This window comes from Dongia sp. (genome assembly GCF_041906375.1).
Classification (GTDB): Bacteria; Pseudomonadota; Alphaproteobacteria; order Dongiales; family Dongiaceae; genus Dongia.
In genome coordinates, this window is record NZ_JAYRJJ010000002.1 from 503,572 (window position 1) to 615,082 (window position 111,511).

Here is a 111,511-nt window from a genome sequence, read left to right on the forward strand (position 1 = left end):
GATGCGCCCGCGATGCAGAACGATGAAGCCATCGGTGAAGGTATCGTCCAGGAAATCGCCGATGCTCTTCTCGCCGCTCTCGCCTTGATACCGGATACGCTCCAGCGGTTGCGGGTTCCGCTGAAACTGGCTGGCCTGCTCGCGCCCACGCCACACCTCGGCCGTCGGCACCATTTCGCGCACATGCTGGAACGACCAGCGGTTCCAGGGCGCCCGGTCCCAGCCGTCGCGGGGCGGATATTGGAGCTTGCTGTGATCAACCATGGCCAAGAACCTTCTTGATGGCGGCCGCCGCTGCTTCCTGTTCCAGGAAGCGCGCATCGTCGAGGAAGTCCGGCCAGGAGGAGAGTTTGACGATGACGATGCCAGCATCCGGATCGGCGTGGATCCATTGCCCGAACACGCCATGGCAAGAAAGTGTGCGCGTGCGATGGTCCGACATCCAGAATTGATTGTGATAGGCGCCGAGCGGCATGGTTTCGCGATAGTCCGGCCCGAAGAGATCGTGATTGGCCCGCCGCGTCTCGGCGATCCAGTTTGCCGGCACGATCTGCCGCCCGTTCATGTAACCGTCCTGCGCGACCATCAGGCCGAAACGCGCGTAGTCGCGCAAAGTAGCGTTGAGGCCGCCATCGGCCAGCGCATAGCCTTGCGCATCGACCGTGTAATAGGCGTTCTCTTCCATGCCCAAGGGTTGCCACAACTCGCGGCTCATCAGCTGGGCCAAGCGCTGGCCGGTGACGCGCTCCGCCACAAAGGCCAGCACGTCGGTCTCGATCGAACGATAGAGAAAGCGGCTGCCATGCGCCGCCTCGCGCTTCTTCAGCCGCAGGATCTGCTGCCAGATCGAGCCCGGCCAATCGCGCTTGTCGCCCGCGGGCTTGGGCTTCCAGCCGCTGGCGACATCGGTCTGGCCCACATCGGAGAAGGGATCGGTATAGGTTTCGTCATAAGCCACACCCGACCCCATATCCAGCACCTGCTGGATGGTGGCGCCTTCATAGGCCGTGGCCGCAAGTTCCGGCAGATAATGCGTGACCTGCTGCCGCGTATCGACGGCGCCGCGTTCGACCAGGATGCCGTAAAGTGCCCCGAGGAAGGACTTGGCGACCGATTGCGACAGATGCGCCGACCGCTCATGCATCCCGTTCATATAGCGTTCGAAGATGATGGCACCGTGTTGCAGCACGATGAAGCCGTCGGTGAAATTGTCGTCGAGGAATTGGCCGATACTGATCTCGCCGCGCGCGGCCTGAAAGCGGATCTCGTCGAGACGTCGGGGATGGCGCGGCAGTTCGCTGACCGGGCCTGCACCGCGCCACACCTCGGCGGTCGGCAGAATTTCCCGCACATGCTGGAACGACCAGCGGTTATACGGCGCCCGGTCCCAGTGTTCGCGGGGGATATATGGGTTTTGCGACAATCCGGTTGTCATGGTTCAGCCGCCGTATCTCCATGTCGTCATCCCCGGGCTTGACCCGGGGATCAGTTGGTGACTGAAGATTACCGCGCCCGGTCGCACCAGATCCCCGGGTCAAGCCCGGGGATGACGATAAAACAAAGGCTGGCTGCAGCACGCCATACCCCAAGGGGAAACGGGTGCCGCAGCCAGCTGGTCAGCTTACTTCGTCAGTTCGGTCCAGATGGCGGTGTGAAGCTCCGTCACCTCCGGCGCGCAGGCCGGCATGATGAAGGTCTTCTGGCCTTCCGGCAGGTTGATTTCCGGCGCCGTGGCAAAGGCCGGGTCGAGGAACTTGTCCGAACCCACGATGCCGTTCGCATATTTGGCGAAATCGGAAATCAGCGCGGCGTTCTCCGGGTCCATGATGAAGTTCTGGAACTTCTTCGCGTTCTCGAGGTTCTTCGCGCCCTTGATGACCGAGACGTTATCCATCCAGACGGCGATGCCTTCCTTCGGATAGCCATAGACGATCTTGTCGTTCTGGAGACGCGCGCGCATCGAGGCGCCGTTCCAGTTCATGCCCGCCATCAGATCTTCCTTGGCGTACTTCTCGACATTGCCGTAATCCATCGAGATCCAGTCCGGCTTGGCCTTCATCAGCAGGTCGCGGACCTGCATCAGCTCGTCCTTGTTGCCGTTGCACTTCGGATCGAAGCCCTTAAAGGCGAGGGCCGCGGCGATGACGTCGCTCATTTCCGGCACCACATTGACCTTGCCCTTGAGCTCGGCCGGGGTGTCGAACAGGATCGCCCAGGTATTCACGTCGCCCTGATAGGCTTTGGTGTTGACCGTGATGCCGGTGGTGCCCCACTGCCAGGGAACCGTGTAGTTGCGGCCCTTGTCGAACTCGACATCGACCCAGCGCGGATCCATGTTCTTGAAGTTCGACATGGTGTTCGGCTTGGTCTCCTCAAGGAGGCCTTCCTGGATGAAGATCGGCACGAAGTTGCTGCTCGGCACGACGATGTCGAAGCCATGGCCGCCGGCCTTGATCTTGGCGAGAGCGATGTCGTTCGAGTCATAGTCGGTCACGGTGACCTTGACGTTGTTCTCTTTCTCGAACTTCTCGATCAGCTTGGGGTTGGTGTAGTTGCCCCAGTTATAAATGTTGAGCTCGCCGCCGGCCGGTGCCGCGGCCGCTGCTTCGCTGGTCGCCGCGGGTGCAGCTTCGCTGGTGGCGGGTGCTGCCTCGCTGGTGGCCGTCGAGGCCGCTTCGCTGGTCGCGGCCGGCGCTGCCTCTGACGAAGCCTCTTCCTTCTTCTCGCCGCAGGCGCTCAGCGCCAGCATGATAGTGACGGCCATGGCCGTACTCTTGAAAGCCTGTAGATATGTCACTTGATCCTCCAACTTGCTGCTGCACCGCCCCCTGCCAGGTCATTGCCTGGCTTTCGGGCATCTTCTAGTTCGAACCGAACGCCAACCGAACGTCTTGCCCCGCCGGACATCCCTTCCCCGCGGAACGGGGAGGGGCGGCCCGTCGATCGGTCATGCTTTCTTCCTGTTGAGCAGGAAGAAGATCGTCACCATCACGATCGATATCGCCAGGAAGACCGACGAGATGGCATTCATTTCCGGAGTCACGATACGCTTCAATTGCCCCAGCATATAGGTCGGAAGCGTATCCTGTCCGCCTGATTTCACCAATTCCGTGATCACGACATCGTCAAGCGAGATGACGAAGGCCAGCATGCCGCCGGCGAGGATACCCGGCCAGAGCAGCGGCAGGGTGACGCGGCGGAAGGTCTGGAAGGGTGTCGCATAGAGATCGGCCGCCGCCCGTTCCAGCGACAGGTCCATGTTCTCCAGCCTGGCCCGGATCGGCAGATAGGCGAAGGGAATGCAGAACGCCGTGTGGGCGATGAGCAGGTAGCCGAGGCCCGTATAGCCGGTAGCGTTCTTGATCGCGGCAAAGAAGATCAGGAGTGCCACACCGGTCACGATTTCCGGCACCATCAGGGGTTGATTGATGAAGGCATAGATGAAGGTCAGGCCGGGAAAGGGCTTGGTCCGGGTGGTTGCCAAGGCGGCCAGCGTCGCCACGAAGGTCGAGATCAAGGCGGCGATGATGGCGATGGTGAGAGAGCGCATGGCGGCGTCCTTCACCTGTCCGTTGGCCCAGGCCGATTCATACCAGCGCCACGAGAAGCCCTCCCAGATGGCGACCGAGGTGCCGGCGTTGAACGAATAGACCACCAGCGTCAGGATCGGCGCATAGAGCATCAGGAAGCAGAGCATGGCGATGGTGGTGAAGCCGGTCTGCTTCTTGACATCGAAACCGCGGCCGCGTCTGGGCTTGGCGTCGGACGGTGCTTTTGCCGGCTCAGCCATGACGCGCCTCCGTCTTCGAGGCATTCTTCACATAGAACAGCAGGGCGATCATGACCACGGCCATCAGGGTAATGGAAAGGGCGGCCCCCAGCGGCCAGTTGCGCGCCTGGCCGAACTGCATGTCGATGAGGTTGCCGAGCATCAGATTGCGCCCGCCGCCCAGCACGCGCGGCGTCACATAGGCACCGAGCGAGGGAATGAAGACCAGGATGGAGCCGGCGATGACACCGGGCTTGACCAGCGGAAAGATGACGTGACGCAACACCCGCCAGCGCGTCGCATAGAGATCGTAGCCGGCCTCGACCAGGCGGAAATCGATGCGTTCCATGCTGGCATAGAGCGGCAGCACCATGAGCGGCAGATAGACATAGAGCAGGCCCATCATCACCGCCCCGTCGGTGAACAGGATCTGGACCGGCGCGTCGACGATGCCCAAGGCCAGCAGGATCGAGTTGACGATGCCTTCGTTGCGGATCACTTCCATCACCGCGAAGGTGCGGATGAGGAGGTTGGTCCAGAACGGAATGGTGATCAGGAACAGCCACAGATCGCGCGTCTTGTCGTTGCGCGTGGCGATGAAATAGGCGGTCGGGAAACCGAACACCAGCGCCAGCGCGGTGCTGAGGAAGGAAAGCTTCACCGAGCGCCACAGGATCGACATATGCGCGTCGGCAAGCGTCACCTCATCGGTGAAAATATCCTTCTGGAAGACGACGCCGAACCAGGCGTCGGCCGAGAATTTCCACTCGACGCCGCCATAGCCGCCCTTCTGCAGGAAGGAATAGACGACGACGATGGCCAAGGGGCCGATCGCCGCCACCAGGAGGATGAGGAGCGCCGGTGTCGACAGCAGCCAGCGATTGCGCGTATCGCGCCGGTCGACTGCGGCGGAGGCCAGCGCCGCCTTGTTGGAGAGTGATTTGGCGTCAGCCATGGCGACTCAATCCTTCAGGATCTGCATGGCTTCGGGGGCGATGCGCAGGCCCACGACGTCGCCGGCCTTCAAGACCTCCTGATGGCCGCGGCGGTTCTGCACGCGCACGGTGACTTCCTGGTGCGAGCCGTCGATCTCCACGTGATAGGTCGTATCGGTACCGAAATAGACGATGTTCGTCACCTTGCCGGTGAGATGCGCCTCGGCGCCGGGCCGCACCAGATCGATGCGCTCCGGTCGGATCGCCAGGGTCACCATGGCGCCGACGCCGACATTCTCGGCGACCGGGTGGCTGATCATGACGCCGGAGGGCAGCTTGATCTGTCCGTCGGCGGCAATGCGCTGCGTCACTTCGGCCTCGATGAAGTTGGTTTCGCCGATGAAATCGGCGACGAAGCGCACGGTCGGTTGTTCGTAGATCTCGGTCGGCGAACCGATCTGCAGGATCTTGCCCTTGGACATGACAGCGATGCGGTCGGACATGGTCAGGGCTTCTTCCTGATCATGCGTCACGAAGATGAAAGTGATACCGGTCTCCATCTGCATGCGCTTCAATTCGATCTGCATCTCCTTGCGGAGTTTGAGATCGAGCGCCGACAAGGGCTCGTCGAGCAGCAGAACCTTCGGCTTGGGTGCGAGCGCTCGCGCCAATGCGACGCGCTGCTGCTGGCCGCCAGAAATCTGGCTGGTACGGCGGTCCTTCAATTCCTCCATACGCACAAGCTTCAGCATGGCGGTAACCGTCGCCTGCACTTCCGCTTTGGGCTTGCCCAGCATTTCCAGGCCGAAGGCGATGTTCTGCGACACCGTCATATGCGGGAACAGGGCGTAGGATTGGAACACCGTGTTCACATGGCGCTTGAAGGGCGGCAGATGCGCCACCTCCTCGCCTTCCAGCAGGATGCTGCCGTCGCTCGGCATCTCGAAGCCGGCGATCATGCGCAGCAATGTAGTCTTGCCGCAGCCGGATGGCCCCAGGAGGGTGAAGAACTCGTTTTGGCGAATAGTGACCGAGACATTGTCCAGGGCACGGACTTCTGCGCCCCCCGTCCCGAAAATCTTGCTTACGTTTTTAGCTTCGACAGCTACAGCAGCTGACACGATTGAACGCCCCCGTCTTGATTTGCGCCATCCGCCTCACACCCCAAATGGCCTTCTTACGAGGCCTCATCGTGGGCTCGGCCTTATCCGGCCAGGATTTTGCGCGCGGCCAAGATTAGGCATTCGGCGCGTCAGGTCAATCGCGGCGTAGCACAAAAGTAAAATAAGCTGCCCCGCTTTTCATTCCATGACGAGGCCTCATGCGCCCATGACGAGCAATTGAACCGGTCAGTTCGCGATAGTCCCTCCCCCGTCGGTGGTAGGCAGGCAATGTCCCCGATCGCGCGAAACCCGTCCATTCGGTCAAGCCCCGCCCGATATATCTCTAGCGCCTTTTCCCGGCGACGCTGTTAGATTGCGCCGCGTCACGCCGACTTCCTTCAGCAGACGAATGCGATGAGCACGAACCGAAACAAGAACAGACGGCAATTGCCGCCCCTCAACGCCCTGCGTGCCTTTGAAGCGGTGGCACGCTTCCTAAGCTTCACCAAGGCGGCGGAGGAATTGCTGGTGACGCAGAGCGCCGTCAGCCGCCAGGTCAAGAATCTGGAAGATATCCTGGGCGTCGGCCTCATCCTGCGGAAGGCGCAGCTGGAACTGACCGAGGAAGGCAAGCGCCTGCTGCCCGTCCTTACCGACAGCTTCGACCGCATGGACGTCATCATCGGCTCGTTCCGCCGCCAGTCGAAGAAGCCGCCCCTGAGCCTTGCCGTCCCGCCGACCTTCGCGCGGCGCATCCTGTTGCCGCGCCTGCCGGAATTCCAGCGCGCCAATGCCGATCTCGAGATCCGCCTGGAGACGCCGCCGGTCAATCCGGATTTCCGCAATTCCGGCCATGACCTCGCCGTCCTGTTCGGCGAGGTCGAGGCCGATGGCCTCATCGCCGAGGTGCTGATGCGCGAGCGTTCCTCGCCCCTTTGTTCTCCGGAACTGGTCAAGAAATCGAACTGGCCCGATCTCAAGACGATGATCGCCAAGGCGCCCTTGCTGCATATCCGCCAGGGCAACGATTCCTGGCATGACTGGCGCATGCTGGCGCGCCAGGTGGGCTGTGCCGGCGTGCCGGTCGAGCGCGGGATCGTCGTCGAAACGGCCGACCAGGCGGTGCAGGCGGCCATTTCCGGCGGCGGTGTCACCGAAGTCGACCCGCGCCTCTGTGCCGAGGAAGTGGCCAGCGGCCAGCTGGTCGCCCCCTTCGACATCAGCATCATGACGGGCCGCACCTACACCCTCGTCTGCCGCGCCGACGAAACCGATCTTGCCCGCATCGCCGCCTTCCGCGAATGGGCCCTGACGGCCTTGGCCGAGCCATCCTTGCCCGAACCGCCTCTCGTCACCGCCACGGCATGACACCGCAGGAAATCCAGGCCCGCTTGCTTTATCGCGATGCCCTGATGCTGGTGATCGACAAGCCGGCGGGCCTCCCCGTTCATGCCGGCCCCAGTACCAATTCGCGGGGTGGCGGGCCCAATCTCGAACGCGATTTCGAACATTTGCGCTTCGGCCTGCCCAAGGCTCCGGCGCTGGCGCACCGCCTCGACCGCGACACCTCCGGCTGCCTCGCTTTGGGCCGCCAGCACAAGGGCCTCTCCCGCCTCGGCAAGCTTTTCCAGGAAGGCAAGATCGGCAAGACCTATTGGGCGGTCACGACGGCAGCACCCGCGGCCAAACAGGGCACCATCACCGCCAGCCTCAAGAAGCTCACCACCCGCGCCGGCGGCTGGCGCATGGTCGTGGTGGGCGATGACGACAAGGATGGGCAGAAGGCGGTCACCGATTACAAGCTGCTGGGCTCCAGCGATCATCTGCATTGGCTGGAGCTCAGCCCCCGTACCGGGCGCACCCATCAGATCCGCGTGCATCTCTCTCATCTGGGCTGCCCGATCCTGGGCGAGCCGCAATACCTCCCCGCCGGATCGCCCAAACCCAGTGCCAAGCTGCACCTCCATTCCCGCAGCCTGGTCGTTCCGCTCTATCCCAAAAAGGACCCGATCCGGGTCGAAGCCCCGCCGCCGCCGCACATGCTGGAGGCGCTCAGGGCCTGCGGCTATGTAACCGGCTAAAGGCCTTTTACCGGTTACAAGCTTTGGGTGATCGATAGGGCGGCGCAGGGCTTGAATAAAGGCCGTCCCCCCTATATAACCCGCCCCGCACGGCAGTAATGCGTCCAAGGCGAACCATAGGGCATGCCCAAACGCAGCCGAATGCTCAATCTATTCAATAGGATATGAAATGCCCAAGATGAAAACGAAGAGCGGCGCCAAAAAGCGCTTCAAGCTCACGGCGAGCGGTCAGGTCAAGTTCAAGCCGGCCAACAAGCGCCACATGCTCTCTGCCAAGCCGAAGAAGATGAAGCGGCAGTCGCGCCGCAGCGAAGTGATGTTCGAGGCGGATGCCAAGAAGGTCATTAAATTCTTCCTGCCCAACGGGCTCTAAGGCACTGACGGAGAACTGATAAATGGCACGTACCAAACGGGGCGTCACCTCGCACGCCCGCCACAAAAAAGTGCTCGAGATGGCCAAGGGCTATGTCGGGCGTTCCTCCACGAACTACCGCATTGCGCTCGAGAAGGTCGAAAAGGGCCTGCAGTATGCGTATCGCGACCGCCGCGCCAAGAAGCGTGATTTCCGCGGTCTGTGGATCCAGCGCATCAATGCCGGTGTCCGTGAGCACGGCCTCACCTATTCGCAGTTCATCAACGGCGTGAAGCGCGCTGGCATCGAAGTCGACCGCAAGGTCCTCTCCGACCTCGCCATCCACGAGCCGGCCGCTTTTGCGGCGCTGGTGAAGCAGGCCCAAGAGGCTCTGGCGAAGTAAGCACGGCCATGCCGGCGCTTCGCCTTAAAACTCTTTATGTGATTGCAGCCGTCGCCCTGGCATTGCCAGCGGTGACGGCTTGCGATTCCTATAAGGACGATGTGGCGAGCGTGCAGGCGGCCGAGAGCATCGTGCCGGGCAAGAGCAACGATGCGGTGGCGCGTGAAATCGCCGGCGCGCGCGGCTCCGTCGCCTGGAAGGGTGCCAAGGCCGAGCGCTACAACAACGATGCGATCGTGCTGGTCACCGCCGATATCGAGCGCGTCGGCCAGTCGGGTGCCGCCCACAAGATCGCACTCGAATTCGTCAACAACCGCGAAACCCGCAAAGTCGCTTTCGAGCAGGCCTATATCGATGGCAAGCGGCAAAGCCTGCTGGGTGGTGCCCTGACCTTGTTTTTGCTGCAACTGGACTGACCGGCCGCAATCGCGCCAAGGTTTTGGGACGAGAGCTGGGGGCCGGGTCATCCGAGCCTCCTTTTTTGTTTGTGGAATACGATCAACGGGGATCGATGGAAGATGTCGGGTGATACGGGGCAGGACCTCAATGGCCTGCAGAAGAAGTGGCTGGAGGCCGTGGCTGGCACCGGCAGCGTCGAAGCGCTGGAACAGGTGCGCGTCGATGCGCTGGGCAAGAAGGGCGAGATTTCAGGCCTGATGAAGGTGCTGGGAACACTGGCCCCCGAGCAGCGCAAGGATTTCGGCGCCAGACTCAACGTGCTGCGCGACGAAGTGGCCGCCGCCATCGACGCCAAAAAAGCGGGCCTTGCCGACGCCGCCTTGAACGCGAAGCTCGCGCGCGAAACGCTCGACCTCACCTTGCCGGCGCGCCCCGAATATGAGGGCCGCATCCACCCGATTACGCAGACCATCGACGAGATCGTCGCCATTTTCGGCGAGATGGGTTTCTCGGTCGCCGAAGGGCCGGATATCGAGGACGATTTCCACAACTTCACCGCGCTCAACATCCCGGCCGATCACCCGGCGCGGCAAATGCAGGACACCTTCTATCTGCCGCAGAAGCCCGATGGCAGCCAGATGGTGCTGCGCACGCATACCTCGCCGGTGCAGATCCGCACCATGCTGAAAGGCGATCTGCCGATCCGCGTCATCTGCCCGGGCCGCACCTATCGCGTCGATAGCGACATGACGCATTCGCCGATGTTCCACCAGGTCGAAGGCCTGGTCATCGACACGCATACCAATATGGGCCACCTCAAAGGCTGCCTGCAGGATTTCGTGCGCGCCTTCTTCGGCATCGACAATCTGCCGGTCAGGTTCCGCCCCAGCTATTTCCCCTTCACCGAGCCCTCGGCCGAGGTCGATATCGGCTGCGACCGGTCGGGCGGCGCGTTGAAGCTCGGCGGCGACAAGGACGGCAATGCCAAGAACTGGCTGGAGATCCTCGGCTCCGGCATGGTGCACCCCAACGTGCTGAAGAATTGCGGCATCGATCCCAGCAAGTATCAGGGCTTTGCTTTCGGCATGGGCATCGAGCGCATCGCCATGCTGAAATACGGCATCCCCGATTTGCGCACCTTCTACGAATCCGATCTGCGCTGGCTGCGGCATTACGGTTTCGTACCCCTTGATATCCCCACCATGGTGGGAGGACTGACGCGATGAAATTCACCCTCTCCTGGCTCAAGACTCATCTCGAGACCGATGCGGATCTGGCCACCATCACGAAGAAGCTGACCGATCTCGGCCTCGAGGTCGAAGGCGTCGAGGACAAGGCCGAGAGCCTGAAGCCTTTCGTCGTCGGCTATGTGGTCGAGGCCGTGCAGCATCCCAATGCCGACCGGCTGCGGGTCTGCAAGGTCGACACCGGCAAGGGCATTTTGCAGGTCGTTTGCGGCGCCCCCAATGCGCGCACCGGCATGAAAGGCGTGTTTGCGCCCGTCGGTACCCATGTGCCGGGAACGGGCTTGGACCTCAAGGCTGGCAAGATCCGCGGCGAGGAATCGAACGGCATGCTCTGCTCGGCGCGCGAATTGGGTCTGGGGCAGGATCATGACGGCATCATCGAATTGCCCGAAGACGCGCCGGTGGGTCAGAGCTTTGTCGATTATCGCGGCCTCAACGATCCCGTGATCGAGATCAAGATCACACCGGACCGCGCCGATTGCCTGGGCGTGTTCGGTGTGGCGCGCGATCTGGCGTCGGCCGGCCTCGGTAAATTGAAGCCGATCGCCGAGAAGCACATTCCCGGCACCTTCAAAAGCCCGATCCAATGGTCGATCGATGAGAGCGCCAAGTCGGGCGTGCTCTACACCGCCGGGCGCTATTTCAAGGGCGTCAAAAACGGCCCCTCGCCCCAATGGCTGCAGGACCGCCTGACCTCGATCGGCCTGCGGCCCATTTCGGCGCTGGTCGACATCACCAATTTCGTCACCTTCGATCTCTGCCGGCCGCTCCATGTGTTCGATGCCGACAAGGTGAAGGGCCATGTCATGATGCGCTCAGCCCAGCCAGGCGAGACCATCGAGGCGCTGGACGGCAAAACCTACACGCTTGAGCCCGGCATGATCGTCATCGCGGACGAGAATGGTCCGGAAGCGATCGGCGGCATCATGGGCGGTGAAGTTTCGGGCTGTACCGAGGCGACGGCGAACGTGTTCCTCGAAGCGGCCCTGTTCGACCCGATCACCACCGCGAAGACCGGGCGCAAGCTCGGCATCCAGTCGGATGCGCGCTATCGCAACGAGCGCGGGCTTGATCCGCAATCGGAGATCTGGGGCATCGACGTGGCGACACGGCTGATCCTTGAGCTCTGCGGCGGCGAGGTTTCCGAAGTGACCGCGGCCGGCACGATCCCCACTTCCTTGCGCGAGATCGCCTTCCGCCCGTCCCGCGTCCTGGGCCTGGGCGGTGTCGAGGTGGCGACTGAGCGGCAGAAGCAGATCCTCATCGATCTCGGCTTCAAGGTCGTCGAGAAGGATTTCGACAGCTGGTCGGTGACCGTGCCGTCCTTCCGCGCCGATGTGGAAGGCGAGGCGGATATCGTCGAGGAAGTCATGCGGGTCCATGGCTTCGACCATATCCCGGCCGTCTCCATGCCGCGCCTGAGCGCGCTGCCCAATGTCGCCGTCAGTCTGGGCCAGAAGCGCGTGCACCAGGCCAAGCGCCTGCTGGCTGTGCGGGGCTTGAACGAGACCGTGACCTTCAGCTTCATGCCGAGCACTGTCGCCGCCATGTTCGCCGGCAATAACGCCCTCGTGCCGCTTGCCAACCCGATCAGCACCGATCTCGACGTCATGCGCCCCAGCATCCTCGGCAATCTGCTGATGGCGGCGGCGCGCAACGCGGCGCGGGGCTTCTCCGATCTCGCCATTTTCGAGATCGGGCCGACCTATCTCGGCGAGACGGCCAAGGACCAGATCCTGGCCGCGACCGGTATCCGCGTGGGCAGCACACCGCGCCACTGGCAGGTCAAACAGCGGCCCTTGGATGCCTTCGACGCCAAGGCCGATGCCATGGCGCTGTTGGCGGCCTTCGGTGTCCCGGTCGAAAATCTGCAGATCGAGGCGGCGGCACCGGCCCATTACCATCCGGGCCAATCGGCCGTGTTGCGCCTCGGCCCCACCATCCTCGGCCAGTTCGGTGCGCTTCATCCCAAAGTGCTGCAGGAGTTGGACGTCAAAGGTCCGGCGGTCGGGTTCGAGGTCTTCCTCGAACGCCTGCCATCCCCGCGCGGCAAGGGCACGGCCCGGCCGCTGCTCAATCCTTCCGCCTTCCAGCCGCTCGAGCGCGACTTCGCCTTCATCGTCGATGCGGGAGCCGCTGCCGAAAAATTGGTGAAAGCCGCCAAGGGTGCCGACAAGGCGCTCATCACCGACGTGAAGCTGTTCGACATCTTCCAGGGCGGCAGCTTGCCCGAGGGCAAGAAGTCAGTGGCGTTGTCGGTGGTGCTGCAGCCTCGTGAAAAGACGCTGACCGATGCGGAGATCGAGGCCGTGTCGGCCAAGATCGTCGCAGCGGTGAACAAGGCGACGGGCGGGGAACTGAGGAAGTAAGGCCGCCCATACTCATTCGTCATCCCCGGGCTTGGCCCGGGGATCCACGAGTTGCTTTCTTCGTGTCACCGACAAACGCGTGGATGGCCGGGCCAAGCCCGGCCATGACGGTGTTTTATTGACGGGTATCCGCCGCTTCCGCCCCCCTCCCGGCCTCCCCCCTGAAGGTGGGAGGAGTTTAGAGCGAGGTAGTTCGGTCAGCTTCGACCCAAAGCCCTCCCACCTTCAGGGGGGAGGGTTGGGAGGGGGGCCACCGCCGCACCGATCCACCCCTCTTGATTCTCCTCCCGACTCGCCGCATATGAGCGGCCAAAGTTCAATTTGGTTCGGGAGTTAATTGCCGTCATGACCCAGGAACGCCATGGTTTTCAGGCCGAAGTGTCGCGGCTGCTGCATATGGTTGCGCATTCGCTTTACAGCGACAAATCGGTCTTCTTGCGCGAGCTGATTTCCAACGCCTCGGATGCCTGCGACAAGCTGCGCTATCTGGCCCTGACCCAGCCGGAGCTGCTGGAAGGCGGCGGGGAATTGGCGGTAACGCTCACCACCGACAAAAAGGCCAAGACCCTGACCATCGCCGATAACGGCATCGGCATGAACAAGGACGACCTCATCAGCCATCTGGGCACGATCGCCCGGTCCGGGTCCGCCAAGTTCGCCGAGGAACTGGCAGGCGCCAAGACGCAGGAGCAGAAGGTCAGCCTCATCGGCCAGTTCGGGGTCGGCTTCTATTCGGCCTTCATGGTGGCGGACAAGGTCGAGGTCGTCTCCAGGAAGGCCGGCGAATCTCAAGGTTGGCGCTGGGTTTCCGACGGGGCCGGCGAGTTCACCATCGAGAATGCCGAGAAGCCCACGCGCGGGACCGAGATCGTCCTGCACCTCAAGAAAGACGAGGCTGAGTGGCTGGAGGCGGCGCGCATCGAGCATGTGATCGCCAAGCATTCGGAGCATGTGGCCCTGCCCATCCATCTGGTCGACGGCGCCGAGCCCAAACACGTCAACCAGCAGGCAGCACTCTGGACCAAATCGAAATCGGAAATCACCACCGAGCAATACCGCGATTTCTATCGCCACATCGCCCATGCCTTTGACGAGCCCTGGGCCACGATCCATTTCAAGGCCGAGGGCAAGATCGACTACACGGCTTTGCTGTTCATTCCGAGCCAGCGCCCATTCGATCTTTTCAACCCGGAGCGTAAGCAGTCGCTGAAGCTCTACGCCAAGCGCATCTTCATCACCGACCAATCGGATGAAATCCTGCCGGGTTGGCTGCGCTTCGTGAAGGGCTTGGTGGATAGCGAGGATCTGCAGCTCAACATCAGCCGCGAGATGCTGCAGGCGAGCCCCGTCATTGCCAAGATCCGCGCGGCGCTGGTGAAGCGAATCTTAAGCGATCTTTCCAAGAAGGCCAATGACGACGACAAGGCGCCTTACGAAAGCTTCTGGGAGAATTTCGGGCCTGTGCTCAAGGAAGGCATTTATGAGGATGTGACGGCGCGGGACGAGGTGCTGAAGCTCGCCCGCTTCCGCTCCACCGCGTCGGATGGCTGGGTCAGCCTCACCGATTATGTGGCGCGGATGAAGGAAGGGCAGAAGGCGATCTATTACATCACCGGCGACAGCCTCGACACCGTGGCGCGCTCGGCACAGCTGGAAGGTTTCAAGGCCAAGGGCATCGAGGTCTTGCTGCTGACCGATCCCATCGACGAGTTCTGGATTCCGGCGGTGGAGAAGTTCGGCGAGGCGGAGTTCCGCTCGGTGACGCGCTCGGGCGCCGATCTCGATGCGGTGAAGGCGCCGGAAGGCGACAGGCAAGAGGAGAAGAAGCCGGTCGCCGAAGGTGTCGACAGCCTCATTTCCTTCCTCAAGGTGACGTTGAAGGATGCGGTGAAGGACGTGCGCCTATCTGAGCGCCTGACCGACAGCGCCTGCTGCCTGGTCGCGGATTCCGGCGACATGGACATGCATCTCGAGCGCCTGTTGCGCCAGCACAAGCGCCTGGAGGCGAGCCTGCCGCGCGTCCTCGAGATCAACGGCCGCCATCCGCTGGTGGCAGCCATGACCAAGCAGGCGAGCAAGGATGGCAATTGGACCGAGCTTGCGGAAGCCGCCTGGCTGTTGCTCGATCAGGCCAGGATCCAGGACGGCGAGCCGCCCGCGGACCCGGCGGCGTTCGTGAAGCGCCTGAACGGGCTGCTGGCGAAGGCGATTTGATCGAGAGATCTTAGCCCCCACATTCGTCATGCCCGGGCTTGACCCGGGCATCCAGTCCATCAAGGCTGACACTGGATCCCCGGGACTTCGCCCGGGGATGACGACTGAGAAAGTATGCGAGACCATGACCGACCTCGTCTTCCGCCGCGCGACGCGGGGTGATCTTGAACCCATCGTCGACATGCTGGTCGACGACATGATCGGAAAGGGCCGCGAGGACGGATCGCGGCCGCTCAATGCGCGCTATCTTGCGGCCTTCGCGGCGATCGAGGCGGACCCCAACCAGTACCTGCTGGTGGTCGAGGACGCGGGCGAGATCGTGGGCTCGCTGCAGCTTTCCTTCATTCCCGGCATCGCGCGGCTTGGCATGTGGCGCGGGCAGATCGAAGGCGTGCGGATCAAATCATCAAAGCGCGGCAGCGGACTCGGTCACAAGATGTTCGATTGGGCGATCGCCCGGTGCCGCGAAAAGGGCTGCGAACTGGTGCAGCTCGCCATGGACAAAACGCGCACCGATACCCTGCGCTTCTATGAATCCCTCGGCTTCAAGGCGAGCCATGAAGGGATGAAGCTGGATTTGACCAAGTAAGACCCATCACTTGGCAGCCCCCTCCCTGCCTCCCCCCTGAAGGTGGGAGGAGATGAGAGCGAGGTTGGCCGTTCGAGCTCAGAACAAAAGCCCTCCCACCTTCAGGGGGGAGGGTTGGGTGGGGGGCGGCGTCAGACTCGGTCCATCAATAACCGCGCGGCCGCCAGATCCTCGATCGCGGTGCCGACGGATTTGAAGAGGGTGATCTCGTCCTCTTTCGTGCGGCCCTTATGCTTGCCGCGGGCAAGGTCGAAGAGGTCGGCCGCGATCCGGTCCGGCGTCAGCACGCCGGATTTGATTGCCTGGACGATGTCGCCGGCTTCCTTGAGGGCGCCTTCGCGCGTGTCGACGAAAACGGTCGAACGACGCACGGCCTCGTAATCGCTTTCGCGCATGTCGGGCAGGAAGGCGCCGACCAGGTCCAGATGCTGACCGGGCCGCAGCCATTCGCCCTTCACCAGCGGATCGCGCGACAGGGTCCCGGTGCTGATGATGTCGGCGCGCTTCACGGCCGATTCTAGGTCGCGGACCGCTTCCACTTCGATACCGGTCCCGGCCAGCGCACGGACCGCCGCCTCGGCCTTGGCGAAGTCGCGGGCCCAAAGCAGGCTCTTGGCGATGGGGCGGACAGCGCGGTGCGCTTCGATGAGGGGCTGCGACAGCGCGCCGGCGCCGATCATCAGATGGGTGCTGGCATCGGGCCGCGCGGCATAGCTTGCGGCAAGGGCCGAGGCCGCGGCGGTCCGGCGCACGGTCAGGCATTTGCCGTCCATCAGGGCCTTGGGCGCCCCGGTGAGACCGTCCAGGAGCAGATAAATGCCCTGGACCGCAGGCAGGTTGCGCCCGCCATTCCCCGGCGTGATGGTGACGATCTTGATGCCGACCGACTTTCCGGCGTCCCAGGCGGGCATGAGGAGCAGGGTCTGGTCCTCCTCCCCCGGGATGGGAATGCCGTGATGGTGCCGGACGGGAACGGTCCAGTTCCCGGCAAAGGCATCGCGGAGGCTCGCCACGAGGCTCTTGTAATCGAGCTTGGCGTTGATGATTTCGGGGCTGAGATAGGGGATTTGCTCTGTCATGATGGGCGGCACATTAACCAGCCGCGGGGCGGGCTGCAATCGTTCCATATTTCATTTTTATTTCAATTAGATAGTGACATTTGCGCAAAGCCCTGGAATTGGGTACACCCAGGGGGCTGGGCCGTGTTATCCTTTAGCTCATGAATCGAGCCGCGTTGAACGTAGCAATGCCGATTGCGCGCCATGGTCCAAGAGAAACGAGGACCGGAATCCGCCTTGGCTAAGAAGCTCTTCATCAAGACCTATGGCTGCCAGATGAACGTCTATGACTCCGCCCGCATGGCGGATGTCCTGGCACCGCTCGGCTACGGCCCGACCGACAACGCGTCGGAGGCCGACATGGTCATCCTCAACACCTGCCATATCCGCGAAAAGGCCTCGGAAAAGACCTTCAGCGAATTGGGTCGCCTGCGCCAGGACCAGGCACGGCGGCAGGCGGAAGGCAGCGACATGATCATCGCGGTCGCCGGCTGTGTGGCGCAGGCCGAGGGGGCCGAGATCATGGCCCGCATGCCGGAGATCGACATCGTGCTGGGGCCGCAGACCTATCACCGCCTGCCTGAGATGGTGGCGCGGGCGACGCGGGCGCGCGACCAGCGGCGCGGGCGCGGGATTGCCAAGCATCACGGCGCCGGTGTCCTCGACACGGATTTCCCGGCCGAATCGAAATTTGACCATCTGCCGGAAGCGATGGGCAGCCAAGGCGTCTCGGCCTTCCTCGCCATCCAGGAAGGTTGCGACAAATTCTGCACCTTCTGCGTGGTGCCCTATACGCGCGGTGCCGAATTCTCGCGGCCCGTCGACCAGATCGTGGCGGAAGCCAGGAAGCTCAGTGCGCAAGGGGCGCGCGAAGTGACGCTGCTGGGTCAGAACGTCAATGCCTATCACGGTGCGGCGCCAAGCAGGTCAAATGGCGACGGGTCGAGCTGGAATCTCGCGCGCCTGGTGCGGCATCTAGCCGAGAAGGTGCCGGAGCTCAGGCGCATCCGCTACACCACCTCGCATCCCCGCGACATGGACGACAACCTCATCGCCGCCCATCGCGACGTGCCTGCCTTGATGCCGTTCCTGCATCTTCCGGTGCAATCTGGCTCAGACCGGATTCTGGCCGAGATGAACCGGCAGCACACCGCCGATCACTATCGCCGCATCATCGGGAAGCTGCGTGAGGCCTGCCCGGACATCGCTCTTTCCTCCGACTTCATCGTCGGCTTTCCTGGCGAGACGGAGGCCGATTTCAAGGCGACGCTGCGTCTCATCGAAGATATCGGTTTCGCGCAGAGCTTCTCGTTCAAATACAGCCCCCGCCCGGGGACACCGGCCGCCAATATCGAGGCCCAGGTGCCGGTGGACGTCATGGATGCGCGGCTCCAGGAAGTGCAGGCCCTCCTCGAGCGGCAGCTTATCGATTTCAACCGCGCCACCCTTGGCCGGACAGTGCCGGTGCTACTGGAGCGCCTCGGCCGCGACCCCGGCCAGCTGGTCGGCAAGTCGCCTTATCTGCAGGCCGTGCATGTCACGGCACCGGAACACCATATCGGCGAGATCGTCGATGTGGAGATTACCACCCTGGGCCATTACACCCTGGGCGGCGTGCTCGCGGCGGGCCCCGCCGCTTTGCCATTACCGGAGAGAGCTATCGCGTGAGTGCCACCCCCCTCGCCCCGATCGCCACACCCATCCACCTGCAATTCGAAGACAACAGGCTGCTGCCGCTGCTCTTCGGCCAACACGACCAGCATCTCGCCCGCATCGAACAGGCGCTCGGCGTCTCGATGGTGCCGCGCGGCAACCAGCTGGCCATTTCCGGACCCAACGAGGCCGTCGCCACCGCAAGACAGGTGGTCACCGGCCTTTATCAGCGTTTGAAACGCGGCTTGGAGGTCGATGTGGGTGAAGTCGATGCGGCGTTGCGCCTGACGCGCGACGATGACGGGTTGGAGCCCAATCTCTTCGAGGGCAACGGCAAGGACGGCATGGCGATCCGCACGGCGCGGCGCCACATCACGCCGCGCTCGGCGGTGCAGGCCAAATACATGCGCATGCTGCATGAGCATGAGCTGGTCTTCGGCCTGGGCCCGGCGGGTACCGGCAAGACCTATCTCGCGGTCGCCGTCGCCGTGGCGATGCTGACCAAGGGTGCCGTCGACCGCATCATCCTGTCCCGCCCCGCAGTGGAAGCCGGCGAGCGCTTAGGGTTTCTCCCCGGCGATATGCGCGAGAAGGTCGATCCCTATCTGCGCCCGCTTTATGACGCGCTCAATGACATGCTGCCCGGCGACCAGGTGGTGAAGCGCATGACATCGGGCGAGATCGAAGTGGCGCCGCTTGCGTTCATGCGCGGGCGGACGCTGGCGCATTCCTTCGTCATCCTTGACGAGGCGCAGAACACCACGCCGATGCAGATGAAGATGTTTCTGACCCGTCTCGGCCAAGGCTCACGCATGGCGGTGACGGGCGATCTTTCGCAGATTGACCTTCCCAGCGGCACCAAATCCGGCCTCAAGGACGCGCTCGAGGCGATCGACGGCGTGCCCGGGATCGGCGTCGCCAAATTCACCGAGGTCGACGTGGTCCGGCATCCGCTGGTCGCCAAGATCGTCGGCGCCTATGACGCGCGCGACAGACAATTGGGCAAAGGGTGAGCGCCCAAGGTCCATCGATCCGGATCAGCGTCGACATCGCCGCCAAGGGCTGGGACAAGGCGCTGCCCGGTGCAGCAAAGCTCACCCGGGCGGCGACGCGACGTGCCATCCTGGCGGCCCTCAAGGCCCGGTCCCTGCCGCGCAAGCGCTTGCGCGAGGCCGGAAAATTCGAGCTCGGCCTGACCCTTGATACCGATGCCGGCATGCGCCATCTCAACCGCGACTATCGGGGCAAGGACAAGCCTACCAACGTCCTCTCCTTCGCCGCCCTTGATGCCGGCTTGCCGCCCAAGGGGGTTCCCGCCGATTATCCCTGGGCGCTGGGCGATGTGATCCTGGCGCTGCAGACCGTGCGCGCGGAGGCCAAGGCGCAGGGCAAGACGCTGTCACAGCACACTTGCCACCTGGTGGTGCATGGTGTGCTACATTTGCTGGGCTACGATCATGAAAATGAGCGCGACGCCCGGGCCATGGAGAAACTGGAGCGGGAGATTCTGGCCGAATTCGGCTGGCCCGATCCTTATCTATAGAGAGAGTTTGGAAGAATTATGAGCGACGTACCATCTAGAAGCGGCGCGGCCGAAGATTCGGGCAAACCGCGCCTGGGCTTCAAGGGTCTGATGCGCCTTTTCCGCCGCAAGGCGAGCGGCGAAAACGCGCTGCGCGACGCCATCGAGGAACTGATCGAGGAATCGGAGGCCGGCGATGCCGGCGAGGCGCCGCTCGATTCCAACGAATCCTCGCTGCTGCTCAATGTGCTGAAGCTCGGCGACCTCACGGCCTATGACGTGATGGTGCCGCGCGCCGACATCAAAGCGGCATCCGAGGATATCGATCTCAAAGGCATCATCCAGATGGTGCGCGAGTTCGGCCATTCGCGCCTGCCGATCTACCGCGAGGATCTCGACGACATCGTCGGCATCGTCCACGCCAAGGACGTGCTGACCTTCTTCCCCGATCCGGAAAAATTCCAGTTGAAGAAGATTCTGCGCGAGCCGATGTTCATCTCGCCCTCGATCCCCGTGCTCGATCTGCTGCTGCAGATGCGCCACGGCCGCGCCCATATGGCACTGGTCGTCGACGAGTATGGCGGCATCGATGGTCTGGTCACCATCGAGGATCTGGTCGAAGAAATCATCGGCGAGATCGAGGACGAGCATGACGTGGTGAAGGGCCCGCATCTGGTGCAACGCCCGGACGGCACGCTGCTGGCCGATGCGCGCACCACGATCGAGACCTTCGAGGAAAAGGTCGGCCCCGTGCTGACCGAGGAAGAACGCGAGGCGGATATCGACACGCTGGGCGGGTTGGTCATGTCGCTGACCGACCGTGTGCCCTTGCGCGGGGAGCTGGTGACGCATTCATCCGGTATCACCTTTGAAGTGCTGGACGCCGATCCGCGGCGCATCAAGCGCCTGCGCGTGCGCAATATTCCCGATCCCACCAAGGCGGCCGAGCCAGCCACAAAGGACTGATTCCACATGCTCATGATGGCGCGGCTTAACGCGTGGGTCGGCGGCTTGACCCAATGGCGGCGGCGCTTCCTTGCCGTGCTGCTGGGCGCTTTTTCGGCCCTGGCCTTTGCACCGCTGCACGTCTTCCCGGCGATGGCGGTCTCGCTCATCGGCCTCTATTGGCTGATCCAGTCGGCACCCACGCGGCGTTTGGCTTTCAACGTCGCGTGGATCTGGGGCTTTGGCCATTTCGCCGCCGGCAATTACTGGATCGCCAATTCCTTCCTGCTCGATCTGGTGCGCTTCGGCTGGATGATGCCGCCGGTGATCAGCGGCCTGGCGGCGTTCCTGGCGCTTTATCCGGCGCTGGTCGGTGCCGTCATCTGGCGCAAGGGCGATCTGACGCCCGGCCGCATCGTCGCCTTCGCCGGCCTGTGGGTGATTGGCGAATGGCTGCGGGCCCATGTGCTCACCGGCTATGCCTGGAACCTCGTCGCCTATGTCTGGGATATCAGCCCGGCGATGATGCAATCGGCGGCCCTGTGGGGCAGTTGGGGCCTGGGCCTTTTTACCGTCGCAATCTTCACTTTACCCGCGAGTTTGGCCACAAATGAAAGCAAGTGCGCCCGGACGGCTTGTCTTTCGGCCCTCGCCGTCCTCGGCCTGCTTTGGGCGGGCGGCGCCTGGCGCCTGGCCGGCGACACCAGCGAGCATGTGGCCGGCATCAAGCTGCGTATCGTGCAGGCAAATGTGAGCCAAGTGGAGAAACTTAAAGGCGGTTTTTCAGCCCGTCATTTTGAAAAACACCTGCAGCTCACACGTGAGACACCGGGATTGGACGCCGTCACCCACATCATCTGGCCCGAGTCGGCGGTGCCCTTCCTGCTCGACCGCGATCCGGCCCTGCGACAGATGATCGCAGCCATCATACCACCGAAAGGCGCATTGCTGACCGGGACCATCCGGGGCGCACCGCAGGATGGCGATCTGGAACAGATATGGAATTCGCTGGCCGTGCTGGACCCCACAGGCACCATTCACGCCACTGCTGACAAGGCGCACCTCGTACCCCTTGGGGAGTATGTGCCGATGCGCAAGCTCTTCCCCTTCATTTCCAAGCTGACGCCCGGGTCGATGGACTTCTCGGCGGCACCTGGGCCAGCCACCATCTCGGTGCCGGGTGCGCCCGATGTCGGCCCCTCGATCTGCTACGAGGTGATCTTTCCCGGCGCCGTTGTTGATGAAGTGCATCGTCCATCCTGGCTGGTCAATGTCACCAACGATGGATGGTTCGGCAATTCGGCCGGGCCCTATCAGCATTTTGCCTCGGCGCGATTCCGCGCTGTCGAGGAAGGCATTCCTCTTGTGCGTGCTGCAAATACGGGGATTTCGGGTGTGATCGATGCGTATGGACGCATCGAGACACAATCAAAGCTCGGTGAAATCGCTGTCATCGACGCCGCGCTGCCGCAGGTTTTGCCGCCGACCTGGTACGCGCAACTTGGTACAAGTATCCCAGGATTTCTCGTACTTATTGCACTCATTCCTATGGTCCATCGGCGACGATCTGCGTAAGATGTTCAAGTTCTTCAGCCTTGGGTTGAGCGCAATTCCAAGCCCTGTACACAGGAACTGATGAAGCGATTGACCCGACTTGTTACGTATGACAAGAGGGAACCGTCAGCATGACGGTGAATGCGCGGCCCGCCGGGAAAACTTGCAGTTTGCTTACTGGCAGCCAAGGGCGGATCGCGTTGCGGGAAACAAGCTGCGGCGGCCCGATTGTAATCACGCAAGATGATCGTTCGGGTGCTGGATCGCGAGGAGTGTGAAAGAAATGGCAAAATCGACCAAGCAAGGGAATGGCCCCAAGGGACGCAAATCGTCCGGCCGCATGGCCAGCAAGGGCTTTCCCAATCCTATCGACGTGCATGTGGGCCAGCGAATCCGCCTGCGCCGCACCTTGCTCGGCATGAGCCAGGAGAAGCTTGGCGAGGCGATCGGCCTCACCTTCCAGCAGGTGCAGAAATATGAGCGCGGCGCCAACCGCGTCGGCTCCAGCCGTCTCTTTGACCTTGGCCGCGTGCTCGACGTGCCGATTTCCTATTTCTTTGAGGACATGCCCAATTCGGTGCAGGAGAAGAGCCCGTCCAAGCTGATGGGTGTGGCCACCCCGGCGCCGGTCGATTACGAGCCCGACCCCATGGCCAAGCGCGAGACGCTGGAGCTGGTCCGCGCCTATTACAAAATCCCCCAGGCCTCGGTCCGCAAGCGCATCTTCGAGCTAACCAAGTCGCTGGCGAAGAGTTCGCTGACCGACGAGGATTGAAATCAGCCGGAAATTGACGGTTTTGCGCGGATTTTCCGCGATGAGGGGCAACTAAAACCCGCTTGACCGCCGAATCCCGCTCAACCATGATCCCGGCCGCATCGCGGCCGGGATTTTTGCTGTCCGACTCCGGGGCTGGCTCATTGGGCCTTGCTCCTCGAACACCCCTCCCGCCACGCACGTGAACTTGTCGAACCTTTATCTTTGCGGGAATCCTGCCAGTGTCGAAATCCAGCTATCTTTTCACCAGCGAAAGCGTGTCCGAAGGCCATCCGGACAAGGTCTGCGACCGTATCTCCGACAGCATCGTCGATCTCTATCTGGCGGCTCAGCCCGAAGCGCGCGTTGCGTGCGAAACGCTGGCCACCACCAACAAGGTGGTCCTGGCCGGCGAAGTGCGCGGCCCGGCCTCGATCACCCATGAGAAGCTGATCGAGACCGCTCGCCGTGCCATCAAGGAAATCGGCTACGAGCAGGAAGGCTTCCATTGGAAGAATGCCAGCATCGATTGCTACGTCCATTCGCAATCGGCCGATATCGCGCAAGGCGTCGATGCAGCCGGCAACAAGGATGAGGGTGCCGGCGACCAGGGCATCATGTTCGGCTATGCCTGCAAGGAAACGCCGGTCCTGATGCCCGCGCCGCTGCAGTATTCGCACCAGATCCTCAAATTGATGGCCGACGATCGGCACAGCGGCAAGGTCAAGGGCTTCGGCCCGGATGCCAAGAGCCAGGTGACGCTGCTTTATGAAAACGGCCGGCCGGTGAAGGCGACCTCGGTCGTCGTCTCGACCCAGCACGATGCCGGCCTCGAACAGAAACAAGTGCGCGAGCTTGTACGTCCCTATGTCGAGCAGGTCCTGCCCAAGGGCTGGTTCCCCAGGGAAGAGGAATTCTACGTCAACCCGACCGGCAAGTTCGTCATCGGCGGGCCGGATGGCGATGCGGGCCTTACCGGCCGCAAGATCATCGTCGACACTTACGGCGGTGCTGCTCCCCATGGCGGCGGCGCCTTCAGCGGCAAGGACCCGACCAAGGTCGACCGTTCGGCCGCCTATGCGGCGCGCTATCTCGCCAAGAACGTCGTTGCCGCGGGCTTTGCCGAGAAATGCGTCATCCAGGTGGCCTATGCGATCGGCGTCTCCAAGCCGCTCTCGGTCTATGTGAACACCCACGGCACCGGCACGGTCGATGAAGAGAAGCTGGTCAAGGCGATCGGCGAGGTGATGGATCTGTCGCCCCGCGGTATCCGCAAGCATCTCGGCCTCAACAAGCCGATCTACACGCGCACCTCGTCCTACGGGCATTTCGGCCGTGAGCCGGAGGCCGATGGCGGCTTCTCCTGGGAGAAGCTCGACCTCGTCGCCGCTCTGCAGGCAGCGATGGCCTGACGCGCCGGAACGAGAAAAGTCGATGACCGACAGAAACGCCGCGGCCCCGGGAGAAACCGGGCCGCGGCGAAACTTTTATGGCCGCCGCCAGGGAAGGCCCTTGCGCGAAAGCCGCAAGCGGCTGATGGAATCGCTGCTGCCCCGGATCACCGTCACCGTGACGCCGGGCCCCGCCGGACAACCCGTTGTGATCGATCCCGCACAGCTCTACCCTAAGCCGATGCGCGCGCATTGGCTGGAGATCGGCTTCGGCGGCGGCGAGCATCTGGCCGCGCAGGCAAAAGCCAATCCGGATGTGGGCCTCATCGGCTGCGAGATCTTCCTCAACGGCATCGCCTCGGCGCTGTCGCATATCGATGCCGACAAGCTGGACAATGTGCGCATCTATCCCGAAGACGTGCGCGACCTGCTGCCGGCGTTGAAGCCGCAGAGCTTCGACAAAATCTTCCTGCTCTTCCCCGACCCCTGGCACAAGACACGCCATGCGGGCCGCCGCTTCGTCAACCAGGCCAATCTCGACATCGTCGCGAATTTGCTGAAGCCCGGCGGCGAGTTCCGCATCGGCAGCGACGACCCGGTCTATATCGGCTGGTCCCTTGCGCACACCACGCGCCACCCGGCCTTCAAATGGCTGGCGGAACGCTCAAGCGACTGGCTCGTCCGCCCCGCCGACTGGCCGCCCTCACGCTACGAGCAAAAAGCCATCGCCCAAGGCCGCGTGCCGCACTACTTCAGGTTCAGGCGGGTTTAAGACTCCGCCCTTGTTTTTACGTCATCCCCGGGCGAAGACCCGGGGATCCACTGCTGCAGTTGAGAGAGTGGATGCCCGGGTCGAGCCCGGGCATGACGACATGGGATGGTCGGATCCGGCCCGATGCCCAGGCCCTCAAAGACTTAGCTGTGGGTGGCCGCTAGCGAGATACCAGTGCGTTGATCAAAGCACCAAGGACACCGAACACAGCCATAATAATCAGTCCGCGCTTGCTGAAAATCACCGAGTTGATGACGCCTACAATTGAGTTGATCGATTCATCCTGCCGGTCGCTCACGCCGCCATCTGCCAGAAGATATCCCTCGGCGACAGGGTGAAGATTTCGACGCCGGTGTCGGTGACTCCAACCGAATGTTCGAACTGCGCGGAGAGGGACTGATCGCGGGTCACCGTGGTCCAACCATCGCCCAGGATCTTCACGTCCGCCTTGCCGGCATTGAGCATCGGTTCGATGGTGAAGATCATGCCCGGTTCCAACACCACACCGGTACCGGGCTTGCCGTAATGCAGCACCTGGGGGGCGTCGTGGAAGACGCGGCCCACACCGTGGCCGCAGAAATCCTCCACGACCGAGAAGCGGTTCTTGTGCGCCAGTGTTTCGATGGCATGGCCGACATCGCCCAGCGTGTTGCCGGGCTTCACGGCAGCAATGCCCGCCATCAGGGATTGATAGGTGATGTCGCAGAGGCGCCGTGCTTTCACGCTGGCGGTCCCGGCGATGAACATGCGCGATGAATCGCCGTGCCAGCCATCGACCAGGGGCGTCACGTCGATATTGAGGATGTCGCCGTCGGCGAGGATCTTTTTCTCCGACGGGATGCCGTGGGTCACCACGTGGTTGACCGAGATGCAGCTGGCGTGCTGGTAGCCCTTGTAGCCGACGGTGGCCGGAATGCCGCCATGGTCGCGCATGAAGGTGTCACACAGTTTGTCGAGCGCCAGGGTGCTGATGCCGGGCCGCACATGTTCGCCGATGAAGTCGAGCGTTTCCGCGGCGAGGCGCCCGGCACGACGCATGCCCTCGAAACCCTCCGCATCGTGGATGGGAATCGGGCGGTTGTTCATGTCGCGCTGGGCGGAAAGTTTCATCATGGGGTTTCTTTAAAACCGAACGGGGCGGAGGTCAATGAACAGCCCCTCACCCCAACCCTCTCCCCGCAAGCGGGGCGAAGGAGTCTCCTGCGAGTTCGCCCTGAAGCCCCTCGCCCCACTGGGGAGGGGTTGGGGTGAGGGGCCAGCACCGCCCTTGCAATCCGCCCCGCGCCGGGCCAATTCTGGTTGGATCATGAGTGCGCAAAGCCTTACCGCCGTCCTCGGCCCAACCAATACCGGCAAGACCTATATGGCCATGGAACGGCTGCTGGGCCACCGGTCGGGCATGATCGGTTTTCCGCTGCGGCTGCTGGCGCGGGAAAATTACGACAAGGCGGTAAAAGCGGTCGGAACCGAGGCCTGCGCCCTGGTGACGGGCGAGGAGAAGATCGTGCCGCGCGGTGCGCGGTATTTCTTCTGCACCGTGGAATCGATGCCGCTCGACCGGCCGGTCGCGTTCATCGCGGTCGACGAGATCCAGCTCGCTGCCGATACCGAGCGCGGGCACATTTTTACCGACCGGCTGATCCGGGCCCGCGGGCTGGACGAGACCATGTTCATGGGATCGGATGCGGCAACGCCCTGGGTCAAGCTACTGGCACCGGGGATCGAGATCGTCAACCGGCCGCGCTTTTCGACATTGTCCTATGCCGGGTCGAAGAAGATCACGCGCCTGCCGCCGCGTTCGGCCATCGTCGCCTTCTCCGCCGCCGACGTCTATGCGATCGCCGATCTCATCCGCCGGCAGCGCGGTGGAACCGCCATCGTCATGGGGGCGCTCAGCCCCCGCACCCGCAACGCCCAGGTCGATCTCTATCAGGCGGGCGAGGTCGATTACCTGGTTGCGACCGACGCCATCGGCATGGGCCTCAACATGAATGTGGGCCATGTCGCCTTCGCCGCCCTGAAGAAGTTCGACGGGCGGTCCTTGCGTGCCTTGAGCCGCGCCGAGATCGGGCAGATCGCGGGGCGCGCCGGGCGGCACATGACCGACGGCACCTTCGGCACGACGGCGGATGTGGGGCCGATGGACCCCGACCTCATCGAGGCGGTCGAGAACCACCGCGTCGATCCCATCCATTTCCTGATGTGGCGCAATGCCGAGCTTGATTTCCGTAGCGTCGATGGCCTGCTGAAGAGCCTTGACGCGCGGCCGCCGCATCCGGGCCTGGTGCGCCAGCAGGAAGCGATCGACCATCAATCCCTGGCGGCGCTCGCGCGTGATGACGAGATTCGTGCGCTTACCTTGCCCAAGGGCCGCGTCGCCTTGCTGTGGGAAGTCTGCCAGGTGCCGGATTTCCGCAAGCTGATGACCGACGCGCATCTGCGGCTCCTTTCGCAGATCTTCCGGCATCTGGCCGGCGGGCGCGGCCTGGCGCCAGGGCGTATCCCCACCGACTGGATCGCCGATCAGATGCAACGCCTCGACCGCATTGACGGCGACATCGACTATCTGACCCAGCGCATCGCGCATATCCGCACCTGGTCCTATATCGCGCAGCGGAGCGAGTGGCTGTCCGACGCCCCGCATTGGCAGGGTCGCGCCCAGGAAATCGAGGACCGGCTCTCGGACGCCCTCCACGAAGCGCTCACGCAGCGTTTCGTCGACCGGCGCCATGCCGCTCTCCATCGCCGCATGGTGGGTGGCGGCAAGCTCGACGCCGTCTTCGGCGAAGATGGCAGCGTCACGGTCGAGGGGCATGAGGTGGGGATCCTCAAGGGGCTTGAATTCTTCCCCGCCGTCGACGCCAACGCCGAAGAAGCGCGCCCCCTTCTCGCCGCGGCACGGCGCGTGCTGGGGCCGGCGCTGCGGACGCGCGTGAGCGATCTCGTCGCCTCGCCCGATGGCGATTTCAAGCTGGCGCATGACGGCGCCGTCACCTGGCGGGAGACACCGCTGGCGCGGCTCGTGCGCGGCGACCAGCCCTTGCGGCCGATGGTCGAACTGAAATCCATCGACCTCATCGACGGGCGCCAGCGCCAGGCGATCCAGCAGCGCCTGCGCCACTGGCTCGAGCGGTTGCTGCGCCATCGGCTGCGGCCGATCTTCGCCGCACAGAGCGCCAAGCTCGAACCGGCGGCGCGCGGCCTTGTCTATCAGCTGGGCGAGGGGTTGGGCGCACTCAGCCGCGAAAGTGTGCGCGCGCAGCTCGCGGCGCTCAGCGCGCCCGACCGCAAGGCGCTGGCCGCCTTGGGCGTGCGGATCGGCGCCGTGACCGTCTGGATGGGACGCCTTGAGGACAAGCGCCAGCGCCGCCTCCTCGGCCTGCTCAGCGCACTCTGGCACCGCCTCGCTGTGGATGCCGAGGGCAAGCCCGATCCCGCCAGGCTCGATGCCGTGGGCCTCGAAGCGTGGCAGATGGCCGGCGGCAAGCGCGTCATCGCCGGCAAGAGCTATGTGTTTGGCGAATTGGAACGGCTGGCCCTGGGACTTCGTGAAGCCGCGACGGCAAGGACGCTGTCGGCGGACGAGACCAATGCCGCCAAGTTCAACATGACGCCGGACGAACTGGGGCAGACCATGCGACAGCTTGGGCTGCGCGCAACGCTGCCGGGCGGCGTGCGCACGCCATCGCGCCCCAAGCGCGGCAAGCAGGCCAAGACGGCACAGGCCAAGCCGGTACAGCCGAGGCCGGTGCGTCCGGAGCCCAAGCTCGACCCGAATTCGCCCTTTGCGGCACTCTCCGCCCTGCATGACCGTCTGCTGGCCCAGGAACGGCCGGCACCGCGCAGCGCCAAACGTCGGCGGCGCCAGCCGCGGCCGGCCGCGGCACCCAAGCCGGATGCGACATGAGCGAAACGCAGCGCCTCGACAAATGGCTGTGGTTCGCGCGCTTTCTGAAGAGCCGCTCGCTGGCGACGACGCTCGCCGCCAGCGGACGCCTGCGGCTCAACGGCAGCGTGATCGCCAAGGCGCATCAGCAGGTGAAGGCCGGCGACGTGCTGACCTTTCCGCTGGGGCCGCATATCCGCGTCATCAAGGTGCTGAACCCGGGAACAAGGCGTGGCCCGGCACCAGAAGCGCAGGCGCTTTATGAAGATCTGCAGCCACCGCCGCCGCGGCCCGCGCGCGCGGCGCCACCCCTGGGCGGCGAGCCGCCGCAGCGCGATGCCGGTGCCGGCCGGCCGACCAAGCGCGAAAGGCGGGCACTCGACGCCCTGATGGACGATGAAGACGGTGAAGACTGAATAACCATACGCGCTGTCTGCGCGCTGGGGCCCTGTTGCGCCACCTGGAGGGCTATGGTAGCTAGCCCGGCAAGCGAAAAACCAATCCGCCATCAGGAGCAGTCGCCATGGCTTATGTCGTTACCGAGGCATGCATCAAGTGCAAATACATGGACTGTGTCGAAGTCTGCCCGGTCGATTGCTTCTATGTCGGCGCCAACATGCTGGTCATTCACCCGGACGAGTGCATCGATTGCGGCGTCTGCGAGCCGGAATGCCCGGCCGACGCCATCCTGCCCGATTCCGAGTCCGGCACCGACAAATGGCTGGAGATCAACCGGCAATACGCCGCCGAATGGCCCAATATCACCCGCAAGGGTGAAGCCCCGGCCGATGCCGATGCCTGGAAGGGCGTCGAGGACAAGTTCGAGAAGCATTTCGACCCGGCCCCCGGCAAAGCTTAAGGGCAAGGCTTAAGAGTAAAGGCCTGAGGTTCCGCTTCTGTTTCTGTGATTAATATCCTAACGCGACGCTATGTCGCGCTGGTGAATCCACATTTTGATGCCCATCTGTAGCGAGCCGCTACACCCGGTGGTTAAGGTCACTGCGCCCAGCGCATAACTGCCTTTCCTTGAATTCCAGCCCGATTTTTGCTATAAAACTTGGGAAGGTCGTTGGGGCGGAATCCGTTGGAAAGATTAATCTTTTCGCGCCCGTCCAAGCCTAAAAGTTAACGTCGAACTGGACTCGGAATCTGTATGGAACCGGGAAAGGTTCGCTGCGGCTTTGAGTCAGGATTTATGACAGTTCCGGGTCCCGCAGAAGGACCCGCGGGGAAAGTCAGGCGGCAGCGCGCGGGCGGTTTCGGGCGCAGCCACATAAGCAAGGCCTGGCGGGCGAAGGTTTGTGGAGCAACTCCCGCGAAAGCGTGGCCGTTGTCCAAGTGCGACCCCATACCGACCGGAGGCTTCTGGCCGGCATGGGCAGGATAGGCGACCCCTCAATGCTCCCGGACTTCCTGGGAGCGGGCCGGATTGTGACGTTATGAAAGATCGGATGAGATGGAGCTGAATGTGGTCGAGAAAGCGAAGAAGGCAGTAGCCGCCAAGGACAAGGATCTGGGTTTCAAGAAGGGTGACTTCGTCGTCTACCCGACCCATGGCGTCGGCAAGGTCATGGGCATCGAAAGCCAGGAAATTTCCGGCCACAGTCTGCAGGTCATCATCATCCTGTTCGACAAGGACCGCATGACCCTGCGCGTTCCCGTCGCCAAGGCCAAGAATTCGGGGCTCCGCAAGCTCAGCAGCAAGAAGGTCATGGAGACCGCGCTGCAGACCTTGAAGGGCCGTTCGCGCGTGAAGCGGGCCATGTGGTCGCGCCGCGCCCAAGAATACGAAGCCAAGATCAATTCCGGCGACCCGGTCTCGATCGCCGAGGTCGTGCGGGATCTCCATCGCAACGCCGACCAGCCGGATCAGTCCTACAGCGAACGGCAGATCTATCAGGCCGCCCTCGACCGTCTGGTGCGTGAACTTGCCGCCATCGAAGGTATGGACGAGCAGGCCGCGACCGAACGTCTGCATCAGGTGATGAAGGCGGCCTGAGAAGGCCACCTTCCACCCACCAGCTCTCTCCTCAGAGAGGCTCCCCGAGCGGCATGACCGCTAACGACGGATGGTCCCCGGATCCCCTTCCGGTCCATCCGTCGGGGGTTTTTCTCTCCCGGCCCGCCCCAATCCCTGCAGCGCGGGCCGATCTCCCCAAGAATCTCAGCTTTTCACTCGTTTGACCGCCTTCTGTGACGGCCGGCACGCGCCATAGGTGAGCCAGGTCACAGTCGCGCCGAACCGGGCGAACCGACGGCCCCGTCCCCTCGACTACCGGACAATGCGATCCCGCAGAACCCGTGAGCCTTGAGGACCACGCCATGCTTGAAGATCCGACCAAACGCCTGATGAACCTCAACACGCTGGATAGCTCGCTTTATCTCGGCCAGATCTATCGCCCGCAATATTACAGCACCACCCAGGGCAGCAACGCCTCCAACGTGCTGGACGGGGAATCCCACGCCAACGCGATCTACGGCAATGGCGGCAACGACACCCTCAATGGCCTCGGCGGCAACGATCTGCTCGACGGTGGCACCGGCAACGACACGCTGGATGGCGGCGAGAACAACGACAAGCTGTTCGGCGGTGACGGCGACGACACCATGTTCGGTGGCAATGGCGACGATTACCTGGTCGGCGGCGAAGGCTACGACAAGATGTTCGGCGGCTATGGCCACGACACGGTCGACTATTCGACGTCGACGCATGGCGTCTACATCCAGATGAACGGCAGCACTTTCGGCGGCAACGATCAGGTGAGCGGCATCGAAGACCTGATCGGGTCGAATTTCGACGACAATATCGACGGCAATGACGACGCCAATCTGATCAAGGGCGGCGCTGGCAACGACAACATCTGGGGCGGCGCCGGCAACGACACCATCCTGGGCGGCGAAGGCGACGACATCCTGTTCGGCGGCCTGGGCGCCAACATCATCGACGGCGGTAACGGCAACGACCATATCCATGCCGGTGCCGGCAACTACAACGACGTCGTGACCGGCGGCGCCGGCGCCGATACCTTCCACTGGCAGGTGGACGCGGTGAACGGCCACGACATCATCACCGACTACGATCCCTTGCAGGACGCCCTGGAGTTGCTCGATCCCTACGGCAACGGGTCGCCCAACGTGTTCGTCAACACCAGCGCCGACGGCGACGTGGTCATTGCCTTCGGCAATTCGACGGTCGAACTCGACGGTGTCCAGAATCAGGGCTGGTCTTCGATCCAGGACCTGCAGAACGCCGGGTGGAACATCGAGTACACCGTGGTCAACTGACCGCCCGCCCGCATTTACGCTCCCATACGACGCCTCGGCCCTTCCCGGCCGGGGCGTCATCGTTTTGTCGCACATGCTATGATCGCGAATTGCCGCCCGAGTCGCCGTCACGATCAGAGCCCCAGACCATATCCGATGCAGGAACGAGAGAAGTTCGCCATTCTGAAGAAGCCCAGCCGCATCTGGGCGATCTCGCCCGTGCATGGGGACATGCCGCGCCTGCGGGCCCTTCACGCCTATATCGCCGAGCAATTCGATCCCATGGACCGCATGGTCTATCTGGGCGGGTTCCTGGGCCGCGGACCGGACGTCGCCGGAACCTTGGATGAAATGATCACCTTCCGCCGCCAGATCCTGGCACGGCCGATCATGTTCCCCAGCGACATCGTCTATCTGCGTGGCCAGCAGGAAGAAATGTGGAACAAGCTGCTGCAGCTGCAATTCGCCCCCAACCCGCGCGAGGTCCTGCCCTGGCTGTTGCAGCAAGGCGTCGGGCCCACCATCACCGCCTATGGCGGCGATCCAGCGGAGGGCATCATCCATTGCCGCGAGGGGGCTCTCGCCATCACGCGCTGGACCAATTCGCTGCGCGCTGCCCAGCAGGCGCGGCCGGGCCACGCAGCGCTCATGTCGGCCATCCGCCGGGCTGCCTATACCGACGATCTGGGGCTGCTCTTCGTCCATGCCGGGCTCGACCCGGAACGGCCGCTATCGGCGCAAGGCGATAGCCTGTGGTGGGGCGGCAGCGCCTTCGGCGCCCTCGACCATCCTTACGGCCAGTTCCTCAAGGTGATCCGCGGCTATGACCGCCAGCATGCCGGCCCCGCCATGAGCGCCTTCACCATGACCTTGGACGGCGGCTGCGGCTTTGGCGGCAAGGCGGTAGCGGCCCTTCTCGATCCCAAGGGTGAGTTGCTGGACCTCGTGGAGGCGTGAGGGGGGCTTCCCCCTACGTCATCCTCCGCGAAGGCGGAGGACCTACGAGTTGCTTTCTTCAGTCACGGGAAAATTCACGGGTGGTCCGCCTTCGCGGACCATGACGTTGAGTTAGGACCCAACTTTCTTCTTTGCCTCAGCCAAACAAGCAGCCGCGTCCGCCCGGAAGTCCCCAGCAATCCACCATTGCTCTATCTCGGCGAGCATCGCGCCAAGCTCCGGGCCGGTATTGGCGCCGAGCTTGATGAGGTCGCGGCCGGCCAGCGGAAAAACCGGGCGCGGCCAGCTTTCGATCACCTCAAACGCGCGATGCCACAGTCCTTCCGCCTCACCTGGCTCCCAATCGAGCAGCACCTGGTCGCGCGCCCGATCATTGCCCAGCGCGTGGATCTGCCGGCGCACGATCGCATCATCCGATACGTCGAAAGTGCTGCGGACATTGCTGGCTGCCAACAGCCGATCGCGATCGGCGTTGGAGAGTTTCAATGTCTCGGCAATCTCCGGCCCGCAGCCGGTGACGGCGAGTGCCGCGAGGCGGCGGATGGGATCCGGCTTGAGATGGAGGCGGGTTTCCAGCGCCGCCACCTTGACCAGCCGGTCCTGGCTCGTGGCCCAAGGGAGATAGGCGGCGGCAAAATCGCGCATCAGCAATTCGCCCCAGGTCTCGACACCCTTCCTCGCCACCAGCAGCTTCAACGTCTCCTGGCGCAGCCTTTCGCCGGACAGGCGCTTCAGTTCGTGCCGCCGCTCCGTCGCGGCGGCAATCGCCTCATCGTCGAAGGGACCGGCGGCGTAATCGGCATGGAAGCGGAAGAAGCGCAGGATGCGCAGATAATCCTCGTCCATGCGCTGGGCCGCGTCGCCGACAAAACGCACGCGCCCGGCGGCGAGATCGGCAAGGCCGCCGAAGAAATCATGGATCGTGCCGGCGGCGTCGCAGAACAGCGCGTTCATGGTGAGGTCGCGGCGCGCGGCGTCGGCCTGCCAATCGTCAGTGAAGGCGACCTTCGCGTGGCGGCCATAGGTTTCGATATCGTGGCGCAGGGTCGTCACTTCGAAGCCCACATGATCGGCCACGGCCGTGATGGTGCCGTGCTTGATCCCCGTCGGCACAGCCCGAAGCTGTGCGGCTTCCAGGGCCGCGATCACGGCCTGCGGGTCGAGATTGGTGGCGATATCGATATCGCGAATGGCGCGGCCGAGCAGCGCATCGCGCACGCAGCCGCCGACGAAGCGCCCCTCGCCGCCGGCAGCCTTGAGGGCCATCAGCACCTTTTCGGCGGCACCGGCATGAGGCCAGCCCTGACGCCAATCGGCAAGGTCGTGGGGTGGGTTGATTCGCATGAGCGGCATCCTAGCCGAAACGGCGGAACGGCCGATAGGGGCCGGGGCGTTCCCTGGCCCGCTGGGCCCTGCCCCGTTGGCTCTTGCCAGCTTGGGCCCCTTTCAGCCTAGGATCGCGCCATGCAGCAGAACTTCCTTGCCGTCAACGCCGGCTCCTCCAGCATCAAATTCCAGGCCTTCGCCACGGCGGGCGACAACCTCGCGCGGCGCGTCAGCGGGCTGCTCGACGGGATCGGCAGCCAGCCCCGCCTCCACATCAAGGACGGCGCCGGCGCAACACTTGTCGACGAGAGCCTGGCCACCCTTTCCGTGCCGAGCGTCGAGGCCGGCGAGGCGATCGTCGGCGACTGGCTGACAGGCACGATGGCGGCCGACATCATCGGCGGCCCGATCGCCGCGATCGGCCACCGGGTCGTCCATGGCGGGCCGGATTTCAGCACCGCCGCGCGCATCGACGATGCCGTGCTGGCGCGCATCACCGCCCTCACCCACCTTGCGCCCCTGCACCAGCCCAAGAACCTGGCGCCGATTCATGCCTGGCGCCAGCGGCGGCCGGACCTGCCGCAGGTGGCCTGTTTCGACACAGCCTTCCATCGTGGCCATAGCGAGCTCGCGGATCGGTTCGCCATTCCCGATGCGCTCTATCGCGAAGGCGTCCGGCGTTACGGCTTCCATGGCATTTCCTATGAATTCATTGCCGGGAAGCTCCGGGAAGTGGCCCCGGCGGTTGCCGGCGGCCGCGTCATCGTCGCACATCTGGGCAATGGCTGTTCGCTCTGTGCTTTGCAGGATGGGCGCAGCGTCGACAGCACAATGAGCTTCACCGCCCTCGACGGCATCCCGATGGGAACCCGGCCGGGGGCCATCGATCCCGGCATCGTGCTCTATCTCATGCGCGAAAAGGCGATGGATGCCGCCGCCATCGAACGCTTTCTCTATCACCAATGCGGTCTCAAGGGCCTTTCCGGCATCAGCAATGACGTACGCATCCTGGAGGCGAGCGCCGACAAGATGGCGCGCCTCGCCCTCGATCACTTCGTCTATCGCATCACCAAGGAAATCGGCGCCCTCGCCGCCGTGCTGGGCGGGATCGATGCGCTGGTTTTCACGGCCGGCATCGGCGAGAACGGGGCCGATCTCCGCGCGCGCATCGTCGCCGGCTCGGCCTGGCTCGGCCTGACGCTGGACAAGGATGCCAACCGGGCGAAGAAGATCGACCTCAGCGCCGTGCCCCAGGGCCCGCGCGTGTTGATGATTCCGACCGATGAGGAATGGATGATCGCGCGCCATACCAAGCGCCTGCTGGACGCCGGCTAACGAGCGTCAGCCGAAGAGGCGCATCGGCACCAGAACCAGGTTGGAGAGGAACTGCTCGGTGGCTGCCCGCCAGGAAAAGCGTTCAGCCTCGGTACGGCATTGGCCGCGCGGGATCTTGAGAGCCCGCTTGATGGCTTTCCCAAGATCAAGATCGAGTGCTCCGGAAACGCCTTCGCGCAGAATGTCCTTCGGGCCTGCCACCGGGAAGGCTGCCACCGGCACACCGGAGGCCAGTGCTTCCAGGATCACCAAGCCGAACGTGTCAGTGAGGCTGGGGAAGACGAAAACATCGGCCGCGGCATAAAGCGCCGCCAGATCCTCGCCTACCTTCTGGCCGAGGAAGATCGCCTTGGGGAAGCGGGATTTCAGATCGGCATGAAGCGGCCCGTCGCCGATGACCACCTGGCTGCCCGGCAGGTCGAGCTGCAGGAAAGCTTCGATATTCTTCTCGATGGCCAGGCGCCCGACATAAAGATGGACCGGGCGCGGCAGATCGGCCAGAGGCGGCACCGTATTGGCCTGGTGGCGCGGGCGGAAGAGCCGCGTATCGACACCGCGTGACCAGCGCTTGATGTGCAGGAAGCCGCGCGAGCGGAGATCGGCCTCAATCGAGGGTGTCGCCACCATGGTGGCCTGCGCCGCGCTGTGGAAGCGCCGCAGCCAGGCATAGCTGAAGCGCAGCGGCAGGCCGAAGCGGGCCGCCACATATTCGGGAAAGCGGGTGTGATAGGCCGTGGTGAAGGGCAGGCCGCGACGCAGGCAATACCGCCGTGCTGCCAGACCCAGCGGCCCTTCGGTGGCAATATGGATGGCATTGGGCGCCAGCGCATCGAGCCTTGCCGCCATGCGCCGATAGGGAAAGAGCGCCAGACGGATTTCCGGATAGGTCGGGCACGGCACCGAGCGGAAGGATTGCGGCGACAGGATCGTGGGCCGATGTCCGGCCGCGATCAGCTCGTCCATGGTGCGGCCGATGGTGCGCACGACGCCATTGGTCTGCGGCGCCCAGGCATCGGTGACGATGGCGATGTTGAGCGACATGGTCATGCGCTGGCGACCGGAGATTTGACCGTTGGCGATTTGACCATTGGCGATCTGGCTGGGCCCGCCAGGGCCTTGGGCGTCAGCATCGACAATTGCTGGTTGGCCGCCCATTCGATAATTTCGAGCCTGCCGTCGCGATGCTCGACCAGGGCGGTGCAGCTTTCCACCCAGTCGCCGTCATTGGCGTAAACGATGCCGTCGATTTCCTTCAGCGCCGCCTGGTGGATATGGCCGCAGACGACGCCATCGAAGCCGCGGCGCTGCGCCTCGGCCGCGACCGTGTGCTCGAAATCGCCGATGAACTTCACCGCGTCCTTGACCCGGGATTTGAGCCAGGCCGAAAGCGACCAATAGGGATAGCCGAAGGCCACCCGCGCACGGTTGAACCAGTGATTGAGCGCCAGCGCCATGGTGTAGGCGGAATCGCCGAGCTTGGCCAGCCAGGGTGCGTAGCGCACGATGCCGTCGAAGGCATCGCCATGGATGATGAGCAGGCGCTTGCCGGTCGCGGTCACATGCACCGCCTCGTTCATCACCATCACATCGCCGAAGGCGTGGTCGTCATAATCGCGCAAGGGTTCGTCGTGATTGCCGGGAACATAGATGACCTGCGTGCCCTTCCGGGCCTTCCGCAGCAGCTTCTGCACCACGTCGTTATGGCTTTGCGGCCAGAACCAGCCCTTGGACAGGCGCCAGCAATCGATGATGTCGCCGATGAGATAGATGTAATCGGCTTCATGCGTGCGCAGGAAGTCGAGCAGGTACTCGGCCTTGCAGCCGCGCGTCCCGAGATGGACGTCGGAGATGAAGATCGCCCGGTAACGTGCCGTCTCACTCGTCATCTGGGACATCGCGTTCATATCGTTCGCTTCACGACTCGATTGACCTGCTGCATTGGCCGCTCAATAGCGACCAAGGCGTTGCAGGATGATGACGCGCGGGGCGGAACGCCGGATTTGCAAGTGATTTCATGGGGGCGTCACGGGAGTGACGCGGATATGTCATGGAAGGAGGGAGCTATTCCCTACTTCTGGTCCTTCGGACAGTAAAACGTCGACCGGCCGCCTTGGGTAATGCGCTTGATGGGCCCGCCGCAGGTGGGGCATTTCTGGTCTTCGCGGTCATAGACCTTCCAGCGGTGCTGGAAATAGCCGAGCTCGCCATTGGCCTGGACATAATCGCGCAAGGAGGAGCCGCCGGCCTTGATGGCTTCCTTCAGCACCTTCTTGATGGCGGCGGCGAGCTTGGCGGCACGTTCGCCCGCGATGGTTCCCGCGCGGCGCTTGGGGCTGATGCCGGCGCGGAAGAGCGCTTCCGAGGCATAGATGTTGCCGACCCCCACCACCAGGCGCTGGTCCATGATGGCAAGCTTCACCGAGGTCTTGCGGCCCTTGAGCATCGCGGCCAGTGCCGGTCCGTCGAATTCGTCCGAAAGCGGTTCCAGCCCGAGGCCCCGGATCAGCTTGTGATGGGCGAGATCGGCAGCCGCCACCAGATCCATCAGCCCGAAGCGGCGCGCATCGTTGAAGCGGACGCAGGTGCCGTTGTCGATGTCGAAGACGACATGGTCATGGCGGTCGAGCAGGGCCGGACGCTTCTCATTGACCACCATCGAGCCCGACATGCCGAGATGGACCAGCAGCACGGTGCCGTCGTCGAGGTCGATGATGATGTATTTGGCGCGCCGGCGGATGGAATCGATGCGCCGCCCCGTGAGGCGCGCCGCGAACCCTTCCGGGAAGGGAAAGCGCAGATTGGGCCGGCGCTGTTCGACCGCGGTCAAGCGGCGCCCCAGGAGCTTCAGGGCGAGGCCCCGGCAGACGGTTTCGACTTCGGGTAATTCGGGCATGGGGATAGCGGTAATGGGCCGCAGCAGAACCGTCAAGTTGTTGATCCCACAAGGCTGGCATCCCTCGGCGGCAACGGCTAAAGTCCCGGCGAAACGGGAAAGATCCAATGCCAATCGAGACATCGCACGACCCCGAGAAAAGTGGGGACAATGACAGCACCTGGTTCGGCTTCCGCCGCGTCGCCGCCGGCGAAAAGGCCCATCTGGTGCAGGGAGTCTTTTCCTCGGTCGCCGGCAAATACGACCTGATGAACGACCTCATGTCCGGGGGCATCCATCGCCTGTGGAAGGCATCGATGCTGGATTGGCTGAACCCGAGGCCCGGCTGGAACAGCCTGGACGTGGCCGGCGGCACCGGCGACATCGCCTTCCGCATCCTGGAACGGCAGCCATCCGCCCATGTCACCGTCTGCGACCTCACCCCGGCCATGCTGGAAGTCGGGCGCGACCGCGCCATCGACAAGGGCATCCTCAGCGGTCTCGATTGGGTCAGCGGCAATGCCGAGGACCTGCCCTTCGAGGACATGAAATTCGACAGTTATACGATCGCCTTCGGCCTCCGCAATGTCGGCCGCCAGCAGCGGGCGCTCGAGGAAGCCTACCGCGTGTTGCGGCCGGGCGGCCGGTTCCTGTGCCTGGAATTCAGCCATGTGGCCTTGCCGGCGCTTGCCAAGCTCTATGATGTCTATTCGTTCAAGCTGCTGCCTTGGCTGGGCGAAGTGGTCGCCAAGGACCGCGATTCCTACCAGTATCTGGTGGAATCGATCCGCAAGTTCCCGACCCAGGACAACCTCGCCGGGATGATGGCCAAGGCGGGGTTCCAGCAGGTCACCTACCGCAACCTCACGGGCGGGATCGCTGCCCTCCATTCCGGCTGGCGCGTCTAGATGATCCGTACCCTGCGCTCGATCTATCGCCTGTTCGGCATCGCCCGCGTCTTTGCGCGGCACGGGGCCCTTACCCCGTTCGAAGCGGCTTTGTCCAATGCGGGACTTGCCCCCGTGCTGCTTTTCTTTGCCCGCATCATGTTCGGACGCGAAGTGGGCGGCATGCGGCCCGGCGAACGCTTGGCGGCGGCCCTGTCGGAACTGGGCCCGGCCTTCATCAAACTGGGCCAGGTGCTCTCGACCCGCTCGGATTTGCTGGGCGAACAGGTGGCGGCGGATCTCGCCAAATTGCAGGACCAGCTACCGGCCTTCAGTTCCTTTGCCGCCAAGTCGCGGATCGAATCGGAATTGGGGGCGCCGCTCTCTGACCTCTTTGCCAGTTTCGACGACGAGCCGGTCTCGGCGGCCTCGATCAGCCAGGTGCATTTCGCCATCACCACACCGGAACTCGAAGCCCCCGATGGCCGGCCGGTCGCGGTGAAGGTGCTGCGCCCGGGCATCGAGGATGCGTTCCAGGCGGATATCGAATTGCTGCTGTGGATCGCCGAGATCATCGAACGCACGCAGCCGAAATTGCGCCGCCTCAAACCCGTCGAAGTGGTCAAGACCTTCGCCGCCACCGTGCGCATCGAAATGGATCTGCGCCTCGAAGCGGCCTCCGCCTCGGAACTGCGCGATAATTTCGAGGGCGATTCCAGCTACCGCGTGCCGGCCATCGACTGGGCCCGCACCGCCAAGCGCGTGATGACCCAGGAACGCATGACCGGTATCCCGATGGATGACGGGCCGGCGATGCGCGCCGCCGGGCTCGATGTCGACGACGTGCTGACCAAGGCCGCCAACATCTTCTTCAACCAGGCCTTCCGCGACGGCTATTTCCATGGCGACCAGCATCCCGGCAACATGACCGTGGGCTATGACGGCGCCATCCAGGTGGTCGATTTCGGCATCATGGGCCGGCTGGAGCGCAAGACGCGCTTCTACCTCGCCGACATGCTGCTGGGCTTCCTGGAGCGCGATTATATGCGCGTCGCCAAGATGCATATCGAGGCGGGCTACCTGCCGCAGACGCAATCGATCGACGAGTTCGCGCTTGCCTTGCGCTCGATCGGCGAGCCGATCCAGGGCCGACCGCTGCATGAGATCAGCTTTGCCCGCATGCTGGGCCAGCTTTTCGCCATTGCCGAGACATTCGACATGGAAGTGCAGCCGCAATTGCTGCTGCTGCAGAAGAACATGCTGATGGCCGAGGGCGTCTCGCGCCAACTCAATCCGACCCTCAACATCTGGACCCTGGCGCGCCCGCTCATCGAACAATGGATGATCGAGAATCGCGGCCCCCGCGCCCGCATCGAACAGGGCATCGTCGATTTCCTCGACGTGGTCGAACGCGGTCCGGGCGTCCTCAAAACCGTCGACCGGCTGGTGAACAACCTGGCCGATGGCGGCCTGAAACTCGATCCAGAAGCCTTGCGCGTCATCAATCGCCAGGGCTCGAACTGGTGGCTGTGGCTGATCATCGCCGTCCTGACGGCAGCCCTGCTGTTCCGCTGATGGCGGCCTTCGACACGGTTCTCTTCGATCTTGACGGAACGTTGACCGACCCCAGGATCGGCATCACCGGGTCGATCCGCTATGCACTCCAGGAAATGGGCATTACCCACGATCCGGCGGACGACCTCATCTGGTGCATCGGTCCGCCGATCCAGAAGAGCTTCGAACGGCTGGTCGGTGCCGCGGCAGCGGCTGAAGGGGTCCGCCTCTACCGTGAGCGGTACGGTGCCGGCGGCATGTTCGAGAACGAGCTTTTTCCCGGAATCGACACGACGCTCACCAAGCTCAAGGCGGATGGCATCCGCCTTTATGTCGCGACCTCGAAGGCACATTTCTTTGCACGGCCCATCGTGGCGCATTTTGGTCTCGACCGCCATTTCATCGCCGTGGAAGGGGCCGAACTCGACGGAACCCGTTCCGACAAGGCCGAGGTCATCGCCCATGTGCTGGCGACCCACGCAGTCGACCCGGCCCGCGCCGTCATGATCGGCGACCGGGAGCATGACATCATCGGCGCCAGGAAGAACGGTCTTGCCAGCATCGGCGTGCTCTATGGCTATGGCGACGAAGCGGAGCTCCGGCGGGCCGGGGCAGATCAACTCTGCCCGCAACCGACGGATATCCTGGACTGTCTGGCGCGCTTTTCGTGACGCTTGCCTCCCTCCTCACCCTCTTTTTCACCGCCTTCGGCGCCGCCACCATCCTGCCGGGATTTTCCGAAGTGGTGTTCAGCACCCTGTTGCTGGAACAGCCGCAGGATTGGCCGATGCTGCTGCTGGTGGCGACGACCGGGAACACTCTGGGCGGTGTGGCAAACTGGCTGCTCGGCCGCTTTCTGCTGCATTGGCAGGGCCGGAAATGGTTTCCGGTGAGCCGCAAGCGCCTCGACCAGGCCAGTGCGCTCTTTGAAAAATACGGCTATCCGCTGCTGCTGCTTTCCTGGCTGCCGGTGATCGGCGACCCGATCACGCTCGCGGCCGGCGTCCTGCGTGCCCGCTTCCTGCCCTTCCTCATCCTCGTCCTCATCGGCAAGGCGGCCCGCTACGGCATCATCGCCTGGGGTCTGGTCCTGTCACAGACCGCTTGAATGAGCGCAAAATTCACCGCGATATTTTTCATAACCCATTGATATAAAATCCGAATAATCGTCCCGCTTATCCTTTGTTAAGGACACCGGCGCATGTTCGCTGAGACGCGCTGCAAAGACGGCAGGAGCCGGTCCGCGCAGCCATCTCAATCGCGGGAAATGCGCCATGGCTGTCTGCTACATCTCCCCCACCGGCTGCGGTCTGATGGACGGATCGTCGCCGGAAAATGCCGGCACCCTTTCCAGCCTGTCGAAATTCATCGGCCAGGCCGGGCCGGGCGGCGAGGTGCTGCTCATCGCCGACCAGGGCACTTATCATCCAATGGGGCAGATCTCGATCACCAACGGCGGCACGGCGGGGGCGCCGGTCACGATTCGCGGCATCGACAGTGCCGGCAATCCGATGGATGCGGATATCAGCGGCACGCGGCCGGAGAATTGGACCAGCGGCCAGAGCGAGGGGTCGGAACTCTTTCGCCTGCTGGGCGGCGCCGACAACCTTCATTTCCAGGATCTCGACATCAGCAATGTCGGCAACGGCGCGTTCCGCATCGGCGCCGATCTTGCCAACCTGACGATCGACCATGTCGATGCCGCGAATGTCTATCGCTTCATCGAGAACAATGTCTCCGGCACGGCGGCGACGGCGACCGTCAGCGGCCTGACGCTCAAGGGCATCGATATCGCCGGCTATGCCAAGGGTGCCATCCACCTCAAATATGACAGCCATGACGTGGTCATTGAGAACGTAACGGCGGACGGCAGTGTCGCGACCAGCGATCCCTATATCGCCGGGGTGCTGATCGAAGGGACCGCGCATGACATCGTGCTGCGCGATGTCGAGATGTCGAACAGCAAGGCGGTGGGATCCACCGGCAGCTATTGGAACGGCGACGGTTTCACCACGGAGAGCGGCACCTATAATATCCGCTTCGAGAACACCGTTTCGCGCGGCAATACAGACGCCGGCTACGACCTCAAATCGAGCGATACGGTGCTGGTGAATGCGGTGGCTGAGGAAAACAACCGGTCTTTCCGCATCTGGAGCGATTCGGTAACGCTGGAGGACAGCCTCAGCCTCAACCCCACCCATAGCGGCGGCATTGGCGGGGTCGCCCATGTCTGGCTGGGGGCCGGGGCCAGTGCCGTGCTCGACAATTTCCAGTTCAGCGACGGGTTGCTGCCCAGCACCTTGTTCGACCTTTCCAAGGGCGGCGCCGATCTGACGCTGATCGACACGCCGATTCCCGACGCCTATGCTTCGCTCGTCTGGCTGCTCAACGGATCGGTCATCGAGGAGATCACGACGCCGGTGAACCTCGCCCCCACCGACATCACGGTGACCGGCGGGTCGGTGGCCGAAAATGCCGTGGCCGGTACTTGGGTCGCAACCCTCAGCGCCACCGACCCGGACAGCAACGATCAGCATGCTTTCACCCTGAGCGGCACCCATGCCGAATATTTCGAAATCGTCGGCAATGAAATTCACGTTCGCGCCGGAGCCGCCTTGGATTTCGAGACGGCAGCGCAACACGATTTGACCGTGACGGTGACCGATCAGGGCGGCCTCAGCCACAGCGAGGCCGTCGGCATCACGGTCCGCGACATGGTCGAAGGCGGCAATGGCACAGCCGGCAACGACGTCATCGCCGGGACCACCGGTGCCGACGCCTTGCGCGGCTTTGCCGGCAATGACAGCTATACCGTCAACAACAGCGGCGACGTCGTCACGGAGCAGCTGGACCAGGGCATCGACAGCGTCACCACGACCCTGTGGAAATATGCGCTGACCTACAATGTCGAAAACCTTGCCTATGCCGGCAGCAGCAATTTCACCGGCACCGGCAACTCGCTCGCCAACGCCATCACCGGCGGCAATGGCGGCGATACGCTGCATGGGATGGACGGCAACGACACTATCAAGGGCGGCGCCGGCGACGATTTGATCTATGGCGACAAGCAGTGCGACATCCTTGACGGCGGCACCGGCAACGACCGGCTTTATGGCGGCGATTACAGCGACCAGCTGATGGGCGGCGACGGCAATGACTATCTGACCGGCGAAGACGGGCATGACACGCTCAATGGCGGCAGTGGGAGCGACATCCTGATCGGCGGCGCCGGCAATGACAGTTTCGTCTTCGACCGGGCGCCGCTGCCCGGCAATGCCGACTTCATCCGCGACTTTTCGGTACCCGGCGACACGATCCGCCTGGATCATGCCGCTTTCGACCAGTTGGGCCCGATCGGCAAGCTGGACGCCGCGGCCTTTGCGCATTGGGACGATGCGGCGGCGGCCGACGACCGTATTCTTTACGACCGGCAGACCGGCAGTCTCTATTACGACGCCAGCGGCGGTGCCCATGACGATGCGCAGTTGATCGTCACCCTCTCCAACCTGCCGGCCGACCTTGCTGCGGACGATGTTTTCGTCTTTTAGGCGCCCTTTCCAACCGGCCCCGGATACCCACCCCTAATTCCCAGGCCCGGGCGGGCATATCTTGAATTTCTCCACCCCAAACAGTAAATACTAGGCCTTACTGTGGAATGGATTGTCGGTGGGAAATCAGCACGTGAGCGCCGGGAAACGCATCCTCCTCATCATCGCCGGTGGAATCGCCGCCTATAAGGCGCTGGACGTGATCCGGCGCGGGCGTGAACGTGGCCTCAATTTCCGCGTCATCCTGACCAAAGGCGGGGCTGAATTCGTAACTCCCCTCTCGGTCGCTTCGCTCGCCGGCTCGAAGGCCTATACCGAGCTCTTCTCCCTTACCGACGAAGCCGAAATGGGTCATATCCGCCTGGTGCGGGAGGCCGATCTGGTGCTGGTGGCGCCCGCGACCGCCGATATCATCGCCAAGATGGCCAACGGCCTCGCCGACGATCTGGCGAGCACCGCCCTCCTTGCCAACGACAAGCCGGTCCTCATCGCCCCGTCCATGAATGTCGTCATGTGGCGCCACCCGGCCGTGCAGGCCAATGTGGCGACCTTGCGCGCCCGCGGTGTCGTCACCGTGGGGCCCGGCGCCGGGGATCTCGCCTGTGGCGAAGTAGGTGACGGGCGGCTCGCCGAACCGCTCGATATCGTGAACGCCGCTCTGCGCCTGCTCTCGCCCGGCCCCCTCACCGGATTGAAGGCCCTGGTCACTTCCGGCCCGACCTATGAGGCGATCGATCCGGTACGTTTCATCGGCAACCGCTCGTCGGGCAAGCAAGGCCATGCCATTGCGGCGGCCCTGGCCGCCGCCGGTGCCGAGACGATATTGGTCACGGGGCCGACGGCCCTGGCAGACCCCGCCGGCTGCATTGTCCACCACATCGAGAGTGCGGCCGAGATGCTGGCCAAGGTGCAGCAGAGCCTGCCGGTCGATATCGCCGTCGCCGCCGCCGCGGTGAGCGACTGGCGCCCGGTGCAGGAAGCCGGACAGAAGATGAAGAAGCGCGAGGGAGGTGCGCCGCCGCGCATCGAGCTTGCGACCAATCCCGACATCCTGGCGACGATCTCGGCGCCCGGGCCCAAGCGGCCGCGCCTGGTCATCGGCTTTGCCGCCGAGACGGAGAAGGTGATCGAGCACGCGACCGCCAAGCGGCAGAAGAAGCAATGCGACTGGATCCTCGCCAATGACGTCTCGAGCGGCACCGGCACGTTCGGGGGCGCCGACAACAAGGTGCATGTCATCACGGCGCAAGGCGCCGAGGAGTGGCCGCGCTTGTCCAAGACGGAGTTGGCCGAACGCCTGGTGGCGCGCATCGCCGAAAACCTGAAGGGTACCAAATCATGAGTGACGTGCGCGTCGCCATTACCAGACTGCCGCATGGCGCCGACCTGCCGCTGCCCGCCTATGCAACGGCCGATGCCGCCGGGCTCGACCTTCTAGCCGCGATCGATGCCCCCGTGATCCTGCAGCCCTTGGGCCGCGCGCTGGTGCCGAGCGGTATCAGCATTGCCCTGCCGGCGGGGTACGAGGCGCAGGTGCGCCCGCGATCTGGCCTGGCACTGAAACAGGGTGTCACCGTGCTCAATGCGCCCGGCACGATCGACGCCGATTATCGCGGCGAGGTGGGCGTCATCCTGATCAATCTTTCAGACCAGCCCGTCACCCTGCAGCGCGGCGACCGCATCGCGCAATTGCTGCTGGCCAAGGTCGAGCGGCTGGCGTGGGACGAAGTTGCGGAGCTGCCGGCAACGATGCGCGGCAGCGGCGGCTTCGGCTCGACCGGGATCGCCGCCAAGAGATAACCGAGACGTTGAGATAACCAAAACGGGGAAACTCCGTGCTACATCCTTCCAAGCGCCTATTGTTCGCCATCGAAGCCGTGCTCGACATCGCCTATTACGGTGGCTCGCAGCCCGTGCAATCTGGCGACATCTCTGCCCGCCAGGGCATTCCACGCCGTTATCTCGAGCAGGTGCTGCAGCATCTGGTGCGGAGCGGCATCCTTGCCGGCCATCGCGGCCCCAAGGGCGGCTATCTGCTGGCGCGCGAGAAGCGCCGCATCAATCTGGGCGAAATCGTCCGCGCGGTGCGGCAGTTCGAAGGTTCGCCCGATCCCGTCCAGACCGCGGCCGGATCGCGCGTGGCGTTGGAGATCGTCCGCCCCGTCTGGCGCGAGCTGCAGCAGGAAATGCTGACCAAGCTCGACGACATCACGCTGGAGGATCTCTGCCAGAAGGCGCAGGCTGCCGGCATCCAGACCGACGCCCTGCAGCGCCTCGATTTCAGCATCTAAGAACGCCGGCCCAAATAGAGGCCGCATCTGCCAACAAGGAACGACACCATGAGCAACGCCACATTCCGCGGCAAGATCTACGACAATTTCCTCGCCACCATCGGTGCGACACCCGTCGTGCGCCTGGGCAAGCTGGCCCGCGCCGAAGGCATCAAGGCCGATCTGCTGGCCAAGCTCGAATTCTTCAACCCGCTCTCATCCGTCAAGGACCGCATCGGCCTTGCCATGATCGAGGCGCTGGAGCAGAGCGGCAAGCTGCAGCCGGGCGGCACCCTCATTGAACCCACCTCCGGCAATACCGGCATTGCGCTTGCCTTCGTGGCGGCCGCCAAGGGCTATCGCCTCATTCTCACCATGCCGGAAAGCATGTCGATGGAGCGGCGCAAGATGCTGCGCCTGCTGGGTGCCGAGCTTGAACTCACCCCGGCCGCGCGCGGCATGTCCGGCGCCATCGCCCGCGCCGAGGAACTGGCAGCGGCGACACCCGGGGCCGTCATTCCGCAGCAATTCAAGAATGCCGCCAATCCCGACGTGCACCGCAAGACCACGGTCCAGGAGATCATCGCCGATTGCGGCGGCAAGCTCGATTATTTCGTCTCCGGCGTGGGCACCGGCGGCACCATCACCGGTGTCGGCGAGATCCTGAAGAAGGAAATCCCCGGCGTGAAGATCGTCGCCGTCGAACCGGAGGACAGCCCGGTCCTTTCCGGCGGCCAGCCGGGACCCCACAAGATCCAGGGCATCGGCGCCGGCTTCATTCCGGAAGTCCTCAATCGCGGCATCATCGACGAGGTGTTGCGCATCTCCAACGCCAATGCCTTCGCGATGGCGCGGAAAGTGGCCAAGATCGAAGGCATGCCGGTCGGCATTTCCTCAGGCGCCGCCTTGACCGCCGGCATCGAGATCGGCCAGCGCCCGGGCCATGAGGGCAAGCGCATCCTGGTCATCCTCCCCTCCTCGGCCGAACGCTATCTGTCGACGGCCCTGTTCGAGGGGCTGGAGTAAGCGGAAACACCCCTCACCCCAACCCCTCTCCCCATTCCATGGGGCGAGGGGCTAGGCGGTGCGACGGGATCCGGTTGCTCCCTCGCCCCGCGCCAGCGGGGAGAGGGTGGGGGTGAGGGGATTTTGAGACGCGAGGCTATTGCATGACCGACCTCACCGACCGCCAGCTGGAACGCTACGCCCGCAACGTCATCCTGGATGAGGTGGGCGAGGAGGGGCAGTTGAAGCTGCTCGCCGCCAAGGTGCTGGTGGTCGGCGCCGGCGGCCTCGGCGCACCGATGCTCCTCTACCTCGCCGCCGCCGGCATCGGCACGATCGGCGTCATCGACAACGATACGGTCGATGTCACGAACCTACAGCGCCAGGTCATTCATGACGACGCGGCCGTCGACCAGCCCAAGGTGGAAAGCGCCACGCGGCGCCTGCGCGCCCTCAATCCTGACATCGTCATCGAGCCCATCGCGGCGCGCCTCACGGCGGCGAATGCGGAAGAGATCATCGGCCGCTTCGACCTGGTCGCCGATGGCAGCGACAATTTCACCACGCGCTACCTTTTGAACGATCTCTGCTACCGATTGAAGAAGCCGCTGGTCTCGGCGGCTCTCCTGCGCTTCGAGGCGCAGATATCGACCTTCAAGGCGCATCTTGGGAACCCGCATCCCTGCTATCGCTGCCTTTTCCCCGAACAGCCGCCCGAAGACCTCATCCCGCGCTGCGAGCAGGCCGGCATATTGGGACCGGTCGCGGGCGTGATGGGCTCGTTGCAGGCGACCGAAGTCCTGAAGGAAATCCTCGGCATCGGCGACAGCCTCAGCGGCCGCCTGCTGATGTATGACGGCCTTGGCCCCGCTTTTCGCGAAGTACGCTTCAAGCGCGATCCGCAGTGCTCGACTTGCGGCTCGTCAGAATGAGCGATCGCCTTTCGCGTGCTTGGCGGAATCTGACTTGGTGGCGGCTGATCTTCGCCGCAGCAGCAACCCGCGAGGTTTTCTGACCTGTTCAGAGACCTTCCTTTTTTTTCTGAGATGCGAGAAACACCCGGCCCTTTGTCGTCAGCTTTTTCAACGTCGGCGCCTTTTCGTCCAGCACGCGCCATACCGGCGAGATCTTGGCAATCGGCACGCGTCGTTCGTAATCCTCGATCGCCGCCTCGGCGCAGGTCCGCAAGTGATAGCCGGTATAGACCGGGCAACAGCCATCTGCCTTGTGGCGTTTCGCCAGCGTCTTGCGCATGTCCGTGTTGCTGACGAATTCTCCTTTGGGCACGGCGCGGATGAAATCGTCGATGAGACGCACGGAAGGCTGCAGCATGCGGCCGCCCTTCTCCACCCCCGCCCGGGTGACGGTCATGACCTTTACGTGATGCGGTGCCGGGTCAGCGCGTTTCTCGCGCCAGGTCTTGGGCATGAAAGGCCTCCTCGTTGCGGCGTTCAAGGTAGCCACGCTCGGTTTGATAAATCTTGCGGAAGATCCGCGCCAAAGAAAACGGCCCGCACGAGGATCTCGGCGGGCCGGTTGATTACAGCAAGGCTTCTAACACGCGATCTGGCGGTTTGTGGCCGTCGGCGAAGGTCTTGATGTTGATAATGACCTTTTCGCCCATGTCGACGCGGCCTTCGATGGTGGCCGAGCCCATATGCGGCAGCAGCACGACGTTGTCGAGCTTCATGAGCTTGGGGTTGAGGGCCGGTTCGTGTTCGAAGACGTCGAGGCCGGCGCCGGCGATCTCGTTCTTGTCGAGCATGCGGGTCAACGCATTTTCATCGACGATCTCGCCGCGAGCGGTGTTGACGATATAGACATGCTTCTGCAGCAGCTTGAGGCGCCGCGCCGACAGGAGATGATAGGTGGCCGGCGTGTGTGGGCAATTGACCGAGATGATGTCCATGCGCGAGAGCATCTGGTCGAGGCTCTCCCAATAGGTGGCTTCCAGCGCCTGTTCGACCGCAGCGCTGACGCGGCGGCGGTTGTGATAATGCACCGAAAGACCGAAGCCCTTGGCGCGGCGGGCGACCGCCTGGCCGATGCGACCCATGCCGATGATACCGAGGCGCTTGCCGTAGATGCGGTGGCCCAGCATGCTCATCGGGCCCCAGCCCTGCCACTTGCCCGAACGGATCAACCGTTCGCCTTCCGACACGCGGCGCGACACCGCGAGGATGAGGGCCATGGTCATGTCGGCCGTATCCTCGGTCAGGACGCCCGGCGTGTTGGTGACCGTAATCCCCCGCTGGCGGGCGGTGGCGAGATCGATATGGTCGACGCCGGTCCCGAAGGAAGCGATGAGGCGCAGCTTCTCACCGGCCTGGGCCAGCACCCCTGAATCGATGCGGTCGGTGACCGTGGGGACGATGACGTCGGCGACCTTGACCGCCTCGATGAGTTCGGCTTGGGAGAGCGGATGGTCATCGAGGTTCAATTTTACATTGAACAACTCCATCATCCGCGTCTCGATGACGTCGGGCAGCTTGCGCGTCACCACCACCAAAGGCTTGTTGGTCATCGTCTTTATCTCTCCCGGCACGGATCAGATCGCCCGTTTCTCTCAGAGAGTGGTAGCAAGCGGCTGGCGTCGTTGTCGAGGGGCAGCGCCGGAAGGGGTGAATCCGGCGCCAATGGGTCGCATCCTGGCTCAATTGCGGCCGCAATTGACGCAAAGACGCCGTTCCAGGTCATACCTCGGTGATTAGACGGAGGTTTCAATGGCTTGACCGGCGGCGGCCGCCCCTATATCGCGTGGATATGCGCGCGAATCGGACGAGCCTTACGACTTTTTCCTGCTGCCGCCGCCGGATTGCGGTCCTGGCGGCGCTGGCACTTGCCGTGCTGGCCGACATCATCTTGCTGCCGGCCAATGCCGGGGCCGAGGACAAATTGCCCCTGCCGCGATTTGCCAGCCTGCAATCGGGCGAAGTCAACATGCGCGCCGGTCCCGGCGAGACCTACCCGATCCTGTGGACCTATCAGCGCGCCGGCCTGCCGGTCGAGATCATCGAGGAATTCGACATCTGGCGCCGCATCCGCGACCATGACGGCGTCGTCGGCTGGGTCAAATCGACCCTGCTGGTCGGCAAGCGCCATGTGCTGGTGCGCGACGAGCAGCGCCCCTTGCGCGCCACCCCTGAAGCCGGCGCCAAGCCGGTCGCCCTGATTGATCCCGGCGTCATCCTCAAGGTCCTGGAATGCAGCGGCGATTGGTGCCGGCTGGAGGTCCAGGGCTATAAGGGCTGGATGATGAAGACCGAATTCTGGGGCGTATATACCGACGAGGTCCTCGAAGACTAGGCGGCCTTCGCCTTCTTCAGCCGCAGGACGCGCAACCGGCTTTCCACATCTTCCTTGTTGAGATAGGCGCCGGCCAGGCGCCGATAGCCGCTATAGGCGTCGCGCGCATGCAGCAGGCGCCAATTGTCGAACAGCACCAACGATCCCGGCGCGAGGCGGCGGCGGTATTGCAGGCTGCGGTCGTTGGCGAGATTGGCGAAGGTCGCATAGGCCTCCTGGAACTTTGCCATGCGCGCGGGTTCCAGGGCAAAGGGCGCGCGGTCGAGATTGTTGAAGCTGACTTGTGCGAGACGCCCGGTCGAATCTTCGCGCAGCAATGGGCGGCGCGCCATCAGATGAATGCCCTTTTCATGGTCGATATACTGGCCCGGCACCTCGATTTCGGTGAGGATGCGATAGAGCTCCGGCGTGTCGCGGCGCATGATCTCGGCGATGCGGAAGCCGTCGACGAAGACGTTCTCGCCGCCGACACCGTTGAAGGCCAGGCAATGGAACATCTGGTAGCCCGGCGCGTCAAAGCTGTAGGTGCCGTCGGTATGCGGGCCGATGGCAAGCGTCGTATAGGCCGTGTCCTTGTGTTCCATATTGGCGGTGAAATCCCAATAGCCGCCGAAGATCGTCTCGCGGATATAGGAGATGCGCTTGGCGACGGCCTGTGTGGCCTCGGGCGTTGCCGGGGTTCCTTCGACGAAGCAGAAGCCGAAGCGCTCGATCTTCTCGAGATAGGTTTCCAGCACGGCATCATCGGCCATCAGCGCGTCGTAGGGCACTTGCGGGAAATCGGCCGCGATCTCGGCATCATTCCAGGTGGTGATCTCCGATGCGAGGATGCCCACGGGCTGCAGGCTCTCCGCCAGCGCGTCGGCGGCAAAGTCGCTGGCGTGGCCGTCGCTCCAGCTGATGCCGAGCCGCTTGCCGCCGGCGCCAAGCTCGATCGCCGAGGGCTTGAGGTCCTTGGGTAGCGCGAAGGTATCGAGCAGGCGCTGCTGCGTTTCCGGATGCCGGCAGGCGGCACAGGCGCAATGATCACGCAGCCAGGCGAAGGTGAAGACATGGGTGCTGCCATCGGCGAAGGCGAGGTCGATACCGTCGCGGACCGCAGCGGCGTGGGTGAGATGGGTCATGGCAGGCTCCAACAGGAAATATGTTGGCGAGATGATTATTGTACGTTTGTATAATTCACAAGAGAAATCTGCGTTTGGGGCCAAAATTGGTTCCGCCTTGGGGCCAGATCATATTACTATTGGTTCAAGAGAGAATAAGGGGATGCACCCGTGGCTGAAAAAGAACCCAAATTTACCCGCGACTTACCGGAATCACGGCGCCGTCAGCTGATCGAGGCGACAGCGCGCAGCCTGGCGCGCCATGGTCTCGACGGCACGACCGTGCGCGTCGTAGCGGCCGAGGCGGGCGTGTCGCCGGGCCTGGTGCGGCACCATTTTGCCGGCATGCACGACCTCATCGCCGAGACCTATCGCTGGTCGGGCAAGGAAGTGGAGAAGGCGTTGCGGGCGGCCCTGGCGGCGGCCCCCGACACGCCGGAAGCGCAGCTGCGCGCCTTCGTCGATTCGAGCTTCTCGCCGCCGATGCTCAATCCCGACCTGCTGGGCGTGTGGCTGACCTTCTGGAGCCTTACGCGCACCGATCCGGAAATCCATGCCATCCATGGCAAGGTCTATGCCGAATACCGCAAGCAGCTGCAGCGCCACATCACCGGCATCGCCGAAGAACGCAAGCTCAGCTTCGATCCGCGCATCGCCGCTTTGGCGCTGACGGCCCTGCTCGATGGCCTGTGGCTCGAGCACTGCCTCGACCCCAGCACCTTCACCGCCGTCGAAGCCCGCCAGATCGCCCATGACTGGGTCGACAATCTGAAGGCGGGCCGGTTCATGGCAGGCGCCAGGCGGGAAGAAACCGTAGCGCCGGCGATCGCCAAGGCTGGGTGATCTGCTGCTTCGGCTTAGTAGACGACCCGCGTGAGATAGAGGCCGTCGGGCGGGGCTGTGGGCCCGCTGGCGGAGCGGTCTTGCGCTTCGAGAGCGGCCGTCACGTCGTCGGCCGACCATTTCCCGTCGCCGACCAGGCGCAGGGTTCCCACCATGTTGCGCACCTGGTGATGGAGGAATGAGCGCGCCTCGGCGATCACCTGAATCTCCTCGCCCTGGCGCATCACATCGAGCCGGTCCAGGGTCTTCACCGGCGATTGTGCCTGGCAGAGCGAGGCACGGAAGCTGGTGAAATCATGCTTGCCGATGAGGCGTTGCGCTGCCCGGTGCATGGCGGCGGCATCGAGCGGCACGCTCACATGCCAGGCATGGCCCCGGTCCAGGGTCAGCGGCGCGCGGCGATTGACGATGCGGTAGAGATAGGCCCGGCCCGTCGCCGAAAAGCGCGCGTGGAAATCATCCGCCGCGATCTCGCAGGCCGTCACGGCAATGGGGTTGGGCTTCACATGGAAATTGATCGCCGCCATCAGCCGGTTGGGCTCAATGGGCTTCGCGATATCGACATGCGCCACCTGGCCCAGCGCATGGACGCCGGCATCGGTGCGCCCGGCGCCATAGACCAGGTTTTCTTCCTGCACCGTCGCGAAGACGGCCTCTTCCAGCACCTGTTGGATGGACAGGCCATTATCCTGCCGCTGCCAGCCGACGAAGGGCCCGCCATCATATTCGATGGTGAGGCGGAAACGTGTCATGGCTTGATCGGCCCGGCAAAGCCGGTGCCGGCCGGGATCTTCTGGCCGCGCAGAAAATCCTGTGATGACATGGCCTTCTTGCCGGCCTTCTGCAGCAAAGTGAGGCTGAGCGCACCCTGCCCGCAGGCGATGGTGAGGTTGTCATCAAGCGCGATGCCCGGGGCGCCCGATTTTTTGACGACGGCCGCAGCCAGCACTTTCAACCGCGCGCCGTCCTCCATCAGGCACCAGGCCCCCGGCACGGGGGCAAAGGCGCGAATCTGCCGCTCGATTTCCGCGGCATCGCGCGACCAGTCGATCTCGGCCTCGGCCGGCGAGATCTTGGCGGCATAGGTGACGCCCTCCGCCGGTTGCGGCACCGGCGCCGGCAAAGGGCCAGCCAAGGTCTCGACGATGAGGCGCGCGCCCATCCCCGCCAACGCGTCGTGAAGGGCGCCCGCATTCATCGCGGGGCCGATCGCGAGTTCTTCCCGCCGCAGCATGGCGCCGGTATCGAGCCCCTCATCCATCTGCATGATGGTGATGCCGGTTTGCGTATCGCCGGCCAGGATCGCGCGCTGGATCGGCGCGGCACCGCGCCAGCGCGGCAGCAGCGATGCATGGATATTGAGGCAGCCGAGGCGCGGTGCGGCCAGCACGGCCTTGGGCAGCAGCAGGCCATAGGCGGCCACCACGGCGATATCGGCCTTGAGCGCGGCGAATTCGGCCTGCGCTTCCGGCGATTTGAGGGAGGCCGGCATGCGTACGGGCAGGCCATGTTGTTCGGCCAGCACCTGCACCGGCGATTTGCGGAGATCCTGGCCGCGCCCGGCGGGCCGTGGCGGCTGGCTGTAGACGGCAGCGATCTCATGGCCGGCATCGATCAGCGCCGCAAGCGCCGCTGCCGCAAAGTCCGGCGTGCCCATGAAGACGAGGCGCATGGAGGCGCCCGTCAGGCCGGCACGCCGCCGGCGCCGGTCTTTTTCGCCTTGAGCAGCTTGCGCAGGATGATGTTGCGCTTCAAGGAGGTGAGGTGGTCGATGAACAAAACGCCGTCGAGATGATCGATCTCGTGCTGCACGCAGGTCGCGAGCAGCCCTTCCGCGGTGATTTCACGCTGCTGGTTGTTCTCGTCGAGATATTTCACCACGCAGGATGCCGGCCGCACGACATCGGCGTAATGTTCCGGCACGGAAAGGCAGCCTTCGTTGTATTCGGCATCGTCGTCGGAGACCCAGACGATCTCCGGATTGGCCATCCGCAGCGGTGCCGGCGCTTCGCCTTCGGGGGCGATATCCAGCACGATGACCCGCTTCAATTCGCCGACCTGGGGTGCTGCAAGGCCGATGCCCGGAGCCGCATACATCGTCTCCAGCATGTCGTCCATCAGCTGGCGGATGCCGTCATCCACGGCCAGAACAGGCGCCGATTTCTTGGCCAGACGCGGGTCCGGTGCGACGAGGATCGGTAACTTGGCCATGGTGTTTCCACTGATCATTCCGAAGCGCTGGCAAGGACAACCCCTCACCCTAACCCTCTCCCCGCAAGCGGGGCGAGGGGACTTACCGATCTCCAGGAGTAAAGCCCCTCGGAGTAAAGCCCCTCGCCCCTCCGGGGAGAGGTTGGGGTGAGGGGGCAAACCACTGGGTCTCAGTTTCGCGCTTTACCTATGGATTCCGCCCGCTATCGTCAAGCGAAGCGGGGTGGATTGCCACCCCGATTCGGCCGTTTCCGGCCCAAATCCAAGGAATCGTCATGGATTCGAGCCCTGCCCTGCTGGCGCTCCTCGCCCTTATCGCCCTGTTGTTGCTGGCGGTATTGGCCCTTGTCTGGCGCGGAACCCGTGCGGCGCCCATGATCGCCACCGACCCCAAGCTCGACCAGTTGGCCGGGCAACTGCAGTCGCTGGCAGCTGCCCAGGCGTCGGCCCAGGCTGCCATCGACCAGCGCCTCGACGCCCGCCTCAACCAGCTCTCGGACCGGGTGCACGAGCGCCTGGCCCTGTCGGCGACCGAGGCCGGGCAGTCGCTGGGCGAACTCAAGGAGCGCCTCGCCGTCATCGATGCCGCGCAGAAGAACATCGCCGAGCTGTCCACCCGCATGGTGAGCCTGCAGGACATTCTGTCCAACAAGCAGGCGCGCGGCGCCTTTGGCGAGGTACAACTGGCCGACATCGTCCGCACCGTCATGGCGCCGGTCAATTACGAGTTCCAGGCCCAGATCGGCGATGGCAAGCGGGTCGATTGCCTGCTGAAACTGCCCAATCCGCCCGGCGCCATCGGCATCGATTCCAAATTCCCGCTGGAATCCTACCGCGCCATCCGCGATGCGGACGGCGATGCGGCACTGGTCCAGGCGCGGCGCGAATTCTCGACCGCCATCCGGTTGCATGTGAAGGCCATTGCCGAAAAATACATCGTTCCCGGCGAGACGGCGGATTCGGCGCTGATGTTCGTGCCGTCCGAAGCCGTCTATGCCGAGATTCATGCCAATTTCCCCAATCTGGTCGAGGAGGCCGGGCGGGTGCGCGTGTGGATCGTCTCCCCCACCACCTTGATGGCGACGCTGACCACCATGCGCGCGGTCCTCAAAGACGTCCGCATGCGCGAACAGGCCCATGTCATCCAGGCCAAGGTCGGGGAACTCGCCAAGGATCTCGACCGGCTGGATACGCGCGTGGGCAAGCTGCAGCAGCATTTCGACCAGGCGGTGGAGGATGTGCGCCAGATCCGCATCTCGACCGACAAGGCGATGAAAAAGGCCGACGATATCGAAAGCGTCGGCCTGGAAGCGCCGGAAGCGGTCACGGTCGCTGTTTCCGTGCCGAATCCGGCGCCGGAAGCAAAGGGTTAGAGCCAATCCCGCCCGCCCGATGCTTGAAACGCCCCAAAACGTCCCTACATTTCCAAAGCTTTCTGGTTGTGTAACAATCGGTCACATCATTGCTTTGGGGGAAGCATCATGCTGAGTACGTTCGCGATCTTCGTCATCGTCCTGCTGGCCGTTGCCGTGCTGCTGGTCTTCATGGGCATCAAATCGGTGCCGCAGGGCCGCGAATGGACGGTCGAGCGCTTCGGCCGCTACACCCAGACCTTGCGCCCGGGCCTCAACTTCATCATCCCCTTCTTCGACCGCATCGGCGCCAAGATCAACATGATGGAATCGGTGCTCGACGTGCCGACCCAGGAAGTGATCACCAAGGACAACGCCATGGTCAGCGTCGACGGCGTCGTCTTCTACCAGGTGCTCGATGCCGCCAAGGCGGCTTATGAAGTGAACGACCTCGAAAACGCGGTCCTCAACCTGACCATGACCAATATCCGCACCGTGATGGGCGGCATGGATCTCGACGAGCTGCTGTCCCTGCGCGACAAGATCAATGCGCAGCTCCTTCATGTCGTCGACGATGCGACCCAGCCTTGGGGCATCAAGGTCACGCGCATCGAAATCAAGGACATCGCCCCGCCCAAGGATCTCGTGGAAAGCATGGGCCGCCAGATGAAGGCCGAGCGCGACAAGCGCGCCGCCATCCTGGAAGCGGAGGGTCTGCGCCAATCCGCCATTCTGAAGGCCGAGGGCGAGAAGCAATCCGCCATCCTCAAGGCCGAAGGCGAGAAGGAAGCGGCCTTCCGCTCGGCCGAAGCCCGCGAACGCATGGCCGAAGCGGAAGCCAAGGCCACCGCCGTCGTCTCCGAATCCATCGCCAAGGGCAGCGTGCAGGCGGTCAATTACTTCCTTGGCCTGCGCTACACCGAAGCCTTGGAAAAGATCGCCGGCGCCAACAACCAGAAGGTCATCCTGATGCCGCTTGAAGCGAGCAATGTGATCGGCGCCCTGGGCGGCATCGCGGAATTGGCGAAATCGGCCCTGGGCGACCGCGACGACACGCGCCGTTCCAGCCTGCCGCGTACGTGAGGCGAGAGCATCTGCCATGAGCGATATCGGTTTCAACTTCCAGCTCGAATTCTGGCACTGGCTGATCCTGGCCGCGGCGCTCGCGGGGATCGAGATCCTGACGCCGGGCTTCTTCTTCATCTGGCTGGGCGGCGCCGCCCTGGTCACGGCGGTGGTGGCCCTCGTCATCCCGTCGCTGACCTGGGAGAACCAGGTCCTCATCTTCGCGCTGCTCTCGGCCGTGTCGGTGCTGGGCTGGTACCGCTTCCGCCACAGCCTGACTGTCAAGAGCGACGACATGACCCTCAACCGCCGCGGCGAGCAGTTGCTGGGGCGTAGCGCCACCCTGTCCGAGCCGATCGTCAACGGCCGCGGCCAGATTCGCATCGACGACACGGTCTGGCGCTGCGAGGGCGAGGATCTGGCGGCCGGCACCAAGGTGAAGGTGGTGGCGATGCATGGTGCGGTGGTCGCGGTCGAGAAGGCCTGATCGCCTTTCAAGGTGCTATTCTGGGCACTGGTCTGGCCTTCATTCCTGCCTATCGTTCCTGTCCTGACCTTGTTGGGAACATGCCCCTAGGCGTGTAAGGCGATTCATCACTTTTAAACTTTCTCCGCTTCATTCTGTGGCGCGTTGCGGCCTGAGTTTCAGTTGTGCCGCAGAACGTGCCTGCGGATGGCCGATTGCGCGGGCAATAGATAAAATGCCAGGGAAAGAGCGACACCGTGAAAGCATCTGGGAAAGTATCCGGCGCGAATATCGATGAACTGACGCAGAAGGCCGAGCTTGAGTTCCACGACGAGGCGACGACGCGCCTTGCCGAGATGAACCGGCTTCTCGACCAGATCGCCGCCGATGGCGCTTCTGATGAGTATCTTTCCGACCTGCTCGGCCACGCACACAATCTGCGCATCACCGGTTCTTCCTTCGGCTTTCCGGCGATCACGCTCATCGCCCAGCGCATGGAAAGCTATCTCAACGATCTCGGCCAATGGGGCGACAAGGCGCAGCGCGACACGCAGGAATTCTGCGATGCGCTGGGCCAGATGCTGGAACGCAAATCCCAACCCGACGATGACGAGATCGCGCAGCTGGTGCGCAGCCTGCCCTCGCATGTCAGCCGCACCTTCTCGCCAGGCGAAGTTGAGATCCGCAACGTCGAGATCCTGCTGGTGACCCCGGCCCGGTCCGTTGCCAAGATTCTCTCCAAGCAGATCATGGCCTGCGGCTTCCGCGTCAATTCGGTCCATGACCCTATCGAAGGCCTCACCACCGCCTTGCGTCTGCGCCCCGACATGATCATCACCTCGCAAGTCATGAAGGGCCTGACCGGCGTCGACCTCATTCGCGCCGTAAAGGCCGTGGCCGTCACCGAAAAGATCCCCTGCGCGGTTCTCACCAGCCAGGAACTCGACTCCGCCGACTTCAACCGCCTGCCAGCCGGCAGCCCGGTCCTGCGCTCCGGCAGCAACTTCGCCGACGATTTCGCCAAGGTGGTGACGCAGTTCGGACTGGGGTGAGGCGCTAACTCAGCCCGGCGCGTCTCTCCGCACGGCAAACGATATCACCTAACACGGCCCATCCCAGACTTGTGGCAAACGGAATCGTATTGCTAACTTGCCATGACTGGAGATTGAGATGCGCAAGCTGGATTGCCTACAAATTTCGGCTGCGGCCCTTCTGGCGCCATTTCTTGAATGGCGCCTTTTGCTTCTCAGCGCGCGCTTGCCAGTACTACTTTATGTAGCGCTCTGCTTGTGCCGTGGTGTCCTTTCACCTGAGGCGCCCCTCTTTCTACCACCTACCGGTAGCGACCCGATTGCGTCGCTTCTCTGGATCGTTCCGGCCTTGATGTTCGAATGGCGCTGGATGACCGGGCTTTGGTACGGCGCCGGCCATCACCCCGTCCCAACCAATCAGCTGTCCTACATAGTGTTGTTTTCATGGGTCAGTCTGTTCTGGCTGTTGGTTGACTGGGCACCACAGTCCATTTTTCTTTGGATAGGCGACACGCCGACAGCACGGCAGGACATTCTGATCAATGCTTATAAAGTTACCAGCATCGCCGTGACACTTGGCACGATCTGGGCGACAACTCGTCTGACCGGCTGGCAAGCAGCTGTTATAGATCGTGGCAAGACCGTTCCACCGGGTCCTAACTGGCATCTCACACGTCAGCATTTCTGGCGCCTCATTGGCATCGGCATCTTGACCGTGTTGCCAATAATTCTGTTCGGCTTTGCGCTCGTTCTGGCTCTGACAATGCTTCCCGCGCTCACTCCAATGAACCGGTTGGCCCTGCAGGTTGTGGCCGCTCTCACCGTTCTCTATGGGTATGCAGTCAAGGCGGCGATATCGCTCCTTGTCTATCGAGAGCTCCGAGCGCGTCCGGACAATCTTTCAATTTTTTAAGTCAATATCTCTGTCTCAATTTTTGCCTGTGGCCACCCCATCTCCGTCATTAACCATTCCTTTGCCTTAATGCCTAAAGATCGGCTCTAATGTTCTGGGCTTGATCCGGCACCTTTGGGGGATGAAGTGGGTGCTGCGGTCGGTAGGAGGGTCATGAGCGCCACGTCGTTGCAGGGTTCCGGCACGGGCGAGGGGATGGCGATGCCTTGGCTGGCCAGCTATCCATTGCAGGTGGATGGCGCGACACCCATCGACGTGAAGCCGGTCTATGCCCTGCTGGATGACAGCGCGGCGGCGCATCCCAACAACGACTGCATCGACTTCCTCGACAAGCATTATTCTTATGCCGAGGTGAAGCGCGAGAGCGACAAGGTCGCCAAGGGGCTGCAGCAGATCGGCCTCAAGCCCGGCATGCGGCTGGGCTTGTTCCTGCCCAACTGCCCCTATTTCGTCATCTTCTATCACGGCGCCCTCAAAGCCGGGGCGACACTGGTCAATTTCAACCCGCTCTACGCCGAGCCGGAAATCGAGCGGCAGATCGCCGATGCCGAGGTCGATTTCATGGTGACGCTCGACGTCACGCAATTGCTGCCCAAGCTTGATGCCGTGCTGGCCAAGAGCCGCGTCAAATCGGTCATCGTCTGCCCGATGGCGCATCAGCTGCCCTTTCCGAAGAACCTGGTCTATCCCTTCGTCATGCGCTCGGCCCATGCGCGGATGCCGGTCGACAGTCGGCACATCGCCTATAAGGATCTGGTGCATAATGACGGCGCCTATGCGCCGGTCGAGATCGATCCCCAAAGCACCGTGGCGCTGTTGCAATATACCGGCGGCACGACCGGTGTCCCGAAGGGCGCCATGCTCAGCCATGCCAATGTCTATGTGAACGCGATCCAGTCGAAGCGCTGGTTCTATACGGTCGACAATCCGAAATCGAAGACGGTGGGTGTCCTGCCCCTCTTCCATGCCTTTGCCATGACCTGCGTCATGAACTGGACGCTGTCGGTCGGCGGCAGCATGATCCTGGAGCCGAAATTCGATACGTTGCGGCTGCTGCGCCTCATCCATGCCAAGCGCCCGACGGCATTGATCGGCGTGCCGACCTTGTTCAACGCCCTGCTCAATTTTCCGCAATTCAAGGATTTCGACCTTTCCTCGCTGATCTTCGCCATTTCCGGCGGGGCACCGCTGCCGGCCGAGGTCAGGAAGAAGTTCGAGGAGGAAAGCGGCTGCCGGCTCATCGAAGGCTATGGCCTTTCGGAAGCATCGCCGGTCTGCAGCTGCAATCCGGTGCATACCGGGGGCAAGGCCGGCTCGATCGGCCTCCCCTATCCCTTCACCGCTTGCGAGATCATTTCGCTTGAAGACGGCAAGACGCCCGTGCCGGTCGGCGAAAAGGGCGAAATCTGCTTCCGTGGCCCCCAAGTGATGCTGGGCTATTGGAAGCGGCCGGATGCCACCGCCGAAGTCATCAAAGACGGCCGCCTTCATACCGGCGATGTCGGGCATATCGACGAAGAAGGCTTCGTCTTCATCACCGACCGCCTGAAGGAGATGATCAACGCCTCCGGCTTCAAGGTCTATCCGCGCGTCATCGAAGAGGCGATCTACGAGCATCCCGCCGTCAAGGAATGCGCCGTCATCGGCATCGACGATCCCTATCGCGGGCAAACCATCAAGGCCTTCATCGTCCTCAAGGACGGGATGAGCTGCAACCAGGAAGCCATGGATGCGTTTCTGGAAAGCCGCCTTTCCAAGATCGAGAAGCCGCGTTTCTACGATTTCCGCGCCGATCTCCCGAAGAGCATCATCGGCAAGATATTGAAGAAGAATCTGGTGGACGAGGAGAAAGCCCGCGCCGCCAATAAGGAGAAGTCGCAATGAAAGACGCCGTCATCGTGGGCTATCAACGCTCGCCCTTCCACTTGGCCAACAAGGGTGCCCTTGTCAAAGTCCGCCCCGACGATTTGGCCGCCGCCGTGGTGAAGGCGCTGGTTGCCAGGACCAAGGTTGAACCCAAGGATATCGAGGATCTGCTGGTCGGCTGCGCCTTCCCTGAGGGCGAGCAGGGCTTCAACGTGGCGCGCCTGATCGGCATGATCGCCGAGCTGCCGCAATCGGTGGCCGGCGCCACGGTCAACCGTTTCTGCGGTTCGTCCATGCAGGGGATCCACATGGCAGCCGGTGCTATTGCGCTGGGTGCCGGCGAGGCGTTCCTGTGCGCCGGCATCGAGAGCATGACACGCGTGCCGATGCTGGGCTTCAACCCGTTGCCGAACCCGGCGCTCAACGACCGGCTGCCCGCCGCCTATATCTCGATGGGGACGACGGCCGAGAACGTCGCCAACAAATACAAGATCAGCCGCGCCGAGCAGGAAGCCTTCGCCGTGCTCAGCCAGACCAAGGCGAGCGCTGCGCGCGCCGCCGGCAAACTGACGGATGAGATCGTGCCGATCCAGGCCGGCAAAGAGATGGTGCGCGAGGACGGCACCATTCGCGACGGCACCACGGCGGAAGCCCTCTCCGGCCTGAAGCCGGCTTTCGACGCCAATGGCTCGGTAACCGCCGGCACGTCTTCGCCGCTGACCGACGGTGCGGCCGCCTGTCTTGTCACCTCGATGGATTACGCCAAGGCCCATGGCCTGCCCATTCTTGCCAAGATCCGCGCCGTTTCGGTCGCCGGCTGCGCGCCGGAGATCATGGGTATCGGCCCGGTGGCAGCGACGCAGAAGGCACTGAAGCGCGCTGGCCTCACCATCGACGATATCGACATCATCGAACTCAACGAAGCCTTCGCCTCGCAATCGCTGGCCTGCATCCGCGATCTCAAGATCGACCCGGCCAAGGTCAATCTGGATGGCGGCGCCATCGCCATCGGCCATCCGCTGGGGGCAACCGGCGCCCGCATCACGGGCAAGGCCGCAAGCTTGCTGAAGCGCGAAGGCAAGAAATTTGCACTGGCCACCCAATGCATCGGCGGCGGACAGGGCATCGCCACCATTCTGGAGGCCGTCTGATGCCCATCCAAAAAGCCTGCGTCATCGGCGCCGGCGTGATGGGGGCGGGCATCGCCGCCCAGATCGCCAATGCCGGTATTCCCGTCCTGCTGCTCGATATCGTACCCAAGGAAGGTGCCGAAAATAGTGGGGGCCGTTCGGCCATCGCCAAGAGCGCCATCGAGAAACTGCTGAAAGCCGATCCGGCACCCTTGATGTCGAAGGCAGCGGCGAAACTCATTACGCCCGGCAATATCGAAGATGATCTCGACCAACTGGGCGACGTCGATTGGGTCGTCGAAGCGATCATCGAGCGGCTGGATCTGAAGCAGGGCCTCTATCACAAGCTGGAAGGCAAACGGAAGAAAGGCTCGATCCTTTCCTCCAACACCTCGACCATCCCACTGAAGACCCTGGTCGAGGGCATGCCGGAAAATGTGCAGGCCGATTTCTGCATCACCCATTTCTTCAACCCGCCGCGCTATATGCGCCTCCTTGAAATCGTCGGCGGACCGAAGACGCGGGCCGAGGTCTTGAAAGACATCAGCGATTTCGGCGACCGCATGCTGGGCAAGACCATCGTCCGCGCCAAGGACACGCCAGGCTTTGTCGGCAACCGCATCGGTGTTTTCTGGATGCAGGCGGCAGTGAATGCGGCCCTCGATCTCGGCCTCACGGTCGAGGAAGCGGACGCGATCATGGGCCGGCCGATCGGTGCACCGAAGACCGGCCTCTTCGGCCTCTTGGATCTCGTCGGCCTCGACCTCATGCCCCATGTCGACAAGAGCATGGCAAGCCTGCTGAAACCCGACGACGCCTATATGAAGCTGCGCCGCCCCTGGCCGCTACTGGAGAAAATGATTGCCGATGGCTATACGGGGCGCAAGGGCAAGGGCGGCTTCTATCGGCTCAACACGGCCGGTGGGGCCAAGGTCAAGGAATCGATCAACCTCACGACCGGCGCCTATGCCCCCAGCGATCGCGCGCGCCTCGATTCCGCCGATGCCGCCAAGGGCGGCTTGAAGACGCTGGTCGAGCACAAGGACAAGGGCGGGCAATATGCCTGGAAGGTCTTGTCCGGCCTGCTCTCCTACGCGGCCTCCCTGGTGCCGGAAATCGCCGACGACGTGGTCGCGGTCGATCAGGGCATGAAGACCGGCTACAATTGGAAGCGCGGCCCCTTCGAGATGATCGACCAGATGGGTGCCGCCTGGTTCGCTGAAAAGCTCGCTGCCGAGAAATTGCCCGTGCCGGCTTTCCTCAGCGTCGCCGCCAAGGCCGGCGGCTTCTACCGGATCGCCAACGGCCAGATTGAGCATCTGCAGCCCGACGGCAATTACACCAAGCTGCTGCGTCCCGATGGCGTGCTGCTGCTTTCCGACATCAAGCTTTCGTCAAAGCCCATCATCAAAAATGGGTCGGCCTCGCTCTGGGATATCGGCGACGGTGTCGCCTGCCTTGAATTCCACAGCAAGATGAATGCGCTGGACCCCGACAGTCTGGCTTTGGTCAAGCAATCGGTCGACCATGTGGCCAAGAAGATGAAGGCGCTGGTCATTCATAACGAGGCCGAGAACTTCTCGGTCGGCGCCAATATCGGGCTCGCCCTCTTTGCCGCCAATATCGCCATGTGGCCGATGATCGACGACATGATCGGCACCGGCCAATCCGCCTACAAGGCCGTGAAGTTCGCGCCCTTCCCCGTGGTGGGCGCCCCAAGCGGCATGGCATTGGGCGGTGGCTGCGAAGTGCTGCTGCATTGTGCCGCGATCCAGGCCCATGCCGAAACCTATATGGGTCTGGTCGAAGTCGGCGTCGGACTCATTCCCGGCTGGGGCGGCTGCAAGGAGATGCTGCTGCGTTATCAGCCTGGCCCCAAGGACCCAAAAGGCCCGATGCCGCCGGTGGCGCAGGCTTTCGAGGCGATCTCGCTGGCCAAGGTCGCCAAATCCGCGGCCGAGGCGAAGGAACTCCGCTTCCTGCGCAAAGATGACGCGATCACCATGAATCGCGACCGCCTGCTTTACGATGCCAAGCAGGAGGCGCTGGCGCTGCTGGCTGCCGGTTACCAGCCACCGCAGCCGCAGGAATTGCGCTTGCCCGGCCCCACCGGCCGCACCGCGCTGCAATTGGCTGTCGAAGGCTTCGCGCTTCAGGGCAAGGCCTTGCCGCATGACGTCACAGTCTCCGACGCCTTGGCCGAGGTGCTGACTGGCGGCAAGACGGATTTCACCGAGGTGATCGCCGAAGACCAGATCTCGAAACTCGAGAAGAAAGCCTTCATGACCTTGCTCCGCACCGGCCCGACGCTTGCCCGCATGGAACACATGCTCTCGACCGGCAAGCCGCTCCGGAACTGATGCACGAGGAAAAACGCCATGCCCGCCTATAAAGCCCCCTTGCGCGATATCCAGTTCGTGCTCAACGAAGTGCTGCAGTTCGAGAACCTGGCCCAGCAGATTCCCGATTTTTCGGAAGCGACGCCGGATCTGGTGACGACCATCCTCGAGGAAGCCGGCAAGTTCTGCGAGGAGGTGCTGCAACCGCTCAACCATTCGGGCGACGAGGAAGGCTGCCATTACGAGAACGGCAACGTCACCACCCCCAAAGGCTTCAAGGAAGCCTACCGGACCTTTATCGAAGGCGGCTGGACCGGCCTCCCCTGCGATCCGGCATATGGCGGTCAGGGCTTGCCCAAGCTGGTCAATTTCGCGGTCGAGGAGATGATCTGCTCGGCCAATCTCTCCTTCGGCATGTATCCCGGCCTCTCCAACGGCAATTATAACGCCATCCATGCCCACGGCTCCGACGAACAGAAGGCGCTTTACCTGCCCAAGCTTGTCGATGGCACCTGGACCGGTACGATGTGCCTGACCGAACCGCATTGCGGCACGGATCTGGGCCTGTGCAAGACGCGGGCGGAAGCGAATGCCGACGGATCCTACAGGCTTTACGGCACCAAGATCTTCATCTCGGCGGGTGAGCATGACTTGGCCGAGAACATCATCCATCTGGTGCTGGCGCGGCTGCCCGATGCGCCCGCCGGCATCCGCGGCATCTCGCTTTTCGTCTGCCCGAAATTCCTGCCGGATGCGAACGGGAAGCCGGGCGCCCGCAACCCGGTCGTCTGCGGTTCGATCGAAAAGAAGATGGGCATCAAGGCGTCGTCGACCTGCGTCATGAATTTCGACGGCGCGCAAGGCTGGCTGGTCGGGCGGCTCCACAAGGGCATGTCGGCCATGTTCACCATGATGAACACGGCGCGCCTAGCGGTCGGCATGCAAGGGTTAGGGATAGCGGAAGCTGCCTATCAGGGTGCTGTCACCTATGCCCGCGACCGGCTGCAGATGCGCGCCCTGACCGGCACCAAATTCCCGGACAAGCCGGCCGACCCCATCATCGTGCATCCGGACGTGCGCCGCATGCTGCTGACCATGCGCGCTTTCAACGAAGGCTGCCGGGCTCTTGCCTATTGGGTCGGGCGCGAGCTCGATGTTTCACTGCATCACCCCGACCCGGACAAGCGGCAGGAGGCCGACGATCTGGTGGCGCTGCTCACCCCCGTGGTCAAGGCGTTCCTGACTGACCATGGCTTCAACGCCGCCAATCTCGGCGTGCAGATTTATGGCGGCCACGGCTATATCCGGGAATGGGGCATGGAGCAGCTGGTGCGCGATGCGCGCATCACGCAGATCTATGAAGGCACCAACGGCATCCAGGCGCTCGACCTGGTCGGGCGCAAGCTGCCGACCGGGACCGGACGGCTTGCGCGCCGTTTCTTCCATCCGGTGAGCGATTATATCGAACAGGCCAGCGAAAAGCCTGAAATGGCGGAATTCGTCCTGCCGCTGGCCAAGGCCTTTGCCAAGCTGCAACAGGCCACGGCCTGGATAGCGCAGGCGGGTCTCGCCAACCCCAATGAGGCCGGCGCCGCCGCCACCGACTACCAACGCCTCTTCGCGCTGGTGGCACTGGGCTATATGTGGTGCCGCATGGTCGAGGTGGCACTGGCAAAATCGACCGAGGACAGCGATGGTTTCTATGCCGCCAAGGTCACGACGGCGCGCTTCTATTTCGCGCGCCTGTTGCCGGAATCAAATTCGCTCTTCACGACCTTGATGGCGGGATCCGACTCCTTGATGGCGATGCCGGCAGAAGCATTCTGATGAAACGCGACTGCCACAATGCTTAACGGATTTTAAGACACTTCGCGTGTTACGCGGCTTTGCAAGCCCGTTCTGAATCCCCGGTTGCAATTCGGAGATTTTGATCACAGGCATTTCACAGCTGCGAGATTCTTCTCACAACGGAACTGTCGCATTTTCCGGGCATTCTGACCGCATTGGCGACGCCGAGTCGGAGGCGACCTATCCATCTCCGAAGACTTAAGGCGCTTCGCTCCCACGGGACGGGAAGCTCATATGTGGCACTTTGCGACGACGGCCGCAGGGAAGACCTGCGCCGCAGCGGCGGTGGTGTTCGGCCTTGCGACGGCGGGGACCTGCCTTGCGGCACAGCCCGCTTCAGCCGGCATGGATGAGGCTTCGCTGGGTTACCGCCTCGGCATCACCCTCACCCAGTTCAAGAACATGAAATTGCCCTTCAAGGGCCTGCCGAAGGGCGCCACGGTGAAATGCGGCGACGATCCGGAGTTGCGCAACCGCATGGTCGGCTACATCGCCCGTGACGAGGCCCGCTATGAGAGTGTCGGCATCCTTACTTGCCGCGTGGTGGCGCCTGATCCGGCCAACCTTTCCTGGTGGCGTCCGGTCGAATTCGAGATCAATGGCGTAAAGGCACGCCTGCGCTTCGACTTTATGGAAGTGGCGGCGCAGGGTGACGACGATGCCGAGATCACCTCGGCCAGTTTCGACGATACCGGCTTCTCCGACGCGCTTTATGGCGGCAACGCGCTTGAGGCCGGGGGCAGCCAATATGCCCTGGTGGCAGCGCGCCTCTCGCCGGTGCGGGCCAAGGACGGCTACAAGCTGTTGGCAGGCCTCAGCGAGCGCTTAGGCGATTCGACCGTCAAGCGCGACCAGGTCGAAGTTGCCCCGGGCATTTCCTTCAAGATGGATGTCCCCACCTGGCAGCGCGGCAACATGACCGTCGCCGCCTGGGACCCGTCGGAGCTTGGACATTATGACCTGGTCTTCACCATGACCAGCGCCCGCGACAAGATGCAGGCCAAGCTCAACGATATCCAATAGAGTCGGGGATATCCAATAGGATCGGGGCGGGGTTGCGCCAAAAGCGATTGCAGGTGGCATGACGGGGCCGTAACGTCGCGCCCATCATGACACCTACACATTTTTCCCAAGATTTGGCGCCCCGCCGCTACGGCACCGTCAACTGGATCGGCCTCTACACCCTCTACCGCAAGGAAGTGCGCCGTTTCCTCACGGTCGGCACGCAGACCGTGCTAGCGCCGATGGTCACCACCTTGCTGTTCCTGGCCGTCTTCGTGCTGGCGATGGGGCATGCGGTCGACCTGGTCGGCGGGGTTCCCTATATGGAATTCCTTGCCCCCGGCCTCATCATGATGGCGATGACCCAGAACGCCTTCGCCAACACCTCCTCCTCGCTGATGATCGCCAAGATCCAGGGCAACATCGTCGACCTGCTGATGCCGCCGCTCTCGGCGCTGGAGATCACGATGGCCCTGGCGCTGGGTGGACTCACCCGCGGCCTCGTCGTCGGCGCCGCGACGGCGGCGGCCATCGCCCTTTTCGTACCGCTGCACCTCGCCCATGTCGGTGCGATGCTGTTCTATGCGGTGATGGCCAGCCTGATGCTGGCGCAGCTTGGCATCATCGCCGGAATCTATGCCGAGAAATTCGACCATATGGCGGCTGTCACCAACTTCGTCATCACGCCCTTGGCTTTCCTGTCCGGCACCTTCTATTCGACCGAGCGCCTGCCCGATTTCGGCCGCCTGCTCGCGCATCTCAACCCGTTCTTCTACATGATCGACGGTTTCCGCTATGGCCTCATCGGCCATGCCGACGGGTCGCTATGGCTGGGCGCACTCGCCCTCATCGGGGTCAACATGGCCTTGCTTATCGCCAATTACCTCAGCTTCCAGCATGGCAGCCGGTTGCGGGCATGAGCATCAGCCCAACCTTCGGCCGCCTGCGCCGCTTCGGGCCGGTCAATTGGCTGGGCCTGTTCACGCTGACCCGGCGCGAGGCCAGCCGCGGCCTCAAGGACTATAACTACCAGATCCTGGGACCGGTCGTTTCCAGCCTCCTTTATCTCGCCGTCTTCCATCTGGCGTTGCGCACCACCGGCACCGATGCCAGCAATGCCGACCTGCTCAACTTCATCGCCCCCGGCCTCATCATCTTCGTTGCCTGCGAGAAGGCGTTCGAATGCGCCTGCGGGTCCTTCATCTTCGACAAGCATGAGCGCGTCATGGCCGATCTGCTCATGGCGCCACTCTCGGCAGTCGAGCGGGTCTTCGGCTATCTCGGCGGCGCCTGCCTCGCCGGACTTATGGTCGGGGCCGCGGTCGCCATCGTCACCCTGCTCTTTGCCGAACTGACGCTGGTCCATGCCGGCGCGCTGCTCTTCTTCGCCTTGATGGGAACAATGCTGCACGGTCTCATCGGCATCCTGGTCGGCATCTGGGCGGAAAAATGGGACAGCTTCGCCGCCGTCCATACCTTCCTGCTGCTGCCGCTGTCATTCCTCTCCGGCCTCTTCTACCGGATCGACAGCCTGCCCGCCTTGGGGCAACAGCTCGTGCGACTCAATCCGGTTTTCTACATCATCGACGGCTTCCGCTTCGGCATGACCGGGACCGGCGCTGCCGACCCGTGGATTGGCGCAGTCATCCTGCTGGCCGTCAATTTCGGCCTGTTCTGCCTCGCCTTTGCCTGGTTCCAGCGCGGCTATCGCCTCAAACCCTGACCTTGACCTCATGCGGCGGCCTTTCTAGTATCCCGGCCATGTTCACGCGTCTTTCAATCGCTGCCGGTCGACGTCGATTCTGCACCCAGGTGCGGTGCGGATGGCTTTTGGCACGAACGGAAAGACCCGCCGGGAAATAGATCCCAGCTTCCTTCGTCAGATCATCCCCTGCCCACCATCAAGGTCGGCGGGGTTTTTTGTGTTTCACGCGGAGCCAATCGAATGACCAGCGATCCACCCATCGAGTTGCGGCCCATTGAGTTACGGCCCATCAAGTTGCGGCCGGCCATAGCGCAGGAGGCGGCGGCCATCGCTGCCATCGTCGACGCCGCCTATGCCAAATGGGTGCCGGTGATCGGCCGCAAGCCGCTGCCCATGCAGACCGATTACGCCAAGGCCGTATTGGAGCATCATTTCGATGTCGCCTCCGAAGACGGCCGCATCGTCGGCCTGATCGAAACCATGCTGCGCGACGATCACCTCTGGATCGAGAACGTGGCCGTCATGCCCGAGGCCCAGGGGCGGGGTATCGGCCGGCTGCTCCTGGACCATGCCGAGGAAAAGGCCCTGGCGCTTGGCCGTTCCGAGCTGCGCCTCCTCACCAACGGCGCCTTCGCGGACAATGTCGCCCTCTACCGGAAACGCGGCTATGCCGTGGATCGGGAAGAAGAATTCATGAAGGGAACAACCATCTATATGAGCAAGAAACTGCTGCGATGAGGGGGCTTTGCCCCCATGGATTGCCTTCGATTGACGCCTGCGGTTGACAGCGGGGGAGCATCTCCCGATAGTCGCCGCTTTCCGGCCCGAAACGGGCCTTTTTCGACCCGCCAGAGGCCAGAATGACCGCCCAGAAGCCCAGCAGCCTGATGCAGACCTATGCCCGTTCCGAGCTCGCTTTCGAGCGTGGGGAAGGGGCCTATCTCTTCACGGCCGACGGGCGACGCTTCCTCGATTTTGCCAGCGGCATCGCCGTCACGGCCCTGGGGCACAGCCATCCGCATCTGGTGAATGCGCTGATCGAACAGGGCAAGAAGCTGTGGCACACCTCGAACCTCTATCAGGTGCCAGGGCAGATCAAGCTGGCCGAGCGCCTGACCAAGGCCACTTTTGCCGACCAGGTCTTCTTCGCCAATTCCGGCGTTGAGGCGATCGAATGCGGCCTGAAGCTCATCCGCAAATATCAGGACGATTTCGGCGACCCCGCGCGCTACCGCGTCATCGGCTTTGAAGGGTCGTTCCACGGCCGCACCCTGTCGACGCTGGCCGCCGCCGGCAATGAGAAGTACCTCAAGGGCTATGCCCCGGTGGTGGATGGATTCGACCATTGCGCCTTCAACAACCTCAACGAGGTGCGCGCCAAGATCGGGCCGGAAACGGCTGCCATCATGATCGAACCGGTGCAGGGCGAAGGCGGCATGCGTGCCGCCGACATCGAATTCCTGCAAGGCCTGCGCAAGGTCTGCGACGAATTCGGCCTGCTGCTGATGTTCGACGAGGTGCAATCGGGCGTCGGGCGCACCGGTAAGTTCTTTGCCCATGAATGGGCCGGGGTGACACCGGACATCGTCGCCACGGCCAAGGGCATCGGTGGCGGCTTCCCGCTGGGCGCTTGCCTTGCCACCAATAAGGTGGCGGCGGCCTTCGGCCCCGGTGCCCATGGCACCACCTTCGGCGGCAATCCGCTGGCCATGGCGATCGGCAATGCCGTGCTCGACATCGTCCTCGATGGCGGCCTGCTGGATCACGTCAATAAGGTCAGCGCCCATCTCGACGCGCGCATCGACGATCTGCTGCGACGGTTCCCCGGCGCGTTCGAGAGCAAGCGCGGCAAAGGATTGATGCGCGGCCTCAAATGCGCAAGCGGTGTCGTCAATACGGAGATGGTGGAGCAGTTGCGCGGTGCCGGTCTTCTGACCGTGGGCGCCGGCGACAATGTGATCCGCCTGTTGCCGCCGCTCATCATCACCGCCGCCGAGATTGATTCCGCCATCGACATGCTGGCCGCCGTCGCGGCCCAAGCCAAAGCGTCTTGAACAAGGACAGCCTGACAATGACGACTCATACGCCTAAGCATTTCCTCGACCTTGATGTCATGTCCGCAGCCGACCTGCGGCGCATCATCGAGACCTCGAAAGCCGTGAAGGCCAAGAACTTTCCGGGCGGCAATGACAAGCCCTTTGCCGGCAAGAAGCTTGCCATGATCTTTGAAAAGCCATCGACCCGCACCCGAGTCTCCTTCGAGATCGGCATGAAATCTCTGGGCGGCGAGGTGGTCGTGCTGGAACGCGAAAGCTCGCAGCTCGGCCGCGGCGAGACCGTGGCCGACACGGCGCGCGTTCTCTCCCGCTATGTCGATTGCATCATGGTCCGGACGACCAAGGAACAGAAGCTGATGGAACTGGCGGAATACGCCACCGTGCCCGTCATCAACGGCCTCACCGACCGCACGCATCCCTGCCAGCTGATGGCCGACATCATGACTTTCGAGGAGCATCGCGGCCCCATCCAGGGCAAGCGCGTCACCTGGTCGGGCGACGGCAACAACATGGCGACCAGCTGGATTCATGCTGCCGTGCGCTTCGATTTCGAGCTCAACATCGCCTGCCCCGCTAACCTTGCCCCGCCGCGCGACGTCATCAATTGGGCACATGAGCAAGGCGGCAAGGTGAAGATTTCCGATAACCCCAAGGAAGCCGTGAAGGGCGCCGATTGTGTCGTCACCGATACCTGGGTTTCCATGGGCGATGCCGATGCCTTCGACCGGACCGAGCAGCTGCGCCGCTTCCAGGTCGACGAGGCCTTGATGAAACAGGCCAAGCCAGATGCCATCTTCATGCATTGCCTGCCGGCGCATCGCGGCGACGAAATGACCGCGGCGGTCATCGACGGGCCGCAATCGGTGGTCTGGGACGAGGCGGAAAATCGCCTGCATGCCCAGCAGGGGATTCTTTATTGGTGCCTCGGCCTGCTTTAATATGACCGGCATGGAAGCGGCCAGCACCACCCCACCCACCAGCGATTTCGTTCAACCGTTCCAGATCGAGGGGCATGGCGTCCGCGGCCGCCTGGTGCGCCTCGACCGGGTGGCGAGCGAGATCATCGAGAAGCACGCCTATCCGGAAGCCGTGGCGCATCTCCTTTCGGAGATGATGGCGCTGGCGGCCATCCTGGCTGCAACCCTCAAATATGAGGGCGTCTTCACCCTGCAGGCCAAGGGCAATGGCGCCATCCGCCTGATGGTGGCCGATGTCACCTCCGGCGGCCATGTGCGCGGCTATGCCCAGTTCGACGCGGCCGCGGTGGCGGCGATCCCCAGCGCCTCGGCCAATCTGATGCGCCTTACCGGCGGTGGCTATCTGGCCTTCACCGTCGACCAGGGCGAACATGCCGAGCGCTATCAGGGCATCGTCGAGCTGGAAGGGTCGAGCCTGGTCGATTGCATCCATCACTATTTCCAGCAATCCGAACAGCTGCAGGCGGCGTTCAAGCTGGCGGTCGAGCATCACGCCGATGGCTGGCGGGCAGGCGCCATCATGCTGCAGCGCCTGCCGGCCCAGGGCGGCGGACAGGGCAGCGGCTGGACGCCGGACGGCTCGTCGCCGCATGATTGGCACGGGCGCAACGAAAACAATTTCGATTCCGGCACCGAAGAGGCCGAGGATGCCTGGCGCCGCGCGGTGGTGCTGATGGCCAGCGCCCAGGACAAGGAATTGCTGGGCCCGGAAACCGGCATCAACGACCTGCTCTATCGCCTGTTCCATGAAGACGGCGTGCGCGTCTTCACCGGGCACGATCTGAAGGCACAATGCCGCTGTTCCCGCGGGCGCGTCGAGAATGTGCTGAAATCACTGGCGCCGGACGAACTCCACGACCTCGCCATCGATGGCGATCTGGTCGTGACCTGTGAATTCTGCAACAGCGAGTACCGCTTCGCCCTGACCGACATCGTGCCGGCCGGCTGAAGGATCAATCGGCCGGAATGGTCAGCGGGTCGATCGCGGGGCGCGGCACGTCCGGCGGCGGAAAGCGCAACCGGATCGTGGTGCCGCGGCCGACTTCGCTCTCGACGCCGATCGAGCCGCGGTGCATTTCAACCAGACTCTGCACGATCCATAGACCGAGGCCCAGCCCCTCTTCCTTGCTCGCCACCATCGGGTCACCGCGCGAGAAGCGATCGAAGATGCGCGGCAGGACTTCCGGCGTGATGCCCGGCCCTTGATCGGCCACTGCAATGGCGAGGCCGCCATCGTCCTGACGGTCGAGCGTTATCAGCACCGTTGTGCCGCGGCCGGAGAATTTCACCGCATTGGTCAGCAGATTGTTGAGGATCTGCAGCGCCGCACGATGATCGACCAGCCAGGGCGGCAGGTTCGACCTGGCTTCCAGCTGCAGGTTGATGCGCTTGGCATTGGCGGCCGGCTGTACCAGCGAGATCGCCTCGCGGGCGAGGGTCGTGGCGTCGTGCGGCTCCTCCTCCAGTTCGATCTGGCCGCTTTCGATCTTGGCGGTGTCGAACAACTGGTCAATGAGCTTGAACAGCAGGGTTCCGCTGTCGCTGATATGCTTCACGCATTCCAGATGCCTCTCATTTTCCAGCTTGCCGCCGATGCCGAGCTTCATCATGTCGGAAAAGCCGATGATGGCGTTCAACGGTGTCCGCAATTCGTGGCTCATATTCGCCAGGAACTGCGACTTCGCCCGGTTGGCATATTCAGCGGCATCCCGGGCCTGGGTGAGATCGATGATATGCCGGCGGAACATGTCGGCCGATTGCTTGGCTGCCGCCGCAAGGGCACGCTCGCGCTTGATCTCGTGCCGCGCCAGCAGGAAAAGCAATGCGCAAAGGAGCGAGAAGCAGAGCCCGCCGATGAGCACGGCATGGGCGAGGTTGCGGTTGGGACCGCCCTGGAAATCCGGCGCCACCGTCCAGCTGAGCTGCCATTCGGCATCGGCAAAGACCAGGCGCGACGTCAGCACGCGCGGGGCGTCGCCTTGCCACAGGGCGGGAGAGCTGACCGCATCACCCGGCAAGGGGCGGTAGGTCACCGGATAGAGCTCGCCCTGGATCATGGCCCGGTGCGCCACCGCCAATTGCAGGCCGGCCGGAACCTTGCCGGCGACGAAGCCGGCAAGAATTTGTTCGAGGTCGAGCGGCGCCAGCAGCAGCGGCGGGTGATCGCCACCATGGAGCGCCACGGCGAGCGCAAAGCGCGGTCCGATCATGTCGTTGAAGACGGGCTTGGGCGACAGCAGCAATCGCTGCGGCTGCTCTGCCACCTTCGCCGCCGCCACCGCAAGTCCCGGCCATTTCGCCGCGTCGCCATAGGCGGCGCCGTATCGCGCAAGCCCCGTGGCAAAGGGCATGTGATAGACGCCCGATCGATCCGCCTCGAGATAGGCGATGGCGATGTCGCTGGGTGCGGTATCGCTTGGCGCCAGGGCGGCGATGGCGCGGTTGAACTCCTCGGCGGTGACGCTCTCCGATCCCAGAAACAGGCCCGTGATGGCGCGCAAGGGCGGCTGCGTCGCGCGCAGCGCATCGGTGAAGGCGGTGTCGAGCCGCTCCGTCTGGTTCTGCGCCAGTTCGCGCCAGGCATCATCGGCCCGGCGCAGCAGTTCGCTATAGACGACATAGGTCGCGAGCGAGCCAATCAGAAGCATGATCAGCGGGACGGCGATCAACAACGGGGAGGCCGTGCCACGCGATGCTTTGACGAAGGGTCCGGTGCCGCCGCCGGAACTCTGCGGACTTCCGGCCATCACGGCGACAGCACGGTCGCTTTCAGCGGCGGCGGGCACGGCAGACCTCACGCGAAAGTCGGTCGCTGCAACCAGAAACCGCACATGTGTCACGGTGGGACATGTGGCGATGATGTGCCTGCGGCCTCGATGCCGCAAGGTTAATTGATTGCTAAGGCCCTAGGAACATTGGCTTATCTATCACTCGGGGTGATCTTCAATGAAGCGCCACCGACGGCATGGCGTGATACACGCGAGGCGCTACGTGCGCATCCTGTGCGGGTGCGAGCCGCAGACCCTTTTGCGCCAGGAGCTGTGCGAAGGTGATCAGCGGCTGAAAGGCGATGCGCGCGGCGGCCGGCGGCAACCAGTCGCGCAAGGCGGTGTAGACGGCAAAGGTATTGCCCGCCTGCGCCATCATCAGCGCACGCTGGAATATCCGCTCGTCCGGGCTGACATAGCGGCATTTCAGGCAGCGAATGTCGATCTGCCGGCTGGCGGAACCGGCAACGATACTGAAGAAGGCATCGAGCGCATTTTCCGCCGGTAGCAGATCGAATTTGGCGAGGGTGTCGCCGTTCACCATCGCGAAAGGCTGATCGAGTTTCAGCGCCGTCACCCAGGCACGCGCTGCCCAGATGGAGAATTGGACGGCAAAGGGCAGTTGGTCGAGCGTCGCCCCGTGCTCCCCTTCGGAGCTCTCGACCGTCGGGTCGTCAGTGCAGTGATTGTCGTTGGCCGCCATGTGCAAACCCTTTTGCGCGAATTGTGCTTGGACCTGAACCCTAGTGGGAGGAGTTCATATTTGCAAATGATTTGCATTTGCATAATTAGATCAACCCTTGCAGGGCATTTGCTAGGCTGGCAGGTTTCCGGGACGGAGCCAGGGAACGCACCGCCGCCGAGGCGGTTGCACCCGGATCCACGTCATGGATTTCAATGAGTTACCCGCCACATGAACCCGCATAAGCCGATCGCCCGCCTCGTTCTGGCGCTGTTCCTGCCCCTGTTGCTTAGCGCCTGCGACACGCCGCCGGACCGGCAGCGTTTCCCGGAAATCACCTTCCAGCATCTGCCGCCCATCAACCTCGACGTGGCGCAGATCGAGATCACGAGCGATTACCGCAGTACCGAACATGCCGACGACAATGCCGCCGAATATCCGGAAGCGCCGGAGCAGCTCGCCGCCGATTGGGCGCGCGACCGCCTGAAGGCCGTCGGCAGCCGTGGCCAGGCCAATTATACCGTGGTCGAGGCGCGCGCTGTCCGCGTGCCCCTGCCGCGCTCGTCTGGCCTTAATGCGGCGCTGAAGACCGAGCAATCGGACCGCTATGACCTTTCCATCACCGTGCGGCTGGAAGCCGGCAATCCGCTTTCGGGGAAATCGGGCACCGTGACCGAAACCGTCACGCGCTCGCAGACCGTGCCGGAGAACATGACGCTCAACCAGCGCGAGGCCGTTCTCTTCAATCTGCTGGACACGGCGATGAAGGACCTCAATGCGCGGCTCGAAGCGAGCATTCCGCAATATCTCGGACCCCTGGTCCGATAAGAGAGGTATGGAAGATGATCGCCAAGCTCACTGATCCGGAACGCGCCGCGGCCCTGGACAACCTGCCGTCCTGGCAGCTGGTCGACGGCAAGGACGCCATTCACCGCAGCTTCCGCTTCAAGAATTTCATCGAGGCCTGGGGTTTCATGAACCAGGTGGCGCTGCTGGCGGAAGCACAGGATCACCATCCCGAATGGTCGAATGTCTATAACCGGGTCGAAATCACGCTGACGACGCATGACTGCAAGGGATTGAGTGCCCGCGATGTGAAGCTCGCCCAGGCCATCGACGCCTTGGCACCGGCGCGCTAACGGGTCTTGTCCCGCGGCAGGTCGTGGTGCGAGAAGAGGAAGTCCTCGATCGAGAGGCAACGATCGATCCGCATGCCATCTGTCGAAAGCGGAAACATCGCGATTTCGCTGGACCCGTTCATCTCGCCGGCAAGCGGCCAGGAATCGAGCCCGTAATGCGGCTGGCCAGTCGCCACCAATTGCCGGTAAGCGCGTGAATAGCGGCCCGTAACGTCCCAGCGATTGTCGTCAAGATAGGTGCCGGTAAAGTCGATGCGGTTGAACTCGACCACCTTGGTGCCGACCAGCCGATAGCGTATGCGATGGGGTTCTTCGATTTCCGACAAGACGATGTTGGGCAGCAACTCCTTGATCTCGGCCGGATCGATGTCGCCGCGCAGCGGCCAGGGCCGTCCGCCGCAGCGATCGCGCCAATAGGCGGACAGGCGCCGGATGCGACCCGACGTGATGAATGCGTCGCTCGTGGTAAATTCGGGGAAGGCGCCGGTCGCCGCTCCCCCGTTGCGTTGCTCGCTCATGTCCCCCGCGCTTTCCGGCATCGGCCGAACCTGTGCCGGCACAATAGCACAAGGCGGCCGGGTCCCGCGCCTTGACCGTCGCGCTGCCGCTATGGCCTGCTGGGTCCGACGGAATTCCCAACCGATTCATGGGTCGCAAGCAATGGACGGCGAAAGCCAGCAAAAATCGGCCTTAGAGGCCTTCTGGGCGGAAGCCCGAGCGGCGGTGCCGGCCCTGCCCGCCGACATCGCCACCGATATTTGGTTCTTCGGCGATAGTGCGGCGCTCTCGCAATCCTTGGCCGATCTGGTGCTGAAGGGCCCCAAGCGCGCGACCACAGGCTTGGTCGCCGAAATGGCAGCCGAGGGCTTGCCCCTGCCGCGGCAAGGCGGCCTCAGCCTGGTGACCGATTTCCATGGCCGACCGCTGATGGTGCTGCGTTCCACCCGTGTCGAGATCATGCCGTTCAGCAAGGTCGACGCCGCTTTCGCCGCGGCCGAGGGTGAAGGAGATGGCAGCCTGGCCTATTGGCAGGGAGCTCATGAGAGCTATTTCAAGCGCAGCTGCGCGCGCCTCGGCCTCGACTGGCACCGGGACATGGAGGTCGTCTGCGAACGCTTCGAACTGGTCTATCCGCCGGTTGCCACCTAGAGGCTGCGCGGCAGCTTCAAGGCGAGGAGCCCGCAGAAGAGCGCAAAGCTGGCATTGACCAGGAACACCACCGGCAACGGAAAGAAGCTGAGCAGCACCGCGAAGACCGCCGGCGGAATGAGGGCCGCGGCATCGCGATAGATGCTGAAGACCATGGTCATCTGCGGCCGTTCCCAGCCGCGCACCGCGCGCAGGAAGGTAACGACGCAGACGGAATCGAGCGAGACGGCACCCACCGCGGAGAGAATCAGCATGGTGCTGGCCAGATCCGGCCGGTCGCTGAACCAGACGACTGAGAAGGTCGCCGCCGATACCCAGAGGAATCCGCCGCTGATGAAGCGCCGCAGGCCAATGCGCCGCCCCATCCAGCCGAGAAACAGGCTGACGAAAAGAAGCGCAGTGCAGGAAGCGATGAGATCGCCAGCCTCGACCGCGGGCTTTCCGGCCTGGACCAGATAGATCGGTGCATAGGTGAAGAGCGTTACCCACCACATCTCGCGGCCGAAATTGAGGATCCAGGCAAGCGTCAGGCGCTTCTGGGTGAAATAGCGCCGGATGTTGCGCAAGGGTGCAAAGCCCCCCTGGCTGATGACAGGAGATGGCGCCTGCAGATTGAGCGCCCGGAAATAGATGAAGAGGATGATCGCCGCGATGATCGACACGGCAAACGGCAGCAGCGGCGAAATCTCGTAGAAGCGGATGCCGAGGAAGGGCCCGCCGACCCAGGCCGTCGCCGAGAAGAAGGTGCGCAACGGTTCCGATTTAGCGAGATCCCGCTTTTCGATGAAGCCGGCGATATAGATGTTGAGGAGGCCGAGGAGCCCCGCTGCGGCCATCGCCCGCATCATCCAGCCGAGACCGAAGCCGGTGATGGTCTGCGAGGCCATGAGCAGGGACGCAACGCCCAACATACCGATCGCCAGCAGATAGCTCGCCCGCGGGCGCCAGCGATGGATGATGCCGGGCAGGACCAGCGCCATGCAGACGCCGGCGATACCCACCACCGTCACCGCGACGCTGACATTGCGCGCAGAACCGAGGAGGCGCAGCGCCTCCAGCGGAATGACCGGGGCAATGATCGCCCGGGCGATCGAATCGAGTGTGAAGAGGACGGCAAACAGCACCGGGCCCGGACGCGTGACGGAAGCGTACCAGGGACGATCGGCCCCGGCAGTCAGGGGAGTGGCGGCGATACTCATGGTCGCGGGCGGTCGCTTCGGCAGGGTCTGTTGCAGATAACCCTGTCATCATAGCGATCGGCCACGCCGACGCGACGCACGCCTTTGCATAGCCGCTATCCGTTCGCCGCCGGGCCGGTGTTCGCGGCGCAGCAGAAGTTTACCTTCCGCTAACCATCATCACGCGTCGAGCGTCCGGTCGATGAGATGCATGAAGGATCCCATGACGCTGCCCACGCGCTTGCCCACGACGCCGAGGTCGCGGCCGCGCGAATCCGCCGCCTGGAACAGGGCGTCGCCCACACCTTCACTGACGATGCTGGCATAGTGGAATTCGTGCCCGCGAAAGACAGTACCGGCCGCACCGAAGGGTGCCGCCGCCAGCAGCTTCGCCTGGCGATAGCCGAGATGCAGCTTGCGCTGGGCAAAACTGGTTTCTACCGGCAAAAGATCGGCCATGGCATGACGGGTCCCCGCCGCATCGACGATGCCGCGACCCAGCACCATATAGCCGCCGCATTCGCCATAGACCGGGACACCGCGCGCCGCGGCGGCTCGCAGGGCATCCATGAAGCGCCGGTTGCCGGCGAGGCGGCCGGCATGAAGCTCCGGATAGCCGCCTGGCAGAAAGATCGCGTCAGCATCCTTGTGCGGCGCTTCGTCGGCCAGCGGCGAAAAGGGAAGAATCTCGGCGCCCGCTGCCGCCCAGGCTTCGCGCTGGAAGGAATAGGAGAAGGCAAAGGCTGCATCGTCGGCGATGGCGATGCGCTGGCCGAGCGGCGGGATGAGCGGTTCAAGCGGCACAGCTGGTGCGGTGATCGGTCCGGCCGCCGCCATGATGGCATCGAGGTCGAAACTTTCAGCAAAGCTCGCTCTTGCGGTGGCATAGAACTGCGCCAGGCCCTTATGCTCGCGCGCCTGCACCAGCCCCAGATGCCGTTCCGGTACCTTCAGCGCATCGACCCGCGGCAGATAGCCCAGCACCTTGATCCCGGCGGCCTTTGCCGCCTCTGCCAGGATCTCACGGTGCACCGATCCACCGACATGGTTGAAGACGACGCCGGCGAATTTGAGGCGCGGATCATGGCGCGTCAGCCCTTCAAGAACGGCGCCGGCCGTCGCTCCCTGCCCCTTGGCATTCACCACCAGCAAGATCGGCAGATCGAGTTTGCGCGCAAGCTGCGCGCAGGAACCGTTGTTGCGGCCATCGAGGCCCGGAATACCGTCGAAGAGGCCCATGACGCCTTCGACGATGACAAGCGCGCCCCGTGTCGCCTGCCTTGCCAGCAGGGCATCGAGCGATGTTGCGCGCATGCTCCAGATATCAAGATTGAAGCAGGGCAGCCCCGTCGCCGCGGCATGGAATTCGGGATCGATATAGTCGGGGCCGGCCTTGCAGCTGGCGACCGCGACACCCTTGGCCTTGAGCAGGGCAAGGAGACTGAGCGTGGTGATCGTCTTGCCGCTGCCCGATGACGGTGCGGCGATGATGAGGCCGCGGGCCAATTCGTGTCAGCCCGTCTGCCCGCGCTGGCGCTGGCCGAGCGGATCGGGAATGAGGCGCTTGCCGCCGATGGCACCCAGCCAATCCATCGCCGCGCGCAGCTTCACCACTTCGCCGACCACGACCATGGCCGGCGGCTCGATGCCGGCTTCGGCGACATCCTGGGCGGCGCGCGACAAGCTCGTTTCCAGGACGCGCTGTTCCGCCGTCGTCGCCTTGGCGATGATCGCCACCGGTTCATGCGCCCCGCGCCCACCGGCGATCAGGCGCTCGGCAATGCGTTCGATATGTTTCAGCGCCATATAGAGCACGATCACCGGCGCACCCTTGGCAAGCGACGCCCAGTCAACCGAGTCTGGAATTTCGCCAGTTGCGTCATGGCCGGTGACGAAAGCCACCGCCGAATTGCAATCGCGATGCGTGACGGGGATGCCGGCATAGGCAAGGCCGCCGATGCCGGCGGAAATGCCCGGCACGATGCGGAAGGGAATGCCGGAATCGACCAGGGTCAAGGCTTCCTCGCCACCCCGGCCGAAGACGAAGGGATCGCCGCCCTTGAGACGCAACACGCGCTTCCCCTCCCGCGCCAGCTGGACGAGGCGCAGCGAGATATCCGGCTGCTTGGCCGAGGGCTTGCCGCCGCGCTTGCCGGCATATTCCAGAACGGCGCCGGGACGGGCGAGATCGAGGATCGATTTGTCGACCAGCGCGTCATAGACGATGACGTCCGCCGTGCTCAGGCCCTTGACGGCGAGCAGGGTCAGAAGGCCCGGGTCGCCGGGACCGGCGCCGGTCAACCAGACCCAGCCCGGTTCCAGGTCGGGCAATGTCGCAAATAGCTTATTCATGGCGGATAAATTAGCGCAGGATCGCGGCGACACTAGCCAGCAAAAGACATCGGCCCATAAAATAGCGTCATGACCGGTAAAAATTCGACAGAAGGCGGCAATCCACGCCGCCCAGAGGGCGCCTTGCGGCGGGGCTGGACCACAGGCTGTTGTGCCACCGCAGCTACAAAAGCGGCATTTTCAGCCCTTTTGAGCGGAAATTTCGCCGATTCCGTCACCATTACCCTGCCGAAGGGTGAAAAACCGACCTTTCCGCTGCTGGAACCGGCCTTGGGTGTCGATTTTGCCGAGGTCGGCATCATAAAGGACGCAGGTGACGACCCGGATGTGACCCATGGCGCCCATATCCGGGCCCATGTGCGGCGCCTGGCGCCCGGCAGCGGCACGGTTTTCAAGGCCGGAGAGGGTGTCGGCCTGGTGACCAAGGCGGGCCTGCCGATTCCCCCCGGCGAGCCGGCCATCAACCCCGCCCCCCGCGCCATGATCGCGGGCGTGCTGGCGGAAGTGGCGGCGGAACACGGGACCCATCCGGATGCGGAAGTCACCATCAGCGTCATCGGCGGGGCCGAGATCGCCAAACAGACCTGGAATCCGCGCCTCGGCATCGTCGGCGGCATTTCCATCCTGGGCACCACCGGGATCGTGCATCCCTTTTCCTGCGCTGCCTGGATCGCCTCGATCCATCGCGGCATCGACGTCATCCGCGCTGCCGGCCTCACCCATGCGGCCGCCTGCACCGGTTCGACCACGGAAGCCTCGGTCGGGAAGCGCCATGGCCTGCCCGATTTCGCCTTCATCGACATGGGCGACTTCGCCGGCGGTGCTCTGAAATATCTGCGCCATCACCCGGTCCCGCGCCTGACGCTTGCCGGCGGCTTTGCCAAGATGGCCAAGCTCGCCGAAGGGCATCTCGATCTCCATTCCGGCCGCAGCCAGGTCGATCTTTCGCGCCTGGCCGAGCGCGCCACCGCCCTGGGTGGCGACGCATCGTTGGCGCAAGCGATCCGCGCCGGCAATACGGCGATGGAGGTTTTGGAGCTTTGCACCAAGGCCTGCATCCCCATCGGCCAAGACATCGCGAAGTCGGCGCAGGTCGTGGCGTTGAAGGAATCCGACCACCAAATCGAAATCGAACTCCTGGTCTATGACCGCAAGGGCAATCTGGTCGGCGAAGCGGCGTTCACGCGCGGCTAGACATTGCGCAGCCGGCGCACCGCCGAAAAGAATGCCACCACGGGTGCGAAGGCATAGCCGGTGACGGCGATCCACAGGATCGTGTTGAGGCCCAGCGTCTCGGCAAGCGCGCCGGCGAGGAAGATGGCGAAGGGCATCGAGCCGTCATTGATGAGGCGGATGGTGGCGCCGGTGCGTGCAAGGAATTCGGGCGGCACGCGGCGCTGGCGCAAGGTCCGCTCGACTACGGCGAAATAGCCGGTGCTGCCGTCGCTCAGAATCTGCTGCGCAACGAGAAGGCCGATCATCAGTATGGGCGAGGCGCCGAGGAAGAGGCCGGCCAGCGGCACGCAGGCCAGACCCAATGTCTTCAGAGCAAAGGCGACGATCAATCCCGGGCCGGCCGGGAAGCGCGCGGTGAGGGTGGGTGCAAGCGCCGCACCAATGAGGCTGGCGACACCGCCGGCCGCAATGACGAGGCCCAGCGTGCCGGGCGAAAGCTTCAGTTCACCCACCAGATAGAGCACGTAGAAGGGTCCGATCATGCCGCTGAAGAAGGCGCGGATGAAACGCGCCCAGAGCAGCGGCCGCAGGATGTCGTCATGCCCCATCAGGCGCAGGCCAGCGCGGATTTCCTGCAGGATGCTGACCTCGGCGCGCGGTGCCGGTGGCGGTTCCGGGGATTTGATGCCGAGCAGGCAGAGACCCGAAAAGAGATAGCTCACCGCATCGAAGAGGATGGTGAGCGGTCCGCCGAATGCCTGCACCATCAGACCGCCCAAGGGCGGACCGACGATCTCGGTGGTGGCGAGGCTTGCTTCCTTGGTGGCATTGGCTTTGAGGATTTCGTCACGCCTGACCAGACCGGGCAGATAGGCCTGGTCGGCAATATCGAAGGCAAGGGTCAGGCTGGCGACGATGAAGGAGATGATGCAGAGCTGCACCATGCCGAGATGGCCGGTGAAGGCGGCGATCGGCACCGAGAGCAGCAGCAGGAACCGCGCGAAATCGGCCGCGATCATGCTGGGCCGCCGGCGCACGCGGTCGAGGAAAGCGCCGGCATGAAGTGCCATCAGCAAGGCCGGCAAGGCTGCCGCGATGCCAAGATAGGTCATCGCCATGGGCCCGGCGCCCAGCACCAGCACGGCGGTCAGCGGCAGGGCCTCGCGCGCGAGTTTCGACCCCAATTGCGAGACGGTGAGCGCCGCCATCAGGCGGCGGAAGTCCAGATGGCGCCAGATGGTAGGCGCCACGCCTTCATTCATGGCGATAAAGGTGCTGGTGCGTGGCGTTGTAGAGCTGGCTGTCGTTGAATTGCGCCGCACCGAAGACGCGGCCGACAAAGATCAGCGCCGTGCGGGCGATATCGGTGCCATCGAGTTTCCGGGCGATATCGTCAAGACGCCCGCGGATGACGGCCTCGTCCGGCCAGGAAGCGCGATAGATCACAATCACGGGACAATCGGCACCGTAATGGGGGGTCAGTTCCGCAACCACCTTGGCAATGCTCTTGACCGAGAGATGCAGCGCCAAAGTGGCGCCGGCCTGGCCCAATGTCGCCAGATCCTCGCGCGGCGGCATCGGCGAGGACGATCCCTGCACGCGGGTCAGGATGATGGACTGGCTGATGCCGGGCAAGGTGAGCTCGGTCTTCAGCAAGGCAGCAGCGGCGGCGAAGGCAGGGACGCCGGGAATGACGTCGTAGGGAATGCCGAGCGCATCGAGCCTGCGCATCTGTTCGCCGATGGCGCCATAGATGGATGGATCGCCGGAATGCACCCGTGCCACATCCTCGCCCCGCGCATGGGCCTGCTCCATCTCCGCCACGATCTCGTCGAGATGAAGGGGGGCCGTATCGATGACGCGGGCACCTTCCCGCGCCAACTCGACGATGCCGCGCGGCACCAGCGAACCCGCATAGAGCACCACAGGCGCCTGTTCGATGAGACGCCGGCCCTTGACGGTGATGAGGTCGGGATCGCCGGGACCGGCGCCGATGAAATGCACGATGCTCATGGCGCCTTTATCCTCCAAGGCCACCGCGTCTTGCAATGGCACAGGTGACGCGGGCACCGACGATTTTCGGCAGGATGAGTTCGGCTATTGGCCCAGCCGCGGCCAGCGCTGCCGCCTCAGCGACGCCATGACAGCCCAATTGCCGGAAGACCGTCTCAGACGGGTTCTTGAGGCGTGGCGTTTCCGCTTCGAGGTCGGCCGCGCTGAAATAGCGCACCGAGACGCCCAGGCGCTGGCCGAGATCGGCGACCAAGCCGCTTGCCTCCTTGCTGTCGATGGTGGCGATGAGAGCGATGTCCGTGGGCGCGATGCCGGCAGCACGGCAGCCTTGTTCGGCCAAGGCGAAGATATCCGCGAATGTCGCGGCACTTTCATGACCGATGCCCATGAAGAAAGATGGCATGGCGGTCGCTCAATCCCCCGGATGGCGCGGCAGGCCGTCGGCCAGTTCCAGCCACGGGACCCTCTCGGCCGTGTGCCAATGCGCTTCCGGCACCAGATCCTCGGGGCGGTCGAACACGCCGATATGAAGATGAATTTCGTCGGGATATTTCTCCGCCTGATAGCTGAGCGGCGTGCCGCAATGCGGGCAGAATTTCCGCGTAACGCCGGGCGAGGAGGCGAAAGTGGCTGGTTCCGCCTTGGTCCAGCGGAAATGGCCGGCGACCGGAAAGGCCGCAAAGCTCGCGATGGCGCCGCCCGTCTGCCGCCGGCAGGAGAAGCAATGGCAGTGGAAGACCGAGCGTGGCGCCCCCTCGACCGAGAAACGCACGGCACCACAGAGACAACCGCCTTCATGCCGATCCATGCCTACCTCCCGATCCCCGGACAATCATTTCCTGGCGCATTTACGGTCATTGATGGCGCCGGCGCACTTGACGTCAAAGGCACAATGCGCAGGATCGCCCTATCATGCCCGACCTTCTGCATCCAGTCGCCCTTGTCGTCGCGATCCTGGCCGACGCCGCCTTCGGCGAACCCGGCTGGCTCTATCGCCGCATGGCCCATCCGATCGTCCTTATCGGTTCTGTCATCGCATGGGCCGACCGAAGGTTCAATCGCGACAGCGACACGGGTGCCGCCCGCCGGCGCGCCGGCAGGCTGGTCTGCGCCACCTTGACTCTCCTTGCCTTGTTGCTCGGTTGGGGCATCCAATCGCTGCTCCTCAGCCTGCCCGGCGGCCCGCTCTGGCTGGGTCTCCTGATGTCGACCCTCATTGCCCAGCACAGCCTCTACACCCATGTCGGCGACGTCGCCAAAGCGATGGAACTGTCCGGGGTCGAAGGTGGGCGGATCGCGGTTGCGCGCATCGTCGGCCGCGACCCGGAGGCGCTCGACGGTGCCGGCATCGCGCGCGCCGCCATTGAGAGCCTTGCCGAGAATTTCTCGGACGGCATCGTGGCGCCGATCTTGTGGGGCCTCGTCTTGGGGCTGCCCGGCATGCTGGCCTACAAGGTCATCAATACGATGGACAGCATGATCGGCCACAAGACGCCGCGGCACCTCGATTTCGGGCGGGCGGCGGCCAAGCTCGACGATCTCGTCAACCTGCCGGCCTCGCGCCTGTCGGCTCTCCTTATCATTCTGGCGAGCCTCACCCGGCGCGGCGCGGATGCTGGCGGCGCCATCCGCGCTGTCCGCCGGGATGCGCGGCGCCATAAATCGCCCAATGCCGGCTGGCCGGAAGCGGCGCTGGCCGGGGCGCTTGGCTTCGCCATCGCCGGCCCCCGCCGCTATCATGGCGTACTTGTCGCCGACCCCTGGATGAATGATGGCGGCCGCTGGCAATTGACTGCCGCCGATATCCGCGCCTCGCTCAGCCTCTATTGGCGCGCCTGCGCCGTGCTGGGTGCTGGCGTACTCATCGCCTCGCTCAGCTGACTCCGGCGATCCGCAGCATCCGGTCGAGATCCGCATATCGCTCGAGATGCGCGGCGAGATCGTCGAGAGCCTGCTCGACACCGGCCTCGTAGGCGACGCCACTGGTCACGCGCTGGCGCAAGCCGTTGAGGAAAGCGTGGCGGAAATCGTCGGCGGCAAAGAGGCCGTGCACATAGCAGCCCATGACGCGCCCGTCGGCAGAGATGGCGCCGTCGGGCCGGTTGCCGATATCGAGGAAGGCGCGCCTGCAATCGGGCCCGTCGCTGACACCGACATGCATCTCATAGCCGGTGATATCCAGGCCTGAGATCCGCGCCCGCGCGGTGACTTCCACCAGATGCTTGTCGCCGGTCAATGTGGTGACGATGTCAAGAAGACCCAAGCCGTCGATACCGCCCTTGGGCCCTTCGATGCCGCCCGGATCCTCGACGCGGCGGCCCAGCATCTGGTAACCGCCACAAACGCCCAGGACCGCGCCGCCGCGCCGATGATGGGCGCGGATGTCGATATCCCAGCCGGCGTCGTAGAGCGCCTTCAAATCGGCGATGGTGGCCTTGGAGCCCGGCAGCAGGATGAGGTCGGCATCGCCGGGCAGCGCCGTGCCGGGACGGACCAGTTCGACGCTCACATCCGGCTCGGCCCGCAAGGGATCGAGATCGTCGAAGTTCGAGATGCGCGGCAATTGCGGCACGACGATCTTGATCGGCGCGGCCTTGGGCCGGTAGCTGGAAAGCGCCACGGCATCCTCCGGCGGCAGGCGCTCGGCGCCGGCAAACCAGGGGACGAGGCCCAGCGGCGCCAGGCCTGTCTTCTCGGCGATGAGCCGCATGCCGCTTTCGAACAGCACCGGATCGCCCCGGAACTTGTTGATGAGGAAACCCTTGATGCGCGCGCCCTCGTCCGGCGACAGCAATTGCACCGTCCCGTAGATGCTGGCGATGACCCCGCCCCGGTCGATATCGCCGACCAGCACGACCGGCACATCGGCCACTGCGGCAAAGCCCATATTGGCAATATCGCCATCGCGCAGGTTTATTTCGGCCGGCGATCCCGCACCTTCGACCAGCACGAGATCCGCTTCCGCGGCAAGGCGCTGGTAGCTCTCAAGCACATGCGCCATCAGCTGCGGCTTCAAGCGATGATAATCCTGCGCCTTGGCAGTGCCGAAGATCCGTCCCTGGACGATGACCTGGGATCCCACATCGCTTTGCGGCTTGAGGAGCACCGGGTTCATATGCACCGAAAGGGGCGTGCGCGCCGCCCGCGCCTGCAGCGCCTGAGCGCGCCCGATCTCGCCGCCATCGGCGGTCACGGCGGCATTGTTCGACATGTTCTGCGGCTTGAACGGCCGCACCGTGAGGCCGCGATTGGCATAGGCGCGCGCCAACCCCGCCACGATCAGCGACTTGCCGACATCAGAGCCGGTGCCCTGGAACATGAGAGCGGGCGTCATGCGTACCGTCGACCCAGCGGGTTCGCCCCCCTCCCGTCCTCCCCCCTGAAGGTGGGAGGAGAAGAGAGATTAAGCCCTCCCACCTTCAGGGGGGAGGGTTGGGTGGGGGGGCGCAAGTGACGCATTTCCACCCTCAGAACTCGATCCCCGCCTGCGCCTTTACGCCGTCGCGGAAGGGGTGCTTGATCATTTCCATCTCGGTCACCAGATCGGCGATGGCGATCAGTTCTTCCTTGGCGTTGCGGCCGGTGAGGCAGACATGGAGATCCGGGCGCTTCGATTCCAGGAACGAAATCACTTCGTCGACCGGCAGGTAATCGTAGCGGAGCGCGATGTTGATCTCGTCGAGCAGGACGAACTGGAAGCTGGGGTCCGACATCATGCGCTTGCCTTCGTCCCAGGCCGCGCGCGCAAAGGCGATGTCGCGGGCACGGTCCTGGGTTTCCCAGGTGAAGCCTTCGCCCAATGCCTTGATCTCGATCTGGTCGGGAAAGCGCTCCAGCACCGTGCGTTCGCCGGTTTCCCATTTGCCCTTGATGAACTGGACGACGCCCACCTTCATCCCGTGGCCGATGCAGCGCATGACCATGCCGAAGGCGGCGGTCGATTTGCCCTTGCCCTTGCCGGTGTGGATGATAATGAGGCCCTTTTCGCGGGTCTTTTCCGCCATCATGCGGTCGCGCGCCTCCTTGCGGCGGGCCGCTTTTTCATTGGCTTTCTGGTTGAGATCTTCGGGGGCTGTCGGTTCGCTCATGCTGCTTCACTCCCTTTGGCCCAGGCATGGAGGCGCATGCCGGCCGAGTTTGATTTTGCCTGCCACAGGCCGCGGGCCTGCGCTTCCAGCAGCCGGTCGGCGATATCCTTCAAGGCTGCCGGATTGTGTCGTTCCAGAAAGTCGCGCACCGCGTCGTCGTCGAGATAGGCATCGAAGACGGCATCGAAATGATGGTCCGCCACGCAATCGGCCGTGGCGGCGAAGGCGAAGAGATAGTCGACCGTGGCCGCCATCTCGAACCCGCCCTTATAGCCATGGCGCATGATGCCGCTGATCCATTTCGGGTTCACGACGCGGGCGCGGACGATGCGCGCGATCTCCTCATCCAGCGCCCGCACCTTGGGTGCTTCGGGCCGCGAATGATCATTGTGCCAGACCACGGCGCGCTTGCCGGTCAAATGCTGGACGGCCGCCGCCAGGCCGCCTTCGAACTGGTAGTAATTATCGCTGTCGAGCAGATCGTGTTCGGCATTGTCCTGATTCTGAAGCACCGCCTCGACGCCGGAAAGCCGATTGGCAAAAAGCTGCTGCTGTGCTTCGCCGTCCGAGCCCTGGCCATAAGCATAGCCGCCCCAGGCAAGGTAGGCGCGCGCCAGATCGCCGGTTTCGGCCCAACCCTTTTCATCGATCAGCGCCTGCAGGCCGGCACCATAGGCACCGGGCTTCGACCCGAAGACGCGGTAGCCGGCCCGGCGCGCGGCATCGCTTGCCGAAACACCATCGGCGATCAGGCTCTGCCGCTCCGCGCGGCAGCGGGCCGCCAACGGGTTGAGCTCGTCCGGCTCGTCGAGTGCCGCCACGTCGCGCGCGGCTGAATCGAAGAGGTCGATCTGCGCCGGAAAGGCGTCGCGGAAGAAACCGGAAACGCGCAAGGTGACATCGACCCGCGGCCGCCCCAGCACGGAAAGCGGCATGATCTCAAATCCGGCGACACGGCCAGATCCGCCAGGATCCCAGGTCGGTTTCACGCCCATTAAGGCCAGTGCCTGGGCGATATCGTCGCCGCCGGTGCGCATGTTGGCGGTTCCCCAGGCGGAAAGCACGATGGCCTTGGGCCAGGCGCCATGTTCCTGGCGGTGTCGTTCCAGCACCAGCAAAGCCGATTGCCAGCCGAGACTCCAGGCAGTCGGCGTCGGCACGGAACGCGTATCGACCGAGAAGAAGTTGCGCCCCGTCGGCAGCACATCGAGCCGGCCGCGCGTGGGCGCGCCGGACGGTCCCGGCTTCACGAAGCGGCCATCGAGGCCTTTGAGGATGCTGGCAATCTCAGCCGCGCCGCAGCCGGCGACACGCGGGCGCAGATCTTCGTCGATGAAGGCCAGCACGTCGCGCGTGCGTGTCCAGGCGGCATCGGGCGCAGCGACTTTCGACACCAGCGCCAGCGCCAGCATTTCGAGCCGTTCGACCGTGTCGCCGGCCAGGCGCCACGCCTCGGCGCTGATCTGCTGCAGGGCCAAGGGCCGCGGACCGGCCCAATTGTCGCCGAGCCGGGTGTTGAGCGGATCGAAATCCAGCCCCAATGCCAGATCGGCGCTGAGCGCGCGGATGAGCGAGGCACCGCGCCCTTCCCCCTTGCCGCGCGGCAGGCGCGTCAGTGCCACCAGCAATTCGTCGAGCATCGCACCCTCCGGTGCCTTGCCGAAGATGTGGAGCCCGTCGCGGATCTGCGCTTCCTTCAATTCGCAGAGATGATTATCGAGCTTGGCGAGCGCCGTGTCGGTATCGTCCTTGGCCAACACGCCGCAATCGGCGGCAAGGCCGCTGCTCAGCGCCAGGTCCAGGATCTGGCGCTTGAGGTCGGCACAACGCCGGGGATCGACCTGGCTCGCCTCGAAATATTCATCGACCAGCCGCTCGAGATCGCGCGTCGGGCCATAACTTTCGGCGCGCGTCAGCGGCGGCGTCATATGATCGATGATGACGGCCTGGGCGCGGCGCTTGGCCTGGGCGCCTTCGCCGGGATCGTTGACGATAAAGGGATAGAGATGCGGCAGGGCGCCGAAGATCGCCTCCGGATAGCATTCAGCGGAGAGCGCCAGGGATTTTCCCGGCAGCCATTCGAGATTGCCGTGCTTGCCCATATGCACCAGCACATGCGCACCGAACTGCCGCCGCAGATAGGCATAGAAGGCGAAATAGTAATGCGGCGGAACGAGGTCGGGATCGTGATAGGAGCTGGTGGGATCGACATTGTAGCCGCGTGCCGGCTGGATGCCGATCAGCACGTTGCCGAACGATATCAGCGGAATGTCGAACCCGTCGCCGTTGAACTGCGGATCTTGCGCGGGGGCACCCCAGCGCGCCGTCACCGTCTGCTGCATGGCCCGGGGCAGGCCAGCAAAGAAGATTTCATAGTCGCGCCGCGCCAGGCGGAACGCACTCTTATCCCGTGCCAACAGCCGCGCCATCAGCGCGTCGCCATCCACTGGAACATCGTCGACGCCATAGCCGGCATTCTGCATGGCGCGCAGCACTTCGATGGTGCCGGCCGGCGTGTCGAGGCCGACGCCGTTGCCGATGCGGCCATCGCGGTTCGGATAATTGGCGAGCACCAGCGCCACGCGACGCGCCGCCGGAGAGGTGCGGCGCAGTTTCACCCAGTTGGCGGCGAGGTCGGCGGTGAAGTCGACCCGGTCGGCGACCGGAAGCGGCGCCACGATGGTGCATTGGGTGGCTTCATCGAAGCGCGCCGCTGATTTCCACGAGATGGCGCGCGTGAGAATGCGGCCGTCGAGTTCCGGGAGCGCCACCTGCATGGCAAGATCGCGTGGCGAAAGGCCCCGCAGGCTCGATTGCCATTGCGCTTCCGATTCCGATGACAGCACCACCTGCAGCACCGGATGATCGGCGCCGTCAAAGGGTGTGGCGAATTCCGCCGCACCCGGCTGCGAGATGGCAAAGCCGGTGCAGTTCAAGGTGATATCCGGCTCTGCCTCGGCATAAAGCGTGCGGATGAGATCGGCGGCGACCGCTTCCTTCAAGGAATTGACGAAGATCGGCAGCGGATTGAGCCCGCGCGCGGCCAGGGCCCGGATCAGCGCATCGATCGGCGCCAGCGTGCCCGATTGCAGCAGGGCGCGGTAGAAGACGAGGCCGGCAACCGGTGCCCCAGCGCGCCAATGCGGTGCCAGATCGGAAAGCCCCAACACGTCGGCGCCCGGCCAATAGAGGCCGGCCCGCAGCAGGGGCCGCGGTTCCTGCCAGATCGCGTCATAGCCGATGAGGCTGGCGGCGAAATGAAGAAAGCCCTCGGCATTGGGTTGGCCGCCATGGACCTGGTATTGCCACAGGCGATGCGCATCGCCATCGGCGATGGTCGAGCGGCGGGAGAGTTCGGTATCCGGTTGGTCGTCGCCGGAAAGGCACGCAAAGCCGATGCCCCGCGCGGCCGTGATCGCCGCCAATTGCTCGACGCCGTAAGGCCAATAGCGCTCGCCGCCGATGAGGCGCAGCACCACCAGCTTGGCGCCGGCAACCACCTGGTCGACATAGAGATCGACCGACATGTTGTGCTGCAGCTGCAGCAGATTGGCCAGGCGCAGGCTGGGCTTGGGCTCGGGCAGGGCCGCATGTGCCGCGGCCAATGCTGCAAGCTCGGTATCGGCGGCACTCAGCACCACGATCTCGGCCGGTGTCTGGCCGAGATCGACGGCCTCATTGCCATCGCTGATGGTTCCGGGCTTGGCAGCAAGCAGATGCATCAGCCGCTCACCGAAATTGTCGCACAACCCCTCACCCCAACCCCTCTCCCCATTTCATGGGGCGAGGGGCACGGAGCGGACTCGGTCGCTCCCTCGCCCCGCGAGAGCGGGGAGAGGGTGGGGGTGAGGGGATTCAGGCGCGGCATGACCGGGATGGATTCATTGTGCGAGCGCTGCCGTGATGGCGGCGCGGTCGAGGCCCTTGAGGCCAATGATGACGATCTGGCCGCGGCGCCCTTCGGCCGCATCCCAGGGACGGTCATAGTAATGCTGCAGCCGGTTGCCAACGCCCTGGAGCACGAGACGCATATCCTTGCCGGTCACCGCGAGGAAGCCCTTCACGCGCAGGATGTCGTGGCGTTCGATCGCCGGGACGAGCTTGGCCAGCAGGTCCTGCGGGGCGCCAAGTTCGGCGATGTCGATATGGAAGCTTTCGAAATCGTCGTGATTGTGATCCTCGCCTTCCAGTTCATGATGCGAGGGTCGTGCGGCGAGATCGCTTTCGGCCGAGGCATCGAGCCCCAGCAGCACGCGCGGGTCAACCTCGCCAAAGCGCGCCGTGATCATCTTCGCCGGCCGCTGCAGTTCCTTGATGATATGGCCTTGCGCCGCTTCATGCTCGGCGCCCGACATCTGGTCGGCCTTGTTGACGATGATGAGGTCGGCGCAGTTGATCTGGTCTTCGAACAGTTCCGCCAAGGGACTGTCATGGTCGAGCCCGTCATCCATCTTGCGCTGCGCATCGACCGCGTCCGGGTTGTCGGCAAAGCGGCCGGCGGCCACCGCTGGGCCATCGACCACGGCGACGACACCGTCGACCGTGACGCGGGTGCGGATTTCCGGCCAGTTGAACGCCTTCACCAGCGGCTTGGGCAAAGCCAGGCCCGATGTTTCGATGACGATGTGATCGGGCGGATTGGCTCGGTCGAGCAGCGCCTTGATGGTGGGCAGGAAATCGTCGGCCACGGTGCAGCAAATGCAGCCATTGGCCAGCTCGACGATGTTCTCGTCCGGGCAACCTTCGATCTTGCAGCCCTTGACGATTTCGCCATCGACGCCGAGCTCGCCGAACTCGTTGATGATGAGCGCCAGGCGCTTGCCGCCGGCATTCTTCAAAAGATGCTGGATGAGGCTGGTCTTGCCCGCCCCCAGGAAGCCGGTGACGATGGTTGCCGGAATCTTCCCGGAAATTTTGCCGTTGGTGGTCGCTGGGGTGAGGGACATGATGGGTTCCTTGATCGGCAGACGCAGGGTCGGCGTCGTTATTTCAGTATCAGCGGCAGGCCCGCCGCGACGAACAGCACGTGATCGGCGCACGCTGCGATGCGCTGGTTGAGCCGCCCGGCTGCATCGCGGAAATCGCGCGCCAGTTTATTGTCCGGCACGATGCCGAGGCCCACTTCATTGGCGACGAAAATCAGCGGGCCGCCGCATTGGCCGAGCGCGGTCTCGAGCGCGTCGCATTGCGCAACCACATCGCGTTCCGCCAGCATTACATTGGTGAGCCACAGCGTCAGACAATCCACCAGGACCGCCGCGCCCTTCTCTGTTTCCGCCACGATCGCCTGGGCCAGTTCCAGCGGCTCCTCGACCAGGCGCCAATCGGGATCGCGCCGGGACTGGTGCAGCTTCACCCGCGCGGCCATCTCGTCGTCGCGGATTTCGGCCGTGGCGATATAGGTGCGGGCGCCCGTATGGCGGTCGAGCACTTCTTCGGCATAGCGGCTCTTGCCCGAGCGCGCGCCGCCCAACACCAGGGTGATGGCGGGAAGCGGGGTGATCAGGCCGGTGAGGCCGGTGCCGTGTGACAAGGATCGAGCCATGATGGCGCGAAACCTCCCTCCGAGGTCGTTGCCGAAATCGCTTAACCGCCGAGGTTTCCTGGCTCGACCGAATCTTCCGCGGGTCACCTTCCCAGCCGATACCGGCCAGTGGCCAAAAACCCGCGATACCCCAACAAAATGTTAGGGTAACGGTCCTACAGTTGCGGGGGCAGCGCCGGATTGACCGCGTGTGGCGGCTGACCGGCTTCCCTCACTGCGGTTGGCGGCAACCTAGCGAAAGCGTCGGACATTGACCAGCCAGAAAGGCCGCGCGTAGTTGATCATCAATTCATACGAAAATCACACCATGGTGATGATTATTGTTTAAAAGCGTTTACCTCTCCTTATTCATCCGATGCCAATCTACTGGCTCCTCATTTTTGAATCTTTGAAAAGACGTGGCGAAGGTAAAGTCCCGCCGCCGGATGGAAGAAGTTGACCGGATCCGCCGAACGAGAAATGTGGATGAACCAAGCCTTACCGCGACAGACCAGCATGTCGAAGGTTGATGCGTTGATGCTCGACGTCGTCGCGACGCCGATCGTCATCACGCATCTTGGCACCACGGACATTCTCTATGCCAACGACGCGGCACGGGCGCTGTTCGAGCGGCCGACCGATCTCAAGCAGGAACCACATGCGGAATCGCTCTATGCCGATCCCGCCGTCCGTACCAGCCTCATCCAGCGGCTACGCCGTGAAGGCATCGTCAGCAATTTCGAGATCGAGTTCCTGACCTTCACCGGCCGCCGCTTCTGGGGCCTGTTGTCGGGCCGTGTCACCAGCTTCGATGGTGAGAACGCCCTGGTGGCTTCCATCGTCGATATTTCGACCCAGAAGGCGCGTGAAGTTCAGCTTGCCCAGGCGACCGAACAATTGCGCATCCAGGCGGCAGCGACAGCGCGGCTCAATCGCGAATTGAAGAGCCAGCAGCAGGTCGCCATCATCGCCAGCCGCGCCAAGAGCGACTTCCTTGCCCGCATGAGCCACGAATTGCGCTCGCCGCTCAACGCGATCCTCGGCTTTTCCGAAGTCATCGCCGACCGGGTCTTCGGCGTCGAGGGCGTGGAGCGCTATCAGGATTATGCCCGCAACATTCATGAAGCCGGCGGCCACCTCCTCGAACTCATCAACGACATTCTCGACCTATCCAAGGTCGAAGCCGGCGAATTGCACCTGACGCTGGAGCCGATCGAACTCAAGGAACTGATCAAGGGCTCCGTGCTGCTGATGACGCCGATTGCCGAGAAGCGCGGCGTGCAGCTGGTCGTGGATCTCGGCCGTTCGCCCTTGTCGCTGGTGGCGGATCGCCGCCGCTTGCGGCAGATGGTGGTGAACCTGGTCAGCAATGCGATCAAGTTCACCCTGGCCGGCGGCACGGTCATGGTCACCGCACATCAGGACCAGGGCAATATCGTCATCGACGTCGCCGATTCAGGCATCGGCATGACGCCGGAGCAAGTGAAGGTGGCGCTGCAGCCCTTCGGCCAGGTCGCCACCGACAGTCCCTATGCGCAGGTCGGTACCGGCCTTGGACTCCCCATCGTCGAATCGCTGGTAAAGCTCCATGGCGGCCGCCTCGACATCAATTCGACACCCAATGTCGGCACCACGGCGACACTGACCTTGCCGAAAGTGTGCGACCCCGCCGCCTGATCCCCAATGCGCAGCCCGGCACCTCGAGGGCCTTGCTGATATCAGCGCGGTCATGCGACCTTGCCGCCAGCATCAGGGGGCTGCCGCATGACCGACCCATTCACCATCCTCATTACCGGTGCTGCGTCCGGCATCGGTGCCGCAACCGCCCGCGCCCTTGCACGACCCGGCGCCCGCATGCTGCTGCATACCAGGAGCAACCGCGCCGGTCTCGAAGCCGTTGCTGCGGAGCTTGAAGCAATGGGCGCCCGCACGGCACTCGCCCTGGGTGATCTCGCGGCACGCGATACCGGTGCCGCCCTGGTAACAGCTGCAATCGACGCCTTCGGCGCACTCGACATTCTCATCAGCAATGCCGGCTTCCCTTTGCGCCCCTTGATCGGCAGCCTGACGCGCGACGAGTTTGAACATGCGCATGCGGTCATCGCCGGCGGCTTCTTCGCCCTTGCGACCGCGGCATTGCCGCATCTCAAGGCCGCGGGACCGCGCGGTCGCGTGGTCGCCATCTCGACCCACAATGCGCATCTCTTCCTGCCGGGCTATCTCAACTTTCCGGCTTCCGCCGCGGCCAAGGCGGCACTGGAAACGATGGTGAAGTCGCTGGCCCTACAGCTGGCCCCCGATGGTGTCACCGTCAACGCGATTGCCCCCGGCCTCATCGCCAAGGACAAATCCGCCGGCGAGCAGACCCTGTCGCCCGAAGAATGGCAGAGGCTCAAAGCGCGCATCCCCATGGGCGATCTGGGAACGCCGGCGGACATCGCCGCGACCGTGGCCTTCCTCTGCTCGCCCGCCGCTCGCTATGTCACCGGGCAGATCCTTCATGTCGATGGCGGGTTGGTGATCCGCTAGGAGCCAAGCTTTCTGCTACTTGCTTTCGCGATGTTATCTTGGTACATAGATACCATCAAGGAGCAAGCAAATGGCCAAACACGTCCAGAATTTGCAACCGGCGACGGAGCTGGTCGAACGCGTACAGACCGGGGTGCGGCTGGAGAAGCGGCTGTTGAAGGTGCTCAAAGCCGTGGCCGAGCTGAAGGACATCACGCTGGGCGATCTGATCGAGGGGATGGCGCTCCATGTCTTTGAGGGGAAATGCCCCTTTGACGCCGACACCGTGCAGCAGATCAGCGATTTGAAAAAAGTCTATGGACTGACGCTGACGGCGGAGGCGAGCCACCACTTGAAAGAGGGCGCTGCGAACGGAGACGATGAATGACGGATGACGCTTTTCTGGCAGCTTTGGAAAGCTGCCGCCTTGACCCGGCCGAATTCAGCCATGCAGCGCATATCCGCGCGGGCTTCCTCTATCTGCGGACCCGGGATTTTGCTGAAGCCCTAGGCGCCATGCGCCGCGCGATCAAGGCCTTTGCCGCCTCGATCGGTAAGGACGCGCTCTATCATGAAACGATCACAGTCGCTTTCATGACCTTGATCAATGAACGCATGTCGGCCGACCCGTCGGCAACAGACTGGCCGCGCTTTGCCGAACGGCATGCCGATCTCTTCAGCGGCAATGTGCTCGGCGCCCATTATTCGCCCGAACGCTTGAACGATCCGCAGGCGCGGCAGGTTTTCCTGCTGCCGGATCGCGCCCCGCAAGCCGGCCACCCGGACAGGGACCAAGCCGCCTAGTCGACGATGTCCCAGACCCGCTCCGGCGGTCGGCACACGACGGCGCGTTTACCGTTGACGACGATCGGCCGCTCGATCAACACGGGTTCTTCCACCATTTTCGCCAGCAGCGCGTCCGGCGTCATCTTCGCCACATCGCCCATCGCCTCATAGGCATCGCCCTTGCGGCGCAATATATCGGCGGGTTCCGCGGCCATGGCGCCGAGGATTTTCTTCAGGGTTGCAACATCCGGCGGCGTCTTCAGATACTCGACCACGTTTGGCGCGTGCCCCTTCTCCTTCAGCCAGCCCAGCACCTTGCGCGACGTGCTGCAATTGGGGTTGTGATAGATGGTGATGGACATCGGGCGCCTCTGCGGTCTCTGCTGTGGATGTAACATGATCTGGTGCAGCCTAACGGTGCGAGCAGGGTCTTGCCAACCACACTGACGGATATTCGCGATGCGGCGGGTTTGCGGGCTGATCCACGTTTCGGCCGGCTCATCGCCCATGTCGAAGCCAAGCGCCAGGGGCGCCGCTGGGCCGCGCGCGGTGACATCGACGCCAGCGATATCCCGGCCCTGCTGCCCAATATCTGGATTATCGAGATCGAGCCGGCATCGGGCGACTTGATGCAGCCACGGCTGCGCGTGCGCCTTGCCGGCACACAGGTCGAACGCATCTATGGCCGCACGCTCAGTGGCATCTATCTGGAAAGCCTCGATTGGGGGGCCCATTCGGATCGCATTTTCGCCTCGCTCAACCGTATGGCCGATGAGGGTATCGGCCATTTCCTCGACGTTTCGGCCCAGATCCAGCCGCGTCTGTCGCGCCGGGTGCGGCGGCTCGGCCTGCCGCTCTCCGACGACCAGCAGCGCGTTTCGCATTTGATGCTGCTGGCCTATTACGAATTCAATGCCACGGCACCCGAGCATTTCCACGAATTCTGGCTGCCGTAATTTGCCGCAGTGAGGCCGGACGGTTGCGGAAGGAACTGGACGGGCGGGCGGCGGCATCCTAAATGAGAAGCCATGAAACTGCTCTATTTCGCCTGGATCCGCGCCAAGATCGGCATGGCCGAAGAATCCGTCACCGTCCCCGCCGGCATTGTCACCGTCGCGGACCTGCTCGATTGGCTGGTGACCCGCGGCGACAATTACGCCGCCGCGCTGAAGGAGCGCAAAGTCGTCAAGGTTGCGGTCAACCAGGAATATGTCGGCGCCGACCATCCGCTGAAGCCGGGTGACGAAGTGGCGCTGTTTCCGCCCGTCACCGGTGGGTAAGAAGGCGATGGCTGCCACGATCGCCATCAAGGTGCAGCGCCACGATTTCGACATCGGCGCGGAGTTGACGGCACTCAGTACGGGGAATACCCAGATCGGTGGCGTGGCGAGCTTCACCGGCCTGGTGCGAGACATCGTCCCCGCAGCTACCGGCAAATCGTCCGGCGGCTCCAGCATGACGCTGGAGCATTACCCCGGCATGACGGAGAAGCAGCTCACCGCCATTGCCGAGGAAGCCACGCGGCGCTGGCCGCTTGATGCCTGCCTCATCATCCACCGCTTCGGCAAATTACTGCCGGGGGATCGCATCGTGCTGGTGGCGACAGCCTCGGCCCATCGCGAGGCGGCGCTTGAAGCCTGCGCTTTCCTCATCGACTGGCTGAAGACCAAGGCGCCGTTCTGGAAATTGGAAGACGATGGATCCGCGCAGAATTGGGTCGCCGCCAAAGACAGCGACGATGCTGCCGCGGCGCGCTGGGCGCAGCCCGACCCGTTACCCGACCGGCAGGACTGATTTATTTTTTCGCGTTGCCGCGGGCTTCTTCGGAAACCAGCTTCATCAGGATGTTGCGCCAGCTGGGCGTGGGTGGTGTGTAGCGCACGTCGAGACCGGCGGAATCGTTCTTGATGACGACCCCATAGGTCGGCAGGCTGCGCTCCCATTCCTTCAAGGTGATGACGAAGGAAAATTCGACGCGCTGACCGACCGCCATCCAATCGGGCATGCCGCCGATCAGCACGTCCTGGATGTTCATGTTGACGATCGGATGCGTTTTGCGATCGATCATCACATGCATGTTCTTCAAGGTCAGTCGCGGCAGCGGCTGGGTGTTCTGCGCCTGCATTCCAATACCTTTCCTGAGCCCCCGCGGGTCGCCGGGACCTCGGTCCCGGCCACACTGACGCAAGATGGTTAGGAAATAGTTTATCGCAAGCTGCGAGTCGGTGCGACCTTGCTTGGGGCGACCGTGCTTCAGGCCTCGATGATCGGCGCGAAGCGAAGACCGACGGAGATGCGATTCCAGGCATTGATGTTGGCGATGGCAGCGGTGAGAAAGGCGATCTCATCCTGACTGAATTCCTGTTGCAACGCCTCATAGGCCCCGTCCATCGCTGCGCCATGAGCAAAATCGGTCAGGGCCTCGGCCCAGGCGAGGGCCGCACGTTCACGGGCCGAATAGATATCGGCATCCCGCCAGGCCGCCACCAGATCGAGTTTCGCCGCCGGCACGCCGAGCTTGCGGGCGATCCCCAGATGCATGTTGAGACAGAAGGCACAGCCGTTCATCTGCGAAATGCGCAGCTTGAGAAGCTCGGTGAGATCCTTCGGCAGGCCCGACGCATCGACCGCCTTCCCCAATGCGATCAGCGCATCGCGCGCGGCCGGAGCGATCTTGTAGAAATCCTGCTGCGTGATACGCGGGGCAACAGACATGGCTGGTCCTTTCGACACAATGGCTTTATTGTCAGAATACGAACAACATATAAGAGCTCTGACATTATGCGCAAGCCCCAGTCTGCGAATCTGGCTGCGAATCTGGCCGCGGATCTGGCCGCCAGCCCGACACGCATCCCGAAAGCCGGCGAAGGCAAGCGCGGCGAGGCCGGCTATCTCGGCTATCTGCTGCGGCAGGCCGGCGTGGCACACCGGAACCGTTTCGAGCAGGATCTGGCCGAAATCGGCATCACCAACCCGCAATTCGTCGTCCTCACCATGCTGGCAAGCTATCCCGGCCTTTCCAACGCCGATCTTGCGCGCCTCTCGCTGCTGACGCCGCAGACGGTCAGCGTCATCGTCGGCAACCTCATCCGCGCGGGTCTTGTCGAACGGCGCAAGCATGCGGTGCACGGGCGCATTCAGCATATCGACGTGACCGATGCCGGGCGCGAGACATTGGCGCAATGCCGCAAGCCGGTGCAGCGCGACGAGCAATGGCTGAAACAGGGCCTGAGCGCCACGGAAGAACAGGTCGTGCGGCGCTGGCTGGCAAATCTCGCCCGCGACGCGGCCCTTTAGGCGCGCCTCCCGCCCGCAAGGGCGGTGCCGATCCTGCGCGCGGCGGTGCGCATGTCGGCAAGATGCTTTGCCGCCACATCCTTGGCGGCCAAGACTTCCGCCGGCCAGACCAGGCTGAGACAGCCCAGCGGCACTTCCTGCGGCGCGATCACCACGGCGATATCCATCGGCTCGCGCCCGTAATCGGATGAATGTGGCCAATAGCCGGCAGCGCGCTGGCCATAGCCGCGCTGCCGCGTGGCGCGGAGTTCGGCTGCCAGCTGCCCGCCGGTGACAGCCAGGCGTTCGGCCGGCGAATCCATCCGCGTCACATGACGCAGATGTCGGGCCAGCGCTTCCTCGTCGCAATCTGCCAGCAGGGCGCGGCCGGGGGCGGAGAAGACGAGCGACGGGCGAAAGCCCGCGACCTCGGCATCCACCCCGCCCTCCTGCAGCATGCGCGTCGATTCGATCACCTCAAGCACGCCGTCTTCGACGACCCAGGTGAGGTCCGCGGCAAGGCCGGTGCGTTCTGTCAAAGCGAGCAGATGCGGCAGGGCCCGGCGCGCAACACCGCCGAAATCACGTGCTGTCGGCACGCCAGTCGGCATGGTCGCCACATAACGCCCATCATTGTGCCGCCGGTAGATCCAGCCCTGGCCGGCCAGGGTCAGCAACAGGCGGCTCGCGGTCGGCTTGGGCAGGTCTGCGGCCCGGGCCAGTGCCGCCAGCGTGCCCGGACCGCGCTCGACCAGCACATCCAGCAGGGCGAGACCCCGTTCCAGGCTCCGATTCGTCTTCTGCATGGCCAAAGTGTTTCACCAGGTGAGACGCTTGTCTAGGCCTGCGCCAAAGCGACGCATTAGCATTCGCGTAACCGCCGGAAGGCATCGCCAAGAGGTCCGCCATGAATGAGATCAGCAACCCGATCGGCCTGGACGGGTTCGAATTCGTCGAGTTTGCCGCCCCCGACCCCAAAATCCTCGACCAGGTCTTCAGAAGCCTCGGCTTTGCGCTGGTGGCCGAACATCGCTCCAAGAACGTGCAGCTCTATCGCCAGGGTCGGATCAACTTCATCCTCAACCAGGAGAAGACCAGCCTCGCCCACTATTTCGCCGAGGAACATGGCCCCTCGGCCTGCGGCATGGCCTTCCGTGTCGCCGATGCGCATGCGGCCTATGCCGAATTGCTGAAGCGTGGGGGCCAGCCGATCGACATCGAACCGGGACCGATGGAATTGAAGCTGCCGGCCATCAAAGGCATCGGCGGGGCGCCCATCTATCTCATCGACCGCTATGCACCCGGCGCCAACATCTATGACATCGATTTCCGTTACGTCACCGACGCGCGCGAGCCCACGGGCCTCGGCCTCACCGAGATCGATCACCTGACCCACAACGTCTACAAAGGCCGCATGGCCTTCTGGTCCGGCTATTACGAACGCCTCTTCAATTTCGCGCAGGTGCGCTATTTCGACATCAAGGGCGAATATACCGGCCTGCATTCCAAGGCCATGGCGGCCCCCGACGGCCGCATCCGCATCCCGCTCAACGAAGAGGCGTCGAAGGAAACCGGGCAGATCGAAGAGTTTCTCATGCGCTTCAACGGCGAGGGCATCCAGCATATCGCCCTTTCGACCGACGACATCTACGCCACCGTCGACCGCCTGCGCGCCAATGGCGTGCCCTTCATGAAGGCGCCACCCGCCGCCTATTACGACATGCTGGCGGAACGCCTGCCCGGTCATGGTGAGGATGTGGCCGCCCTGCAATCGCGCGGCCTCCTCATCGACGGCAGCACAGAGGACAAGGACCCGCGCATCCTCATCCAGATTTTCACCACCACGCTGCTGGGTCCGGTCTTCTTCGAGATCATCCAGCGAAAGCGCGAGGAAGGTTTCGGCGAGGGCAATTTCGCCGCCCTCTTCCGTTCGATCGAGCGCGAGCAGATCGAGCGCAAGGTCGTTGGGCGGAATTAGAGGAGAGAGGCGATGACCGGATTCAAACTGGGCGGCGTCCATCATGTCGCCTATCGCTGCCGTGACGCCAAGGAGACGGTGGAATGGTATGGCAGGCATCTCGGCATGGATTTCGTCCTCGCCATCGCCGAGGACGAAGTGCCCTCGACCAAGGAACCCGATCCCTACATGCATGTCTTTCTTGACGCCGGCGGCGGCAACATCCTCGCCTTCTTTGAATTGCCGACCAAGGCGGCGATGGACCGCGACCGCAACACCCCCACTTGGGTGCAGCATCTGGCGCTGAAGGTCGGCAGCGAGGCTGAGCTGCTGGCGGCCAAGGAGAGGCTGACGGCCGCCGGCATCAAGGTGATCGGTCCGGTCGACCATACCCTGTTCCGCTCGATCTATTTCTTCGACCCCAATGGCCACCGCATCGAGCTCGCGGCCGAGACGCAGACGGCGGAGATGAAGCGCCGGCTCGACGAGGTGAAATGGCCGATGCTGGAGGAATGGTCGCAGACCAGGCGCGCGCCCAAGCATGCCCAATGGCTGCATGACGGAAGCCTCGTGAAATGAAACTCGCCAGCCTGAAGAATGGGCGCCGCGACGGCGCCCTGCACGTGGTCGACCGCACCCTCACCCGCGCGGTGCCGGTGCCGGCATACCCGACGCTGCAGGCCGCCCTCGACGATTGGGCGCAGGCGGAACCGGTCCTTGCCGATATCTCGGCAAAGCTGAATGGCGGGCAATGGGCCGGGATCGCGTTCGATCCTGCCGCTTGCCTGTCGCCGCTGCCCCGCGCCTTTCAATGGGCGGACGGGTCGGCCTATGTCAATCACGTGGCCCTGGTGCGCAAGGCGCGCGGCGCCGAATTGCCGGCAAGCTTCTGGACCGATCCGCTGATGTATCAGGGCGGGTCCGATGCCTTCCTGGCGCCCCATGACCCGATCCCGCTCAAGGACCCGCAATGGGGTTGCGATTTCGAAGCGGAGATCGCGGTGGTGACGGATGACGTGGCCCTGGGCAGCGATGTGAGCGTGGCCGCCACCCGCATCCGCTTGCTGATGCTGGTCAATGACGTTTCTCTGCGCGGCCTCATTCCGGACGAGCTGGCCAAGGGCTTCGGCTTCTTCCAGTCGAAGCCGGCCTCAAGCTTCTCGCCCGTCGCGGTGACACCCGATGAACTGGATGCCGCCTGGGACGGAAAGCGCCTTGCCGGCGCCCTGCGCTCGACCCTCAACGGTCAATTGTTCGGCTGTCCCGATGCCGCCACCGACATGACCTTCGACTTCCCGACCCTCATTGCCCATGCCGCGAAGACGCGGGCGCTGGGGGCCGGCACGATCATCGGCTCGGGCACGGTTTCCAACCGCGGGCCCGATGGCGGTCCGGGGACATGGGTGGATGAAGGCGGGCGCGGCTATTCCTGCATCGCCGAGCGACGCATGGTGGAACAGATCGCCACCGGCAAGGCGGTAACGCCCTTCCTGGCGAAGGGCGACCGCGTGCGTATCGAGATGCTGGATGCGAAGGGTGCGTCGATCTTCGGGGCGATCGAGCAGGTGGCACAATAGAGCTACGCCTGCTTCCCTTGCGTCATCCCCGGGCATGACGGGAGAGGTAGAGGTGAGCCGCGCTACTTATTGATTCGGGGAGCGCTTGATCGATTTGATCTTGCCGCGGGACTGGCCGGACATTTCGGCGATCTTGCGGTCTTGCTGCTCAATGAAGGTCTTGGCCGGCTCGTCGCCGTCAAGGCCGCCGAGATCGGCCGCAGGAACCTTGCGGTTCGAGGTCAGGCGACCGTCTTCATAAATCACGTCGAACAGCACGAAGCTGGGATCGACGGCCGGTTTCTTGCGCGCCATGGGAAACTCCAATCTTCGGTCGAGCCAGCGCGCATCGGAATCCATAAGGCCCGGGTCGGCTCGACGATTCTATTTCTTGAAAAAGCAATGGGGCACCAGTTGCCTGGTGCCCCATATCCGTCAGCGCCGCTTGCGGCGGCGCTCACAAAACCTTAGACGGCCTTCAGATTTTCGGCCGAGGTCTTGCCGCGCTTCGGATCGCGCTGCTCTTCGTACGAGACCTTCTGGCCATCGTTGAGGGTGCCGAGACCGGCGCGCTCGACGGCCGAGATGTGCACGAACACGTCCGGGCCACCGGCTTCCGGCTGAATGAAACCGTAACCCTTAGTGCTATTGAACCATTTGACAGTGCCGACGGGCATTGCTGTCCTCCGTAAACATAGTTGGGTGGCGCCACCCCCGATGGGCAACGCATCAGACTGTGTCTCGATATGACGCGATCTGGGCACCCGGAGGGCGTAGCAGGTCGGCAGTACGAAGCAGAATGACAACACTAAGATAGAAAATCCCGAGAAAGACGCAAGAAGAAAGGCGACATCCGGTCGCGCCCCTTGGGTTAACTTCTTGGTATCATTCGATTTAATATCCTCGGTACCGCCCTGAATATTGCCCCTTCTGGGGTATTTCACCCGTTCCGGCACCCGGAAGCAGGTCAAAGGGGGCTTCCGCGACCCGCTGGCCATTGATCCGGAGGTCTACCTTATGCCCGCCCGGGTAGTAGCGGCGGGTCGTCACCGGCTTCAGGGAATGGCGGCGGGCAAGCGTCACGCTCTCGCCGGGCCCGAGGGTGAGCTTGGTCCATTTAAAGACCTTGGGCCGCAGCTCGCCGCGCGCACCCAGATGATGAATGGCGTAGTCGACGATGGCATAAGCGGACGAATCGCCGGCATTGGTGATCGTCACGCCAAGGCCCAGCGACCCACCGATGGCAATTGCCTTGGCATCGAGCTTGATACGGCCGGCACGGAGATCCGCCTTGCCGTCGACGCCCATCAATTCAAGCGCACCCGCATGTCCCTGCTTCACCAGGTGACGCAGCGCATGCCGAATGAGCGGCGCCCGCGCCTCGGCTTTCGCCCAGGGCTTCACATAGCGCACAAGCAGATCAGGATGATCCTTGGCGATGTCGTTGAGGTTGTTGGCGACCGAGCGCCGCACCGCCTCGACCGGATCGTCGCGCAAGGCTTCGAGGATGGGGAAGAGCGGCTTGGGGTCAGCGACCAGTGCGTTGAGGCGAAGCCCCCAGGGGAGCCGCGGCCGGGCCCCTTCCGACGCCAGGCGGCGCAGGCGCCAATCCTTCTCGTCGGCCCAGGCCCGCATCACGGCCAGCACCTGCGCCTGGTCCCGCAGGATGAAGGGGCGGATATCGAATTCGGCGGAGAAATGCCGCGTCGTGCGCGCGAAATATTCGAGTGCCAGATCCGGATGGTCGAGCCCCGCCAGCGACACGAAACGATGGCAGGCAAGAACCCGGAAATTACCGAAATCAGTGCCGTCGCCGGCCGGCGGCGGCGCACCCAGGGCCTTGGTGACGATCTTGACTGACTTCGTGAAATCCCCCGGCAGGAGGTGCTGCATCTCAAGCGCGATACGCTCGATGCGCGCCTTCAACTCCAGCGACGGCAGATCGGCGAGGATGGCCCGAGCGAACCCGTCCTGCGGGAAATCCGCCCAAGCCGTCGCCAAGCGCTGCCCCAGCCATGCGACCGCGTCAGCATTGAAGATCTCCTTGAGCGGTTCCGCCATGATCTGTTCAGGACCTCTGATAGGTAGCAAGTTGAGCAAGATGCAGAATGCCGCTATCCGATACCGCACCTTCCGGCGGGGTGTCGAACTGCATCAGGGCGAAATAGCCGGCGCAGGCCTGGCTCGTTCCCGCGACCTGCATGGCGGCCTCCGCCGCTTCCCGCGATTCCCACCAGACCAGATCGACGAATTCGCCGGGACCCCGCTTCAATAGTTCGCGGCGCATGAAGCCCGGTTGGCGATCCAGAAAGTGCTTTTGCATTTCTGCAGACGCCTGCATCACGCTTCCCTCCGCCACGCCCGGCTTCAGTTTGAAGGGGGCCCATTCGATCGCTTGTTGCGCCATGACATATCTCCTTGTTGCGCTGTTTTTCGGTCGCCGCAAGCTATTGGCAAATATGTCATCTTATGTCGTAATAATACGATGCCGCGAAATTCGGAAAAGAGCCGGCTCGATCGGCTGGAAATCCTGACCGCCTTGCTGCGCGCCGGCGAGTTGACGACGACGTCGGCGCTTGCGGCCGAACTTGGCGTCAGTCAGCGCACGATCGCCCGCGACATCGAGCTGTTGCGCGCGCGCGACCTGCCGATCGATGCCGATCGCGGCCGTGGTGGCGGGCTGCGCCTCAGCCGCAACTGGTCGATCGGCAATGTTCATTTCAATTATCGCGAAGCGATCGATGTGCTGCTGGGCCTTGCCGTGGCCGAGCGGCTTGGCACCACGCTTTTCCTCACTCAGGCTCGCTCTGTGCGCACCAAACTGACAGCGACCTTTGCCGCCGATCAGCGGGACAAGATCAGGCTCCTGCGTCGGCGGGTGCTGGTCGGCAGTCGCGCCTCCGACATGGTGATGTCCGGCTACGATGCCGCCTTCCAATGCGATCTCGGCCTCATTCTAGAAGCGTTCTTCGAAATGAAGCAGCTCGACCTCTGGTACAATGACCGCCAGCAGGCGCGCACCGAGCGCCGGGTGGAGCCGCAATATCTCTATCTCAATTGGCCGGTCTGGTACCTGTTGGCCTGGGACCATTTGCGCGCGGACGTGCACTTCTTCCGTCTCGACCGCATTCGCAAAGTAAAGCCGGTCGGCACAGGCTTTCGCCTGCGCGATGAAGCCTTGTTCCGACCGGCGATCGAGAATATCGCCGAATCGATCTGACGCTCAGCGATGTTTGAAGGCGGCTTTTCGCTTTTCGGCAAAGGCGCTCATGCCTTCCTTCTGGTCCTCGGTCGCGAAGGCGGCGTGGAACAGGCGGCGCTCGAACTTGATGCCTTCGGCAAGACTCGTCTCGAAGGCGCGATTGACGCTCTCCTTGGCCATCAGCACGATGGGCAGCGAGAAATTGGCGATCTTCTCGGCAGCGGCAAGGGCCTCGTCGAGTAGCTTTTCAGGCGCCACCACGCGCGCCACCAGGCCGCTGCGCTCGGCCTCCGCGGCATCCATCATGCGGCCGGTAAGGACGAGGTCCATGGCCTTTGCCTTGCCGATGGCGCGGGTCAGGCGCTGCGTGCCGCCGGCGCCGGGGATGATGCCCAGCGTGATTTCCGGCTGGCCGAATTTCGCATTCTCGGCGGCGATGATGAAGTCGCACATCATGGCGACTTCGCAGCCCCCGCCCAGGGCAAAGCCGGCAACCGCCGCGATCACCGGTTTGCGGCATTGGGCTACGCGTTCCCAGCCCTTGCTGATGAAATCGCTGACCAGCACGTCGACGAAGCCGCGATCCTTCATCTCCTTGATATCGGCACCGGCGGCGAAGGCCTTTTCCGAACCGGTGAGCACAATGGCGCCGATGCCGGCATCGGCCTCAAGCTCGTCGAACGCCACGCCCAGTTCGCGCACCAGCTCATCACAGAGCGCATTCAAGGCCTGCGGGCGGTTGAGGCGGATGAGGCCGACACGGCCCTTGCGTTCAAGCTCGATGGTAGCAAAAGCCATGATAGGGCGGTCCTGATCAGTTTTCGGAAGAAAGGGTGAAGGTCGCGGTGACGGGGCCGGCCGCGGGGCCGAGCACGTCGATCTTGAGCGTTTCGTTCTCGCGCCGCCAATTGCCCTCGTCAGTTTCTTCCCAGCCGAGTTGCGGCAGCGTTGATTCGTAGAAATCATGCACGGCGTCGGCGGTGCCGGGACCGCTGGCATAGGCGGTGACCACCTTGCCCACGGCGGAATCGAACACGGTGGATTTGTCCTTCGCCTCAACCAGGCCGTCGGGCAGCGGCAGATCGCTGATGCCGGAAAGATAATCCGTCGCCAGGGCCGGCAGGGCCGTGGTCGCGAGCGAGGTGACGAGAGCAAGAGCAGCCAGAATTCGGCGCATGTGACAGCCTCCGCGAAAAGGGGCCTCTTTCTAGCGCGGATGGCCTCCATGAACAACCCGGGGGCAGGAACCCGGTTTTCCCTGTCAGGAAAGATCGATGCCGAAACTCTTGCCCAAGCCCAACCGGCCGGCGGGCGTGATGCGTACCGCACGACTGTCACGGATATGTTCTATCCAATGCTGCTCGAAGCAATGGCTGGCCAATGCCGCGCCGATGGCACCGGCCAGATGCGGCCGCCTTTCGCTCCAATCGAGGCAGGGCCGGCAGAAGACCCGGGCATGCTTGTGGCCCAATGCCGCAGGGGCGATGCCGAGATCGGCCAAAGCCGCGCGCCCGCTCGGCGTCACTTCGCCCGCATCTTCGCCCAGCACCACATGGCCGCGTGCCACCAGCGCATCGGCCAGCGCGACGCCGAGGCGCCCGGCCAGATGGTCGTAGCAGGTGCGCGCCAGGCGCATCGCCGCATCGTTGGTGGTGCGCGGCTGAAAGCGCTGCGGGGCGTCGATCGCCGCGAAGGTCATGATGCCTTCCAGCATGCGGCTGACCAGAGGCGAGGCCAGGCGGAAATAGCGGTGCCGACCCTGCTTCACCACGGAAAGGAGATGCGCCGCCTCAAGCTTGGCGAGATGCGCGCTGGCCGTCGAGGCACCGACACCGGCGACATAGGCCAGTTCCGTTGCCGTCAGCGCACGCCCGTCCATCAACGCCGCCAGCATATTTGCCCGCGCCGGATCGCCCACCAGAGAGGCAATTTCCGCCAAGTTTGATCCGAGTGTCATGACGTAATCATAGAAACCGACTGCACTGCCGCCAACCGGAGATGCTTCGGCCGCGAACGAAGCGATCGCACGCGACATCCGATGCGGGCGGACCCATCTTTCTCCCGCAGGAGGAACTGATTATGACAATTCTGACACACAGCAGGTCGGCCCGCCACGACCGCCACGACAAGGAGCCGCAGGACCTGCTGATCCGGCTGATCGATTGGGTGATCGAGGCCATGGAACGCGGCCGCCAGCGCCGCACCCTGGCGGCCCTGAGCGATTATCAACTGCACGATCTCGGCCTCTCGCGCAGCGATGTGGCGGAAGAGACGGCAAAACCGTTCTGGCGGGCGTAAGGCTGAAACCGCACGCATTGCCCTTTTCAAGGCGAGCTTCCGCAAGCCCCCTCACCTCAACTCTCCCCCACATTGGCGGAGACCACAGATGCCTCACAAATCCGCGGGTTCGTCTTAGGGGCCTTCCCTGGCTCAGCTGCGCCCGCGTCCACTGCCGGCTGTGATGGTTTCACAGCCGGCTTTTTCACAGACGCCCGGACTAGCGATCGCAGAGGATTTTCATCGCCAGGACCTGGCCGGTGCTGTCGCGCACGCAGGAACGGCCGGGATCACCAGCCGGCATCGGCACGCCCGGCGCCAGCTGGAAGGTGATGGGTCGCCCGCCGCCGAGGCCGCCCGGAAAACGCGCGATGGGCTTCACGATATCGAAGATATAATCATAGGTGGTGCTCGACACCTGGCCCTGTTCAGTAAGGGTGATTACCGTCTTGCTGTTCCCGGTCGCGCGCGCGACGATGGCGCCGTCGATAAGGAGCTGCAGCAGGCCAGCTTCTTCCGGCAATACCTCATAGGGCTCGACCTTGCCGGCGGCGATGACGCTGGCGGCATCCACGGCGACGGGCACGCCCGACCCATAGCGCCGGACGCTGCGCCAGACTTGTTCCGGCACCTGAGCCGGCCGCTCCGGCTC

General features: G+C 63.6%; 116 protein-coding genes and 1 riboswitch (2 of these 117 running past the window's edge). Of the genes, 70 read left to right on the plus strand and 46 right to left on the minus strand.

Translation table 11 applies throughout. From position 1 onward, the window contains the following. From ACE3OA_RS09155 to ACE3OA_RS09180, 6 genes are all read right to left on the minus strand, one after another. On the minus strand, positions 1-264 hold the 5' end (the start) of the coding sequence (locus ACE3OA_RS09155; RefSeq protein ID WP_374310221.1) for a serine hydrolase domain-containing protein. It extends 906 nt beyond the left edge of the window; 264 of the gene's 1,170 nt are visible here — the first part of the coding sequence; it begins with the start codon at positions 262-264; its stop codon lies off the left edge, out of view. Continuing rightward, positions 257-1,435: a serine hydrolase domain-containing protein gene (locus ACE3OA_RS09160; RefSeq protein WP_374310223.1), complete on the minus strand. Its 1,179-nt coding sequence runs from the start codon at positions 1,433-1,435 to the stop codon at positions 257-259. The genes ACE3OA_RS09155 and ACE3OA_RS09160 overlap by 8 nt, the downstream gene beginning before the upstream one ends. 186 nt (positions 1,436-1,621) lie before the next feature. Beyond that, positions 1,622-2,764: an extracellular solute-binding protein gene (locus ACE3OA_RS09165; RefSeq protein ID WP_374310225.1), complete on the minus strand. Its 1,143-nt coding sequence runs from the start codon at positions 2,762-2,764 to the stop codon at positions 1,622-1,624. 183 nt (positions 2,765-2,947) lie between these two features. Beyond that, positions 2,948-3,790: an ABC transporter permease gene (locus ACE3OA_RS09170; protein ID WP_374310227.1), complete on the minus strand. Its 843-nt coding sequence runs from the start codon at positions 3,788-3,790 to the stop codon at positions 2,948-2,950. After that, entirely contained in the window at positions 3,783-4,724 is a 942-nt protein-coding gene (locus ACE3OA_RS09175) for an ABC transporter permease (protein ID WP_374310229.1), read from the minus strand. The genes ACE3OA_RS09170 and ACE3OA_RS09175 overlap by 8 nt, the downstream gene beginning before the upstream one ends. A 6-nt stretch (positions 4,725-4,730) precedes the next feature. Next, positions 4,731-5,825, minus strand: a complete 1,095-nt coding sequence (locus tag ACE3OA_RS09180; RefSeq protein ID WP_374310231.1) for an ABC transporter ATP-binding protein — start codon at positions 5,823-5,825, stop codon at positions 4,731-4,733. Between the two features lie 396 nt (positions 5,826-6,221). Here ACE3OA_RS09180 and ACE3OA_RS09185 point away from each other — a divergent pair, with 396 nt between their 5' ends. From ACE3OA_RS09185 to ACE3OA_RS09225, 9 genes are all read left to right on the plus strand, one after another. Further along, positions 6,222-7,175: a LysR substrate-binding domain-containing protein gene (locus tag ACE3OA_RS09185; RefSeq protein ID WP_374310233.1), complete on the plus strand. Its 954-nt coding sequence runs from the start codon at positions 6,222-6,224 to the stop codon at positions 7,173-7,175. Further along, a complete protein-coding gene (locus ACE3OA_RS09190) occupies positions 7,172-7,888 on the plus strand; it encodes an RluA family pseudouridine synthase (protein WP_374310235.1) in 717 nt (238 codons plus the stop codon). Before ACE3OA_RS09185 ends, ACE3OA_RS09190 begins: the two co-directional genes overlap by 4 nt. Positions 7,889-8,057: 169 nt before the next feature. Further along, the gene (gene rpmI / locus ACE3OA_RS09195; RefSeq protein WP_374310237.1) at positions 8,058-8,261 is read left to right on the plus strand and encodes a 50S ribosomal protein L35; all 204 of its coding nucleotides are present in this window, start codon (positions 8,058-8,060) and stop codon (positions 8,259-8,261) included. A 22-nt stretch (positions 8,262-8,283) separates the two neighbouring features. Continuing rightward, positions 8,284-8,643, plus strand: coding sequence for a 50S ribosomal protein L20 (gene rplT / locus ACE3OA_RS09200; protein WP_374310239.1), 360 nt, complete (start codon positions 8,284-8,286; stop codon positions 8,641-8,643). An 8-nt stretch (positions 8,644-8,651) separates the two neighbouring features. Continuing rightward, positions 8,652-9,059, plus strand: a complete 408-nt coding sequence (locus tag ACE3OA_RS09205) for a hypothetical protein (protein WP_374310241.1) — start codon at positions 8,652-8,654, stop codon at positions 9,057-9,059. Between the two features lie 102 nt (positions 9,060-9,161). Then, positions 9,162-10,268, plus strand: a complete 1,107-nt coding sequence (gene pheS / locus ACE3OA_RS09210) for a phenylalanine--tRNA ligase subunit alpha (protein ID WP_374310243.1) — start codon at positions 9,162-9,164, stop codon at positions 10,266-10,268. Beyond that, positions 10,265-12,658 carry a phenylalanine--tRNA ligase subunit beta gene (gene pheT / locus ACE3OA_RS09215; RefSeq protein ID WP_374310245.1) on the plus strand — a complete coding sequence of 798 codons (2,394 nt, stop codon included), beginning with the start codon at positions 10,265-10,267 and terminating at the stop codon, positions 12,656-12,658. Before pheS ends, pheT begins: the two co-directional genes overlap by 4 nt. A 345-nt stretch (positions 12,659-13,003) precedes the next feature. After that, the gene (gene htpG, locus ACE3OA_RS09220; protein ID WP_374310247.1) at positions 13,004-14,872 is read left to right on the plus strand and encodes a molecular chaperone HtpG; all 1,869 of its coding nucleotides are present in this window, start codon (positions 13,004-13,006) and stop codon (positions 14,870-14,872) included. A 124-nt stretch (positions 14,873-14,996) separates the two neighbouring features. Next, entirely contained in the window at positions 14,997-15,461 is a 465-nt protein-coding gene (locus ACE3OA_RS09225) for an N-acetyltransferase family protein (RefSeq protein ID WP_374310249.1), read from the plus strand. Between the two features lie 131 nt (positions 15,462-15,592). Here the strand turns inward: ACE3OA_RS09225 and ACE3OA_RS09230 are convergent, their stop codons facing one another. After that, positions 15,593-16,540 (minus strand): ornithine cyclodeaminase family protein, encoded by a 948-nt coding sequence (locus tag ACE3OA_RS09230; RefSeq protein ID WP_374310251.1) that lies wholly within the window; start codon positions 16,538-16,540, stop codon positions 15,593-15,595. Positions 16,541-16,756: 216 nt separating this feature from the next. On the opposite strand from ACE3OA_RS09230, the gene miaB reads away from it, so the two are divergent. From miaB to ACE3OA_RS09270, 8 genes are all read left to right on the plus strand, one after another. Continuing rightward, a complete protein-coding gene (miaB, locus tag ACE3OA_RS09235; protein ID WP_374310253.1) occupies positions 16,757-18,187 on the plus strand; it encodes a tRNA (N6-isopentenyl adenosine(37)-C2)-methylthiotransferase MiaB in 1,431 nt (476 codons plus the stop codon). Then, positions 18,184-19,185: a PhoH family protein gene (locus tag ACE3OA_RS09240; protein WP_374310255.1), complete on the plus strand. Its 1,002-nt coding sequence runs from the start codon at positions 18,184-18,186 to the stop codon at positions 19,183-19,185. Before miaB ends, ACE3OA_RS09240 begins: the two co-directional genes overlap by 4 nt. Further along, complete coding sequence (ybeY, locus tag ACE3OA_RS09245; protein WP_374310257.1) at positions 19,182-19,715, plus strand: rRNA maturation RNase YbeY; 534 nt, start codon at positions 19,182-19,184, stop codon at positions 19,713-19,715. The genes ACE3OA_RS09240 and ybeY overlap by 4 nt, the downstream gene beginning before the upstream one ends. Before the next feature lie 18 nt (positions 19,716-19,733). Next, positions 19,734-20,660 (plus strand): hemolysin family protein, encoded by a 927-nt coding sequence (locus ACE3OA_RS09250; protein ID WP_374310259.1) that lies wholly within the window; start codon positions 19,734-19,736, stop codon positions 20,658-20,660. A gap of 6 nt (positions 20,661-20,666) precedes the next feature. Then, on the plus strand, positions 20,667-22,214 hold the full coding sequence (lnt, locus tag ACE3OA_RS09255; protein ID WP_374310261.1) for an apolipoprotein N-acyltransferase: 1,548 nt from the start codon (positions 20,667-20,669) through the stop codon (positions 22,212-22,214). A 319-nt stretch (positions 22,215-22,533) separates the two neighbouring features. Beyond that, the gene (locus ACE3OA_RS09260) at positions 22,534-22,968 is read left to right on the plus strand and encodes a helix-turn-helix domain-containing protein (RefSeq protein ID WP_374310900.1); all 435 of its coding nucleotides are present in this window, start codon (positions 22,534-22,536) and stop codon (positions 22,966-22,968) included. A gap of 221 nt (positions 22,969-23,189) precedes the next feature. Then, on the plus strand, positions 23,190-24,359 hold the full coding sequence (metK, locus tag ACE3OA_RS09265) for a methionine adenosyltransferase (protein WP_374310263.1): 1,170 nt from the start codon (positions 23,190-23,192) through the stop codon (positions 24,357-24,359). 22 nt (positions 24,360-24,381) lie between these two features. After that, the gene (locus ACE3OA_RS09270; protein ID WP_374310265.1) at positions 24,382-25,110 is read left to right on the plus strand and encodes a tRNA (guanosine(46)-N(7))-methyltransferase TrmB; all 729 of its coding nucleotides are present in this window, start codon (positions 24,382-24,384) and stop codon (positions 25,108-25,110) included. 160 nt (positions 25,111-25,270) lie between these two features. On the opposite strand, the gene ACE3OA_RS09275 is transcribed toward ACE3OA_RS09270, so the two are convergent. Together ACE3OA_RS09275 and map are read right to left on the minus strand one after the other, a co-directional pair. After that, complete coding sequence (locus tag ACE3OA_RS09275; RefSeq protein ID WP_374310267.1) at positions 25,271-25,408, minus strand: hypothetical protein; 138 nt, start codon at positions 25,406-25,408, stop codon at positions 25,271-25,273. Beyond that, the gene (gene map, locus ACE3OA_RS09280; protein ID WP_374310901.1) at positions 25,405-26,220 is read right to left on the minus strand and encodes a type I methionyl aminopeptidase; all 816 of its coding nucleotides are present in this window, start codon (positions 26,218-26,220) and stop codon (positions 25,405-25,407) included. Before map ends, ACE3OA_RS09275 begins: the two co-directional genes overlap by 4 nt. Before the next feature lie 196 nt (positions 26,221-26,416). On the opposite strand from map, the gene ACE3OA_RS09285 reads away from it, so the two are divergent. The 6 genes from ACE3OA_RS09285 (at position 26,417) to ACE3OA_RS09310 (ending at position 33,217) form a co-directional block, all read left to right on the plus strand. Next, on the plus strand, positions 26,417-29,017 hold the full coding sequence (locus tag ACE3OA_RS09285; protein WP_374310269.1) for a helicase-related protein: 2,601 nt from the start codon (positions 26,417-26,419) through the stop codon (positions 29,015-29,017). Continuing rightward, positions 29,014-29,412 (plus strand): RNA-binding S4 domain-containing protein, encoded by a 399-nt coding sequence (locus ACE3OA_RS09290; protein WP_374310272.1) that lies wholly within the window; start codon positions 29,014-29,016, stop codon positions 29,410-29,412. Before ACE3OA_RS09285 ends, ACE3OA_RS09290 begins: the two co-directional genes overlap by 4 nt. A gap of 107 nt (positions 29,413-29,519) precedes the next feature. Then, a complete protein-coding gene (gene fdxA, locus ACE3OA_RS09295; protein WP_374310274.1) occupies positions 29,520-29,855 on the plus strand; it encodes a ferredoxin FdxA in 336 nt (111 codons plus the stop codon). Between the two features lie 597 nt (positions 29,856-30,452). Next, positions 30,453-30,995, plus strand: a complete 543-nt coding sequence (locus ACE3OA_RS09300; RefSeq protein ID WP_374310276.1) for a CarD family transcriptional regulator — start codon at positions 30,453-30,455, stop codon at positions 30,993-30,995. A gap of 323 nt (positions 30,996-31,318) precedes the next feature. Next, positions 31,319-32,281: a calcium-binding protein gene (locus ACE3OA_RS09305; protein ID WP_374310278.1), complete on the plus strand. Its 963-nt coding sequence runs from the start codon at positions 31,319-31,321 to the stop codon at positions 32,279-32,281. Between the two features lie 135 nt (positions 32,282-32,416). Beyond that, a complete protein-coding gene (locus tag ACE3OA_RS09310; protein ID WP_374310280.1) occupies positions 32,417-33,217 on the plus strand; it encodes a hypothetical protein in 801 nt (266 codons plus the stop codon). A gap of 111 nt (positions 33,218-33,328) precedes the next feature. Here ACE3OA_RS09310 and ACE3OA_RS09315 read toward each other — a convergent pair whose 3' ends face one another. Beyond that, on the minus strand, positions 33,329-34,561 hold the full coding sequence (locus ACE3OA_RS09315) for a CCA tRNA nucleotidyltransferase (protein WP_374310282.1): 1,233 nt from the start codon (positions 34,559-34,561) through the stop codon (positions 33,329-33,331). 120 nt (positions 34,562-34,681) lie between these two features. Between ACE3OA_RS09315 and ACE3OA_RS09320 the strand changes: the two genes are divergently transcribed. Then, positions 34,682-35,878: an acetate/propionate family kinase gene (locus ACE3OA_RS09320; RefSeq protein WP_374310284.1), complete on the plus strand. Its 1,197-nt coding sequence runs from the start codon at positions 34,682-34,684 to the stop codon at positions 35,876-35,878. A 6-nt stretch (positions 35,879-35,884) separates the two neighbouring features. Here ACE3OA_RS09320 and ACE3OA_RS09325 read toward each other — a convergent pair whose 3' ends face one another. The 3 genes from ACE3OA_RS09325 to mutM all read right to left on the minus strand — a co-directional run bounded on the left by ACE3OA_RS09325 (position 35,885) and on the right by mutM (position 38,771). After that, on the minus strand, positions 35,885-36,919 hold the full coding sequence (locus tag ACE3OA_RS09325) for a glycosyltransferase family 4 protein (RefSeq protein ID WP_374310902.1): 1,035 nt from the start codon (positions 36,917-36,919) through the stop codon (positions 35,885-35,887). 2 nt (positions 36,920-36,921) lie between these two features. Continuing rightward, positions 36,922-37,782: a UDP-2,3-diacylglucosamine diphosphatase gene (locus tag ACE3OA_RS09330; RefSeq protein WP_374310286.1), complete on the minus strand. Its 861-nt coding sequence runs from the start codon at positions 37,780-37,782 to the stop codon at positions 36,922-36,924. A gap of 164 nt (positions 37,783-37,946) precedes the next feature. Next, complete coding sequence (mutM, locus tag ACE3OA_RS09335) at positions 37,947-38,771, minus strand: bifunctional DNA-formamidopyrimidine glycosylase/DNA-(apurinic or apyrimidinic site) lyase (RefSeq protein WP_374310288.1); 825 nt, start codon at positions 38,769-38,771, stop codon at positions 37,947-37,949. Between the two features lie 107 nt (positions 38,772-38,878). Here mutM and ubiE point away from each other — a divergent pair, with 107 nt between their 5' ends. The 10 genes from ubiE (at position 38,879) to ACE3OA_RS09385 (ending at position 48,946) form a co-directional block, all read left to right on the plus strand. After that, on the plus strand, positions 38,879-39,658 hold the full coding sequence (ubiE, locus tag ACE3OA_RS09340; RefSeq protein WP_374310290.1) for a bifunctional demethylmenaquinone methyltransferase/2-methoxy-6-polyprenyl-1,4-benzoquinol methylase UbiE: 780 nt from the start codon (positions 38,879-38,881) through the stop codon (positions 39,656-39,658). Next, positions 39,659-41,212 (plus strand): 2-polyprenylphenol 6-hydroxylase, encoded by a 1,554-nt coding sequence (gene ubiB, locus ACE3OA_RS09345; protein WP_374310292.1) that lies wholly within the window; start codon positions 39,659-39,661, stop codon positions 41,210-41,212. Beyond that, entirely contained in the window at positions 41,212-41,862 is a 651-nt protein-coding gene (locus ACE3OA_RS09350) for an HAD family hydrolase (protein WP_374310294.1), read from the plus strand. The genes ubiB and ACE3OA_RS09350 overlap by 1 nt, the downstream gene beginning before the upstream one ends. Then, positions 41,859-42,299 (plus strand): YqaA family protein, encoded by a 441-nt coding sequence (locus ACE3OA_RS09355; RefSeq protein ID WP_374310296.1) that lies wholly within the window; start codon positions 41,859-41,861, stop codon positions 42,297-42,299. Before ACE3OA_RS09350 ends, ACE3OA_RS09355 begins: the two co-directional genes overlap by 4 nt. Positions 42,300-42,465: 166 nt before the next feature. Then, entirely contained in the window at positions 42,466-44,739 is a 2,274-nt protein-coding gene (locus tag ACE3OA_RS09360; protein WP_374310298.1) for a cadherin domain-containing protein, read from the plus strand. A gap of 133 nt (positions 44,740-44,872) precedes the next feature. Beyond that, entirely contained in the window at positions 44,873-46,081 is a 1,209-nt protein-coding gene (gene coaBC / locus ACE3OA_RS09365) for a bifunctional phosphopantothenoylcysteine decarboxylase/phosphopantothenate--cysteine ligase CoaBC (protein WP_374310300.1), read from the plus strand. Further along, positions 46,078-46,539: a dUTP diphosphatase gene (gene dut, locus ACE3OA_RS09370; protein ID WP_374310302.1), complete on the plus strand. Its 462-nt coding sequence runs from the start codon at positions 46,078-46,080 to the stop codon at positions 46,537-46,539. The genes coaBC and dut overlap by 4 nt, the downstream gene beginning before the upstream one ends. A gap of 35 nt (positions 46,540-46,574) precedes the next feature. Beyond that, entirely contained in the window at positions 46,575-47,030 is a 456-nt protein-coding gene (locus ACE3OA_RS09375; protein WP_374310304.1) for an Rrf2 family transcriptional regulator, read from the plus strand. 48 nt (positions 47,031-47,078) lie between these two features. After that, positions 47,079-48,035 carry a cysteine synthase A gene (gene cysK / locus ACE3OA_RS09380; protein ID WP_374310306.1) on the plus strand — a complete coding sequence of 319 codons (957 nt, stop codon included), beginning with the start codon at positions 47,079-47,081 and terminating at the stop codon, positions 48,033-48,035. A 143-nt stretch (positions 48,036-48,178) separates the two neighbouring features. Next, positions 48,179-48,946, plus strand: coding sequence for a ThiF family adenylyltransferase (locus ACE3OA_RS09385; RefSeq protein WP_374310308.1), 768 nt, complete (start codon positions 48,179-48,181; stop codon positions 48,944-48,946). Positions 48,947-49,034: 88 nt separating this feature from the next. Here the strand turns inward: ACE3OA_RS09385 and ACE3OA_RS09390 are convergent, their stop codons facing one another. Together ACE3OA_RS09390 and ACE3OA_RS09395 are read right to left on the minus strand one after the other, a co-directional pair. Continuing rightward, positions 49,035-49,442, minus strand: coding sequence for a hypothetical protein (locus ACE3OA_RS09390; protein WP_374310310.1), 408 nt, complete (start codon positions 49,440-49,442; stop codon positions 49,035-49,037). Between the two features lie 112 nt (positions 49,443-49,554). Continuing rightward, positions 49,555-50,538, minus strand: coding sequence for a 2-hydroxyacid dehydrogenase (locus tag ACE3OA_RS09395; RefSeq protein ID WP_374310312.1), 984 nt, complete (start codon positions 50,536-50,538; stop codon positions 49,555-49,557). Positions 50,539-50,777: 239 nt separating this feature from the next. On the opposite strand from ACE3OA_RS09395, the gene ACE3OA_RS09400 reads away from it, so the two are divergent. Then, positions 50,778-51,320 (plus strand): SH3 domain-containing protein, encoded by a 543-nt coding sequence (locus ACE3OA_RS09400; RefSeq protein WP_374310314.1) that lies wholly within the window; start codon positions 50,778-50,780, stop codon positions 51,318-51,320. On the opposite strand, the gene ACE3OA_RS09405 is transcribed toward ACE3OA_RS09400, so the two are convergent. After that, positions 51,317-52,444: a trimethyllysine dioxygenase gene (locus ACE3OA_RS09405; protein WP_374310316.1), complete on the minus strand. Its 1,128-nt coding sequence runs from the start codon at positions 52,442-52,444 to the stop codon at positions 51,317-51,319. The genes ACE3OA_RS09400 and ACE3OA_RS09405 overlap by 4 nt on opposite strands. Before the next feature lie 150 nt (positions 52,445-52,594). On the opposite strand from ACE3OA_RS09405, the gene betI reads away from it, so the two are divergent. Further along, positions 52,595-53,266, plus strand: a complete 672-nt coding sequence (gene betI / locus ACE3OA_RS09410) for a transcriptional regulator BetI (RefSeq protein ID WP_374310318.1) — start codon at positions 52,595-52,597, stop codon at positions 53,264-53,266. A 14-nt stretch (positions 53,267-53,280) separates the two neighbouring features. On the opposite strand, the gene truA is transcribed toward betI, so the two are convergent. From truA to def, 3 genes are read right to left on the minus strand one after another with little or no spacing between them, the layout of a single operon-like run. Continuing rightward, positions 53,281-54,018: a tRNA pseudouridine(38-40) synthase TruA gene (gene truA, locus ACE3OA_RS09415; protein ID WP_374310321.1), complete on the minus strand. Its 738-nt coding sequence runs from the start codon at positions 54,016-54,018 to the stop codon at positions 53,281-53,283. Next, positions 54,015-54,938: a methionyl-tRNA formyltransferase gene (fmt, locus tag ACE3OA_RS09420; protein ID WP_374310323.1), complete on the minus strand. Its 924-nt coding sequence runs from the start codon at positions 54,936-54,938 to the stop codon at positions 54,015-54,017. The genes truA and fmt overlap by 4 nt, the downstream gene beginning before the upstream one ends. An 11-nt stretch (positions 54,939-54,949) precedes the next feature. Next, positions 54,950-55,477, minus strand: a complete 528-nt coding sequence (gene def / locus ACE3OA_RS09425; protein ID WP_374310325.1) for a peptide deformylase — start codon at positions 55,475-55,477, stop codon at positions 54,950-54,952. 275 nt (positions 55,478-55,752) lie between these two features. On the opposite strand from def, the gene ACE3OA_RS09430 reads away from it, so the two are divergent. The 16 genes from ACE3OA_RS09430 to ACE3OA_RS09505 all read left to right on the plus strand — a co-directional run bounded on the left by ACE3OA_RS09430 (position 55,753) and on the right by ACE3OA_RS09505 (position 74,177). Continuing rightward, positions 55,753-56,850 (plus strand): DNA recombination protein RmuC, encoded by a 1,098-nt coding sequence (locus tag ACE3OA_RS09430; RefSeq protein WP_374310327.1) that lies wholly within the window; start codon positions 55,753-55,755, stop codon positions 56,848-56,850. Between the two features lie 108 nt (positions 56,851-56,958). Continuing rightward, positions 56,959-57,912: an SPFH domain-containing protein gene (locus ACE3OA_RS09435; RefSeq protein ID WP_374310329.1), complete on the plus strand. Its 954-nt coding sequence runs from the start codon at positions 56,959-56,961 to the stop codon at positions 57,910-57,912. 16 nt (positions 57,913-57,928) lie between these two features. Further along, positions 57,929-58,381, plus strand: a complete 453-nt coding sequence (locus tag ACE3OA_RS09440; RefSeq protein WP_374310331.1) for an NfeD family protein — start codon at positions 57,929-57,931, stop codon at positions 58,379-58,381. Positions 58,382-58,617: 236 nt separating this feature from the next. After that, positions 58,618-59,412 (plus strand): Hpt domain-containing protein, encoded by a 795-nt coding sequence (locus tag ACE3OA_RS09445; protein ID WP_374310333.1) that lies wholly within the window; start codon positions 58,618-58,620, stop codon positions 59,410-59,412. Between the two features lie 118 nt (positions 59,413-59,530). Beyond that, complete coding sequence (locus ACE3OA_RS09450) at positions 59,531-60,304, plus strand: hypothetical protein (RefSeq protein ID WP_374310335.1); 774 nt, start codon at positions 59,531-59,533, stop codon at positions 60,302-60,304. A 153-nt stretch (positions 60,305-60,457) separates the two neighbouring features. Continuing rightward, positions 60,458-62,188, plus strand: a complete 1,731-nt coding sequence (locus ACE3OA_RS09455) for a long-chain fatty acid--CoA ligase (protein ID WP_374310337.1) — start codon at positions 60,458-60,460, stop codon at positions 62,186-62,188. Next, positions 62,185-63,321 (plus strand): acetyl-CoA C-acyltransferase, encoded by a 1,137-nt coding sequence (locus ACE3OA_RS09460; RefSeq protein ID WP_374310339.1) that lies wholly within the window; start codon positions 62,185-62,187, stop codon positions 63,319-63,321. Before ACE3OA_RS09455 ends, ACE3OA_RS09460 begins: the two co-directional genes overlap by 4 nt. Further along, positions 63,321-65,660 (plus strand): 3-hydroxyacyl-CoA dehydrogenase/enoyl-CoA hydratase family protein, encoded by a 2,340-nt coding sequence (locus tag ACE3OA_RS09465; protein WP_374310341.1) that lies wholly within the window; start codon positions 63,321-63,323, stop codon positions 65,658-65,660. The genes ACE3OA_RS09460 and ACE3OA_RS09465 overlap by 1 nt, the downstream gene beginning before the upstream one ends. An 18-nt stretch (positions 65,661-65,678) precedes the next feature. Then, positions 65,679-67,466 carry an acyl-CoA dehydrogenase C-terminal domain-containing protein gene (locus tag ACE3OA_RS09470; RefSeq protein ID WP_374310343.1) on the plus strand — a complete coding sequence of 596 codons (1,788 nt, stop codon included), beginning with the start codon at positions 65,679-65,681 and terminating at the stop codon, positions 67,464-67,466. A gap of 255 nt (positions 67,467-67,721) precedes the next feature. After that, complete coding sequence (locus tag ACE3OA_RS09475; RefSeq protein ID WP_374310345.1) at positions 67,722-68,510, plus strand: hypothetical protein; 789 nt, start codon at positions 67,722-67,724, stop codon at positions 68,508-68,510. 86 nt (positions 68,511-68,596) lie between these two features. Beyond that, positions 68,597-69,409, plus strand: a complete 813-nt coding sequence (locus ACE3OA_RS09480) for an ABC transporter permease (protein ID WP_374310347.1) — start codon at positions 68,597-68,599, stop codon at positions 69,407-69,409. Then, positions 69,406-70,212: an ABC transporter permease gene (locus ACE3OA_RS09485; protein WP_374310349.1), complete on the plus strand. Its 807-nt coding sequence runs from the start codon at positions 69,406-69,408 to the stop codon at positions 70,210-70,212. Before ACE3OA_RS09480 ends, ACE3OA_RS09485 begins: the two co-directional genes overlap by 4 nt. A gap of 222 nt (positions 70,213-70,434) precedes the next feature. Continuing rightward, positions 70,435-70,932 (plus strand): GNAT family N-acetyltransferase, encoded by a 498-nt coding sequence (locus tag ACE3OA_RS09490; protein ID WP_374310351.1) that lies wholly within the window; start codon positions 70,435-70,437, stop codon positions 70,930-70,932. A gap of 122 nt (positions 70,933-71,054) precedes the next feature. Then, the gene (locus ACE3OA_RS09495) at positions 71,055-72,248 is read left to right on the plus strand and encodes an aspartate aminotransferase family protein (RefSeq protein WP_374310353.1); all 1,194 of its coding nucleotides are present in this window, start codon (positions 71,055-71,057) and stop codon (positions 72,246-72,248) included. A gap of 17 nt (positions 72,249-72,265) precedes the next feature. Continuing rightward, positions 72,266-73,189, plus strand: coding sequence for an ornithine carbamoyltransferase (gene argF / locus ACE3OA_RS09500; RefSeq protein WP_374310355.1), 924 nt, complete (start codon positions 72,266-72,268; stop codon positions 73,187-73,189). Next, complete coding sequence (locus ACE3OA_RS09505) at positions 73,146-74,177, plus strand: Hsp33 family molecular chaperone HslO (protein ID WP_374310357.1); 1,032 nt, start codon at positions 73,146-73,148, stop codon at positions 74,175-74,177. The genes argF and ACE3OA_RS09505 overlap by 44 nt, the downstream gene beginning before the upstream one ends. A 4-nt stretch (positions 74,178-74,181) precedes the next feature. Here the strand turns inward: ACE3OA_RS09505 and ACE3OA_RS09510 are convergent, their stop codons facing one another. Together ACE3OA_RS09510 and ACE3OA_RS09515 are read right to left on the minus strand one after the other, a co-directional pair. Then, positions 74,182-76,014 carry a sensor histidine kinase gene (locus ACE3OA_RS09510; RefSeq protein ID WP_374310359.1) on the minus strand — a complete coding sequence of 611 codons (1,833 nt, stop codon included), beginning with the start codon at positions 76,012-76,014 and terminating at the stop codon, positions 74,182-74,184. A gap of 157 nt (positions 76,015-76,171) precedes the next feature. Further along, positions 76,172-76,699: a hypothetical protein gene (locus tag ACE3OA_RS09515; RefSeq protein WP_374310361.1), complete on the minus strand. Its 528-nt coding sequence runs from the start codon at positions 76,697-76,699 to the stop codon at positions 76,172-76,174. 210 nt (positions 76,700-76,909) lie between these two features. On the opposite strand from ACE3OA_RS09515, the gene ACE3OA_RS09520 reads away from it, so the two are divergent. After that, positions 76,910-77,506: a hypothetical protein gene (locus ACE3OA_RS09520; RefSeq protein WP_374310363.1), complete on the plus strand. Its 597-nt coding sequence runs from the start codon at positions 76,910-76,912 to the stop codon at positions 77,504-77,506. 14 nt (positions 77,507-77,520) lie between these two features. Continuing rightward, the gene (locus tag ACE3OA_RS09525; protein WP_374310365.1) at positions 77,521-77,817 is read left to right on the plus strand and encodes a 4a-hydroxytetrahydrobiopterin dehydratase; all 297 of its coding nucleotides are present in this window, start codon (positions 77,521-77,523) and stop codon (positions 77,815-77,817) included. On the opposite strand, the gene ACE3OA_RS09530 is transcribed toward ACE3OA_RS09525, so the two are convergent. Beyond that, complete coding sequence (locus ACE3OA_RS09530) at positions 77,814-78,335, minus strand: PAS domain-containing protein (RefSeq protein WP_374310367.1); 522 nt, start codon at positions 78,333-78,335, stop codon at positions 77,814-77,816. The two genes, ACE3OA_RS09525 and ACE3OA_RS09530, sit on opposite strands and share 4 nt — an antisense overlap. Before the next feature lie 142 nt (positions 78,336-78,477). On the opposite strand from ACE3OA_RS09530, the gene ACE3OA_RS09535 reads away from it, so the two are divergent. Next, positions 78,478-78,966 (plus strand): ASCH domain-containing protein, encoded by a 489-nt coding sequence (locus ACE3OA_RS09535; protein ID WP_374310369.1) that lies wholly within the window; start codon positions 78,478-78,480, stop codon positions 78,964-78,966. Here ACE3OA_RS09535 and ACE3OA_RS09540 read toward each other — a convergent pair. The 3 genes from ACE3OA_RS09540 to cobA form a co-directional block, all read right to left on the minus strand. Then, the gene (locus ACE3OA_RS09540) at positions 78,963-80,165 is read right to left on the minus strand and encodes an MFS transporter (protein ID WP_374310371.1); all 1,203 of its coding nucleotides are present in this window, start codon (positions 80,163-80,165) and stop codon (positions 78,963-78,965) included. The two genes, ACE3OA_RS09535 and ACE3OA_RS09540, sit on opposite strands and share 4 nt — an antisense overlap. Before the next feature lie 159 nt (positions 80,166-80,324). Further along, on the minus strand, positions 80,325-81,650 hold the full coding sequence (locus tag ACE3OA_RS09545) for a cobyrinate a,c-diamide synthase (protein WP_374310373.1): 1,326 nt from the start codon (positions 81,648-81,650) through the stop codon (positions 80,325-80,327). A 6-nt stretch (positions 81,651-81,656) separates the two neighbouring features. Beyond that, complete coding sequence (gene cobA, locus ACE3OA_RS09550) at positions 81,657-82,496, minus strand: uroporphyrinogen-III C-methyltransferase (protein ID WP_374310375.1); 840 nt, start codon at positions 82,494-82,496, stop codon at positions 81,657-81,659. Between the two features lie 69 nt (positions 82,497-82,565). On the opposite strand from cobA, the gene ACE3OA_RS09555 reads away from it, so the two are divergent. Then, positions 82,566-83,690 (plus strand): cobalt-precorrin-5B (C(1))-methyltransferase, encoded by a 1,125-nt coding sequence (locus ACE3OA_RS09555; protein ID WP_374310377.1) that lies wholly within the window; start codon positions 82,566-82,568, stop codon positions 83,688-83,690. On the opposite strand, the gene ACE3OA_RS09560 is transcribed toward ACE3OA_RS09555, so the two are convergent. Genes ACE3OA_RS09560 through ACE3OA_RS09575 form a run of 4 tightly spaced genes read right to left on the minus strand, consistent with a single transcriptional unit; the run spans position 83,687 to position 86,493 of the window. Further along, on the minus strand, positions 83,687-84,922 hold the full coding sequence (locus tag ACE3OA_RS09560; protein WP_374310379.1) for an MFS transporter: 1,236 nt from the start codon (positions 84,920-84,922) through the stop codon (positions 83,687-83,689). The genes ACE3OA_RS09555 and ACE3OA_RS09560 overlap by 4 nt on opposite strands. Positions 84,923-84,926: 4 nt before the next feature. Continuing rightward, positions 84,927-85,685, minus strand: coding sequence for a precorrin-4 C(11)-methyltransferase (gene cobM, locus ACE3OA_RS09565; protein WP_374310381.1), 759 nt, complete (start codon positions 85,683-85,685; stop codon positions 84,927-84,929). A 7-nt stretch (positions 85,686-85,692) separates the two neighbouring features. Then, on the minus strand, positions 85,693-86,088 hold the full coding sequence (locus ACE3OA_RS09570) for a cobalamin biosynthesis protein (RefSeq protein WP_374310384.1): 396 nt from the start codon (positions 86,086-86,088) through the stop codon (positions 85,693-85,695). A gap of 9 nt (positions 86,089-86,097) precedes the next feature. Next, a complete protein-coding gene (locus ACE3OA_RS09575; RefSeq protein WP_374310386.1) occupies positions 86,098-86,493 on the minus strand; it encodes a GFA family protein in 396 nt (131 codons plus the stop codon). A gap of 104 nt (positions 86,494-86,597) precedes the next feature. Between ACE3OA_RS09575 and cbiB the strand changes: the two genes are divergently transcribed. Further along, complete coding sequence (cbiB, locus tag ACE3OA_RS09580) at positions 86,598-87,566, plus strand: adenosylcobinamide-phosphate synthase CbiB (RefSeq protein WP_374310389.1); 969 nt, start codon at positions 86,598-86,600, stop codon at positions 87,564-87,566. On the opposite strand, the gene ACE3OA_RS09585 is transcribed toward cbiB, so the two are convergent. The 5 genes from ACE3OA_RS09585 to cobU all read right to left on the minus strand — a co-directional run bounded on the left by ACE3OA_RS09585 (position 87,559) and on the right by cobU (position 95,318). Beyond that, a complete protein-coding gene (locus ACE3OA_RS09585; RefSeq protein WP_374310391.1) occupies positions 87,559-89,019 on the minus strand; it encodes a cobyric acid synthase in 1,461 nt (486 codons plus the stop codon). The genes cbiB and ACE3OA_RS09585 overlap by 8 nt on opposite strands. 133 nt (positions 89,020-89,152) lie before the next feature. Continuing rightward, the gene (gene cobO / locus ACE3OA_RS09590; protein ID WP_374310393.1) at positions 89,153-89,773 is read right to left on the minus strand and encodes a cob(I)yrinic acid a,c-diamide adenosyltransferase; all 621 of its coding nucleotides are present in this window, start codon (positions 89,771-89,773) and stop codon (positions 89,153-89,155) included. Continuing rightward, on the minus strand, positions 89,770-93,495 hold the full coding sequence (gene cobN, locus ACE3OA_RS09595) for a cobaltochelatase subunit CobN (protein ID WP_374310395.1): 3,726 nt from the start codon (positions 93,493-93,495) through the stop codon (positions 89,770-89,772). Before cobN ends, cobO begins: the two co-directional genes overlap by 4 nt. A 159-nt stretch (positions 93,496-93,654) precedes the next feature. Continuing rightward, positions 93,655-94,719 carry a cobalamin biosynthesis protein CobW gene (gene cobW, locus ACE3OA_RS09600; protein WP_374310397.1) on the minus strand — a complete coding sequence of 355 codons (1,065 nt, stop codon included), beginning with the start codon at positions 94,717-94,719 and terminating at the stop codon, positions 93,655-93,657. 38 nt (positions 94,720-94,757) lie between these two features. After that, positions 94,758-95,318 (minus strand): bifunctional adenosylcobinamide kinase/adenosylcobinamide-phosphate guanylyltransferase, encoded by a 561-nt coding sequence (gene cobU / locus ACE3OA_RS09605; RefSeq protein WP_374310399.1) that lies wholly within the window; start codon positions 95,316-95,318, stop codon positions 94,758-94,760. A 29-nt stretch (positions 95,319-95,347) separates the two neighbouring features. Further along, positions 95,348-95,572: riboswitch (cobalamin riboswitch) on the minus strand. Positions 95,573-95,783: 211 nt separating this feature from the next. On the opposite strand from cobU, the gene ACE3OA_RS09610 reads away from it, so the two are divergent. The 4 genes from ACE3OA_RS09610 (at position 95,784) to ACE3OA_RS09625 (ending at position 98,609) form a co-directional block, all read left to right on the plus strand. Next, entirely contained in the window at positions 95,784-96,974 is a 1,191-nt protein-coding gene (locus tag ACE3OA_RS09610; RefSeq protein ID WP_374310401.1) for a sensor histidine kinase, read from the plus strand. 87 nt (positions 96,975-97,061) lie between these two features. Next, entirely contained in the window at positions 97,062-97,826 is a 765-nt protein-coding gene (locus ACE3OA_RS09615) for an SDR family NAD(P)-dependent oxidoreductase (protein ID WP_374310403.1), read from the plus strand. Positions 97,827-97,896: 70 nt separating this feature from the next. After that, positions 97,897-98,193 (plus strand): hypothetical protein, encoded by a 297-nt coding sequence (locus ACE3OA_RS09620; RefSeq protein ID WP_374310405.1) that lies wholly within the window; start codon positions 97,897-97,899, stop codon positions 98,191-98,193. Next, positions 98,190-98,609: a hypothetical protein gene (locus tag ACE3OA_RS09625; protein WP_374310407.1), complete on the plus strand. Its 420-nt coding sequence runs from the start codon at positions 98,190-98,192 to the stop codon at positions 98,607-98,609. Before ACE3OA_RS09620 ends, ACE3OA_RS09625 begins: the two co-directional genes overlap by 4 nt. Here ACE3OA_RS09625 and arsC read toward each other — a convergent pair. Then, entirely contained in the window at positions 98,606-98,953 is a 348-nt protein-coding gene (gene arsC, locus ACE3OA_RS09630; RefSeq protein WP_374310409.1) for an arsenate reductase (glutaredoxin), read from the minus strand. The genes ACE3OA_RS09625 and arsC overlap by 4 nt on opposite strands. 69 nt (positions 98,954-99,022) lie before the next feature. On the opposite strand from arsC, the gene ACE3OA_RS09635 reads away from it, so the two are divergent. From ACE3OA_RS09635 to ACE3OA_RS09645, 3 genes are all read left to right on the plus strand, one after another. After that, positions 99,023-99,547 carry a PAS domain-containing protein gene (locus ACE3OA_RS09635; RefSeq protein WP_374310411.1) on the plus strand — a complete coding sequence of 175 codons (525 nt, stop codon included), beginning with the start codon at positions 99,023-99,025 and terminating at the stop codon, positions 99,545-99,547. Between the two features lie 72 nt (positions 99,548-99,619). After that, complete coding sequence (gene moaD, locus ACE3OA_RS09640; RefSeq protein WP_374310413.1) at positions 99,620-99,871, plus strand: molybdopterin converting factor subunit 1; 252 nt, start codon at positions 99,620-99,622, stop codon at positions 99,869-99,871. A 7-nt stretch (positions 99,872-99,878) separates the two neighbouring features. Further along, positions 99,879-100,385 carry a molybdenum cofactor biosynthesis protein MoaE gene (locus tag ACE3OA_RS09645; protein WP_374310415.1) on the plus strand — a complete coding sequence of 169 codons (507 nt, stop codon included), beginning with the start codon at positions 99,879-99,881 and terminating at the stop codon, positions 100,383-100,385. Between the two features lies 1 nt (position 100,386). Here ACE3OA_RS09645 and ACE3OA_RS09650 read toward each other — a convergent pair whose 3' ends face one another. Together ACE3OA_RS09650 and ACE3OA_RS09655 are read right to left on the minus strand one after the other, a co-directional pair. Then, a complete protein-coding gene (locus tag ACE3OA_RS09650) occupies positions 100,387-100,716 on the minus strand; it encodes a hypothetical protein (RefSeq protein WP_374310416.1) in 330 nt (109 codons plus the stop codon). A 128-nt stretch (positions 100,717-100,844) separates the two neighbouring features. Beyond that, the gene (locus ACE3OA_RS09655; RefSeq protein WP_374310418.1) at positions 100,845-101,306 is read right to left on the minus strand and encodes a carboxymuconolactone decarboxylase family protein; all 462 of its coding nucleotides are present in this window, start codon (positions 101,304-101,306) and stop codon (positions 100,845-100,847) included. 66 nt (positions 101,307-101,372) lie between these two features. Between ACE3OA_RS09655 and ACE3OA_RS09660 the strand changes: the two genes are divergently transcribed. Continuing rightward, complete coding sequence (locus tag ACE3OA_RS09660; RefSeq protein WP_374310420.1) at positions 101,373-101,888, plus strand: MarR family winged helix-turn-helix transcriptional regulator; 516 nt, start codon at positions 101,373-101,375, stop codon at positions 101,886-101,888. On the opposite strand, the gene ACE3OA_RS09665 is transcribed toward ACE3OA_RS09660, so the two are convergent. Then, positions 101,885-102,673 (minus strand): helix-turn-helix domain-containing protein, encoded by a 789-nt coding sequence (locus ACE3OA_RS09665; protein WP_374310422.1) that lies wholly within the window; start codon positions 102,671-102,673, stop codon positions 101,885-101,887. The two genes, ACE3OA_RS09660 and ACE3OA_RS09665, sit on opposite strands and share 4 nt — an antisense overlap. A gap of 101 nt (positions 102,674-102,774) precedes the next feature. On the opposite strand from ACE3OA_RS09665, the gene hppD reads away from it, so the two are divergent. Genes hppD through ACE3OA_RS09680 form a run of 3 tightly spaced genes read left to right on the plus strand, consistent with a single transcriptional unit; the run spans position 102,775 to position 105,401 of the window. Further along, positions 102,775-103,845, plus strand: coding sequence for a 4-hydroxyphenylpyruvate dioxygenase (gene hppD, locus ACE3OA_RS09670; protein ID WP_374310424.1), 1,071 nt, complete (start codon positions 102,775-102,777; stop codon positions 103,843-103,845). Positions 103,846-103,857: 12 nt separating this feature from the next. Next, positions 103,858-104,403, plus strand: coding sequence for a VOC family protein (locus ACE3OA_RS09675; protein ID WP_374310426.1), 546 nt, complete (start codon positions 103,858-103,860; stop codon positions 104,401-104,403). Beyond that, the gene (locus ACE3OA_RS09680) at positions 104,400-105,401 is read left to right on the plus strand and encodes a fumarylacetoacetate hydrolase family protein (RefSeq protein WP_374310428.1); all 1,002 of its coding nucleotides are present in this window, start codon (positions 104,400-104,402) and stop codon (positions 105,399-105,401) included. The genes ACE3OA_RS09675 and ACE3OA_RS09680 overlap by 4 nt, the downstream gene beginning before the upstream one ends. 66 nt (positions 105,402-105,467) lie before the next feature. Here the strand turns inward: ACE3OA_RS09680 and ACE3OA_RS09685 are convergent, their stop codons facing one another. The 4 genes from ACE3OA_RS09685 to ACE3OA_RS09700 form a co-directional block, all read right to left on the minus strand. Next, on the minus strand, positions 105,468-105,695 hold the full coding sequence (locus ACE3OA_RS09685; protein ID WP_374310430.1) for a hypothetical protein: 228 nt from the start codon (positions 105,693-105,695) through the stop codon (positions 105,468-105,470). A 152-nt stretch (positions 105,696-105,847) separates the two neighbouring features. After that, complete coding sequence (locus ACE3OA_RS09690; protein WP_374310432.1) at positions 105,848-106,057, minus strand: cold-shock protein; 210 nt, start codon at positions 106,055-106,057, stop codon at positions 105,848-105,850. 217 nt (positions 106,058-106,274) lie between these two features. Beyond that, on the minus strand, positions 106,275-107,441 hold the full coding sequence (locus ACE3OA_RS09695) for a DNA alkylation repair protein (protein ID WP_374310434.1): 1,167 nt from the start codon (positions 107,439-107,441) through the stop codon (positions 106,275-106,277). A gap of 7 nt (positions 107,442-107,448) precedes the next feature. Continuing rightward, entirely contained in the window at positions 107,449-107,787 is a 339-nt protein-coding gene (locus ACE3OA_RS09700) for an antibiotic biosynthesis monooxygenase (protein ID WP_374310436.1), read from the minus strand. Positions 107,788-107,865: 78 nt separating this feature from the next. On the opposite strand from ACE3OA_RS09700, the gene ACE3OA_RS09705 reads away from it, so the two are divergent. Continuing rightward, positions 107,866-108,600, plus strand: coding sequence for a helix-turn-helix transcriptional regulator (locus ACE3OA_RS09705; RefSeq protein WP_374310439.1), 735 nt, complete (start codon positions 107,866-107,868; stop codon positions 108,598-108,600). Positions 108,601-108,603: 3 nt separating this feature from the next. On the opposite strand, the gene ACE3OA_RS09710 is transcribed toward ACE3OA_RS09705, so the two are convergent. From ACE3OA_RS09710 to ACE3OA_RS09720, 3 genes are all read right to left on the minus strand, one after another. After that, positions 108,604-109,380, minus strand: a complete 777-nt coding sequence (locus ACE3OA_RS09710) for an enoyl-CoA hydratase (protein WP_374310441.1) — start codon at positions 109,378-109,380, stop codon at positions 108,604-108,606. 16 nt (positions 109,381-109,396) lie between these two features. Beyond that, entirely contained in the window at positions 109,397-109,759 is a 363-nt protein-coding gene (locus ACE3OA_RS09715) for a hypothetical protein (RefSeq protein WP_374310444.1), read from the minus strand. A gap of 84 nt (positions 109,760-109,843) precedes the next feature. Next, complete coding sequence (locus ACE3OA_RS09720; RefSeq protein ID WP_374310446.1) at positions 109,844-110,539, minus strand: ArsR/SmtB family transcription factor; 696 nt, start codon at positions 110,537-110,539, stop codon at positions 109,844-109,846. Between the two features lie 122 nt (positions 110,540-110,661). Here ACE3OA_RS09720 and ACE3OA_RS09725 point away from each other — a divergent pair, with 122 nt between their 5' ends. Continuing rightward, positions 110,662-110,880, plus strand: a complete 219-nt coding sequence (locus ACE3OA_RS09725) for a DUF1127 domain-containing protein (protein ID WP_374310448.1) — start codon at positions 110,662-110,664, stop codon at positions 110,878-110,880. 199 nt (positions 110,881-111,079) lie between these two features. On the opposite strand, the gene ACE3OA_RS09730 is transcribed toward ACE3OA_RS09725, so the two are convergent. Next, positions 111,080-111,511, minus strand: partial view of an EF-hand domain-containing protein gene (locus ACE3OA_RS09730; protein WP_374310450.1) — the 3' end only. 1,206 nt of this gene lie beyond the right edge of the window; 432 of the gene's 1,638 nt are visible here — the last part of the coding sequence; its start codon lies off the right edge, out of view — the gene reads right to left on this strand; it ends in the stop codon at positions 111,080-111,082.

Coding starts and splice junctions, on each gene's coding strand:
- ACE3OA_RS09160 (WP_374310223.1), bottom strand. CDS start 1,435: ATGACAACCGGATTGTCGCAAAACCCATATATCCCCCGCGAACACTGG.
- ACE3OA_RS09165 (WP_374310225.1), bottom strand. CDS start 2,764: ATGGCCGTCACTATCATGCTGGCGCTGAGCGCCTGCGGCGAGAAGAAG.
- ACE3OA_RS09170 (WP_374310227.1), bottom strand. CDS start 3,790: ATGGCTGAGCCGGCAAAAGCACCGTCCGACGCCAAGCCCAGACGCGGC.
- ACE3OA_RS09175 (WP_374310229.1), bottom strand. CDS start 4,724: ATGGCTGACGCCAAATCACTCTCCAACAAGGCGGCGCTGGCCTCCGCC.
- ACE3OA_RS09185 (WP_374310233.1), top strand. CDS start 6,222: ATGAGCACGAACCGAAACAAGAACAGACGGCAATTGCCGCCCCTCAAC.
- ACE3OA_RS09190 (WP_374310235.1), top strand. CDS start 7,172: ATGACACCGCAGGAAATCCAGGCCCGCTTGCTTTATCGCGATGCCCTG.
- rpmI (WP_374310237.1), top strand. CDS start 8,058: ATGCCCAAGATGAAAACGAAGAGCGGCGCCAAAAAGCGCTTCAAGCTC.
- rplT (WP_374310239.1), top strand. CDS start 8,284: ATGGCACGTACCAAACGGGGCGTCACCTCGCACGCCCGCCACAAAAAA.
- ACE3OA_RS09205 (WP_374310241.1), top strand. CDS start 8,652: ATGCCGGCGCTTCGCCTTAAAACTCTTTATGTGATTGCAGCCGTCGCC.
- pheS (WP_374310243.1), top strand. CDS start 9,162: ATGTCGGGTGATACGGGGCAGGACCTCAATGGCCTGCAGAAGAAGTGG.
- pheT (WP_374310245.1), top strand. CDS start 10,265: ATGAAATTCACCCTCTCCTGGCTCAAGACTCATCTCGAGACCGATGCG.
- htpG (WP_374310247.1), top strand. CDS start 13,004: ATGACCCAGGAACGCCATGGTTTTCAGGCCGAAGTGTCGCGGCTGCTG.
- ACE3OA_RS09225 (WP_374310249.1), top strand. CDS start 14,997: ATGACCGACCTCGTCTTCCGCCGCGCGACGCGGGGTGATCTTGAACCC.
- ACE3OA_RS09230 (WP_374310251.1), bottom strand. CDS start 16,540: ATGACAGAGCAAATCCCCTATCTCAGCCCCGAAATCATCAACGCCAAG.
- ACE3OA_RS09250 (WP_374310259.1), top strand. CDS start 19,734: ATGAGCGACGTACCATCTAGAAGCGGCGCGGCCGAAGATTCGGGCAAA.
- lnt (WP_374310261.1), top strand. CDS start 20,667: ATGCTCATGATGGCGCGGCTTAACGCGTGGGTCGGCGGCTTGACCCAA.
- ACE3OA_RS09260 (WP_374310900.1), top strand. CDS start 22,534: ATGGCCAGCAAGGGCTTTCCCAATCCTATCGACGTGCATGTGGGCCAG.
- ACE3OA_RS09270 (WP_374310265.1), top strand. CDS start 24,382: ATGACCGACAGAAACGCCGCGGCCCCGGGAGAAACCGGGCCGCGGCGA.
- map (WP_374310901.1), bottom strand. CDS start 26,220: ATGAAACTTTCCGCCCAGCGCGACATGAACAACCGCCCGATTCCCATC.
- ACE3OA_RS09285 (WP_374310269.1), top strand. CDS start 26,417: ATGAGTGCGCAAAGCCTTACCGCCGTCCTCGGCCCAACCAATACCGGC.
- ACE3OA_RS09290 (WP_374310272.1), top strand. CDS start 29,014: ATGAGCGAAACGCAGCGCCTCGACAAATGGCTGTGGTTCGCGCGCTTT.
- fdxA (WP_374310274.1), top strand. CDS start 29,520: ATGGCTTATGTCGTTACCGAGGCATGCATCAAGTGCAAATACATGGAC.
- ACE3OA_RS09300 (WP_374310276.1), top strand. CDS start 30,453: ATGGAGCTGAATGTGGTCGAGAAAGCGAAGAAGGCAGTAGCCGCCAAG.
- ACE3OA_RS09305 (WP_374310278.1), top strand. CDS start 31,319: ATGCTTGAAGATCCGACCAAACGCCTGATGAACCTCAACACGCTGGAT.
- ACE3OA_RS09310 (WP_374310280.1), top strand. CDS start 32,417: ATGCAGGAACGAGAGAAGTTCGCCATTCTGAAGAAGCCCAGCCGCATC.
- ACE3OA_RS09315 (WP_374310282.1), bottom strand. CDS start 34,561: ATGCGAATCAACCCACCCCACGACCTTGCCGATTGGCGTCAGGGCTGG.
- ACE3OA_RS09320 (WP_374310284.1), top strand. CDS start 34,682: ATGCAGCAGAACTTCCTTGCCGTCAACGCCGGCTCCTCCAGCATCAAA.
- ACE3OA_RS09325 (WP_374310902.1), bottom strand. CDS start 36,919: ATGTCGCTCAACATCGCCATCGTCACCGATGCCTGGGCGCCGCAGACC.
- ACE3OA_RS09330 (WP_374310286.1), bottom strand. CDS start 37,782: ATGAACGCGATGTCCCAGATGACGAGTGAGACGGCACGTTACCGGGCG.
- mutM (WP_374310288.1), bottom strand. CDS start 38,771: ATGCCCGAATTACCCGAAGTCGAAACCGTCTGCCGGGGCCTCGCCCTG.
- ubiE (WP_374310290.1), top strand. CDS start 38,879: ATGCCAATCGAGACATCGCACGACCCCGAGAAAAGTGGGGACAATGAC.
- ubiB (WP_374310292.1), top strand. CDS start 39,659: ATGATCCGTACCCTGCGCTCGATCTATCGCCTGTTCGGCATCGCCCGC.
- ACE3OA_RS09350 (WP_374310294.1), top strand. CDS start 41,212: ATGGCGGCCTTCGACACGGTTCTCTTCGATCTTGACGGAACGTTGACC.
- ACE3OA_RS09360 (WP_374310298.1), top strand. CDS start 42,466: ATGGCTGTCTGCTACATCTCCCCCACCGGCTGCGGTCTGATGGACGGA.
- dut (WP_374310302.1), top strand. CDS start 46,078: ATGAGTGACGTGCGCGTCGCCATTACCAGACTGCCGCATGGCGCCGAC.
- cysK (WP_374310306.1), top strand. CDS start 47,079: ATGAGCAACGCCACATTCCGCGGCAAGATCTACGACAATTTCCTCGCC.
- ACE3OA_RS09385 (WP_374310308.1), top strand. CDS start 48,179: ATGACCGACCTCACCGACCGCCAGCTGGAACGCTACGCCCGCAACGTC.
- ACE3OA_RS09390 (WP_374310310.1), bottom strand. CDS start 49,442: ATGCCCAAGACCTGGCGCGAGAAACGCGCTGACCCGGCACCGCATCAC.
- ACE3OA_RS09395 (WP_374310312.1), bottom strand. CDS start 50,538: ATGACCAACAAGCCTTTGGTGGTGGTGACGCGCAAGCTGCCCGACGTC.
- ACE3OA_RS09400 (WP_374310314.1), top strand. CDS start 50,778: ATGCGCGCGAATCGGACGAGCCTTACGACTTTTTCCTGCTGCCGCCGC.
- ACE3OA_RS09405 (WP_374310316.1), bottom strand. CDS start 52,444: ATGACCCATCTCACCCACGCCGCTGCGGTCCGCGACGGTATCGACCTC.
- truA (WP_374310321.1), bottom strand. CDS start 54,018: ATGACACGTTTCCGCCTCACCATCGAATATGATGGCGGGCCCTTCGTC.
- fmt (WP_374310323.1), bottom strand. CDS start 54,938: ATGCGCCTCGTCTTCATGGGCACGCCGGACTTTGCGGCAGCGGCGCTT.
- def (WP_374310325.1), bottom strand. CDS start 55,477: ATGGCCAAGTTACCGATCCTCGTCGCACCGGACCCGCGTCTGGCCAAG.
- ACE3OA_RS09430 (WP_374310327.1), top strand. CDS start 55,753: ATGGATTCGAGCCCTGCCCTGCTGGCGCTCCTCGCCCTTATCGCCCTG.
- ACE3OA_RS09435 (WP_374310329.1), top strand. CDS start 56,959: ATGCTGAGTACGTTCGCGATCTTCGTCATCGTCCTGCTGGCCGTTGCC.
- ACE3OA_RS09440 (WP_374310331.1), top strand. CDS start 57,929: ATGAGCGATATCGGTTTCAACTTCCAGCTCGAATTCTGGCACTGGCTG.
- ACE3OA_RS09450 (WP_374310335.1), top strand. CDS start 59,531: ATGCGCAAGCTGGATTGCCTACAAATTTCGGCTGCGGCCCTTCTGGCG.
- ACE3OA_RS09455 (WP_374310337.1), top strand. CDS start 60,458: ATGAGCGCCACGTCGTTGCAGGGTTCCGGCACGGGCGAGGGGATGGCG.
- ACE3OA_RS09460 (WP_374310339.1), top strand. CDS start 62,185: ATGAAAGACGCCGTCATCGTGGGCTATCAACGCTCGCCCTTCCACTTG.
- ACE3OA_RS09465 (WP_374310341.1), top strand. CDS start 63,321: ATGCCCATCCAAAAAGCCTGCGTCATCGGCGCCGGCGTGATGGGGGCG.
- ACE3OA_RS09470 (WP_374310343.1), top strand. CDS start 65,679: ATGCCCGCCTATAAAGCCCCCTTGCGCGATATCCAGTTCGTGCTCAAC.
- ACE3OA_RS09475 (WP_374310345.1), top strand. CDS start 67,722: ATGTGGCACTTTGCGACGACGGCCGCAGGGAAGACCTGCGCCGCAGCG.
- ACE3OA_RS09480 (WP_374310347.1), top strand. CDS start 68,597: ATGACACCTACACATTTTTCCCAAGATTTGGCGCCCCGCCGCTACGGC.
- ACE3OA_RS09485 (WP_374310349.1), top strand. CDS start 69,406: ATGAGCATCAGCCCAACCTTCGGCCGCCTGCGCCGCTTCGGGCCGGTC.
- ACE3OA_RS09490 (WP_374310351.1), top strand. CDS start 70,435: ATGACCAGCGATCCACCCATCGAGTTGCGGCCCATTGAGTTACGGCCC.
- ACE3OA_RS09495 (WP_374310353.1), top strand. CDS start 71,055: ATGACCGCCCAGAAGCCCAGCAGCCTGATGCAGACCTATGCCCGTTCC.
- argF (WP_374310355.1), top strand. CDS start 72,266: ATGACGACTCATACGCCTAAGCATTTCCTCGACCTTGATGTCATGTCC.
- ACE3OA_RS09505 (WP_374310357.1), top strand. CDS start 73,146: ATGCCCAGCAGGGGATTCTTTATTGGTGCCTCGGCCTGCTTTAATATG.
- ACE3OA_RS09515 (WP_374310361.1), bottom strand. CDS start 76,699: ATGGCGGCCAACGACAATCACTGCACTGACGACCCGACGGTCGAGAGC.
- ACE3OA_RS09520 (WP_374310363.1), top strand. CDS start 76,910: ATGAACCCGCATAAGCCGATCGCCCGCCTCGTTCTGGCGCTGTTCCTG.
- ACE3OA_RS09525 (WP_374310365.1), top strand. CDS start 77,521: ATGATCGCCAAGCTCACTGATCCGGAACGCGCCGCGGCCCTGGACAAC.
- ACE3OA_RS09530 (WP_374310367.1), bottom strand. CDS start 78,335: ATGAGCGAGCAACGCAACGGGGGAGCGGCGACCGGCGCCTTCCCCGAA.
- ACE3OA_RS09535 (WP_374310369.1), top strand. CDS start 78,478: ATGGACGGCGAAAGCCAGCAAAAATCGGCCTTAGAGGCCTTCTGGGCG.
- ACE3OA_RS09540 (WP_374310371.1), bottom strand. CDS start 80,165: ATGAGTATCGCCGCCACTCCCCTGACTGCCGGGGCCGATCGTCCCTGG.
- cobA (WP_374310375.1), bottom strand. CDS start 82,496: ATGAATAAGCTATTTGCGACATTGCCCGACCTGGAACCGGGCTGGGTC.
- ACE3OA_RS09555 (WP_374310377.1), top strand. CDS start 82,566: ATGACCGGTAAAAATTCGACAGAAGGCGGCAATCCACGCCGCCCAGAG.
- cobM (WP_374310381.1), bottom strand. CDS start 85,685: ATGAGCATCGTGCATTTCATCGGCGCCGGTCCCGGCGATCCCGACCTC.
- ACE3OA_RS09570 (WP_374310384.1), bottom strand. CDS start 86,088: ATGCCATCTTTCTTCATGGGCATCGGTCATGAAAGTGCCGCGACATTC.
- ACE3OA_RS09575 (WP_374310386.1), bottom strand. CDS start 86,493: ATGGATCGGCATGAAGGCGGTTGTCTCTGTGGTGCCGTGCGTTTCTCG.
- cbiB (WP_374310389.1), top strand. CDS start 86,598: ATGCCCGACCTTCTGCATCCAGTCGCCCTTGTCGTCGCGATCCTGGCC.
- ACE3OA_RS09585 (WP_374310391.1), bottom strand. CDS start 89,019: ATGACGCCCGCTCTCATGTTCCAGGGCACCGGCTCTGATGTCGGCAAG.
- cobO (WP_374310393.1), bottom strand. CDS start 89,773: ATGAGCGAACCGACAGCCCCCGAAGATCTCAACCAGAAAGCCAATGAA.
- cobN (WP_374310395.1), bottom strand. CDS start 93,495: ATGCATCTGCTTGCTGCCAAGCCCGGAACCATCAGCGATGGCAATGAG.
- cobW (WP_374310397.1), bottom strand. CDS start 94,719: ATGTCCCTCACCCCAGCGACCACCAACGGCAAAATTTCCGGGAAGATT.
- cobU (WP_374310399.1), bottom strand. CDS start 95,318: ATGGCTCGATCCTTGTCACACGGCACCGGCCTCACCGGCCTGATCACC.
- ACE3OA_RS09610 (WP_374310401.1), top strand. CDS start 95,784: ATGAACCAAGCCTTACCGCGACAGACCAGCATGTCGAAGGTTGATGCG.
- ACE3OA_RS09615 (WP_374310403.1), top strand. CDS start 97,062: ATGACCGACCCATTCACCATCCTCATTACCGGTGCTGCGTCCGGCATC.
- ACE3OA_RS09620 (WP_374310405.1), top strand. CDS start 97,897: ATGGCCAAACACGTCCAGAATTTGCAACCGGCGACGGAGCTGGTCGAA.
- ACE3OA_RS09625 (WP_374310407.1), top strand. CDS start 98,190: ATGACGGATGACGCTTTTCTGGCAGCTTTGGAAAGCTGCCGCCTTGAC.
- arsC (WP_374310409.1), bottom strand. CDS start 98,953: ATGTCCATCACCATCTATCACAACCCCAATTGCAGCACGTCGCGCAAG.
- moaD (WP_374310413.1), top strand. CDS start 99,620: ATGAAACTGCTCTATTTCGCCTGGATCCGCGCCAAGATCGGCATGGCC.
- ACE3OA_RS09645 (WP_374310415.1), top strand. CDS start 99,879: ATGGCTGCCACGATCGCCATCAAGGTGCAGCGCCACGATTTCGACATC.
- ACE3OA_RS09650 (WP_374310416.1), bottom strand. CDS start 100,716: ATGCAGGCGCAGAACACCCAGCCGCTGCCGCGACTGACCTTGAAGAAC.
- ACE3OA_RS09655 (WP_374310418.1), bottom strand. CDS start 101,306: ATGTCTGTTGCCCCGCGTATCACGCAGCAGGATTTCTACAAGATCGCT.
- ACE3OA_RS09660 (WP_374310420.1), top strand. CDS start 101,373: ATGCGCAAGCCCCAGTCTGCGAATCTGGCTGCGAATCTGGCCGCGGAT.
- ACE3OA_RS09665 (WP_374310422.1), bottom strand. CDS start 102,673: ATGCAGAAGACGAATCGGAGCCTGGAACGGGGTCTCGCCCTGCTGGAT.
- hppD (WP_374310424.1), top strand. CDS start 102,775: ATGAATGAGATCAGCAACCCGATCGGCCTGGACGGGTTCGAATTCGTC.
- ACE3OA_RS09675 (WP_374310426.1), top strand. CDS start 103,858: ATGACCGGATTCAAACTGGGCGGCGTCCATCATGTCGCCTATCGCTGC.
- ACE3OA_RS09680 (WP_374310428.1), top strand. CDS start 104,400: ATGAAACTCGCCAGCCTGAAGAATGGGCGCCGCGACGGCGCCCTGCAC.
- ACE3OA_RS09685 (WP_374310430.1), bottom strand. CDS start 105,695: ATGGCGCGCAAGAAACCGGCCGTCGATCCCAGCTTCGTGCTGTTCGAC.
- ACE3OA_RS09690 (WP_374310432.1), bottom strand. CDS start 106,057: ATGCCCGTCGGCACTGTCAAATGGTTCAATAGCACTAAGGGTTACGGT.
- ACE3OA_RS09695 (WP_374310434.1), bottom strand. CDS start 107,441: ATGGCGGAACCGCTCAAGGAGATCTTCAATGCTGACGCGGTCGCATGG.
- ACE3OA_RS09700 (WP_374310436.1), bottom strand. CDS start 107,787: ATGGCGCAACAAGCGATCGAATGGGCCCCCTTCAAACTGAAGCCGGGC.
- ACE3OA_RS09705 (WP_374310439.1), top strand. CDS start 107,866: ATGCCGCGAAATTCGGAAAAGAGCCGGCTCGATCGGCTGGAAATCCTG.
- ACE3OA_RS09710 (WP_374310441.1), bottom strand. CDS start 109,380: ATGGCTTTTGCTACCATCGAGCTTGAACGCAAGGGCCGTGTCGGCCTC.
- ACE3OA_RS09715 (WP_374310444.1), bottom strand. CDS start 109,759: ATGCGCCGAATTCTGGCTGCTCTTGCTCTCGTCACCTCGCTCGCGACC.
- ACE3OA_RS09720 (WP_374310446.1), bottom strand. CDS start 110,539: ATGACACTCGGATCAAACTTGGCGGAAATTGCCTCTCTGGTGGGCGAT.
- ACE3OA_RS09725 (WP_374310448.1), top strand. CDS start 110,662: ATGACAATTCTGACACACAGCAGGTCGGCCCGCCACGACCGCCACGAC.